The organism is Streptomyces sp. NPDC015139, from assembly GCF_043079785.1.
GTDB classification, from domain to species: domain Bacteria; phylum Actinomycetota; class Actinomycetes; order Streptomycetales; family Streptomycetaceae; genus Streptomyces; species Streptomyces albidocamelliae.
Genome location: NZ_JBIBUW010000003.1, coordinates 165,551 through 280,893 on the forward strand (window position 1 = coordinate 165,551; position 115,343 = coordinate 280,893).

Below are 115,343 nucleotides of genomic sequence, written 5' to 3' on the forward strand. Positions count from 1 at the left end.
AGGTGCAGTGGGCGGGGAGCCGGCGGCCGGCGGCCGAGACCATGCGGACGGCGTGCGTGGAGTCGACCTTGGCGATGTAGATGACGTCGGTGCCCTCCAGGATGGCCACGTGCACCGTCTCGTCGCAGGTCTCGGCGACCGAGCGGGCCACCTGCTGGCCCTCGGCGGCGAGGTCGAGCTGCTCCGCGTAGCGGCTGCCGAGCTGGTACGGGCGCACCCCGAGCCGGTACCGTCCGGGCTGTCCGGGGACCTGCACGATGTACGAGCGTGCCGCGAGGGTGGTGACCAGCTCGTGCACGGTGGTGCGCGGCAGTTGCAGCCGGCGCACGATGTCGGGGGCGGAGAGCGTCCCGTCCCCGTCGAGGAACAGCTCCAGAATGTCGAGAGCCCGGGTCACGGCAGGCACGAGACGTCCCACGGCCGGCCCCCTCCCTTGGGTCTAGGCGCCTGTACGGGATGTCGGAGTCGGCAACCCGATGTTCGAGATTTCAACAGGCGATCGGCATGACGAACACAGGCTAGTCATACCGGGTTCCGCGGGCAATGGTCTCCGAGCACGCCCGTGCGCCCGGGCACCATGGGGGCATGCCACTCGACTTCCAGCTGGTGCTGCTGCGCCGCATGGCCGACCACAACCCGGACCTGGTCGAGGACGCCCGGCGGCGGCTCGGGGTGTCGCTCGCCGAGATGCGGGAGACCAACAAGCGCTGGCAGGCCATGGTCCGTTCGCCGCGCTCCCGGTCCGCGGCCGCACGCTACCGGTCGGTCCTCGGCGAGCCGGAGTCGGTCGTCCCGCGCCGGCTCGGGGACGTCGACTGCGAGGCCCGCCGATGGGCCCTGTCCCTCTGGCCCGACCTGCTCTTCGAGGTGCTGGTCGGGCCGGACGGCGGTGTGTGGAACGAGTGGCTGGTGCGGGCGCCCGGCGCCCCGGCGGCGCGACCGGAGACCCTCGACGACCTCGTCCCCTGGTCCTGCACCGTGGACGAGGCCGCCCGCGCCTTCGCCCCGGCCCGCCCCCTGGAGGGCACGGCACCCACCCGGTGGGGGCTCGCGTTCACCGCCCCCGACCGGGAGGGCGTACGGCACGAGGTGGTCGCCGAGTTCACCTGGGGCCTGCTGCAGCGGTCGGCCGTCGTCGGCTGACCCGCCTCGGCCGGCCGCGCCGGCTCAGTCCTCGAACCCGGTCGCCCTGGTCCGCTTCTCCCAGGCCGTGACGTCCTCGCGGACCTGGTCGAGGTGGGCCAGCACCGCGCTCACCCCGTCGTCGCCGAGCGGCAGCCGCAGCGGGGTGCGCTCCCCCCCGAGCGCGGCCAGGATCAGCGCCGCGGCCTTGGCCGGGTCGCCGGGCTGCGTGCCGTCGCCACCGGAGACGAAGCCGCGGGTCTCGCCCACCTTCGCGTACACCCCGCTGTCCGCGCTGGCCCCGGCCCGGCCGGCCTCCATCAGCGAGGTCCGGAATCCGCCCGGCTCCACGATCAGCACCTTGATCCCGAACTCGGCCACCTCGTCGGCGAGCGCCTCGGAGATGCCCTCCAGCGCGAACTTGGTCCCGCTGTACGCCCCGAAGCCCGCGAAGGACATCTGCCCGCCCATGCTGCTCATCTGGACGATCGCCCCCGAGCGCCGCTCCCGCATGTACGGCAGCACCGCCCGCACGAGCGCGGTCGGACCGAAGACGTGCAGGTCGAACAGGTCCCGCAGTTCCCGCTCCGTGGTCTCCTCGACCGCGCCGACGTGGGTGCGGCCCGCGTTGTTGACCAGCACGTCGATCCGCCCGTGCCGGGCCACGACGTCCCGTACGGCGACCTCCAGCGCGGCCGTGTCGGTCACGTCCAGGCGCAGCGCCTCCACCTGGTCGGGGTGGGCGGCCACCAGGTCCTCCAGCGCCTCGGGGTGCCGGGCCGCGCCGATCACCACATCGCCCGCCGCCACGGCCGCCTCGCCGATCGCCCGTCCGAAGCCGCTGCTCGCCCCGGTCACCAGCCATACCCTGTTCATCACAACTCCCCGTGCGTCTCGTCCTTCTCGACGTCCCCCAGCCTCCCGCCGCGCCCCATTGCCCGTCCAAGACCCGTGGTGATAACCAACGGCTATGACCAGTGACGTCCACGGCCGCGAACTGCGCTACTTCGTCGCGGTCGCCGAGGAGCTGCACTTCACCCGGGCGGCCGAGCGGCTGTACGTCTCCCAGCCCGCGCTGAGCAAGCAGATCCGGGCGCTGGAGCGGCAGTTGGGGACGGAGCTGTTCCGGCGGGACCGGCACGGGGTGGCGCTGACGGGTGCCGGTGAGGCGCTGCTGCCGCACGCCCGGAAGGTGCTGGCCGCGTGGGAGGCGGGCGCGGCGGCGGTGGAGGCGGCCAGGGCGGCGGAGCGCAGCACGCTCATGGTCGGCATGAGCACCAGTCCGGGGCGGGGCGGACTGCTGCCGGCGATCCGCTCCCGCTTCACCGCCGCGCATCCCGGTGTCACGGTCCGGCTGCGCCAACTGAGCTGGGACGATCCGACGGCGGGTCTGGCGGGCGGCGGCACGGAGGTCGCGTTCGTGTGGCTGCCGCTGCCCGACGAGGAGCGCTACGCCTGGACGGTGGTCGCCGAGGAACCCCGGCTGCTCGCCCTCCCGGAGACGCATCCGCTGGCCGCCCGGGCCGAGATCGACTTCGCCGACGTGCTGGACGAGCCGTTCCTGGCCCTGCCGGAGAGCGCGGGCGTGCTGCGCGACCACTGGCTGGCCGTGGACGCGCGGGCGGGCCGGGCGGCCCGGATCGGCGCGGAGATCGCCGGTGCCGAGGAGACGTACGAGGCGCTGGTCGCGGGCCTCGGGGTCTGCCTGGTCGCCGCGGGCAACGCCCCGCTGGTCCGTCTGGGCGGGGTCACCACCCGCCCGCTGCGGGGCGTCGGCCCGAGCCGGTACGCGCTGGCGTGGCGCCGTGAGGACGGCGGACGGCCCCTGGTGCGGGCGTACGCGGGGGCGTGCCGGGCGACGATGGGGGCCGCCGGCCGGGACGGCGCCCGGACCCCGCCGCGCTAGTCGCGTTCCGCCGCCGCCAGGATCGCCTCCGTCACCCGGGGCAGGGAGGCCGGGTGGAGCCACAGGAACAGGTTCGGTTCGACCAGTTCCAGTTCCATCAGGCGGGGCTCGCCGTCCTCGCCGTCCACGAGGTCCACGCGGGCGTACAGCAGCCCGGATCCACCGGGGACGGTGGCCAACGCCTTCTCCGCGACGGCGAGTTCGGCGTCCGTTGGCTGCCAGGGCACCAGGTCGGGGTGGGGCATCTTGTCGGCGTCGTAGGGGGTGCCGGGTGTGAGGACGGCGCCCTTGCGGCTCGCGTGCAGCAGCCGGCCGCCGAAGAACTGCAGGGCCCGCTCCCCGCTGACGTCGATGCCCCGCACGTAGGGCTGCACCATCGCGGTGAAGCCCTCGGCGTGCATGCGCGCGAGCTGCCGTACCGCCGTGTCGTGCTCGCCGGGGGTGTAGCGGGCGGCGAACCGCGCCCCCGCGCCCGAGGTCGGCTTGATGACGAACTCGTGGCCGTCGGGCAGGTCGGCCGGTTCGCCCGGGGCGATGTAGCGCGTCGGGACGGTGGGCACCCCGGCCGCCGCCAGCTCCCCCAGGTACCGCTTGTCGGTGTTCCAGCGCACCACCGGGGCCGGATTGGCGAGCCGGGTCAGCGCGCCGACCCGCTCCACCCAGGCCGCGAACTCCGCGGCCCGCCAGCTGTAGTCCCAGGTGGAGCGGATGACGACGAGGTCGTAGCCGCCCCAGTCCGCCTCCGGGTCGTCCCAGAACCGGGCCTCGGCCTCGGCCCCCGCGTCCCCGAGCGCCCGCACCAGCACCGCCAGATCGGGGTCGCGGACGGGCTCGGTCCCGGGGTCGTAGGTGGCGAGGGCGATGCGGGGCACGGCGGACTCCTTGTCGTACGGCGTCTCGGTCGGGTGATCTACGCGGCGAGGCTAACAACCGGACGCGGAACCGGGACAGGGGGTTTGACCTTCACCTTCGGTGAAGCCCCACCATCGGTGGCGGACGAGGAGGAGCACGGAATGGACATCGAGTTCCTGACGATCGGCGCCTTCGCCCGCGCCAGCCGGCTGTCGCCGAAGGCCCTGCGGCTGTACGACGAGCTGGATCTGCTGCGGCCCGCCCGGGTCGACCCGGACACCGGCTACCGGTACTACGCGGCCGGTCAGCTCGGGCGGGCCCGGCTGGTGGCCTGGCTGCGGCGGCTGGGCATGCCGCTCGCGGAGATACGCGCGGTGTGCGCCCTCGACGCGGCGGGCGCCGCGCCGGCGATCCGGGCCTACTGGGAGCGGGTCGAGGCGGAGACGGCCGTACGGCGGGATCTCGCCGCGTTCCTCGTCCACCAGCTGACCGGAGCGACGGGAAGGGAACCCCTCACCATGCTGGAACTGCGTCATCACGCCCACTCCGACCGTGGGCAGGTCCGTCCGGCCAACCAGGACACGGTCCACGCCGGCCGCCGGCTGCTCGCCGTCGCGGACGGTTTCGGCCCCGCGGGGGCGCCGGCGAGCAGCGCGGCGGTGGCGGCGCTGCGGTATCTGGACGACGCCGAGGAACTCGCCGCGGGAGGTGTGCTGCACCTGCTGGAGGACGCGGTGCGCTCCGCCGGTGAGGCCGTCGGGGATCTGGCGGGCGGCGGCGAGGTCGGCACCACGTTGACGGCGCTGCTGTGGACGGGCGCGGAGCTGGCCCTCGCGCACATCGGGGACTCACGGGCGTATCTGCTGCGGGACGGGGAGCTGAGCCGGATCACCCGGGACCACCGGGTGCAGCCGGAGTCGCTGCTGCTGCTCAAGGCGCTGACCGGCGGGGACGCCCCGGTGCCCGATCTGCGGCTGCAGGAGGTCCGGGAGGGGGACCGGTTCCTGCTGTGCTCGGACGGGCTGACCGAGGTGCTGCCGGACGCGCGGATCGCGGCGCTGCTGGCCGCCGGGGCGCAGCCCGAGCGGACGGTGCGGCTGCTGGTCGAGGAGGCCAACGCCGCGGGCGGTCCCGACAACGTGAGCTGCGTCGTCGCCGACGTCGTCGTGTCCGGCCGCACGTCCGCCCCCGTGGGCTGAAGAACCGCCCCGGCTGCCCGGCGCGGGGCACGAGCCGCGATCGCAGCGGACCCGAGCACGGTCGTGGGGACGAGGCTCATGGGGTAGGAAGGGTGCTGTCGTCCCCGTCGGCCGACGAGCCGGCAGTAAGGAGTGCGCCGCGTGTCCTCCCTCTTCCCCGCCCTGGCGGACGGTCCCCGCGAGCGGGTCGCCCTGCGGTTCGGCGAACGGTCGTCGACGTACGGCGAGCTCGCGGGTGCCGCCGGTGCGCTGGCCGGCCGGCTGGGCGGCACCGGCCGGGTCGCCGTGTGGGCCACCCCGGAGCTGGAGACCGCCGTCGCCGTGACGGGCGCGCTGCTCGCCGGGGCGGCCGCGGTGCCGCTGAACCCGAAGTCGGGCGAGAAAGAGCTGGCGCACATCCTCTCCGACAGCGCTCCGGCGCTCGTGCTCGCCGCGCCGGGCGCCGCACTGCCCCCGGTGTTCGCCGGGCTGCCGCGGCTGGACGTCGACGCGTCCGCCGCCGGCGCCCTCCCCGGGGAGCAAGCGGCCGACGGCGACCCGGCACTGATCGTCTACACCTCCGGCACCACCGGCCCGCCCAAGGGCGCGGTGCTCCCGCGCCGGGCGCTCGCCACGACCCTGGACGCGCTCGCCGACGCCTGGCAGTGGACCGGGGAGGACGTGCTGGTGCACGGGCTGCCGCTGTTCCATGTGCACGGGCTCGTGCTCGGCGTCCTCGGGCCGCTGCGGCGCGGCGGCTCGGTACGGCATCTGGGCCGGTTCGGTCCCGAGGGGGTGACCCGGGAGCTGAACGACGGCGCGACCATGCTGTTCGGCGTGCCGACGATGTACCACCGCCTCGCCGAGGCCCTGCCGGACGACCCGGGGCTGGCCGCGGCGCTCGGCCGGGCCCGGCTGCTGGTCTCGGGTTCGGCGGCGCTGCCCGTGCACGACCACGAGCGGATCCTGGCCGCGACCGGACGGCGGGTGATCGAGCGGTACGGCATGACCGAGACGCTGATGAACACCAGCGTGCGGGCGGACGGTGAGGCCCGGGCGGGCACGGTCGGGGTGCCGCTGCCGGGTGTGGAGCTGCGGCTGGTGGAGGAGGACGGCACGGAGATCGCCGCGCCGGACGGGGAGAGCGTGGGCGAGATCCAGGTGCGCGGCGCGAACCTGTTCACCGAGTACCTGAACCGGCCCGACGCCACGGCCGCCGCGTTCACGGAGGACGGCTGGTTCCGCACCGGGGACATGGCGGTGCGCGAGCGCGACGGGTACGTGCGGATCGTGGGACGCAAGGCCACCGACCTGATCAAGAGCGGTGGTTACAAGATCGGGGCGGGTGAGATCGAGAACGCTCTGCTGGAGCACCCGGAGGTGCGGGAGGCGGCGGTCACCGGCGAGCCGGACGCCGACCTGGGCGAGCGGATCGTGGCCTGGATCGTCCCGGCGGACCCCGGGGCCCCGCCCACCACCGAGGAGCTGGCGGACCACGTGGCCCGGCGGCTGGCCCCGCACAAGCGGCCCCGGGTCGTCCGCCTGCTGGACGCGCTCCCCCGCAACGACATGGGGAAGATCATGAAGCGGGCGCTGGCCGATGTCTGAGCGGCGCTCGGCGCGGGAGCTGCTGGCCCTGGTGACGGACGCGGGCAGCTTCCGCGAACTCGCCGTACCCGGCCGGGAGTCCGCGCCGGACGGCCCGCTCGCCTGGCAGGGGTACGACGCCTCGCGCGCCCGCGCCGCCGAGCGCACCGGCGAGGACGAGTCGGTGGTGTGCGGCACCGCCGAGGTCGACGGCAGCCCGGCCGTGCTGCTCGCCTTCGAGTTCGGCTTCCTCGGCGGCTCGCTGGGCGAACGCACCGGCGACCGGCTGGAGGCGGCGTACGCCTACGCACGGGAACACCGGCTGCCGGTGGTGCCGTTGATCGCGACCGGCGGCAGCCGGATGCAGGAGGGCATGCTCGCGCTGACCCAGCTCCAGCGGGTGGCCCGGCAGTCGGCGCTCACCCGGGAGGCGGGGCTGCCGCAGATCGCCGTCCTGCGGGACCCGACGACGGGCGGCGGCTGGGCCACCCTCGGTGCGGGCGCGGACGTCGTCCTGGCCCTGTCGGGCGCCCAGGTCGGGTTCGCCGGCTCCCGGGTCCGGCCACCGGACGCCGACCCGGCCGCGTACACCGCGCAGGCCCAGCTCGCGGCGGGTTCGGCGGACGCGGTGGTGCGGCCCGAGGGGCTGAGGCCGGTGCTGGGGCTGTGGCTGCGGCTGCTGTCGCGCGGCGCCGCGGAGGCCGTCGCGGACCCGTCCGGGGGTGCGGGCGGGGCCGGCGCGCGGGCGTCCGGGATCGCCCCCGCCCCCGTCCCGGCCGCGCTCGGCGGCGGTGGGCTCCCCCGTACCGGCTGGGAGGCCGTGGTGCGGGCGCGCGCGGCCGGACGCACGCGCGCGGGGGCCTATCTGGACGCCTACTTCTCGGCGCGTGCCGCCCTCGTGGGCGACCGCTGCGGCGGCACCGACGAGGACGGCATGCTCTGCGGGTTCGGCGAGCGGGACGGCCGTACGGTGGCCTACGCGGCGCAGACCGGCACGGCGACCCGGCCCGCGGGGTACCGGACCGCGGCCCGGCTGATCCGGCTGGCGGACCGGCTCGGCGTCCCGGTGCTGACCCTGGTGGACACCCCGGGCGCGGCGAACGACGCGGAGGCGGAGCGGCAGGGGGCCGGGGCGGCCATCGCCGAGGTCTTCGGTGCGGTGGCCGCCGCCCGGGTCCCGGTCACCACGCTCGTCGTCGGCGAGGGCGGCTCCGGCGGCGCGCTCGCCCTCGCCGCACCCGGCAACACCTGGGCCGTGCCGGACAGTTACTTCTCGGTGATCGCGCCGGAACTCGCCGCGGCCATCCTCAAGCGGCCGCCCGAGGAGGTGGAGGCGACCGCCGGGCAACTGCGCATCCGGCCGCAGGACCTGGTGGAGCTGGGGGTGGTCCGGGGCATATCCGGCCGCTGAGCCACCCCCGCCCCCGGTCACCGCACGGCCACCGCCCGGATGATCTCCTGGGTCACCGAGCCGCCCCTGTCGTCGTGGGCCGAGGCCCGCAGCGACACGGTCCGGGCCTCGCGGGGCACGCTCAGTGTGCCGTGCCGGCCGGTGCCGGTGCCCTTCAGCGGGACCTGGTGCCAGGTGGCCCCCTCGTCGTACGACACCTCCAGCTTCTCGCCGCCGAGCGTGCCGGTGCCGGTGGCGCGGGCGACGTACTCGGCGCCGAGCGTCACCGGGACGCGGTGCCCGGCGCGCACGGTTCCGGCGAGGTCGGTGTCGAGATCGAAGGCGAGGTTGATCAGCGGCAGATAGGTCCAGCGGTCGTCCGGGGTGGCCGCCGAGCGGAAGGTCCACTCGGTGTGGCCCTTCGTGGCGAGCTTCCACCGGCCGGCGTCGAGCGCGGTGTCGGTGACGACCCGGTAGCCGTGCTCGTCGGCGGGCGCGTCCCACACATAGGCGGCGGAACCGGTGTTGCGGTCGACGAGCGTGCCGTCGAGGTAGACGGCGGTGGTCTGGCTCATGCCGCTGTCCTCGCTCCACGCGTCGCCGAAGCCGGTGTGGTCGGGCCCGGAGTCGCCCCAGCCGGGGGTGTTCAGCTGGATCTGGTTGCCCGCGCGCTGCTGACCCCAGCCGAGCCCGGTGCCCAGCCAGGGGTGCCACACCGGGCGGAACCAGTGCAGCGCCGGCCGGGTGCCGGCGTCGTAGCGCACCAGTCCGCTGCGCTCCTCCAGCGTGCCGTCGCCGACCGCGACGGACTCGTGCCACAGCTGGCCGGGGCCCGTGGAGACGTAGTCGGTGCGTTCGGCGGGGAAGTCGACGCGTTCCTGGAAGCCGAGCCCGATCGGGAAGGCGTCGGTGAGGGAGTAGCGGAACTCGCCGCCGCTCAGCGGCTGCGCGGCGTGGAACCTGACGGGGACGGCCGCCAGTCGACTCGGTGCGGGGGCGAAGGTGAGGGGCCGGTCGGGTATCGCGCCCCGGTGCCCCTCGGAGAGGTCGTACACGTAGGGCGAGTCGGCGGTGCCGGTCATGTCGACCCGGCCGGCCGCGCGGAGGCGTGCCGCGTCGGCCGCGTCGACGGTGGCGATCTGCAGGGGCCGGTCGGCGTTGTCGTCGGTACCCCACCAGGCCATCAGCCGGCCGGGGGTGTCGTCGGTCACGAACAGCGCCTCGGCGCCCGCGTCCTGGGCCTGCCGGGCGAGTGCCGCGGGGTCGGTGCCCTCGGTGAGACGGGCGAGCACCGCCTTGCCGGCCACGTCGGTGACGGGGCCGTCGCCGACGTCCACGAGCGGCAGCCGGGTCCGGCCCTCGATGAGGGTGCCGCCCGCCTGGACGGTCGCCTCTCCGACGCCCGCGACCTGGAGCGCCGGCTTGGCGAGCCGCCACACGGTCCGGTACTCGAAGTCGCCCCGGGTCACCTGCTTCGTGGGGGCGGCGAAGACGCTGTCGTAGGTGAGGGGCACCTGGACCGCGCCGAACAGGTCGGCGCCGCCCGCCTTCCGGTCGAACTCCATGAGGAGCTGGTGGGTCTCGGTGCGCCGGTCGACGTCCGCGCGGATCTCCCGCAGTCTCCGGCCGTCCAGGGTGACGTCCCGGTCCCGGTCGAGGGCGATCTCGGGGGCGGCGAGGAAGCCGAGGCCGAGCGAGTCGGCGCCGTGGCTGCCGTGCACGTCGAGGAAGGAGGTGAGGGAGTAGGTGCCCGGCTTCAGACGCAGCTTCAGGGTCCCGGAGTCGGCGACGTGGGCGGGCTGGGCGTCCTCGCCCTCGGCGAGCCGCTGCACCGCGAGGTCGGCGGCGGCGGCCTCGCCCGCCCGGTCCTTGACGTGGACGGTGAGCGTGTAGCGCTCCTCCTCCTTGACCAGCCCGAACACGGTGTGCGCGACGGTGGTGCCGGCCGGGTCGGCGGCGACGATCTGCCCGCTGGTCCGGCCGACCGGCGCCCGGGAGCCGTCACCGGTGACGGTCGTGGCGGCGGTGCCGTGCGCGGGCACGGTGAGGGAGGTGTCGGCGAGGGTGGCGACCCCGTCGGGGGCGCCGTGCACGGACAGCTTCAACCGCACCGGCTCGTCGCCGGTGTTGCTGTAGGTGAGGGTGCGGGTGACGGGCTTGTTCCCGTCGTAGGGCCAGCCGAAGAAGCCGAGGTCGGCGCTGCCGGTGGCGGTGACCTTCGCGTGCACCGCGTCCGGCACGCTCACCCGTCCCGCGCCCAGCGTGTAGGCGGAGGCGTCCAGTGGGGCGGAGGTGGACAGCAGGGCGTCCTTCAGCCGGGCGCCGGTCCAGTCGGGGTGCTCCTGCGCGAGCAGGGCGGCCACCCCGGCGACGTGCGGGGTCGCCATGGACGTACCGCTCATGGAGGCGTAGTAGCCGCTTCCGGCGACGAGTTGAGAGCGGGCGGCGAGGATGTCGACGCCGGGGGCCGACAGGTCCGGCTTGAGGGCGTTGTCGCCGTAACGGGGGCCGGCGCTGGTGAAGTAGGCCGCCTGGTCGTCGGCGTCCACCGCGCCCACGGTGAGGGCGGAGTCGGCGGCGCCGGGCGAGCCGATGGAGGACGGGGCGCCGGTGTTCCCGGCGGCTATGACGAAGAGGGCGCCGGTCTCCTCGGAGAGGGTGTCCACCGCCCGTGCCATCGGGTCGGTGCCGTCGCTCGGTTCGGTGGAGCCGAGGCTCATGGAGACGATCCTGGCGTGCACGTCCCGTGCCGCCCACTCCATCCCGGCGATGATCTGCGACTCGCTGCCCGAGCCCTGGTCGCTGAGGACCTTGCCGACGGCGAGCGTCGCGTCCGGCGCGACCCCCCTCTCCCTGCCGTCGGAGGCGGCGCCGCTGCCGCCGACGGTGGAGGTGACGTGGGTGCCGTGGCCGTTGCGGTCGGCGACCTCCTCCCCCTCGATGAAGCTCTTCGTCCGGCTCACCCGGTCCGCGAGGTCGGGGTGGCTCGTGTCGACGCCGGTGTCGAGGACGGCGACCGTGACGCCCTTGCCGGTCAGTCCCGCGTCCCAGGCCGTCTCCGTGCCGATCTGGGCGTTGCTCTCGGCCAGATCGGCCTTCACCCGCCCGTCCAGCCACACCTTCTCGATGCCGGCGGACCGGGTGAACGACCGCCAGAAGGTGCGGCCCTTGTCCGCCTCGACCGCCGCCCCGCGCAGGCTGGGCAGGCTCCGCACCCGCTCGGTGCCGACCGGTGCGACGGTGCGGGCGCTCCTGCCGTAGGTCACGATCAGCGGCGTCGCGTCCGACCCGGCGTCGGTGAGCCCCTGCCGGATCAGTCCGCTCACGTCGAACAGCCGCCGGTCCAGCGTCCCGGCCCGCAGATACGGCAGCGCCTCGTCCGGTACGACGGTGAGGCGGCCGTCGCTTGCCTGTGTGCGCACCGCTCCGGTGGCCCCGCGGGGCCGCTGGACGGTGACCGTCCTGCGGCCCCGCCCGAGGTCGGTGACCGTCACCTTGTCACCGGTGACGAGGGTGACGGTCCGGCCGGCGCCCACCGTGCGCGGGACGGCCCGCGTGTCGCCCGCGGCGGCCGCCGCGGCCGGCAACATCGCCAGCACGAGCCCGGCCGACAGGAGGGCCGCCCCACGCCTGACTGGTTCTCTGATCATCAACGCCCTCTTCTGCGTCCGTGTGCGAGTCGGGACCTGCGTCACGTGAACCGCGGCCCGTGCACGGTGTGTCGGGAATCGCGTGCGAGAACTGCGTGTCGAGTGCTGCGAAGAGTGTCGGGCGGTTCGCGCGGCGGCGGATCCGGCCGGAGGTGGCGGGTTGGCGCACTGGCGGGTTCTCGCCAACCTCGGCCGATGTCCCGCCACACGCCTCGGACGATGTGACACCCGAAGCACCGTCCGTAACATGGGTGTTGGTTCACGCATCGGGTACGACGGGGGAGCAGACGTCGCCATGGACGGCTTGGTGGAGTTCAGGACCGAGGACGGCGCGCTGGTCGTGGTGGAGGACGTCGTCACCAGATCCGGTGCCCGCCTGGTCTCGCGCGGCGACGGTCCGGCCCAGGCGGCACGCACCTTCGAGGGGGCGCTGGAGGGCGTGCGGGCGGCCGCCGCGTCCGCGCTGCGGGTCTTCCGGGACGGCAGCCTGCGCCCCGAGACGGTGGAGATCGAGTTCGGCGTACGGCTGTCCGCGGAGGCCGGCGCGGTCATCGCGAAGGGATCGACGGAGGGCCACCTGGTCGTGAAGCTCAGCTGGTCCCCGGGGCCGACGACCGCGGACCCGGCCGCGCAGGCCGCACCGGGGCGGACCGTGGCGCCAGACGCCCTGCCGGGACAGGGCGTGCCGGGAGAGGCCGTACCCGCGGCGGAGCCCGCCGCCCGGTGATGCGCAGTGCTGCCTGGCACGCCCGCATCGCCTGCGGCAACGAGGTCGGGGCCGGATTCCTGGTCGCCGGTCACCGGGTGCTCACCTGCGCCCACGTCGTCAGAGGGAGCGGCCGGGCGGCGGTGACCGTCTCCTTCCCGCACGCCCGGGAACTGGGCGAGCTGTCCGCCTCGGTCGTCGCCCACGGCGGCTGGGCGGGCGACCCCGCCGACCCCGGTGACGTGGCCGTGCTCGAACTGGACCGCCGGGTCCCGCTCGACCCGGCCGGCTTCGCGGCGCCCGACGTCGCGTACACGGACCCCTACCCCCGGCTGGTCGCGTACGGCTTCCCGGAGGGGTACGACGAGGGCACCCTCGCCGAGTACCAGGCGGTCTCGGGCCAGTTGATCGCGGGCGAATGGCTCGAACTCGTGGCGTGGCACGGGCACGGGCAGCCGCTCGTGGCCGGGTTCAGCGGTGCGGCGGCGACGCTGCCGGACGGCCGGGTCGTCGGCATGGTCACCGCGGCCTCGGGCACGCCGGACGTGCGCAAGGGCCGGATGCTGCCGCTGGACGTCATGGCCCGGTACTGGCCCGAGCTGGGTGAGCTGGTGCCCACCCCCGGCCACCGGGACGACGCCCGCCGGCGGCTGTACGCCCTGTTGCGGCGGGCCGCGGGCGCCGGGCGCGTCGGTGATCCGAACCGGCTCTACGTCGACGCGGTGGGCCCTTTCGGGCCGCCCCTGCCCGCGGACGGTTTCCCCACCCTGTGGGCGGCCGCCGCGTACGTGCAGTGGGAGGTCCCCGACCCGGAGGCGGTGGACCGCTTCGCCGGCCGGCTCGGCGAACTGCTGGACGGCGCCCGGGCGTCCCGGCCGTCCGCGGCTCCCGTGTCCCCGCCGCCGGGCCCGACATCGGCGTCGGCGTCGGCGTCGGCGGCCTGGTCTCCGGTGGTCGTCGAGATCGACCACAGCGGTGCCGGACCCGACCAGGTCACCGTGGAGGTGTCCGCGTACCGCGACGGACGGCGCCGGCCGGTGGGCACGCGCCGGCTGCCGCGGACCGGTGTGCGGGCCTACGTCCAGGGGCGCATCGACGAGGCCGTCGCCCAGCTCGCCCCGGACGCCGACGAACTGGTGACGTTCGTCCTGCCCCGCGAGTGGCTGAACGAGGCGGTGGCGCACTGGGAGTGCGGCGCGGAGGACAGCACGCCGCTCGGTTGCGCCTATCCCCTGGTGGTGACCGACCGCGCCCGGCACCGCAGCGGCCGGCTGCGCCATCAACTGCGCAAGAAGTGGCGGAAGCTGGACCTCTCCGGTCGTGGGGTCGAGGTGCACCGCGTCGAGTGCGGCACCCGGGAGCGGCCGCCGAGCCTGCGCAAGCGGCTCTGGGACGGGGATGCCGGGCTCGCGGGCTACGCGGTGCCGCCCACGACGGCACGGCAGCACTTCGAGGTGGGGCTCACCGTGCCCGTGCCGGTCCTGCTGTGGCCGCGGACCGGCTGCCCGTGCGACTGGCACGAGGACCCGCCCCGCGCCCGTGCCGAGGAACCGCCGTGCCCCGGCAGCGCGTTCCTCGACCGGCTCACCGCCTCCCTCGCCGAGGTCCCGGCCGCCGAACTCCCCCGCCACGTCCTGTCCCTGCGGCTCGCCGCGGACGCCGCCGACGAACCGGAGCGGCACTGGGCGAGAGACCTCCAGCTGCTCTGGGACGACCCGCGCTGCTTCCCCGAGACCACCGCGAGCCTGCACTCGCCCGTCGCCTGACCGACCGCACCACCGACCGCGCCCCCCACGGAGAAGAAGAGCCCATGCCCCTGTGGCCCGTCTACACCGGTACGAACGAGCCGCACGACGGCATCACCGAGCTCCCCCCGCCGCCGCCGTGGCGGGCCTTCGACGGCGGGCCGGTGCTGCGCGCCCCGGACGCGGCCGCGGACGCCTCCGCCGTCTCCCCCGACCGGATGCACCGCGCCGAGACGTACCAGGCCACGGAGCAGACGGTGCAGCTCGTCAACGCGGCCCTGTACCTGCGCCGTCCGCTGCTGGTCACCGGCCCGCCGGGCACCGGCAAGTCCTCGCTCGTGTACGCGGTCGCCCGTGAGCTGGGACTCGGCCCGGTGCTGCGCTGGAACGTCACCAGCCGCAGCACCCTGCACGACGGGCTCTACCAGTACGACCCGCTGTCCCGGCTGTACGCGGCCCGCCGGCAGGCCGCCCGCTCCGACCGGGACGACCGGGGCCCCGCCGACGGGACGGCCGACGGCTCGGGCATCGAGCACCATCTGCGCCTGGGCCCGCTCGGTACCGCGCTGCTGCCGTACGCCCGTCCCCGCGCGCTGCTCATCGACGAGATCGACAAGAGCGATCTCGACCTGCCCAACGACCTGCTGAACGTGCTGGAGGAGGGCCAGTACGAGATTCCCGAGCTGGTCCGCTCCGCCCGGCTGGCGCCGGACGGCGTCGCCGAGGTGCTGGCCGACGGCACCGACGAGCGGGTCCCGGTGGCGCACGGCCGGGTCCGCTGCCGCGCCTTCCCCTTCGTCGTGCTGACCAGCAACGGCGAACGCGAGTTCCCGCCCGCCTTCCTGCGCCGCTGCGTCACGCTGCACCTGCGGCAGCCGGACGACCGGCACCTCGCCGAGATCGTCCGCGCCCACCTGGGCGAACCCGACGCGTACGCACGCACCCTGATCGACCGCTTCCTGTCCCGGGCCGGCGCCGGCGACCTCGCCACCGACCAGCTCCTCAACGCCATCTACCTGGCCCGCTCGGCCGACCTGGACACCGGCTCCCTCGACCGGCTGGCCGAACAGCTGATGCCCTACCTGGGGCAGGCCGCGCAGCCCGATGTCTTCTGACCCCACCGCCTCCCCGGACCCGCTGGCCCGCCTCGCCGACGTCCTGGCCGAGGCGGCGGGCGGCACGCGCCCGACCCCGCTGGAGCTGGCCGAACTGCTCTGGCTGGCCGGGCGGATGCGGCCCGACGGCGGGCAGAGCGCGGACGCGGCGGGTGCCGGGCGGCCGGCTCCGGGGCGGGACGCGCCGGCCCCGGCCCCGGCCCCGCCCGTCCCACCGGCGCCGGACGGGCCGGCCCCGGCGGCTGAACACCGGCCGGAGACCACCCGGCCCCCCGAACCGGTCTCGCGCGTCCCGCTGCACCTGCCCGCCCGCCGGCCCGCCCCGGCGGCGGGCGGTACGCCGCACACCCAACTGCTGGCCCCGGCGCCCCCGATGCTGCGCCACCCCCTCGCGCTGCAACGCGCGCTGCGCCCGCTGGCCCGCCGGGTCGACGCGCCCGTGGGCCGCGAACTGGACGAACGGGCGACCGCCGAGCGCATCGCCCGGCTGGGCGCCGGCCCCGAGTGGTGGCTGCCCGTACTGCGCCCCGCCCAGGAGCGCTGGCTGCGCCTGAACCTGGTGTACGACGCCGGCCCCACCATGCCGGTCTGGCGCCCCCTGGTCCGCGAACTGCACACGGCCCTGGCCCAGTCGGGCGCCTTCCGCACGGTCGCCCTGTACCGGGCCGCCCCCGACGGCACGGTGCGCGGCCCGGGCGCCCACGCACCCGGCGACGGCCGTACGGTCACCCTCCTGGTCAGCGACTGCATGGGCCCGCAGTGGCGGGAGGGGCCCGCCGGCACCCTCTGGTACGCCACCCTGCACCGCTGGGCACGCCGGATGCCCCTGGCCGTCGTCCAGCCGCTGCCGGAACACCTGTGGCGGGACACGGCCCTGCCCGCCGTCCCCGGCCGGCTGTCGGCGCCCGGCCCCGCGGCCCCCACGGCGGCCCTCGCGTTCACCCCGTACGAGCCGCCCGAACCGCACGAGCCGCACGAGCCGCCGGTGCTCGACGGTGCCGTACCCCTGCCCGTGCTGGAGCCGGAGCCGAGGTGGCTGGCGCACTGGGCCGCGCTGCTCACGACGCCCGGCGGCGGGGCCGTCCCCGGTGCCGTCGCCGCGCTGCGCGGGCCCCTGGCGGCGGACGCCGAGGACCGCACGGACGTCGGCCTGCTGTCCGCCGAGGAACTGGTCCTGCGGTTCCGCGCGACCGCCTCCCCCGAGGCGTCCCGGCTGGCCGGCCATCTCGCGGTGGGGCGCCCCGACCTGCCGGTGATGCGCCTGGTCCAGGCCGCCGTGGAACCGGATCCGCGCCCCCAGCACCTGGCCGAGGTCGTCCTCAGCGGCATGCTCACCGCCGTCCCGGGCGGCCCGCCCGGCTCCTACGCCTTCCGCGACGGCGTGCGCGAGCTGCTCCTGCTCGGCCTGCCGCGCACCGCCCACCACAGCACCGCGCAACTCCTCGCGCGCATGGGCGGGTTCATCGACCGGCGGGCGGGCCGGGCGCCGGGCGAGTTCCGGGCGTCGGTCCCCGCCGCGCGGGGGGAGGGAGCGAGCGTGGAGGGCGACCCGTTCGCCACGGTCCGCGAGGACAGCGTGCGACGGCTCACGGCGGACCGCGACGGGCAGCCGGATCCGCAGCGCGGCGCCCTCGGGTTCACCCTCCTCGGCGCGTTCGGGGTGACGCGCGGCGGACACCCGCTGGCCGTCGAGGACCCGCACACCCGGGCCCTGCTGTGCATGCTGCTGCTCCGGCGGGGGCGGCCGGCCGCGTGGGCCGAGCTGGCCGCCGGCTGCTGGGACCCCCCTGTCCCGTCCGGGGTCCGCATGCCGGAGACGCACCTCGCCCGCCTGCGCCACGTCCTCGGCCCGGACGTCCTGACCACCGAGGGCGGCTACGCCCTGCACCCGGACCGGGTCCGCGAACTCGACGGCCGCGACGGCGTCGACGTCTACCGCTTCCGCCGGCTGGCCGGCGAGGCCGAGCGGGCCGGCGCCTCCGGGGACCCGGCACGTTCCCGCGAACTGGCGGCCGAGGCGCTGGAGTCGTGGCGAGGCGATCCGCTGGCCGGGGTCCCGGGTCCGGCCGCCGAGGACGCCCGCGAGGGCCTGCGCGCCCTGCACCGGGTGCTCGGCGCCACCGCGGCCCGGGACGGCGCCCCCGTCGAGCGGCCCGGGATCCTCTTCACGGCCGACGCGCTCACCGGCCGCCCGGAAGCCCGCATCACCCTGGAGGCCGCGGTGCACGAGGTCCTCTCGCGCGGCTCCCTCGGCACCCGCCGGTACGAGGTGGAGGTCCGCCCGGACGGCTACCTGGTGCGGACCGAACCCGGCGCCTACCTGCTTCCCGTCCTCGTCGCCGTCCTGCGGGAACTCCCCCAGGCGCTCACCCGGCTGACCGATCCGCCGCGGCTGCGGGTGACGTTCGCACAGCCGTCCGCCCGGCCGCCGGAGACGGCCGCGGACGTCACGGTCGTCGTCCCGCCCGCGCTGTACGACGACTTCGCCGCCAGCTCCGCCGCCCAGCGTTCCCCGCGCTTCCGTCCCCTCTTCGGCGACGGCGCCCCGGACAGCGCCCCGGAGGCCTGGTACTGCCTGCTCGGGCCGACGGCCCCCGAACCCGGCGAACGCGACCTGGTGCAGGGCCCGTTCATCACCCAGGACCTGCACGAGCTGGGCATCCCCACCCCGGGCCGCACCGCCGTCGTCCACACCCGGCCCGACGGTCCGCTCACCCTGCTCGACCCGATCCAGCCGTACGGCACCCGGCCGCCGCGCCCGGAGACGTACTACGCGGTCGACCTCGCCCCGCACCAGGCCCGGCACACCGTCTCCCTGCCGAGCTCCGGCAAGGGCGCGTTCACCGCCGCGGTCGAGCTGTCCTGGCGGGTCGACGATCCGGTGGCCCTCGTCCGCGGGGAGACCGCCGACGTCTCCAGGCTGCTGCTGGCCCACCTGTGCGCCGCGGCGGCCCGCATCACCCGCCGCCATCCGCTGCGCCGCGCGGGCGGGGCGCAGCGCGCGGTGAACGCGGGGGTGGGCGACTGGCCGGTGCCGGGACTGGCGGTGTCGTACACCGTGCACCTGGTCCCGGAGGGGGCGCCCGTGCCGGTGGTGGAGCAGTCGGCTCCGTCGCGCCGGCGGCTCTCGGCCCTGCTCGCCGGCGCCGAGACGGTGCTGATCGGCTTCGACGGGCCGCTGGCCCGGCTGTTCTCGGCGCGGCGCGCCCGGGAGGCCGCGCTCGACCTGCTGTCCGTCGTGGCCGAGCACCGCGACCCGGCGGACGCGCTGGCGGGCCGGCCGCTCGCCGTGGCGAGCCCGGCCGGCCGGGAGGCGTTCGTCCATCCGCTGGACGTCCTGCGCGCGTTCGCCCACGACCGGCTCGGCCCCGTGCTGCGGGCGCGTCTGGACGAGCTCGAACTCCGTGCCGTGCCCGACGCACCCACCACGCACCGCTCCCTCGCGCTGGTCCGTGCCCTGCACGGCGCGCGCCGGCGGGTCAGCGTGGTCACGGACGTGGCGCCGCGGGCGGTGCGCAGCTGTCTGGAGCCCTACCGGCTGCCGTTCGCGGGCGTGCACGGCCGCAGCGAGGACCTCGGTCTGCTGACGCCCCACCCCGACTGCCTGCTGCGCGCCCTGGACGCCCTGCGCGTACCCGCCCGGGCCGGCGTCCTGATCGGTTCCTCGGTCGCCGAGCTCACCGCCGCGCAGCAGCTCGGCCTCCGCTTCATCGGGTACGCCCCCACCGCGGCCGCACGCCGGCGTCTGCGCGAGGAGGGCAGCGAGGTCACCGTCGCGTCCCTCGAGCCGCTTCTGGAGGCCGCCCGCGCCCTGTAGTCCGGGCGACACTCCGCACGGGCCGCGAAAACCGCCCGTTCAGCGGCACCCCGGCCGGTCGCCCCCAGAAGGCGCCCGCTGCCGGGCCCGCGCAGGATTCCAGTGAGCCCGCCGGCCCGGCGGGGATCGCAGGCCCGCGCACGGAAGGATCTGTCGTGACCGTCAGCCTGGAGCAGTTGCGCCGCTGTCACTTCGCCGTCGACCTGGGCGCGGCCCGCACCAGGGTCTTCGTGAAGGGCGCCGGTCTCGTCGTCGACCAGCCCTCGGTCGCGGCCGTGAACACCCGTACCGGTGGACTGATCGCGGTGGGCGAGTTCGCGGAGCAGATGACGGGCCGGACGCCGAGCTACATCAGGGTCGTACGGCCCGTCTCGGGCGGGACCGTGGTCGACATCGAGATGGCCCAGCGGATGCTGCGGCAGCTGCTCGGCGACAAGACCCGCCGGGCCCTGCGCCGCAACCTCCGGCTGCGCGCTGCGGCCTGCACCCCGCACGACGCCGATCCGCTGGCCACCCGCGCGACGATCGAGACGCTGGTCGGCCTGGGCGCGCGCCGGGTCGAGCTGGTGGACACGCTGATCGCCGCCGCCGTCGGCTGCGGGCTGCCCGTCGAACGCCCCGAGGCCACCATGATCATGGTGTGCGGGGCGGCGGCCACCCAGGTGGCAGTGCTCTCGCTCGGGTCCATCGTCACCGCCGTCCGGGTCCCGGTGGGCGGTGAGGCCGTCGACCACGCGATCGTGCAGCACCTGCGGCACGAGCACGCGCTGGTGCTGCCGAGCCAGTCGGTACGGCCGCTCCAGGTGGCCCTGCGGGGCAACGGGCTGACCCCGCACGGCCCGGCGTCGGCGGAGATCCACGGCCGGGACGTGGTGACCGGGCTCCCGCGCAGCGTGCGGGTGAACACCGCCGCCGTGCGGGAGGCGATCCAGACCCCACTGACGGCCGTCCTGGACGGCATCGGCAGGGTGCTCCGGGACTGCCCGCCCGATCTGGTCGCCGACCTCGCCGACCGCGGGATCATGATGGTCGGCGGCTCCGCGCTGCTGCCCGGTTTCGACCAGATGCTGCGGCAGGCCACCGGGATGCCGGTGCACATCGCCGAGCGGCCGGAGCTGTGCGCGGCCGAGGGCCTCGGCGCCATGCTGGAGGGCCGGATCGAGCCGCTGCTGCTGAACCCGCTGGCCGCCTGATCCGCCGGGCCCCTTTCCGTCCCCGGCCTCCCGCCTCCACCTCCCGCCGCCACGGAGCGTGTGATCCACGACGCGCCGGGTGTAGCCGGAGGTGCCCCGGGCAGGCGACCGGCGTGACATCCGGAGGACGGAACAGGGCGGACACATGACCTCACCGGCACAGGCGCCGCACGCCGGGCGGCCGGACACACTGGCCATGGGCGGCCGGACGGAAGGGGAGCGGGTCCTGCTGTCCGCGCGGGGCGAGCTGGTCCTCGGCTGCACCGACACCCTGGCCGGGACCCTGGCGGCGCTGCCGGCGGGGGTGGCCCGGATCGAGCTGGACGTCTCCGGGGTGTCGTTCATGGACACGGCCGGTCTGACGTTCCTGACCCTGCTGGGCGACTACGCCCGCCGGCACCGCGTACCGGTGTCCGCCACCGGCTGGCACGGACAGCCGCGCCGGGTCCTGGAGTTGGTGGGACTGGACACCACGGACCCGCTGCGGGCCGCGCCGCCCGCCGCTTCCGGCAGCCGCACCGCCTCCGCGGTGGCCCGGGAGCGCGCCGAGCAGCTGGAGCTGCTGCGCCTGGAGATCGAACAGCTGCGGCACGCGCTCGACTCGCGCCCGGTGATCGACCAGGCACGCGGCATCCTCATGGCCGCCCACGCCTGCACCCCGGACCAGGCGTGGGAGATCCTGCGGGAGGCGTCCCAGCGGACCAACACCAAGCTGCGGCAGGTGGCGGCGGCGGTCACGGAGAGCGCGACCCGCGACGGGCCCGCGCCGCCCGGGCCGTTGCGCGCGGCCCTGGGCGAGGCGGCGGCCCGCCATGCCCGATGACGGTTCGTCAACCGCCGTACCTGAGAGGTCAGTACGGCAGGATGCGTCCGGAGGGTGTCCTGCGGTCGATCTCCTGCCCGCGCGGTGCGGCCGGGCGCCGGCTGACACGTACTCGGATCCGACGGTCCATGACGCCCTCCTTCTGCCGGTGACGGCCCGGCGGTGGACGCCGGTAGGAGGTCCGTGCCCAGGACATGGCCCGTTCAAGCGTGAACCTGCCCAAGTAGTGGATCGAGTTGGACGGCCGGCGGGCGGGTGCCGTCCGACCCGGTGAGCCGCGCGGACCGGCGCACCGGGGCGGCGCCCGGACCCGCCGTGAGCCGGGTCTACGCGGGGGTCAGCCGGACCGGGAGTTCCTGGTGGCCGTTGCTGATGAGGGAGGCCACCGGCCGCAGTTCGCCGGCCGGGACCGCGAGGGACAGGTCCGGGAAGCGGTCGAAGAGCTGCCGGAGGGCCTCCGCGACCTCCAGGCGGGCCAGGGGGGCGCCGAGGCAGAAGTGCACACCGTGGCCGAACGCCAGGTGCTCCTTGAGGCCGCGCGTGACGTCGAAGGTGTCGGCGCCCTCTCCGTGCCAGTTCGGGTGACGGTTGGCGGCGGCGTAGGAGGCGAGGATGGCCTCGCCCCGGGCGATGGTCCGTCCGTCGGGCAGCTCGATGTCGGTGACGGCGTAGCGCAGCGGCAGGTGTTTGACGGCGGGCTCGTGCCGCAGGGTCTCCTCCACGACGTCGTCCCAGCCGGCCTTCCGGGCGCGGACGAGGTCGAGCTGGTCGGGGGCGGTCAGCATGGCGACGATCGCCTGGTCGATGACGTTGACGGTGGTCTCGTACCCGGCGCTGATCATCAGCAGCAGCGTGTCGCGGAGTTCCTCGCCGGTGAACCCGGTGCCGTCCGACTCCTCGTCGCGGGCGGCGACGAGCAGGGAGGTCATGTCGTCGCCGGGAGCGGCGGACTTCGTGGCGATCAGCTCGTCCAGGATGCCGTAGAGGCGGACGGCGTTGGCCTGGGACTGCTCCGGGGTGAGCGTGGTGTCGAAGACGCCGTCCACGACGTGCCGGAAGTCGGCCCGCCGGTCCTCGGGTACGCCCATCAGGTGGCCGATCACGGCGATGGGCAGCGGGTAGGCCAGGCGCTCGCGCAGGTCGACGACCTGTCCGGCGGGCACGGCGGCGAGGTCGTCGACGAGGTCGGTGACCATCGCCTCGACGGCCGGGCGCAGTTCGGCGATGCGCCGGGCGCTGAAGGCGGGGGCGACCATGCGCCGCAGCCGGCGGTGGTCGGCGCCGTAGGCGGTGAACATGTTCCGCACCGCGATCCACAGCGCGAGCGGCCAGTCGGTGACCGTCTGCTGGAAGCCGGGCCAGTGCGCCCGTCCGTCCTTGGACACCGAGGGGCTGGTCAGCAGTTGCTTGAGCAGGACGGGGTCGGTGACGGCCCAGGCGTGGACACCGAGGATGTCCACGCGTGCGGCCGGACCCTCGGCGCGCAGGGTCCGGTGCTCCTGGTGCCGGTCGGCGCCGGCCGGGTCGAGGACGAGGGGGGTGGGCTGGGACATGGCCGGTCTCCTTCAGGCGACGGCGGGGAAGCGGACGGGCAGGGCTTCCAGGGCGCGGTGGAACGGACCGGGCCGCCAGGCCAGTTCGGACTCCGGGCGGGCGAGGTCGATCTCGGGGAGCGCGTCCAGGAGGCAGGTGACGGCGGTCTCGGCGATGAGGTAGGCGTGGGTGCGGGCCGGGCAGGTGTGCGGGCCGATGCTCCACGACAGGTGGGCGCGGTTGCCGCTGAGACCGGCGGCGGTGACGCCGGCCGTGACGGCCGGATCGTTGTTGCAGGCCGCCATGGAGATGACGACGGGCTGGTGGGCGGGGAGCAGCACGCCCTCGACGTCGATCGGGTACGGCGGGTAGGTGATGCAGTAGTTGGCCAGCGGCGGGTCGGTGTACAGGACGGTGTCGAGGGCGTCCCGGACGGGCTGGCCGGCGTGCAGTCCGGCGGAGAACTGCTCGTCGGTGAGGATCCTGAGCACGGTGTTGCTGATCAGGTTGGTGAGCGGCTCGATGCCGGCGCCGTACAGGGTGACGAGCTGGTGGGACATCTCGACGTCGTCCAGCCGGGCGGAGTGGGCGATCAGCCGGGAGGTGACGTCGTCACCGGGCTGCCGCCGCCGCAGGGCCACGAGGTCGGCCACCGCCCGGCCGAGGATCTCGTTGCCGCGCGCGGCCGTCTCGGCCTCCGACTCGAAGATCTTGGCCATGCCGTCGGCGATGCGCAGCCCGATCTCGTCCGGGCAGCCCAGCAGCGCGCTCAGGACGCGGAAGGCGATCGGGTACGAGTACTGGGTGAGCAGGTCGGCGTGGCCGAGGGGGAGGAAGTCGCCGATGGCGGTGGAGGCCACCTTCTCGACCAGGGCACGCAGTTCGTGCTGGTCCACCGCGTGCAGGCTCGCGGTGTTCGCCGCCCGGTAGCGGGTGTGTTCGGCGCCGGCCGAGCGCAGGGCGTTGGGGCGCCACTCCATCATCGGCCGGACCGGGCAGCTGTCGGGTACGGCCTCCTGCCAGATCCGCGGGTCGGCGGGGAAGTGCAGCGGGTCGTTGAGGATGCGCCGGGCCTGCTCGAAGCCGATGACGAGGGTCGCGGGGACGCCGGGGGCGAGGTCCACCGGGACCAGCGGTCCGTGGCTGCGGCGCATGCGCTCGTAGGCGGCGTGCGGGTCGTCGGCGAACTCGGCTTCGTGGAGCGCGATCCGCGTCGGGGGGACGGCGGTGCCGGGGTCGGGGGTCGTCATGAACGGGGCTCCACGAGTGAGGCAGAGGTGTGCCGGGTGGTCAGGAACTCGATCAGGGTGATGAGCGCGTACACACAGGACCGGCGGTCCCGTGCGTCGCACTCGGTCAGCGGCGTGTCGGGGTCCAGCGCGAGCGCCTGCCGGATCTCGTCCAGGGGGTAGCGGGGCGCGTCCGGGAAGACGTTGATGACGACGGCGTACGGTGTGCGCTGTTCCTCCAGCAGGCCCAGCACCTCGTGGCAGCCGTCGAGGTCGCGGGTGTCGGCCAGGACCAGGGCGCCCAGCGCGCCTTCCGTCAGCCCTTCCCACAGGGGCCGGAAGCGGGCCTGGCCGGGGGTGCCGAACAGGTAGAGCACGAGGCGGTCGCCGAGCAGGTGGATGCGGCCGAAGTCCATGGCGACCGTCGTGGTCGTCTTGTGCGGTGTGCCGCGCAGGTCGTCGACGCCGACGCTCGCCTCGGTGATCGGCTCCTCCATGCGCAGCGGTGCCACTTCGGAGACGCTGCCGACGAAAGTGGTCTTGCCGACTCCGAACGCCCCGGCGACGACGATCTTCGCGGAGCGGGCGACGGCGGGGGCCAGGTAGTGGGGTGCGGGCTGGTCAGACCAGTTCGCGGAGTCCACGGAGCACCTCCTGGAGCAGGTCGAGCCCGGGGCGGCCCTCCTGCACGGGGACCGGGCTGGACAGGTGGCCGCTGTCCATGAGGGCGGAGACGATGATGCGGACGGTGGAGGGCGGCAGTTCGAGCGCGGCGGCGATGTCCGCCACGGCCAGGCCGCCCCGGCCGCCGGCGAACAGGCGCATGACCCGGCGGGCGTCCGGCGCCAGTGTCCCGGTGGGGGCGGACGCGGCGATGACCACCGTCTCCAGGCGCACGTCCCGGCTGGGACGGTTGCGTCCGCCGGTGCGGACGTAGGGCCTGATCAGGTCCGGGTCGTGCCGCGGACCCGTCACGTCGCCGTGCCGCCGTCCGCGGCGGGACGGCGGTCCCCGACCTCCAGCTCGTGGCCGAGCCGGGTGGCCAGGCGCACCATGTGGTGGCTGATCAGGCCGACGTCGGCCTCGGGGCCGGTCGTGACCACCGAGAGCATGCTGTTCTTCGCGGCCGCGGTCGTCAGTCCGATGCGGCCCCGCGACTCGATGAGCAGCTGGCACATGCCCTTGCCGCCGACGTGCTCGTCCCACGCCTTGCCGGCGGCGCGCAGCGACGCGGTCACGGCGGCGAGCTTCTCGGCGTCCTCCTGGCCGATCGTCTGCGTGCGGGCCTGCAGCAGGCCGTCGCCGCTCATCAGCACCGCGTACTCGACGCCTTCGACGCAGCCGAGTTCCTGGTCGAGCAGCCACCCCAGGCTGTTGCTGTGCGTGTCACGCATCGTCAGTTTCCTTCGGTGGTTCCGGTGTTTTCCTGGGACCGCCGTCCTTGGCGGGTGCCCGCCGCCCAGGCGGCGGCGACGCTCGGCCGGCCCGGCACGACGGGCGCCTCGGCCGGTGCCGGGGACGCGCCGCGCGCCTTGGCGGGCCGCCGGCGGACGGTCAGCCCGCTGGCGGTGGTCGCGGCGGGCGACGGGGACACGGCGGTGCGCGGGGCCGGGACGGCCGCCGGTTCGGGCGCCGTCGCGGCGGGGAAGGCCAGGAGGTTGTTCGGCAGGACCAGCACGGCCCGCGTGCCCTGGTAGATGTTCGGCGCGGTCAGCTCGACCCGGAAGCCGTAGTTCTCGGCGAGCAGCGAGGCGACCCGCAGGCCGGTCTGCGGGTGCGCGCCGAGCTGCGTGATGTCGTCGCGGTCCTTGCCGGACATGATGTCGCTGGCCCACAGCAGCCGCTCGTCGTCCATGCGCAGGCCGGCGTCGTCCACGGTCAGGAAGCAGGCGTGGTGGCCCTGCTCGACCGCGACGTGCACCCGGGCGGCCGGCGGCGAGTACCGCAGGGCGTTGTCCAGCAGCAGCGCCAGGGTGTGGACGACGGCCTCGACGGCCCGGCTGTGCACCGCGACGGTGTCCAGCTCGTGGTGCTCCACCCGCTGGTAGCCCTCGATCCGGCCCATCGCCGCGCGGATCACGTCGGTCAGGGAGGTCCGGGGCCAGCGGCGGGAGAGTTTGTCGCCGGCCAGTACGGCGTAGCCCTGCGCGGTGAGCAGCATCTGCTGGGCGATGTGGTCGATGTGCACCAGGGTCGCGTAGGCCTCGTCGTCCTGGTGGGAGCGCACGCCCTGGCTGATCTCCCGGCTCAGCCGGGAGGCCCGCGCCACCACGCCGGACGCGAAGCTGCGTACGGCCGCGCGGGTGGCTTCCCGCGACTCCCGGCGGGCCCTGGCGATCTCCTGGTCCGCCGCGGTCCGGATCATGCCGATGTGCTGTTCGGCCGTCGCCTGCGCGGTCTCCCGGACCTGTGTGACGGTGGCGGCCACCTGGCCGGTGACGTCGCGGAGCCGGTGGGCGAGGACGGTGTGCGCGGGGGGCGGGGGCAGGGTGAGGTCACCGGCGTGGTGCTCGCCCGGCGGGTTGGCCGCTCCCAGGACCGGTATGTGTGCGGCGAGTTGCTCCAGGGCGAGCTCCACGGCACGCAACTGGTGGCCCAGTTGTTCCGCCCTGCCCCGGAATTCCTCGGCCCTGCGCTGCTCGCGCCGGTATGCGCGGTGGAAGCGCCAGGCGGTCCCCGCGGCCGCCAGGACGGCCACGGCACCGACGGCCAGTATGAGATCGGTCATCGAGTCCTCTCCAAAGTCCGAGTCGCGAACGGGTCGGAGGCGGGACGGCATCGCGGCGGCCGGGACCACACCCGCATGACGCGGGCATGACAGGACAGAAGGGATGAACGCGGGCCGGGGACGCGAGAGGACCCGGGGGGCCCGGAGGGCCTGACGGGCTGCGGGGTGACCACGACGGCCTGGAGAAGGCCGGGTTGGGGCGGCCTGCCGGCTAAGGCAGGGGGTACGGCGGGCACAGTGTCCTCCGGGTACGCGTCCTGTCGTCCTGCGTCACGTCCGCGACGCCCCCGTGGCCGCTTCCGGTCCCGCCGAGCTTATCGGCAAACCACAGGAGTGTTCGATGCTTCCCGGCCCGGAACCTGTGAAAGATCGATGACGGCCCGTGACGACAGACCCCGACATACCACCCGAAATCCGGCTGCGACGCCCTGCCCGCGGGGTGCCGACGCGCGGCCCGGCCGGAGTCCGGACGACGGGGAACCGGTCAGCCCGGGCGGGAGGCGAGCCAGCGGGTGACTCGGCGCGGGTCGGCCGGCGTCCCGGACACGCGGAGTTCACGGTGGACGGCGCGCGGCAGCTCGGGACGGCCGAGGAGCGTGCCGTCGGGGTCGGCCGCAAGGACGAGGCCGGTCCAGGCCTCGGCGGATTCGGGGTCGTCGGCCAGCAGGCGGGCGTAGGCGTCCGTGGCGGCGGGGTCGCCCGCGACGAGGGCGCGGTCGGCGGCGGACGCCGCGGGCCGCCCGGCGCCGGGCGGCGCACCGAGGCGCCGCCGGATCAGCCCGGTGCGGGCGTGCGACCAGGGTGCGGCGAGATCCGGCACGACGGAGGAGCGGGCGATGCGGAAGTCGGCCGGGATGCCCGCGGCGAAGGCCCGGGCGAGGGCACGCGCGTCCTCCGGGGCGGGGCTCAGATGCCGTATCCGCCAGCCGGTGCGGTGGTCCCTCGCCGCGAACTCGGCGAGGGCCGCGACGTCGGGCCGGATCCGCTCGTCCCCCCACCAGGAGGACAGCCGCGCGGTCATGCCCCGCAGGAACCGGCGCCCGTGCCCGGTCAGTCCCGGATCGGCGGCCAGCACCCGGACGGCCTCCTCCGTCTGCCGTCTGCGCAGCGCGAACTCGAATGCGGCGAGGGGGCGTTCGGCGCGCGGTGCCTCGTCCAGGTAGCGGGACCAGAAGTCGGTGACGCCCAGGAAGGCGTACGCGCCCTGAAGCAGTCCGCCGAGGGGCCGGGGATCGTCCCGCCAGGGGGCGTAGTGCCGCTCGGCACCGCTGTCCTGTTCCAGCGTCAGCAGATGCAACAGCGCGCCCAGTTTGGTGTGCTGGAACTCGTGGACCAGGGTGACCGCCAGGGTCACCGGATCGGGAGGCAGCGAGGTCAGCACTGCGCCGAAGGCGTCGCCGGAGGAGGCGCTGAGGACCACCCCGCCGGGCGCCGGTTCCACGTCGGTGACGGTGCGCAGTCCCTCGGCGACCGCCGCGGCCGTGCCCGGGTCGACGCGCGTCAGCAGGCCCAGCGCGCCGCCGAACAGCTCCTGCCAGCGCGTGATCCGGTCCTTGCCGAGGCGGCGCGGCGGCAACGGCTCGCCGAGGTGCCGGTAGGGGTCGATGTCGTCGAGCAGGACGGTCACCGGCCGCCCGGCCGCGTCCGCGCGCAGGGTGCGCAGTCCCTGCCAGCCGGGCACGTCGCCGCCGGGGGTCCCGGGCGGCTCGGGCGGCCCCACGCTCTCGCCGTACGCGTCGACCCGTAACCGGCCCCCGGACACGACGACTTCCGCGGTCCCCCAGTGCGGGCGGCCCGATAAGCGGGCCAGCCCGAGGGTGGGGAACATCGCGGTGCCGTCCCGCACCGGCACGGTGGTGCGCAACGGCAGCCCCGCGCGCAGCGCGGCGACGGAGCACACCGCGAACAGATGGCCGAGGTCCGTCCACAACGGCCCGTCCCCCCAGGCCGTGTGGGTCAGCCGCCGGAGGCTGTGTCCCAGCCAGATGCCGATCTGCGGGTGCAGCAGCAGCTCACGGAACTCCTCCGGAGCCTCCTCCTGAGCCGCGGTCAGGGTGTCCCAGGCGCTGTCGACGGCAGGGAGGGGACCCAGCGCGCCGGGGGTGGAGGCCATGGTGTCGAGCAGGGCGCGCAGCAGCAGAAGGCGCCTGCTGTACTCGGTCCGCCGCAGGAAACGGATCGTCCCCGGACCTCCCCGGCCCGCGGCCAGGTCCTCGAAGTACGCCGAGGGGATGAGATGGTGCGCGGCACGGGGGCGTCCGGAACGTCCGTCGGTCTGCACAGGTCTCCTCCCCGGGAACCGTCAGGCGGTCCGTCCGGGCGGTCCCTCACCACCGGAGAAGTTGACCCGCGGCCGCTCGACCTGACAGAGCAGCCTGTTCAGTGAGCGCGCGTAGACGTCCGCGCTCTGCGACCTGAGGGCGGAGAGTGGGACGTCGCTGAGATCGGCCAGTTCGGATCCCATGAACTCCGCGGACGTATCCATGCGACATCCCCCTGTGAACGCCCTGCATCCCGATGACTTCATGATGACGCATGGCGGAAGTGTTCGGGAAGACCGTGATCAGCCGGTCAGGCGCCCTGTTCCGGAGCGAGCCAGCGCGCCGCCCAGTCCTTCAGCTCCCGCTGCTCCAGCGAGCCCGGTTCGATCAGGGCGACCGCCTCCACCAGGGCGGCCAGGCCACCCGGGTGGCGCCGGCAGGTGCGGACGATGCTGATGATGTCGGGGCGCGGGGCCCCCAGCCGGGGGATGGAGGAGGACAGGTCGGCGGGCAGCATGCCGAGGACGAGCTGGCGCTGGTCCCGGTCCGCCATGCCGGGCCACCCGGCGAGCAGGTTGACCAGTTCGCTCAGCGCCGCGTCCGGCACCGGTTCCTCCCGGCGCCGCGCGTCGGGGAAGACCAGTTGGCGTACGTCGCTGGTCCAGGACCGGTACCAGAGCGAGGTGGGCCGCTGCGTCCCGCCGGTGAACTGCCCGATCACGCCGTCCGCGACCTTGCCCATGTCCGGCGGCCAGCTCTCGCCGCCCGCCGCGGTCAGGGCGGCCAGGGCGGCACGGGAGAACACCCCGGTCCGCCGCGCGGGGTCGTTGACCGCCCGCTGCCCGGGGGCGGAGGCCAGCAGGACGAACTGCTCCCGGCCGGGCAACCGGTCGCCGCCCGGCGGGAGTTCGGCCGGCAGTGAGCGGGCGAGGCCGAGGTTCTCGACGAAGGTCTGGCAGGAGTCCACCAGCCAGATCTGCCGTCCGAAGCCGGGCAGCAGATCGGTGGTGAAGGCGTTCAGCCACGCGTCCAGGTCCAGGTTCCGCTTGTCGTCGGTGCCGGCGTCGGCGTAGAAGAGCCGGCGGTGCCCCTGGGGGTCGGTGACGCCGTGCCCGCCCCAGAACACCCACAGCAGATCGCCCTCAAGGCGGGGCAGCCGTCGGGTCAGCACCTCCTGCACCGTCTCCCGTACGGCGGTCCCCGCGGGGACGTCGACGTCCGGCCCACCGGCCCCGGGCAGCTCCTCCAGCAGCAGGTGGATGTGGGCGGCGGGGACCCCGCGTCCGCGCAGCCACGCGGTGAAGCGGCGGGCGTCGGCGGCGGGCCCGGGCAGGTCCCAGGACGGCCCGGCGGCATACCGCTCCACCCCGGCCACGACGGCGTACGTACGGTCCGGGCGCGCGGCGGCGGTCACGGCAGCTCCCCGGCGAGGAGCCGGTACAGCTCGGGGTTGCTCCAGTAGGCGCTGTGCGAGAGCGGGAAGGGCTGCCGGCTGTCCACGGCGAGGTCGTCGACCCGGCCGGGGAACACGCCCGCCCCGAGGTAGCTGAGCAGGTCCCGCCGGTCGTACACGTTCAGCCAGCGCGGTACGTGCGCGGGCAGCGGGCTGCCGTGCTCCAGGCTGGGCAGCGCGCCCAGCTCGTAGAGGAACGGCGCCTGCGAGCCGACGGTGACCAGCAGCGCGACCTCGGGCAGGGGGCGCAGCACGAGCAGGTCGAGCGAGGCGATGCCGCCGAGGCTGTGCGCGAGGAGCACGACGGGCGGCTCCGCCGTACGCACCGCCTCCGCGATCGCCTCGCGGATCGCGGCGCCCCGGGAGAGGTAGAGCAGCACGTCGCCCGCGGCCGGGTGGGCGGCGTCGGTGAGCGCCGAACGCCGTTTCACCGCCTGGGCGGAGGCGAGCCCGAGCGCCAGCCGTCCGGCCATCCGCTTGACCTTCCGGGTCACCGGTCCGCGGTGCGTCCCCGGGCCGGCCGTCCCGGGGAGCAGCTCGGTGATCCGGGCGACCGCCTCGTCCCGCGCGGTGCCGTCGAGGGCGGGCGCCGGTCCTTCCTCCCCGGCCCGCCGCCGTACCGCCTCCGCGAGGAACGCCCGCGCCAGCACGGCCGCCGGGTCCTGCGCGGCGGGATCGCGCAGGAAGCGCCGGCAGTCCGGCGCGGTGAGCACGGCGGCCACGGCGGCGGCGAAGTCGTCGCCGGTCCCGGCCTCCTCGAGCAGTCCGCGCAGCCGGGCGTCCGAGGTGAGCGTCAGGGCCGCCGCGGAGATGTCCTCGCCCGGCGGCCGGGCTCCCGGCGCCAGCTCGGCCGGGGCCGCGGACTCCGAGGCGAGCAGTCGGAGTTCGAGCAGCGGGTCCAGATAGAGCAGTCCCCAGAACTCGACGTCCGCGTCGAGGTCGCCGTCCCGCTCGTCGACGGCGCGCGCGCCGGGAATGTCACGCCCGGTCGCGTACCCCGGCACGGAGATACCGTTCGAATGGAGTACCGATCCTGCGCTTCCCCCCCAATAGCAGGAATTTATCCGGATTTCCGGGCGTAGCGACCGGAAACCTTGCTGTACGCGTTCCAGGGTTTCGCTGAAACCCGGCTCGCGCACCCCGGTGCCGTGTACGAATAACACCGTCGTCACTGCCGACCCCCCGCTCGTGACGGCATATACCAAGTGCAGGCAACAATAGGCCGTTTGCCCGAAACCGGCTACACTCCGTACAGACTCCGCCACTGCGGCGGCACTTGCCGGAAGGGGGATGCCGGTGAGCACGGACGCCATCGTCACCCATGTGGTAGCCGCTCTCGCGGTGGTGATCACGGCTTCGTACACCATGGGCGCGGTGGCCCGCAGGCTCGGTCAGCCGCCGGTCATCGGCCAGTTGTTCGCGGGCATCGCCCTCGGCCCCAGCCTGCTGGGCCTCGTCCCGGGCGGCGTTTACGAAACCCTCTTCCCGAAGCAGATCCAGCCCATTCTGACCTCCCTGTCACAAGTGGCGCTGGTCCTCTTTCTCTTCGCCGTCGGATATGAGCTGGACCTGCGTATGCTGCGCGGCCAGAATGCGGTGTCCGCGGTCTCGCTGGGTGGATTCGCCATTCCCATGCTGATGGGCGCCGGAGCCGTCCTGCTCTTTCCCGGAGGATTCGGCTCCGCCAACGGCGGCCATCCGGTCGACGCCACCTTCACCCTCTACATGGCGGTCGCGCTGTCCATCACTGCGGTGCCCGTCCTCGCCAGCATCATCAGGGACCAGGGGGTGGCCGGCACCAGGCCGGCCGTCATCGCCATGGCCGCCGCGGGTGTCATCGACGCGCTGAGCTGGCCGGTGCTCGCCGTGGTGCTGGTGGGCAGCACGGACGGATCGACGCCGGCCTGGACCGTCCGGGTGGCCCTGCTCGCCGGGTACCTCCTGGTGATGCTCTTCGCCGTACGGCCCCTGCTGGTGTGGTGGATGCGCAGGCCGGGCGCCCTGATGACCAACCAGGTGCCCGTCGCGGTCGCCGTCGCCCTCGGTTCGGCCTGGGCCACCAGTGCGCTCGGGCTGCACGTCATCTTCGGCGCACTGCTGGCCGGGCTCATCATGCCCCGCCAGCCCGACGGTGTGCCGGACAGCCGGCTGCTGCGCCCGCTCCAGGAGACCGGCGGACTGCTGCTGCCGGTGTTCTTCGCGATCTCCGGGATGGCCGTCCGGCTCAGCGGGCTGCGAAGCTCCGACCTGCTGCTCCTGGGGTTGATATGTGTCACGGCGGTCGTGGGCAAGGTGGCCGCGGGCGCCCTCTCGGCCCGCGCGGCCCGGATGCCGTGGCGCGACTCGGTGGTGATCGGCGTCCTGCTCAACACCCGCGGGCTGACCGAACTCATCGTGCTCAACGTCGGGCTGGAGGCCGGAGTGATCGGCTCGCGCCTGTACGCCCTGCTGGTCGTGATGGCGCTGCTCACCACCTCGGCCACCGGTCCGCTGCTGACACTGCTGTACCGCCCGGACGGCCCGCCGCTGCCCGGGCACGCAGGTGACGCCCGCTACGACGAGAAGGTGCCGGACAGCCGGCCCGGACCGGAGCCGGGGCAGTCCCCCGCCGCGGACGCCGAGCCGGCCCCGCGGACGTAGCGCCGCGGACACGGCACCACCGACACGCGGAGCCGGTCGGGCCCGGAGCGGGCCCGACCGGCTCTCTCGTTCCAGGGGGGTGGCTAGAACGGCACGGGCGCGATGTCCACCTCGGCGCGCCGGCTGCTGGCGGCGGCCGTGGTCGCGGGGTGGCTCTCGCCGAGCGTACGGCGATAGCGCGTCAGGGTCTCGGTGTGCAGTGCCGTGGCCTCGTCGTCGCGGCGCAGTGCCCGCAGGTCGAGGACCACGTTGTTGGCGCAGGCCAGCGTGGTCGGGTGGTCCTCGCCCTGGTTGCGGGTCAGGATCTGAAGCGACTTGCTGTCCAGTTCCAGGGCTTCCGCGTGCCGCCCATGGGCACTGTGCTGGGTGGCCGTGCCGAGGGCGGCGGCCAGGGTGAGGATGTGCTCCTCGCCCAGGGACTCGCGCATGCCGGGCAGCGCCGCGTCGAGGTGCTCGTCGGCGGCGCCGAGCTCCCCGAGCTGCCGCAGGGTGATGGCCACGTTCGTGCGGGCGGACAGCGTGTACGGGTGGGCGTCGCCGAGCTTCGCCGCGTAGCGCACGACGGTGGCCTCGCCGAGCTCCTTGGACCGCGGCAACTGGCCGTCCTGCCTCAGGTCGTTGACCAGGTTCGCCGCGCAGGCGACGGCGTCCGGGTGGTCGGCGCCGTAGCGGCTCTCGAACTTCGTCAGGGCCTGTTCGCCGAGTCGCAGGGCCCCCTCGTGGTCGCCCGCGCGACGGCGGCACACCGCGAGGACCCGGGCGCAGCTGACGCTCGCGGGGTTGTCCTCGCCGTAGTTGTCGATGTAGCGGGTGTACACGTCCTCCTGGTGGACGACGGCTCCCAGGTAGTCGCCGGTCTCGCGCAGGTCGATGGAGAGACCGCTGAGGGTGCTCAGGGTGTCGAGGTGGTTCTCGCCGAGCGTGACGGCGCGCAGCCGGGCCGTCTCCGTGTCGCGTTCGCGCGCCTCCTGGTACAGGCCCATCAGCCGCAGGCCGACACCGAGACTGTGGGCCGCGCGGAGCGTGGCCGGGTCGTCCTCGCCGAAGGCCCGCAGCGAGCGGTCGTAGACCGACCGGTTGATCTCCAGCGCCCTGGGCATCTCGGCCCTGAGCCGCAGACCGCTGCAGAGCTGGATGAGGGCGTCCAGGGTGCCTTCGTCGTCCTCGCCCGCGATCCGGATGTAGGTGTCGGCGGTGCGCTGCATCATCTCGGCGGCCTCCCGGTACTCGCCGAGCATGCGCAGCAGGAAGGCCAGCCACTTCGCCATCTGCAGCGTCTGGAGGTCCTCGGCACCGAACTTCTCGGTCCAGATCTCCAGCGCCTCGCGGGCCATCGCCGCGGCGCCGTCGTGGTCGCCCCACACGTAGAGGAACTCCACGATGCCCCGGACCAGGCCGCGCACCCAGGGGGATTCGCACTCCACGGCGCGGGACACCACCACGTGCGGCAGCAGTGCCTGGTAGCGCGGCCACAGCTCGCGCGAGCCCGGGCTGTTGGGGTTGGCGTCGGCGAGGAGCAGGTGCGCGCCGTGCCGCATGTCCGCCTGCTGCTGCGGGGACATGCGGTTGACCAGCACCGCCTGGACCAGTCGGTGCAGCTGGATGGTGTCGTGCCGGTGCTCGATCCGGGCCAGTGCGTAGACGTTGATCTCCCGGATGGCCCGGCCCAGTTTGATGGGGTCGCGCAGGGCCTCGTCCAGCTCGGGGGCGATGGTGGTGCTCCGCGAGTTGTTGAACAGGCTGCGGGAGATCGGCTCGGGCGCGAAGAACGAGGAGACCTGGAGGAGCTGGAGGGCCGCCGGGTTGCGCTGCTCCAGCTGCCGCAGCGAGACGTCCCAGGCCGCGGCGACCGACATGGGGTAGTCGGGCGACGGGACGAGTTCGAGCATCAGCTCGGCGATCTTCTCGTTGATCAGCCGCAGGTACTCGGGCACGGACATACCGGTGACCGCCTGCCAGGCGGCCGCCTGCTCGATGGCGAGCGGCAGGTCGCCCAGGGCCTCGGCGAGCCGGTCGGCGTCGCCGTCGCTCAGGTTGCGGGCGCGGCGGCGCAGCAGCGCCTTGCTCTCCTCACGGGTGAAGACGTCGACGGACAGCGTCCTCGCGACCCGGTCCCACTCCTGGTTGCGGGAGGTGATGAGGATCTTGCCGGTGCCGCCGGTCGGGAAGTAGGGGCGTACGGCCTCCACGTTCTCGGCGTTGTCGAACACCAGCAGCCACCGGTCGTACGGGTGGCCCCGGCGCAGTGCCTCGCGCACCGCGGGGACGGCCCGGTTGGCCTCGCTGCTCACGTTCAGGCCCAGCCGGTGGGCGAGTTCGGTGAGGGCGGTGAGGATCATCGTCGGCTGTTCCGACGGGATCCACCACACCACGTCGTAGTCGGAGGCGTACCGGTACACGTATTCGATGGCGATCTGCGACTTTCCGACACCGCCCATGCCGTGCAGGGCGTGCGGCAGCACGGCCGAGGTGTCGCCGGTCACCAACTGCTCACGGACCTGCTCCAGCAGGTCCTCGCGGCCGACGAAGTTGGGGTTGTTCGGCGGGACGTTGCCCCACACGGCGGGCACGGAGGTGCGTGCCGTGGTGTGCGGGGACGGCGTTGACTGCGGTGCGGCCGGTACCGGTGTGCCGCGTGCCGGGGTGACGGCGTCCGACTGCCCGTCGGGGCTCGGTGCCGGAATGCCCTTGGCCGGGTTGCTGTTGACGGCGCCCCCGTCCTCACGCTGGTGCTGACTGGCAGTGGTGTCGGTCATGATCAGGCCGTCCGTGTCGGAATTTATGTCTACATTGTGGACATCGTGGACCATTCGCTCCGTGTTCTGCGTGATCGACGCTCCCGGCAGAGCCCCTTCCAGAGCTGCGCTGATGCGTCGGGCACGGAGCAGATAGGGCCCCGAGAGGGCACGGAGGACCGCCAGTTCCACGCGCACGAACGGCAGGCTCTCCGCCGTGACCGGAGGATCGGGCGCCTCTTCGGGAGCGAGCAGGGCGCCGTGCAGCCCGCGGGCCGCCTCGAAGCGGTCTCCGTAGAAGTCGGACACCGAACTGACCACCCGCGCCGTGTCCGCGCGCATCGCGGCGGACAGCAGTTCCTCGCGTGCGCCGTCGACGAAGTCCAGCGGGATACGGGCGGGGTCGCCGGCCGGTTCGCCGGGCGGGGTCTGCTCCAGCAGGCCGCTCAGGAACAGCTCGGCCAGATGCACCGGTTGGGCCTCCGGCACCAGCTTGCGCTGTACGTCCCGCACCAGGCGGGGTTCGAGGACCGCGGCGGCCAGATGGGTGGCCAGCCGGAAGGCGGTGGGGGTGGCGTGGCTGCGGAAACGCCGGATGCGCTCCCGTACCGACGGCACCGGGACGTCGTGGGGCGGCTCGCGGTCGTCGTCCGGGACGGGCCGCTCGGGCACGCCCAGCAGCAGCACGGGGGCGTCGACCCGGCCGGACTCGTCGCCGGCCACCAGCCGGGCCCAGCGGCCCAGCCAGTCGGCGTCCAGTTCCAGCACCGGGACGGCCACCGTCCACTTGTCGGGCGGCGGGTCGAACGGGTCGCGCTGCTCCGGCGGGAAGTGCACGGACAGTTCGGTGTTGCGGGCTCCCGCGCGCGGGCTGTGCAGTCGGGCCTGCCGGGGCACCACGGCGGTGCGGTGCCAGTCCCGCTGGGACAGCAGGTGCACCACAGCGACCGGCCCGGCGGCCCCCCACAGCTCCAGCGCCGCACGGCCGGCGTCGCCCCGCCACAGCGGCCCCAGGCCGTCGGTCAGCACCAGGACGATCCGGCGGCCGGTCCGGTCCACCAGCTCGCCGGGGGCACCGGCGCGTTCGTCGTCCGGATGCGGGCCGCGCAGCACCGCCTCCTCGCCGCCGGGCCCCTCGCGCAGGCCCAGCCGGCGCACCCGCACGTCCCGGAAGGCGCCCAGCTGCTCCGCCACGGCGGTGAACTCGGTGATCGTCTGCTGCCAGATCACCATCGTCGGATGATCGTCCACCACCAGGACGAGATCGAACCGGCGCTCGTCCGCCGACCGGGTGTACGGCAGCCAGAGGCCGTCCTCGGCGGCGTGCTCGGCGGTGGCCTCCTCGTCCAGCTCCACCTCGGACGCCGAGGGCACCACCTGCTTCAGCGGTCGCAGCCGCCGGCCGATCTCCGGCGCGTCGCGCAGATCCGGTCCCGGCGCGACCGCCGCACGGGCCTCGCCGTACGCGGCCCGCCGCCCCGTACCGGCCCCGGATCCGGACGTGTCGGTCCCGGTGCGCAGGTACCGCAGCGGTGTCCGTGGCGCGTCGGCCGCCGGCGAGGGCCACGGCCGCCCGCCCGCCGGTCCCTCCCGGCCGCCGGGTGCCGCCCGGTCCGCCGCGGGGGCCGTCCGCGGCTCCGGCCGAGAGCCCTCCGCCCCCTGCGGTCCGCCGTCCGCCGGCTCACCGGGCGGATCCCCGGGCCCGGGCCCGGCGGCCCGCCGTCCGGACGGTTCGGGCAGCCCGGAGAGCCCCGGCGGCGTGGACGGCCGGGGCTGCGGCGGGCGGTCGGACGGGGGCAGCCGCGCCGCCAGCGTCTGGTACGCGTGCAGCCACAGCGCCTCCGCCAGTTCGACGGGCTCCGGGTACGGACGCGGGTCCTCACCCATCAGGGCGCCCCCGACAGCTCACGCCAGAGGGCCTCCAGCAGGTCGCCCCAGGCCGCGTCGTCGTCGCGGACACCGGCCGTGCGCAGGAAGACGGCGTTGAGCAACTGGTCGGCCGCCAGCCCGCCGTGTTCCCGGCTGCGCTCCACGAACGCGCGGATCAGCGCGTCGTGGCGGCCGTCCTGGTCCCGGAAGTGGGCCGCGATCATGGCGGCGAGCTGGTCCTCGCGCGGCGGCGAGACGTCGAGCCGGACGCAGCGGCGCAGGAAGGCCGGCGGGAACTGCCGCTCCCCGTTGCTGGTGATGACGACGAACGGGAAGGCCCGGCACCGGATCCGCCCGTCGGTCACCGTGACCGTGCTGTCCGGGTCGTCGGTGAACACCTGCGCGTGCCGCTCCCGCTGGCGGGCGCGGACCAGCTCGGGGATGTCGTAGGCGCCGTTCTCCAGCACATGGAGGAGGTCGCTGGGCAGGTCGATGTCGCTCTTGTCCAGCTCGTCGATGAGCAGGACGCGCGGCAGCTCGTACGGCAGCAGCGCGGTGCCCAGCGGTCCGAGCCGGACGAAGTCCCCGATCCGCGCTCCCCCGCCGTCCGGACCCGGCCCCGCCTCGCCGTCCGCGCCGGTGCCCGGCGCCGCGGACGTCCCGGCGGCCGCCGGACCGCGGCCGAGGGAGGCCTGGGCGCGGCCGATGGCGTCGTACTCGTACAGGCCCGAGCGCAGGGTGCTCCGGGAGGTGATGCCCCAGTGCAGCACCCGGCCGAGGCCCAGCTCGCGCGCGACCAGGTAGGCGAGCGTCGACTTGCCGATGCCGGGGCGGCCCGTGACGAGCAGCGGGCGGCGCAGCAGCAGGGCCGTGTTGATCATGTCGATGTCGTGCGGGTTCTGACGGGGGGTGGCGCGGCCCGCGCCACCGAGCCGGCGGTCGGTCTCGGCGCTCTCGGCCGGTACGGGCGGCAGTACCGGTCCGCCGTCGAAGTCCCGCCACGCGGGTGGCGGTGGCAGTACGTCGCCGAGGCGGATGTCGGCCAGCGGCTGCCCGGTGCCTCGGTAGATCCACCAGCTGCGGCTGCTGACGGACCCTCCGTTCCCGGTGCTCTCGACCGGGTGATGGACACCGTTCATGAATCCCCCTCGTCGTCGTGTCCGCCCCGCGTGCTCCCGGAATCCGCTCCCGGGGACGACCCGTCGACGATGCGGTTCGGGTCGTCGAACAGAACCGCGAAATGACGGCCGGCGTGCGCGTCCCGCTGCGCCGCGGCGGCGGTCGCCGCCTCGTTGCGCAACTGCTGAACCCGCTGCGGCAGTTCGATCGGCTTTCCCTTGATGATCTTCTTCACCCGTTTTCGGAACTCGCCCGGTGGTTCCGGCCGGCGGTCCCAGACCGCCAGCGGGACCCCGGCGCGCAGGGCGGCCTCCAGCGAGGCCTGGCTGCCGGCGGGCCCCGGCAGCGGCGGTGCGTTGAGCGCGACCGAGACCAGCCGCTCGTCGGCGGTCAGCCTGCTCGTCCACTGCACGGGGTCGTGGCCGCGCCGCCCGGTGGTGTCCCAGTGGCAGACGATGCCGGCGTCCTCGGTCATCTGCTGCCAGCGGTTGTGCCAGCGCCGGTGGAACTCGCGGGCGCGCATGCGCTCCAGGCTCCGCAGGACCACCGGATAGCTGAGGCACAGCGCGGTCGACGAGGAGGACTGCGAGGCCATCGGCAGCCACTCCAGGGGATGGTTCAGCAGATGGAAGGGCAGGACGAACTCCAGCACCGGTCTGCCGGGCCGCCCGGCCCAGTCCCTCTCGGCCCGGACGACCAGCCGCTCCACGGTGGCCTCCACGTCCTTCAGGGCCACGATCTGGTCCTCTCCACGCTCCGGCCGCCAGGGTCCCGGACGTATCTGCCGCCAGTGGGACAGCAGATAGTGGTCCGGGGTCATCCCGTGTCTGCTGAGCTGGATAACGAGGCAGGCGGGCGCCGGTTGTGCCGTGGGGGCCTGCGCGATCTCCGCGCGCAGCGCCTTGAGCTGCGCCCCCGTGCCGAGCCTGCGCGCCTGGGCGTCGTTCCACGCCCGCAGCCCGTCGGCGACCTGGCGGTGGGCGTCTCCCTCCAGCGCGGCGACGACGTGCTCGACGAGGGCCATGACGGGGAGCAGTCCGTCGGCGCGGGCGTTGACCTGGGAGAGGAAGTCGAAGGCGTCGCGGAGGGTGGAGACCCGCCGGTCCGGGAGCGTCAGCTCACCGGCCGCCGCGTACAGCACACCGCGCACGTCGAGATGGCGGACGCGGGACAGCAGGGAGTGGACTTCGCGCGACTCCGCCTCGGAGAGCACCGCCAGCACCGGGGAGGTGACGGCCAGCTCGCTGATCCGGAGCACGGGCACGGTGTTGGGGGCGTAGTCGTTGAGGGTCGCGGCCAGCTCGGGAAGCCCGCCGGGCTCCCTCAGGCAGGCGCGGACGATCTCCAGCATCTCGGGCCGGGTCCGGCCGTGGCGCCGGATGTTGCCTAACTCGGGTAACCGGCTCGCCAGCATATTGATCAAGAGATCGCGCCCCTCCGGTGCATCGAGTCCCGTCACCGCGCACATCTGATCAACCAGCTCACGCTCGAGTCCTGGCGCACGACCGCCATTTCCGTCGCCGAACAAGCGTCCCCCCGTCTCGCCCGGTCCCCTCAACTCCTCGTCGCAGTCGGGCAGTCCGGGCTCCGCCGCTCTGCGTCCAGGGTATGGCCCGGGCCTGACACGTCGCCACCCTGCGCAGCCGGATCTCATGGGAGCCGTCGTGGCCGCGGGGCGGCGGTCCGGGCGGCCGGCCGCGCCCGCCCCACCCGCCCCACCAGGACCGCCGGACCCCCGCCGCGCACGGGTCCGCACGGGTGACACGACCCGGGAAGGTCCGCCGACGACGAAAGCGCGGGCCGGGAATACTCCCGGCCCGCGCTTGATCGTGTTCCTCACCACGCAGGTCGCATCGTTTCTGCACCTGCGGTGTCCTGTGGGGCGGGTGGGACTCGAACCCACGGCCGACGGATTATGAGTCCGCTGCTCTAACCGGCTGAGCTACCGCCCCATAGCGGCGTGTCGCGTACATGTGTGCGCGCCGTCTGCCGCAGCATAGCCGCTCATACGATCTCCTGCTTCGGATGGTCGGCTTCCGCGCTGCTCATGAACCTGAGGACATCTCCGCAGGCGCGGCGGTTCCCCGTGGACATGAAAAAGGACCCCGGAGGGTCCTCGTTCAGCGTGCTCCCCCGACTGGACTCGAACCAGTAACCTGCCGGTTAACAGCCGGCTGCTCTGCCAATTGAGCTACGGAGGACCGAAGCTCCCCCGACTGGACTCGAACCAGTAACCTGCCGGTTAACAGCCGGCTGCTCTGCCAATTGAGCTACGGAGGATCGCCTCGATTGCATCGAACGTACCTACCTGGGTATTCGCCAGGGGGCGGGCGCTCGCTGCGACACATACATTAGCGCAAGCAGGGGGGTGCTCCGCCAATCGGTATCCCCCGGCGCCGACGCCGCACCAGAGACCTAGGCACAAGGGAAGGGTGGCAGCCATGCGCTACCGGCTCACGTTCGTCGCCGGAATGGCACTCGGTTACGTACTCGGCACGAGGGCCGGACGCGAGCGCTACGAGCAGCTGAAGAAGTCCGCTCAGCAGATCATGCAGAACCCGGCCGTCCGCAACACCGCGGAGAGCGCCGCCCAGCAGGGCCGCGTCTACGCCGGGAAGGCCTTCCACACGGTCAGCGACAAGGTCGGCGACCGTGTCCCGGCCTCGGTCGCCCAGCGCGTCCGCTCCCTGCGCGAGCGCAACGTCAACGGCACGGCCGACGACGACTGGGGCACGAGCAACACCTGACGTCCCAGCTCGGCGCCGGTGCTCCGGGACCGCCCGCGGCGCCCTGGCGGAAGCAGCCCCGGCGGTACGGCAAAATCTTCGGTATGGGGATAGTCGCCGGCTTGGACAGCTCGCCCGATTTCACGCGCATCGTGGTCTGTGACACGGACACCGGTGCCGTACTCCGGCAGGGATACGCACCGCATCCGGTGGAGACGCCGGACGGTGCGGGCCGCCCCAGCGACGTCGACCCGCAGGCCTGGCTGCTCTCCCTGGGCGAGGCCGCGGGGGGCGGCCTGCTGGAGGGCGTGCAGGCCATCGGCGTCTCCGCCCAGCAGAACGCGCTGGTCCCGCTGGACGCCCAGGGCAACACGGTCCGCCCGGCGCTGGTCGGCGGCGACAAGCGGGCGCAGGTCGCGGCGGCCGATCTGGTCGACGCGCTCGGCGGGCGCGAGGCGTGGGCGCAGGCCGTGGGCTGCGCGCCCCAGGCCGCCCAGCCGGTCACCAAGCTGCGCTGGCTGGCCAAGAACGAGCCCGAGAACGCCCTGCGCACGGCCGTGCTGCTGCAGGCCCACGACTGGCTGGTGTGGCAGCTGCTCGGGCGGCCGGTGCGGCGGACCACCGACCGGGGCGGCGCCTCCGGCACCGGCTACTGGTCCGCGGCGAGCGGCGGCTACCGGCCCGACCTGGTCGAGCTGGCCCTCGGCCACCAGGCGATACTCCCCGAGGTGATCGGCCCTTCGGACGCGGCCGGCACGACCCCGGAGGGGCTGCTGATCTCCGCCGGGACCGGCGAGACCATGGCCGCCGCGTTCGGGCTCGGGATCGGGCTCGGGGACGCGGTGGTGTCCCTCGGGGCGTCCGGATCGGTGATGGCCGTGCACCCGGAGGCGCTCGTCGACCAGTCCGGGATGATCACCTCGCTGGCCGACGCCACCGGCATGCACCTGCCGGTCGTCACCACCCTGAACGCCGTACGGACCCTGCGCGGCGCCACCGAACTCCTCGGGCTGCCGGATCTGGAGAGCCTGTCCGACCTGGCCATGAAGTCCACGCCGGGCTCCCACGGACTGGTGCTGCTGCCCTACCTGGAGGGTGAGCGGACGCCGAACCTCCCGCACACCGCGGGGACGCTCGCGGGGCTGCGACGGGAGTCGATGAAGCCCGAGCACCTGGCGCGGGCCGCGTTCGAGGGCATGCTGTGCGGACTCGGCGACGCGCTGGACGTCCTGCGCGGGCGGGGCGTGGACGTGCGCCGGATCTTCCTGCTCGGCCAGGCCGCCGAGCTGCCCGCCGTGCAGGCCGCGGCGCCCTCGCTGTTCGGTGCCCAGGTCGTCGTGCCGCAGCCCGCGGACTACGCGGCGATCGGCGCGGCCCGGCAGGCGGCCTGGGCGCTCGGGGTGTCGCAGGGCACGCTCGACCCGCGCACCCCGCCGGCCTGGCAGGGCGCCGCGGCGCAGGTGCTGGAGCCGGGCGAGGAGCTGGCGGTGGGCCAGGCGGTACGGCAGCAGTTCACCGCGGTGCGGGAGCAGACCCATCCGGGCGCGTTCCGCCCGTAGCACCGCGAACCCGTATGGCTGCCGGTTCGCCGCTGTCGGCTTAATCGGTTGAGGTAACGCGGGTGGAGTGTCGGACGATAGGGGCCAGGGGCAACCACCCCGCCCCCACCGCCGACTCCGAGAGACGTAGCGTGCTCATACGACTTCTGCGGACCTATCTCAGGCCCTACAAGAAACCCATAGCGTTCCTGGTGCTGCTGCAGTTCCTGCAGACCTGCGCCACCCTCTACCTGCCCACCCTGAACGCGGACATCATCGACAACGGTGTCGTCAAGGGGGACACGGGCTACATCCTGTCCTTCGGTGCCCTGATGATCGGCATCTCGCTGGTCCAGGTCGTGTGCAACATCGGTGCCGTGTACTTCGGCGCCAGGACCGCCTCCGCCCTCGGCCGGGACGTGCGCGGTGCCGTCTTCGACCGGGTGCAGTCCTTCTCCTCCCGTGAGCTGGGCCACTTCGGGGCGCCCTCGCTCATCACCCGTACGACGAACGACGTGCAGCAGGTCCAGATGCTGGCCCTGCTGACGTTCACCCTGATGGTCTCCGCGCCCATCATGTGCGTCGGCGGCATCGTGCTCGCCCTCGGTCTCGACGTCCCGCTGTCCGCCGTGCTCGTCGCGGTCGTCCCGGTGCTCGGCATCTGTGTGACGCTGATCGTGCGCCGGCTGCGGCCGCTGTTCCGGACCATGCAGGTCCGGCTCGACACGGTGAACCGGGTGCTGCGCGAGCAGATCACCGGCAACCGGGTGATCCGCGCCTTCGTCCGCGACGAGTACGAGCAGGGCCGCTTCGGGAGGGCCAACGGCGAGCTCACCGAGATGCAGCTGGCCACCGGCCGGATGCTCGCGCTGATGTTCCCGATCGTGATGACGGTGGTGAACGTGTCGTCGATCGCCGTGGTGTGGTTCGGCGCGCACCGCATCGACAGCGGCGGCATGAAGATCGGCGACCTGACCGCGTTCCTCGCCTATCTGATGCAGATCGTCATGTCCGTGATGATGGCCACCTTCATGTTCATGATGGTGCCGCGCGCGGAGGTCTGCGCCGAGCGCATCCAGGAGGTCCTGGGGACCGACTCCAGCGTGGTGCCGCCGGCCGCGCCGGTCACCGAGCTGCGCCGCCACGGGCACCTGGAGATCCGCGGGGCGGGCTTCCGCTACCCGGGTGCCGAGGAGCCGGTGCTGACGGACATCGCGCTGGAGGCCCGGCCGGGTGAGACGACCGCCGTGATCGGCTCCACCGGCAGCGGCAAGTCGACCCTGCTCGGACTCGTCCCCCGGCTGTTCGACGCCACCGAGGGCCAGGTGCTGGTGGACGGCGTGGACGTCCAGGAGGTCGAGCCGAAGCTGCTCGCGAAGACCGTCGGGCTCGTGCCGCAGAAGCCGTACCTGTTCGCCGGCACGGTCGCCACCAACCTGCGCTACGGCAATCCGGACGCCACCGACGAGGAGCTGTGGCACGCGCTGGAGGTGGCGCAGGCCAAGGACTTCGTGCACAAGCTGGAGGGCGGCCTGAACGCGCCGATCGCCCAGGGCGGCACCAACGTGTCCGGCGGCCAGCGGCAGCGGCTCGCCATCGCCCGCACCCTCGTGCAGCGCCCGGAGATCTACCTCTTCGACGACTCCTTCTCCGCGCTCGACTACGCGACGGACGCGGCGCTGCGCTCGGCACTCTCCCGGGAGACCGCCGAGGCGACCGTCGTCATCGTCGCCCAGCGGGTGGCGACCATCCGGGACGCCGACCGGATCGTCGTGCTGGACGAGGGCCGGGTCGTCGGCACCGGCCGGCACCACGAGCTGATGGCATCCAACGAGACCTACCGGGAGATCGTGCTCTCCCAGCTGACGGAAGCGGAGGCCGCCTGATGGCCGGGCCCATGGGACGCATGATGGCCGGGGGCGGCCCCGACCAGCGCTCGATGGACTTCAAGGGCTCGGGCAAACGGCTCGTCGCCCAGTTCAAGCCCGAACGGGTCACCATCTACGCCCTGTTGTTCTGCGTGGTCGTCAGTGTCGGCCTGAGCGTGATCGGCCCGAAGATCCTCGGCCGCGCCACCGACCTGGTGTTCTCCGGCATCATCGGCCGGCAGATGCCGGCCGGGGCCAGCAAGGAGCAGGTCCTCGACTCGATGCGCGAGCGGGGCCAGGGCTCCGTCGCGGACATGCTCCAGGGCACCGACTTCACCCCCGGCGAGGGCATCGACTTCGACGCCGTGGGGCACGTCCTGCTGCTGGCCCTGGGCACGTTCCTGGTCGCCGGTCTGCTGATGGCCGTCGCGACCCGGCTGGTCAACCGGGCCGTGAACCGCACCATGTACCGGCTGCGCGAGTCCGTGCAGACGAAGCTGTCGCGGCTGCCGCTGTCGTACTTCGACAAGCGTCAGCGCGGCGAGGTGCTGTCCCGGGCGACCAACGACATCGACAACATCGGACAGACGCTCCAGCAGTCGATGGGCCAGCTGATCAACTCGCTGCTGACCATCATCGGCGTGCTCGTGATGATGTTCTACGTCTCCTGGATCCTGGCCCTGGTCGCGCTGGTGACCGTGCCGCTGTCGTTCGTGGTCGCCACCCGGGTCGGCAAGCGCTCGCAGCCGCACTTCGTCCAGCAGTGGCGCTCCACCGGCAAGCTGAACGCCCACATCGAGGAGATGTACACCGGGCACACCCTGGTGAAGGTGTTCGGCCGGCAGGAGGAGTCGGCGAAGCAGTTCGCCGAGCAGAACGACGCCCTGTACGAGGCCGGGTTCAAGGCGCAGTTCAACAGCGGTGTCATGCAGCCGCTGATGATGTTCGTGTCCAACCTGAACTACGTGCTCGTGGCAGTCGTCGGCGGTCTGCGGGTGGCGTCCGGCGCGCTGTCCATCGGTGACGTGCAGGCGTTCATCCAGTACTCGCGGCAGTTCTCCATGCCGCTGACGCAGGTCGCGTCGATGGCGAACCTGGTGCAGTCCGGCGTCGCGTCGTCCGAGCGGATCTTCGAACTCCTGGACGCGGAGGAGCAGGAGGCGGATCCGGTGCCGGGCGAGCGGCCCGCGGAACTGCGCGGACGGGTGGGCCTGGAACACGTGTCCTTCCGCTACGACCCGGAGAAGCCGCTGATCGAGGACCTCTCGCTCAAGGTGGAGCCGGGGCACACGGTCGCGATCGTCGGCCCGACCGGCGCGGGCAAGACCACGCTGGTCAACCTGCTGATGCGGTTCTACGACGTCTCCGGTGGCCGGATCACCCTCGACGGCGTGGACATCCGGAGCATGTCCCGCGACGAACTGCGCTCCGGCATCGGCATGGTGCTCCAGGACACCTGGCTGTTCGGCGGCACCATCGCGGAGAACATCGCGTACGGCGCCTCCCGCGAGGTCACCCGGGGCGAGATCGAGGAGGCCGCCCGGGCCGCGCACGCCGACCGGTTCGTGCGGACCCTGCCCGACGGCTACGACACCGTGATCGACGACGAGGGCACCGGGGTCAGCGCGGGTGAGAAGCAGCTCATCACCATCGCGCGGGCGTTCCTGTCCGACCCGGTGATCCTCGTCCTGGACGAGGCGACCAGCTCGGTCGACACCCGCACCGAGGTGCTGATCCAGAAGGCGATGGCCAAGCTGGCGGCCGGCCGCACGTCGTTCGTGATCGCGCACCGGCTGTCGACGATCCGGGACGCGGACACCATCCTCGTGATGGAGAACGGGTCCATCGTCGAACAGGGCGCGCACACGGACCTGCTGGCGGCCGACGGCGCGTACGCCCGGCTGTACAAGGCCCAGTTCGCCCAGGCCGTGGCCGAGGTGGACTAGCGCCGAGCGGCGCCGGGGTGCCGCCGCCGCTGCGGCGGCACCCCGGCGGCCGGACTCAGTCGAGGTAACCCCTCAGCTGGTCCGCGAAGGCGTGGTCCCGGAGCTTGTTCAGCGTCTTGGACTCGATCTGCCGTATCCGCTCCCGCGTCACCCCGAACAGCCGGCCGATCTCCTCCAGCGTGCGCGGCCGGCCGTCGATGAGTCCGTAGCGCAGCTGGACCACCTTGCGCTCGCGCTCACCGAGCGTGGACAGCACCGCTTCCAGGTGCTCGCGCAGCAGCAGGAACGCGGCCGACTCCACGGGGCTGGCGGCGTCGCCGTCCTCGATGAGGTCGCCGAGGGCGACGTCGTCCTCCTCGCCCACCGGGGCGTGCAGCGACACCGGCTCCTGGGCGAGCCGCAGCACCTCGCCGACCCGCTCCGGCGGCAGGTCCAGATGGGCGGCGACCTCTTCCGGCGTCGGCTCGTAGCCCCGCTCCTGGAGCATGCGCCGCTGGACGCGGACCACCCGGTTGATCAGCTCCACGACGTGGACCGGGACGCGGATGGTGCGGGCCTGGTCGGCGAGGGCCCGGGACATGGCCTGGCGGATCCACCAGGTCGCGTAGGTGGAGAACTTGTAGCCGCGCGCGTAGTCGAACTTCTCCACCGCCCGGATGAGGCCCAGGTTGCCCTCCTGGACGAGGTCGAGCATGGTCAGGCCGCGGCCGACGTACCGCTTGGCGACGGAGACCACGAGCCGCAGGTTGGCCTCGATGAGCCGGCGCTTGGCCATCCGGCCCAGGACCACGAGCCGGTCCAGGTCGTTCGCCAACTGACTGTCCAGGTCGGGGGTGTTGCTCAGCTTCTCCTCGGCGAACAGGCCGGCCTCCACCCGGCGGGCGAGGTCGACCTCCTCGGCGGCGGTGAGCAGCGGGATGCGGCCGATCTCGCGCAGGTACTGGCGGAACAGATCGGCCGAGGGGCCGCCGGACTCGGCCCGGGTGGCGACTCGCGGCCCGACGGGCTCGGTGATCTCCTCGGGCTCCGCGGCCTCCCCCGGCTGCCCGGAGTCCTCCGTGAGCTCCTCGGCGGGCGGCTCCCCCGGGTCGGCGGGCGCCGATTCCGCGTGCAGGCCGCCACGGCCCTGCGGGGGCACGGCCACGAGGACGTCCGTCTCCGCGTCCGGCTCGTCCGCGGAGGTGCCGGTGGTGCCGGTGGTGCCGGTGGCACCGGTGTTGCCATCGGACTGGCTGAGGGTCTGGGTCTGCACGGGGGCGACCTCCAGGATGATCGCTGCCGAAGGTGTGCGGCAGCGGCACTTCGGGGGCGGAGAGTCGACGGCCTGCGCTCCGCGGACTCGGGCACCGCCCCCAGTGTGGAGTACGACACATCCCCGCCACGAGGGGCGTGCGGTGACTTTTTGCGTCCGGACCGTGACCGGCTGGTGACCGGCACCGGAAAAGCGGGCGCCGTCCCCGGCCCTGATCTGGGAGGATCCCCGAGTGTCCGGACTTCTGTACGAAACCCATGTGACCGTCCGCTGCGACGACGCCGCCGAGGCCGAGCGGCTGCGCGGCTGGGCGGACGCGTCCGGACTCAAGCTGACGCACATCGTGCTGGCCCGCGGCCGGATGCGGCACCAGCCGATGCTCACCCTCGCCGGCTCGTCCTCGTACGCCGAGGAGTCGGCCCGGGCGGCCGGCACCGTGGCGGCCCTGCGGTCGGCCGGCTTCGCACCGGTGCGGGTGAAGACCGAGTCGGTGCCCTGGGCGCCGGAGGTGCCCGCCGGACCGTGCGGGGGCGGACAGTACTTCGAACACCACGCCAAGCTGCTGCTCGACGCCGGCACCGACCTCGGCGCGCTCGCCGCGCGGGTCGTGCCGCACGGCGCGCACCTGTCGTGGAACGCGCGGCGGGCGCGCGGCGGCGGACGGCACGAGCGGTTCGTGACGCAGCGCTGCCGGGGGGTGTCGGACGCGGAGGCCGAACGGGCCCTGCGGCGGCTGCTCGCGGAGCTGGAGGGGCTCGACGTCCTCGGCGTGGAGCGGGAGTTCGTGCTGTACGACAGCGACGAGTCGGTGGACGACGGATGGATCGAGGAGCGGGAGGTGTCCGTATGAGCGAGACCTGGCGAGCCCTGTGGCACGGCGGGGACCTTCCCCCCGAGCCGCCGGACGAGGCGGCCCGGCGGGCGAACGACCTGCCCCGCACCCTGACCTGGGTGCCGGGTGACGGCATCACCCGGCGGCCCGTGTTCGAACCGGCCCTCAAGCACTTCCGACACGCCTACCGGGCCACCGATCCCGTCTTCGCCGACCCGGCGCTCGGCGCGGCCTGGCACACGGCCCGGCGGACCGCGCTGGACGGGGTCCTGGCCGCGATCGCCGGTTCCGAGTGGGCCGGGGCGCTGGTGCTGCGCGGCAGTGCGCTGATGTCGGTGTGGTTCGGGCAGGCGGCGCGCGAGCCCGGTGACCTGGACTTCGTCGTCGTACCGGCCACGTGGCGGATCGAGGAGGAGCGGACGGCGCGGATGCTCGACGGGATCGCCCGGGCGGCCGGGGCTCGCGCCGGGGACGTGCGCTTCTCGGCACGGGACGCGGTCGTGGAGGACATCTGGACCTACGACCGGGTGCCCGGCCGCCGCATGGTCCTGCCCTGGTCGGCGCCCGGGCTGCCGGGCGGGCACGTCCAGCTCGACTTCGTCTTCAACGAGCCGCTGCCCGAGGAGCCCGAGCCGGTCCGGCTGCCGGGCGGCACGCTGCTCGGCGCGACGCCCGCGCTGTCGCTCGCCTGGAAGCTCATGTGGCTGGTCAACGACGCGCACGCCCAGGGCAAGGACCTCTACGACGCCGTCCTGCTCGCCGAGCGCCACCCGCTGCGGCACGAGCTGCTGTGCGAGGTGTTCCGGCTGTCGGGTGAGTGGCCGTACCCGTACCGGGAGGACGTGCTCCTCGAGGACGTCGTGGAGGCGGTCGGGTACGTCGAGTGGGAGCACTTCGTCACCGAGTACCCGCAGTTCACCGACCGGGAGCGGGAGTTCGCCGAGCGGCTGGTGCGGGCGGTCACGCCGGCCTTCCCGCCGCAGGCCGGCTAGAGCGCCTGCGCGCCCCGCTCGCGCAGCGTCTGGTCGTACTGCTGGAGGACCCACAGCTCGTTCTGCACGGCGGCCAGCTGGGCGGGGTCGCCGCCGGTGGTCAGGCGGGTCAGCTGGGACTGGATGTCCCGGATGCGGCGCTCGACGGCCCGGCGGCGGATCTGCACCAGGACGGTGCCGGCGTAGGTCTCGTCGACCGTGCGGCGCAGGATCGGCTCCACGGCCAGCTCGGTGACCATCGCGCGGACGGCGTCGTCGGGGGCGGCCTCACGGACGCGGACCAGGTACTCCTGCGGGTCGGCCACGCCGAACTCGGCGCCGCCCGCCTCCGCGACGGCCTGGCGGACGGCGGCGTAGGGCGGGGCGGTGAACTCGTCCACGCCGTAGGCGTCGAAGGCCGGGGAGACCAGCTCGGGCCGTTGCAGGGCGAGTTTGAGCAGCTCGCGCTCGGCGGCGAAGACGGGGTTGCGCAGGGTGAGGGCCGGCCCGGAGGCCGCGGGGCGGGGGGCGCCGGCCCACTGCTGGTCGGCCGGACGGCCCGTACCCTGCTGCGGAGCCGGGCCCTTGCCGCCGCGGTCGCGGGCCCAGCGGGCGAGCTGGGCCACGCGCCGGACCACGAACTGGGTGTCGAGGATGCCGAGCATGCCGGCGAGTTCGACGGCGACCTCGTGCTGGGCGCCGCTGTTCTTGATGCGGGCGACGATCGGCGCGGCCTCGTCCAGGGCGGCGGCCCGGCCGGCCGGGGTGTCGAGGTCGTAGCGGCGCACGATCTGGCGGAGCGCGAACTCGAACAGCGGCGTGCGGGGTTCCACCAGGTCGGTGACCGCCTCGTCGCCCTTGGCCAGACGCAGGTCGCAGGGGTCCATGCCGTCGGGCGCGATCGCGATGTACGTCTCGGCGGCGAACTTCTGGTCGTCCTCGAAGGCGCGCAGGGCGGCCTTCTGGCCGGCCGCGTCGCCGTCGAAGGTGAAGATCACGCGGGCCGAGCCGTTGTCCATCAGCAGCCGGCGAAGGATCTTGATGTGTTCGCCGCCGAAGGCCGTGCCGCAGGTCGCGATGGCCGTCGTGACACCGGCCAGGTGACAGGCCATGACGTCGGTGTAGCCCTCGACGACGACGGCCCGGCTGGCCTTGGCGATGTCCTTCTTCGCCAGGTCGATGCCGTACAGCACCTGGCTCTTGCGGTAGATCGCCGTCTCGGGCGTGTTCAGGTACTTCGGGCCGTTGTCCGTCTCGTACAGCTTGCGGGCGCCGAAGCCGACGACCTCGCCGCCGATGTCGCGGATGGGCCACATCAGGCGGCCCCGGAACCGGTCGATGGGGCCGCGGCGGCCCTCCTGGGACAGCCCGGAGAGGATCAGCTCCTTGTCGGTGAACCCCTTGCCGCGCAGGTAGCGGGTGAGGTGGTCCCAGCCCTGGGGGCTGTAGCCGACGTCGAAGTGGACGGCGGCGGCCTGGTCGAAGCCGCGCTCGGCCAGGAAGATCCGGCCGGTCTCGGCCTCGGGGCTGGTGGCGAGCTGCTCGGCGTACCACTGGGCGGCGGTCTTGTGCGCCTCGACCAGGCGGATGCGCTCGCCGCGCTGGTGGGCCGGGTTGTACCCGCCCTCCTCGTAGCGCAGGGTGATGCCGGCCTGGGCGGCCAGCCGCTCGACCGCCTCCGAGAAGGAGAGGTGGTCCACCTTCATCACGAAGGTGAGGGTGTCGCCGCCCTCCTGGCAGCCGAAGCAGTGGAAGAGTCCCTTGCTGGGGCTGACCTGGAAGGACGGCGACTTCTCGTCGTGGAACGGGCACAGGCCCTTGAGGTTGCCGCCGCCCGCGTTGCGCAGCTGGAGGTACTCGGAGACCACGGCGTCGATCGGGACCGCGTCCCGAACCGCCTTCACGTCCTCGTCGTTGATCCGTCCTGCCACGGATGAATTCTACGGGGGTGGTGTGACAGTCCCTGAGCGCGCGGAGGTCACGGGGCGAGGCTGTCGAGGGGTACGTGCGGGTCGGCCAGCGCGTCGAGGTCCACCGGCGCACCGGCTCGGATCAGTTTCTGGATGGGTTCTGTGACATCCCACACGTTCACGTTCATCCCGGCGAGCACCTGGCCCTGACGCACCCAGAACGCGATGAACTCCCGCTTCCCGGCGTCGCCGCGGATCACCACCTCGTCGTACGACCCCGGCGGCGCCCACCCGCTGTACTCCATGCCCAGGTCGTACTGGTCGGTGAAGAAGTAGGGCACCCGGTCGTAGGTGACGTCCTTGCCGAGCATCGCGCGGGCGGCGGCCGGTCCGCCGTTCAGCGCGTTCGCCCAGTGCTCGACGCGCAGCCGGGTGCCGAACAGGGCGAGCGGGAAGGACGCGACGTCACCGGCGGCGTAGATGTCGGGGTCGGAGGTGCGCAGCCGCTCGTCGACGACGATGCCGCCGCCGTGCGCCCGGTCGGCGATCTCCAGTCCCGCCGCCTCCGCGAGGCCGGTCCGGGGAGCCGCGCCGATCGCCGCGAGGACGTCGTGCGCCGGGTGCTCCTCGCCGTCGTCGGTGCGGGCCGCGAGGACCATGCCGTCCTGGCCGACGATCTCGGTGAGCTGGACGCCGAAGTGGAAGCGGACGCCGCGCTCGCGGTGCAGCTCCGCGAAGACGTTGCCCAGCTCGGGGCCGAGGGCGCCGTGCAGCGGGGTCGGGGCCGGTTCGATCACCGTGACCTCGGCGCCGTACTCGCGTGCCGCCGCCGCGACCTCCAGGCCGATCCAGCCGGCACCGGCGATCACGATGTGGCCGTTGTCCCGGCCGAGGGAGGCCAGCACGCCCTTGAGGCGTTCGGCGTGGGCGAGCCGGCGCAGGTGGTGGACGCCCGCGAGGTCGGTGCCGGGGATGTCGAGGCGGCGGGGTTCGGCGCCGGTGACGATGAGCAGTTTGTCGTAGCGGACCAGGGTGCCGTCGTCGCCGAAGCGGACGGTCTTCGCCGTACGGTCGATGCGGTCGACGGTCTGGCCGAGGTGCAGCTCGATGTCGTTCTGCGCGTACCAGGCGGGCTCGTGCACGAAGACGCTGTCGCGCTCCTCCTTGCCGAGCAGATAGCCCTTGGAGAGCGGGGGGCGCTCGTAGGGGTGGTCGCGCTCGTCGCAGATCAGTATCACCCGGCCGGTGAAGCCCTCCGCACGGAGCGTCTCCGCCGCCTTGGCGCCGGCCAGGCCGCCTCCGACGATGACGAATGTCTGATCCGCGTCGACCACTTGATGCCTCCTCGTAAGGGTGCCGCCACATGCGAGCGTCCCGCACCCGGCGTGCTGCGGGAAGAGGGAGTGACCCGATCAGGCCAGCCCGGGTCACATTCCGCTCAGATATGCCCTGTCAGTCTGGCGTGCAGGGAGCGGGCCGAGGCGTCCGTGAGGGAGGCGATCTGGTCGACGATCACCCGCTTGCGCGCCAGGTCGCCGGGTGCCGCGTCGAACAGGGCCCGGAACTGCGGGTCGAGACCCTCGGGCGCGCGGGCGGTGAGGGCCTCGGCCAGTTCCGCGACGATCACCCGCTGGTCGGCGCGCAGCAGTTCCTGCTCGGCGCGCTGCATGACGTAGCGGTCGGCGACCGCCTTGAGCACCGCGCACTCCATGCGGGCCTCGCGGGGTACGACGAGTTCGGCGCCGTACCGGGTGAGCCGGCCGGTGCCGTACGCGGCGCGCGTGGCGCCCTCGGCGGCCAGGCAGAACCGGCCGATGAGCTGGCTGGTGGCGTCCTTGAGGCGGGCCTGCGCGACCGCCGTGCCGTCGTAGCCGTGCGGCCACCAGTCCTGGTCCCGGAGGCGGTCGAGGGCCGCGGCGAGCTCGGCCGGGTCGGTGCCGGCGGGGACGTAGCGGCCGACGGCGACCTCGAACACGGCCTGCCGCTCGGGTTCGGCGTGCAGGCAGTCGGGGTCGATGTGACCGGCGTGCAGCCCGTCCTCGATGTCGTGCACCGAGTAGGCCACGTCGTCCGACCAGTCCATGACCTGGGCCTCGAAGCAGGTGCGGGTGCCGGGGGCGTGCGCCCTGACCCAGTCGAAGACCGGGCGGTCGTCCTCGTACACGCCGAACTTCACCGACGCCGGGTCGGTGGGGTGGGCGCCGCGCGGCCAGGGGTACTTGGTGGCCGCGTCGAGGGTGGCGCGGGTGAGGTTGAGGCCGACGGAGCCCTCCGGGGTGAAGCGCTTGGGCTCGATGCGGGTGAGGAGCCGCAGGGACTGGGCGTTGCCCTCGAAGCCTCCGCAGTCCGCGGCGAACAGGTTCAGCGCCTGTTCGCCGTTGTGACCGAAGGGCGGGTGGCCGAGATCGTGGGCGAGGCAGGCCGCTTCGACCAGGTCGGGGTCGCAGCCGAGGGCCGCGCCCAGCTCCCGTCCTACCTGCGCGCATTCCAGGGAGTGGGTGAGCCGGGTGCGGGGGCTGGCGTCCCAGGCCCGGGTGCGGGTGCCCGGGGTCACCACCTGGGTCTTGCCGGCGAGGCGGCGCAGGGCGGCCGAGTGCAGGATGCGGGCGCGGTCGCGCTGGAAGGCGGTGCGGCCGGGACGCTTGTCCGGCTCCGGCGCCCAGCGGTCGGCCGACGCCGGGTCGTAGGCCGGGGAGGATGCGGTGCCGGTGACTTCTGCGGTGCCTGCGGTGCCTTCCATGCCTCGACAGTAAGCGGCGCCGGTGACATTCGGGGTGCGGCCGGGTGCCCGCCGGGGTGCCGGGTGTCGGCGCCCCGGTGCCGGAAGCCGGGTGTCGGCCGCCCCGCCGCCGACGCTCCGGGCGGCTTCCGTGCGCGGTGCGGTCAGGCGCGGGCACAGCGGTGAGCGACCGGACCGGCCGACGCCGAACGGTCGCAGTGCGGGATCAGGCGGCTTCCGTGCGCGGTGCGGTGAGGGCGCGGTCGTAGCGGTGCAGGATCAGACGGGCCATCGCCGGGTGGTCGCCGAGGGGGGCGGAGGCGATCCAGGGGGCCGCGGCCGCGCACTGGGTGGCGAAGCGGCCGGGGGCGGTGAAGCAGGACGCGACCGCCACCCGGTGCCGGCCGCGGGCCGCCAGGGTGCGCAGGGCCGCCTCGACGGTCGGTGCGGCGGCGGAGGCGTACGCGGGGACGACGGGCACGCCGAGGCGGTCCGCCAGGAGGCGGGCGGTGCGGGCGGTGTCGGCCGCCGACTCGGGGTCGCGGGAGCCCGCCGCGGCCAGGACGACCGCGCTCGTGCGGCGCGTGGCCGGGTCGGGGTCCGGCTGCCAGCCGGCCTCGGTCAGGCGGTCGTACAGGGTCTCGACGAGGAGCGGGTGCGGGCCGAGCGGGGCGGCCACGCGGGTGTGGCCCGCCGCGGCGGCGGCCATGGCGGGGATGTCCTGCTTGACGTGGTAGCCGCGGCTCAGGAGGAGCGGGACGAGGACGGCGGGGCTGTCCCCGAGGGCGGCCAGGGTGTCCGGGAGCAGCGGCTCGTTCAGCTCGATGTGCCCCAGGTGGACGGAGAGGCCGGGGCGCAGCTCGCGGACCCGGTCCCGCAGGGCCCCCACCGTGACCGCCGCGCGGGAGTCCCGGCTGCCGTGCGCGACCAGGACGAGGGCGGGCGGGGTCGGGCGGCGGCGTCCGACCGGGGAGACGAGCCGGAGCCGGCCGGCCAGGTGGCTGCTGATGCTGTCCATGAGGTGCGCCGTGCTTTCGAGGTGGTGGAGGGACTCGGAGCGGGGAGGGTGCGACGCCGTCATGGAAGGATCCTGGCGGGCCGAGGTTGCGGCCCCGTTGCCGGGCCGTCACGGGTGTTTTCCGCGGCTTCACGGTGCGCGGATGCGGGGCGTGAGGTGAACCGGTCCGCCGGTGCGGGCGTCTCCCCCGTGGGAACCGATCACTCTCTCCGGGGGACGCCATGAAGATCCGTCGACCGCGGCTGCCGCGCACCCGCACGGGGCAGCGGCGGCTGGTGCAGTCGGTGATGGCCGCGTGCGTGCTGGCGCTGCTGCCGGCGACCTGGCTGTACGTGTCCACGGCGGACCGGCTGCGGACGACGGCGGACGTGCCGCGCACGCCGGTGGCGGTGGTGTTCGGCGCCGGGCTGTGGAACGGGGAGCCGTCGCCGTACCTCGCGCACCGGCTGGACGCGGCGGCGAAGCTGTACCGGGCGGGGCGCATCGAGGTCGTCCTGGTCACCGGGGACAACAGCCGCGAGGACTACGACGAGCCCGACGCGATGCGCGCCTACCTCACCCGGCACGGGGTGCCGGGCACGAGGATCGTCAGCGACTACGCCGGTTTCGACACCTGGGACTCCTGTGTGCGGGCCCGGAAGATCTTCGGGGTGGACCGGGCGGTGCTGATCAGCCAGGACTTCCACATCCGGCGGGCGGTGGCGTTGTGCGAGGCGGCGGGGATCGACTCCTACGGGGTCGGGGTCGCCGCCAAGCACGACGTGACCTGGTACTACGGCGGCACGCGCGAGGTCTTCGCAGCGGGCAAGGCGGCGCTGGACGCGGTGCTCCGGCCGGACCCGCGGTTCCTGGGCCCGAAGGAGCGGGGCGTGAGCCGGGCGCTGGCGTCCGGCCGGTGACCCGGGCGCCGGAGCCGGAGGGGTGCGCGGCGCGGGCCTCACGGTGGCCGGGCGGGCGCGGGGAGGTGACCGTCCCGGCGGTGTAACCGGGGGCGGGCACGGGCCGTAACACGGTCCGCGCAGGCTGGGCGGTATGGAGAACACCTCGACGCCCACCCACTGCCCGTACTGCGCCCTGCAGTGCGGGATGACGGTCACGCCCCTGCCGCAGGGGGGCGCCGAGGTGTCCGAGCGGCCGGATTTCCCGGTCAACCGGGGCGCGCTGTGCGGCAAGGGCCGTACGGCCGCCCAGGTGCTGTCGCCGGCGGTGCGGCTGACCACTCCGCTGGTGCGGTCCGGCGGGCGGCTGGTGGAGGCGGGCTGGGGCGAGGCGCTGGACCTGATCGCCGAGCGGCTCGGGCGGACGCGGCGGGAGCACGGCGCCGACGCGCTCGGGGTGTTCGGCGGGGGCGGGCTGACGAACGAGAAGGCGTACGCGCTCGGCAAGTTCGCGCGGGTGGTGCTCGGTACCTCGCAGATCGACTACAACGGCCGCTTCTGCATGTCCTCGGCCGCGGCCGCGGGGACGAAGGCGTTCGGGCTCGACCGCGGGCTGCCGTTCCCCCTGGAGGACGTCCCGAGGACCGGGTGCGTGATCCTCGTCGGATCGAACCTGGCCGAGACCATGCCGCCGTCGCTGCGCTTCTTCACCGAGCTGCGGGAGAACGGCGGCACGCTGATCGTCGTCGATCCGCGCCGTACCAGGACCGCCGAGCAGGCCGATCTGCATCTCGCGCCCCGGCCCGGCACCGATCTCGCCCTCGCCCTGGGGCTGCTGCACCTGGTGGTCGCCGAGGGACGGACGGACGAGGGGTTCGTCCGGGAGCGGACCACCGGCTGGGAGGAGGCCCGGGCGGCGGCGATGGCGCACTGGCCGGAGTACGTGGAGCGGATCACGGGGGTGTCCGTTCCCGAGCTGCGGCAGGCGGTGCGCATGTTCTGCGAGCCCGAGTCGGCGATGGTGCTCACCGCGCGCGGGCCCGAGCAGCAGGCCAAGGGCACGGACACGGTGGGCGCGTGGATCAACCTGTGCCTGGCGACCGGCCGGGCGGGCCGCCCGCTGTCCGGGTACGGCTGTCTGACCGGGCAGGGCAACGGGCAGGGCGGCCGGGAACACGGCCAGAAAGCCGACCAGTTGCCCGGCTACCGCAAGCTGGACGACCCGGCGGCCCGGCGGCACGTGGCCGGGGTGTGGGGCGTGGACCCGGACAGCCTGCCGGGGCCCGGACGCAGCGCCTACGAACTCCTCGACGCGCTCGGCACGGACGTCCGGGCCCTGCTGCTGATGGGCTCGAACCCGGTGGTGTCGGCGCCGCGCGCCACCCATGTCGAGGAGCGGCTGCGCTCGCTGGACTTCCTCGCGGTGGCGGACGTGGTGCTGTCGGAGACGGCGGAGCTGGCGGACGTGGTGCTGCCGGTGACGCAGTGGGCGGAGGAGACGGGCACCACGACCAGCCTGGAGGGCAGGGTGCTGCTGCGCCGGCGGGCGGTCGCTCCCCCGCCCGGTGTGCGCAGCGACCTGGTCGTCCTGCACGAGCTCGCCGGCCGGCTCGGGGTGGAGAAGGGCTTCCCCACCGACGCGGAGGAGGTCTTCGGCGAGCTGCGCCGGGCGAGCGCGGGTGGCCCGGCCGACTACTCGGGCATCACCTACCGCCGTCTCGCGGAGGAGAACGGGGTGTTCTGGCCGTGCCCGGAGACCCCTGAGGTCCCTGAGGCTCCTGGGGGTCGTGAGGGGCCGGAGGGCCTCGGGGAACCGGGGGCGCCCGGGGACCCGGCGCGGCCTGCCGGGGCCGCCGTGCATCCCGGCACCCCGCGTCTGTTCCTGGACCGTTTCGCCACGACCGACGGCCGGGCCCGGTTCGTCGCCGTGGCCCACCGGGCGGCGGCGGAGGAACCGGACGGCGTGTACCCGTTGCTGCTGACCACCGGCCGGGTGGTGGCGCAGTACCAGTCGGGGGCGCAGACCCGGCGGGTGGCGGAGCTGAACGCGGCGGCGCCCGGTCCGTTCGTGGAGCTGCATCCGCGCCTCGCGGCCCGGCTGGGGGCGGCGGAGGGCGATCGGCTCGCGGTGGTCTCCCGGCGGGGCCGGGCGGTGGCGCCCGCGCGGATCACCACCGCCATCCGTCCGGACACCGTCTTCATGCCCTTCCACTGGCCCGGCGAGGGACGCGCGAACAACCTCACCAACCCGGCGCTGGATCCGACGTCCCGGATGCCGGAGTTCAAGTCGTGCGCGGTGCGGGTGGAGGTCCTGGGACGCGAGGAGTAGGCCGGTTCGGTCTCCGGGCCGGTGCGGGGCGGAGGGGGCACGCGTAGATTCGCGGTATGTCCGAGCGGGAGAAGTTCGACCTCGACGCCTATCTGGAGCGCATCGGCTGGGCGGGCGGCGCCCGGGCCGACCTGGCGACGCTGCGGGGCGTGCATCTGGCGCACGCCCTGGCGCTGCCCTTCGAGAACCTGGACCCGGTGTCCGGCAGGGTCCCGTCGCTGGCACCCGCCGACGTGGTGGCCAAGATGGTCCACGGGCGGCGCGGCGGCTACTGCTACGAGCACAACACCCTGCTGCGGCTGGCGCTGGAGGCGCTCGGTTTCCGGGTGACCCCGCTGGCGGGGCGGGTGGTGCTGGGGGCGGACACCCCGGAGAGCCGGCCGCGTACGCACGCGATGCTCCGGGTCGAGGTGCCGGGCGAGCCGCTGCCGTATCTGGCCGATGTCGGTTTCGGGGCGATCGGGGCGCTGCTGGCGCCGGTACCGCTGACGGTCGGCGAGGAGTTCGAGGACGGAGGACGCCGGCACCGCTTCACGCGCCTGCCGCACGACGGGCCGCTGGAACTGTGGGCGTTGCAGGCGTACGACGGGGCGGCGCGGGACTGGGTGAGCCAGTACGCGTTCACGCTGGAGCCGTTCACGGCCGCGGACTTCGAGGTGTTCAACTGGCACGTCGGCAGCAACCCGCGCTCCCCTTTCACCCGCCGGGCGTACCTTCAGCGGACCACCGCCGAGCGTCATCTCGCCCTGGACGGAGCCCGGTTGACCGAGACCCGCGCCGACGGCACGGTGGCCGTGCGTGAGCTGGCCGGCGAGGCGGAGGCACGGCGCGTGGTGACGGAGGAGTTCGGGATCGAGGTGCCCGAGGGGCTGGAGCTGCTGGGCCGGCTCAGCGGCGGGTGAGCCAGTCGCCGCCCTCGATGCGGGTGCCGCGGGTGCGCAGCCGGGCGGCCACCCTCGGGGCGGCCAGGTAGACCCAGGCGCGGACGGTACCGCCGTCGGCGCGTACGACGTCCCGGGCGACGCGCAGGTACAGGTTGCGCGGGTCGCCCGGCACGTACTCCTCCAGCCGGTCCAGGGCGGCCAGCAGGTCCGCGTACGCCTCGGGGCGTGCGGTCACCAGTTCTCCCCGCACCTCGTCGCCGGGCCGCTCGACGGCGTAGGGGTAGCCGGGGCCGTCGTACAGCACGGCGCCCGGGAGGCGGCCCGGTTCCTCCGCCGAGGTCCGGCCGCGCAGGAAGAGATCGTGGTTCGCCTCGCCGGGGCGGAGGGTGCCGTACACGAAGAAGGGGAGCGGCTCGGGGTCCTCAGTGATCACGGAAACGATTCTGTACCCCCGCCGCCTCCCCACACATCTCCATGAACGCCCTATGGACATGACATGTCATGGCCCCTTAAATCTCAGGGGTTGCCAGCGCCACCCCCACCTCCAACCTGGCGCCTCCCCAAGGAGACTGATGAGCCGGATACGTCAGCACGTCCGCGGAACCCGTCGTCTCGCCACCACCGGCGTCGCCGTCAGCACGGCGGCCCTGATGGTCACCGCTCTCGCCCCCGCCGCCCACGCCGACGGCAGACCGACCCGGGCCACCGCGATCCAGAACGCGGCCTCGGCACTGCTCGCCCACGCCGCGGGCCTCGGCCTCACCTCCGCCGAGGACACCAGCGTGCGGGACGTGATCGTGGACAAGGACGGCACCCAGCACGTCCGTTACGACCGCACCTACCACCGACTGCCGGTGCTGGGCGGCGACTTCGTCGTCCACCTGGCGGCGGACGGCGGCTACCGCAGCGCCGACCGGGCGACCCGCGGCCGGATATCCCTGGCGTCCGTGGTCCCGAAGATCTCCGGTCAGAAGGCCGCCGACCTCGCGGTGAACGCCCTGCGCGCCGCCAACCTCGGCGAGAGGCTGAAGCAGGTGAAGGCCAGGCCGGAGCTGGTGGTCGACGCCCTGCACGGCGCGCCGAGGCTCGCCTGGCGCACCGACGCCGCCGGCCTCGACTCGCTCGGCAACCCGGTCGCCCGCACGGTGCTGACCGACGCGCGCACCGGCGCCCGGATCGACGCGTGGGACAACATCGAGACGGCCACCGGCGACGGCAAGTCCCTGTACGGCGGCACCGTCGCGCTGGAGACCACCCAGTCGGGGTCGTCGTTCCAGCTCAAGGACCCGACGCGCGGCAACACCTACACCGGTGACGCGGCCAACAAGACCGACCTGTGCATCTTCGGCATCTGTTTCAGCCGCGCGCCCGCGACCCTGTTCACGGACGCCGACAACCACTGGGGCACGGGTACCACCGCCGACCGCTCCTCGGCCGCCGTCGACGCCCAGTACGGCACCGACGAGACCTGGGACTACTACAAGAACGTCCATGGCCGCAACGGCATCGCGGGCGACGGCAAGGGCAGTTACAACCGCGTCCACTACGGCAACAACTACAACAACGCCTTCTGGGACGACAGCTGCTTCTGCATGACGTACGGCGACGGCGACGGGACCACCTTCGGCCCGCTGGTCGCCCTCGACGTCGCCGGGCACGAGATGACCCACGGCGTGACGTCCAAGTCGGCCGCGCTGACCTACTCGGGCGAGTCCGGCGGCCTGAACGAGGCCACCTCCGACATCCTCGGCACGATGGTCGAGTGGTACGCGAACAACTCCTCCGACACCGGTGACTACCTCATCGGCGAGAAGATCGTCCGCTCCGGCTTCGGCAAGACCGCGCTGCGCTACATGGACAAGCCGTCCAAGGACGGCAACTCCGCCGACTACTGGAGCAGTTCGGTCGGCAACCTCGACGTCCACTACTCCTCGGGCGTGGCCAACCACTTCGCGTACCTCCTCGCCGAGGGCAGCGGCGCGAAGACCATCAACGGCGTCGCCTACGACTCGCCGACCGCCAACGGCTCCACCGTCACCGGCATCGGCCGGGACAAGGTCGGCAAGATCTGGTACCGGGCGCTGACGGTCTACATGACCTCCTCGACGAACTACGCGGGGGCCAGGACCGCCACCCTCAACGCGGCGAAGGACCTCTACGGCGCGGGGAGCGCCGAGTACAACGCGGTGGCCGCCGCGTGGAGCGCGGTCAACGTCAACTGACCCGTCGCCGACGACACGAGGCCGGTGCCCCCCGCGGGCACCGGCCTTCGGCGTCCCCCTGCTCGCGGGCGGGCCCGACCGGTCCCCGGCACCCGCGGAGGCGCCCCTCCCGCCTTGACGCTCCGTCACCCGTTCACCGGTGCCCACCGCTCCATTCGTGTGCTTTTCATACCGCAACCTTCCGAAGCCCCCGCACACGCCCATGACCTGCCCGAACCCCAGAAGCGCTAGCCCGTCCGGGGGGCTCGGCCGACACCCGTTCTCCGCAATCCCCGGCGTTCTCCCGGGAAGCGGACGGGCCCCCGAGCCACTTACCTCGGAAGGGCACGAGTCGGACAAGCTTCGGGGAGCACCATGCGCCGCACCGCCCGTCTGCTGACCGGTACCGCGCTCGCCTTGGCAGCCGCGGCACCCGCCCACGCCGCCGGCACCGGCAGCCTGGACGTGTACCCCTCGACGGTGGCCCCGGGTGCCCAGGTCACGGTGAACACCGCCGCGTGCGGCGACAAGGGCTCCGCGACCGGGGACGCGGGCGCGGTCGGCGCCGGCACCTTCACGCTGGCGCCCAGCACGCACGAGGGCGAGGCCATCGGCCAGTTCAAGGTGCCGGAGAGCGCGCAGCCGGGGACGTACGAGATCGTCGCGAAGTGCGCGGAGGGCGACCGGCAGGTGAAGGGCGACCTGGTGGTGGCGCTGAGCGCGGCGCACGAGCAGGCGGCCGGCGGCGTGCAGCCGAAAGGAAGCGTGAAGACGGGGGCCGGTGGCGCACTGGGCACCGACCCCGCGCAGACCACGGCGGGTGTGGCGGCTCTGGCCGTCGCCGCCGCGGGCGGTACCTGGCTCCTGCATCGCCGGGCGAGAGGCGACGGGATCTGACGGACACCCTCCGCTGTCCGTCCGCAGGTACCGCAGTCCCACCCCCTCCGGGTCCGATGCCCCTCGCGGCCCGGAGGGGGAGGGCCTTCGGGGGTCCGCCCCCGGGAGAGGGGTTCGCATGCGCACGAGAGCCAGGTTCCACCGGCTCGGCGACACCGCCATAGCCGCGGTCACCGTCGTGGCCCTCGGTTCGGGGGTGTGGCTGCTCGGCGGCGGTGCCGGCGCGCACACCCCACCGCAGCCGTCGCCGGCCGAGGGCCGCCCCGATCCGGCGGACGGGCGGCTCGCGGCGCCGGCGCTCGCCCCGTCCCCGCCGACCCGGGTCCGCATCCCCGCGATCCGCGTGAACGCCCCGCTGATGGGCCTGGCCCTCACTCCGTCCGGCAGCCTGGACGCGCCGCCCGCGGCCCGGAAGAACCTCGCCGGCTGGTACGAGGCCGGCACCATGCCCGGTGAGACGGGCACCGCGATCCTCGCCGGGCACGTCGACAACACCGACGGCCCCGCCGTCTTCTACGACCTCGGCGCCCTCAAACGCGGCGCCCGTATCGAGGTGGACCGCCGGGACGGCTCCGTGGCCGTGTTCACGGTGGACGCGGTCGAGGTGTACTCCGCCCGCGACTTCCCCGACGAGAAGGTCTACGGCGCCGCCGCCCGCCCCGAACTCCGTGTCATCACCTGCGGCGGCGGCTACTCGAGAACCACCGGCTACCAGGGCAACGTGGTGGTCTTCGCCCATCTGACGGGCTCCCGCTGACCCCTCGGCGCGCGGCCGTCCCGGCGCCGGGCACGAGGACGAGGACACCATCGGGCTGGTGGACCTGCTGCGCGGTCAGGCGGCCCACTGCTCGTAGGCCAGGTTCGCCACCAGGCCGAGGACGACCGTCAGCAGGACCACCCGGACGAAACCGCTGCCGCGCTTGAGCGCGGTGCGGGCGCCGAACATGCCGCCCGCGAGGTTGAAGACGGCGAGCAGCAGCGCGAGGCGCCACAGCACCGTGCCCTGCCAGGCGAACATGGCCAGGGCGCCCGCGTTGGTGCAGCAGTTGACGATCTTGGCGGTGGCGGAGGCGCTGACCAGGTCCAGGCGCAGGACCGCGGTCAGCGCGAGGACCAGGAACGTGCCGGTGCCGGGGCCGATCAGACCGTCGTAGAAGCCGATGCCCAGGCCGGCCAGGCCGATCGCGGCGAGCTTGCGGCGCCGGCCGGCGGGGCCCGGGGCCGGGGCCGTGCCGAAGGCGGGACGCAGGATCACGAAGGCGGCCACCCCGAGCAGCACCACCATGATCACCGGCTTGAGGACCTCCGTGCTCATCCCGGCCGCGAAGAACGCGCCCGCCGAGGAACCCGCCAGCGCGGCGAAGCCGATGCGCACGGCCGTGCCGACGTCCACCGGCGCCCGGCGGGCGTAGGTCACGGCGGCGCCCGTGGTGCCGACGATCGCGATCGCCTTGTTGGTGCCCAGCGCCGTCGCGGCCGGGGTGGCCGAGGGCAGGCCCAGCAGCAGGGCCGGCAACAGCAGCAGTCCGCCCCCGCCGACCACCGCGTCGATCCAGCCGGCCGCGAGGGAGGCCACACAGAGCAGGGCGACGACGGTCACGGGTATGTCGGGCATGATCGCGACCCTAGGCAGAGGATGCGTGTGCCGTCCACGTATCTGAGCGGCTTCTGAGGCTCGGCGCCCGGTCCCGGCACCCCGCCGGCCGCCGCCGAGCGCCGACGGCACCCTCACACCCCCCGCCGCCTGCCGCTGAGGGCAGCGTTCCTCCCGGGAAACAGAGGTGATGCTGCCGGGAAACGTCGGGGCCGCACGCTCGGGACATGACCTCGAAAACGCGTGTGGTGGTGATCGGCGCCGGCCTCGCGGGCGTACGGCTCGCCCGGCGGCTCGGCGACCTGGGCACGCCCGCGCTGCTGGTCGGCGAGGAGGAACACGCCCCCTACAACCGGGTGCTGCTCGCCGAGGTGCTGGCCGGCCGGTACGCCCCGGAGGTGATCGGCCTGCCGGCACCTCAGGGCCTGCTGCGCGCCCGGGTCACCGGGATCGACCGGGCCGCCCGGACCGTCGCCTGCGCCGACGGCACCCGGATCGCCTACGACACGCTGGTCCTGGCCACCGGCTCCAACCCGGTGCTGCCGCCGCTGCGCGGCCTGTTCACCGCCGACCACCAGCTGCCCGAGGGCGTCCACGCGTTCCGCACCATGGACGACTGCCTGGGACTGGTCAAGGCGGTCCGGCCGGGGCTGCGCGCCGTCGTCATCGGCGGCGGCCTGCTGGGGGTCTCCGCCGCCCGGGCGCTCGCCGTGCGCGGCGCCCAGGTGGTCCTCGCCCAGCAGGCCGAACGCCTCATGGAACGCCAGCTGGACCCCGACGCCTCCCGGCTGGTGCGGCGGCACCTGACCGACCTCGGCGTCGAGGTGCACACCGAGTGCCGGGTGCGGGACGTGCGCTGCGTCGCCGGCGCGGTCCGCTCCGTGGAACTGGCCGACGGGTACGCCCTCGACGCCGACCTCGTCGTGGTCGCCTGCGGGGTGCGCCCGCGCACCGGCCTGGCGGAGCAGGCGGGGCTCACCGTCCGCAAGGGCGTCGTCGTGGACGACGAGCTGCGCACCTCCGACCCGCACATCCACGCCGTCGGCGACTGCGCCCAGCACGACGGCACGGTCTACGGCCTGGCCGCCCCCGCGCTGGAACAGGCGGACGTGCTCGCCGGGTTGCTCGCGGGCCCGGCCGGCGCCCGCTACCGCGGCACCCGTTCCCTGACCCGGCTGACCCTCACGGGCCCGGGCTCCCCCTTCGACCTCGCCGCGTTCGGCGAGACCGAGGCCCGTCCCGGCGACGACGTCGTGCGGCTCGCCGACGCCACCCGGGGCACCTACCGCAAGGTCGTCGTCCGCAACGACCGGCTGGTGGGCGGGGTCCTGGTCGGCGAACTCGGCACCGTCGGCGCGCTCGCCCGCGCCTGGGAGGGAGCAGAGCCGCTCCCGTCCGACGGCGGCCCCCTGCTCCACCTGCTCACCAACGACGGAGGCTCCTGATGTCCACGACCGCACCCGCCGGGGACCGTCCCACGATCGTGCTCGTCGGGCACGGCATGGTCGGCCAGCGCTTCCTCGAAGCACTCGCCGAGCGCGGCCTGACCGCCACGCACCGCGTGGTCGTCCTGTGCGAGGAGCCGCGCCCGGCCTACGACCGCGTGCAGCTGACCTCGTACTTCTCGGGGCGGACACCCGACGACCTCTCCCTGACCGACGGGGAGTTCCTCGGGACCCACGGCATCGAGCTGTACCTCGGGGACCCGGCGGAGACGATCGACCGCGAGTCCCGCAAGGTGACCGCGCGCTCCGGGCTCGTCGTCGGCTACGACGTCCTGGTGCTGGCCACCGGCTCCTACCCGTTCGTTCCGCCGGTGCCGGGCAAGGACGCGGCCGGCTGCTTCGTCTACCGGACCATCGAGGACCTGCTCGCCATCGAGGAGTACGCGCGGTCCCGCGCCGTCACCGGCGCCGTGGTCGGCGGCGGCCTGCTCGGCCTGGAGGCGGCCGGCGCCCTGAACGGCCTCGGACTGGCCACCCACATCGTGGAGTTCGCGCCCCGGCTGATGCCGGTGCAGGTCGACGACGGCGGTGGCGCGGCGCTGCTGCGGACCATCGAGGGCATGGGCCTGACCGTGCACACCGGCACGGGCACCCAGGAGATCGTCACCGGGACCGACGGCGCCGTCACCGGCATGAAACTGTCGGACGGTTCCGAACTCGCCGTGGACATGGTCGTGTTCAGCGCCGGTGTCCGTCCCCGCGATCAGCTCGCGCGGGACTGCGGTCTGACGGTCGGCGAGCGCGGCGGCATCACCGTCGACGAGCGCTGCCGCACGGTCGCCGACCCGCACGTGTTCGCGATCGGCGAGTGCGCGCAGGCCGCGGACGGCCGGGTGTACGGCCTGGTGGCGCCCGGCTACGAGCAGGCGGAGACGGCCGCCGCGGCCATCGCCCGGGACGAGGCGTCCTTCACGGGGGCCGATCTGTCCACCAAGCTGAAGCTGCTCGGCGTGGACGTGGCCTCCTTCGGCGACGCGCACGGCGCCACCGGCGACTGCCTGGACGTCGTCTACTCCGACTCCCGCGCGGGCCTGTACAAGAAGCTGGTCATCGGTGCGGACGGCACGCTGCTCGGCGGCATCCTGATCGGCGACGCGGAGGCGTACGGCACCCTGCGCGCGCTCACCGGCTCCGTCCCGCCCGTCTCCCCCGAGTCGCTGGTCCTGCCCGCCGGAGCCGGGTCGGGAGCGACGCTCGGCCCGTCCGCGCTGCCGGACGACGCGATCATCTGCTCCTGCCACAACGTCAGCAAGGGCACGATCCGCGGCGCGGTCACCGAGCACACGTGCACCACCGTGCCCGAGGTGAAGAAGTGCACCAAGGCCGGTACCGGCTGCGGCAGTTGCGTGAAGGTGCTCGGGCAGCTGGTCACCGCCGAGCTGGAGGCCGCGGGCGTCGAGGTCGACAAGGGGCTGTGCGGCTGCTTCGGCCAAACCCGCGAGGAGCTCTACGAGATCGTCCTCGCCCTGCGCGTCACCTCGTACCAGGATCTGCTGGACCGCTACGGCCGCGAGGGCGCCCGGGGCGGCGACGGCTGCGAGGTCTGCAAGCCGGCCGTCGGCTCGATCATCGCCTCCCTCGCGCCCACGATCGGCGCGAGCGGCTACGTCCTGGACGGCGAGCAGGCCGCGCTCCAGGACACCAACGACCACTTCCTCGCCAACCTGCAGAAGAACGGCTCGTACTCGGTGGTGCCCCGCATCCCCGGCGGGGAGATCGCGCCCGAGAAACTGATCGTGATCGGGGAGATCGCCCGGGACTTCGGCCTCTACACGAAGATCACCGGCGGTCAGCGGATCGACATGTTCGGCGCGCGGGTCGAGCAGCTGCCGCTGATCTGGGCCCGCCTGGTGGACGCCGGCTTCGAGTCCGGGCACGCCTACGGCAAGTCGCTGCGCACGGTGAAGTCCTGCGTCGGGCAGACCTGGTGCCGCTACGGCGTGCAGGACTCGGTCCGCATGGCGATCGACCTGGAGCTGCGCTACCGGGGACTGCGCTCCCCGCACAAGCTGAAGTCGGCGGTCTCCGGCTGCCAGCGCGAGTGCGCCGAGGCCCGGTCGAAGGACTTCGGGGTGATCGCCACCGCCGGCGGCTGGAACCTGTACGTCGGCGGCAACGGCGGCGCCACCCCGCGCCACGCCGACCTGCTCGCCCAGGACCTGTCCGACGCCGAACTGGTGCGCCTGATCGACCGGTTCCTGATGTTCTACATCCGCACCGCCGACCGCCTGGAGCGCACCTCGGCCTGGCTGGAGCGGATCCCCGGCGGCCTGGACCACGTACGGGACGTGGTGGTGCACGACTCGCTCGGCATCTGCGCGGAGCTGGAGTCCCTGATGGCCGCGCACGTCGCGCACTACCGCGACGAGTGGGCCGAGACCGTCAACGACCCCGAGAAGCTCGCCCGGTTCGTGTCCTTCGTCAATGCCCCGGACACCCCGGACCCGGTCGTCGCCTTCGTTCCCGAACGCGACCAGATCAAGCCCGACCTGCCGCTGCTGTCGATCGGCATGCGGTCCGCCGAAGACGTCCTGGAAGGAAGCGCCCAGCGATGACCCTGGCCCTCGAGACCACCGACCTGAAGGTCCAACTCCAGTTGTCCGACGGCTGGTTCACGGTCTGCGACCTCAGCGCGCTCGGCTCCGGCCGCGGAGTGGCCGCGCTGCTGCCGGACGGCCGCCAGGTGGCCCTGTTCCGCGACCGCTCCGGCGGCCTGTACGCGATCGACAACCGCGACCCGTTCACCGGCGCGGCCGTCCTCTCGCGCGGTCTGACCGGTACCCACCAGGGCCGCCCGTTCGTCGCCTCCCCCCTGCTGAAGCAGCGCTTCGACCTGGCCAGCGGGGCGTGCCTGGACGACGCGTCGGCCCGGGTGACGGCGTACGAGGTGCGTGCGTCCTGAGGCGGTACCGACGCGGGGCGGCTCACTCCTTCGGGGCGTCGTAGGACACACCGGTCAGGCGGGCCGACTCCGCCCAGAGCCGTCGCGCCGCCTCGTCGTCGAGGGTCCACGGCGCCCGCCAGGACGGTGCGGGCGCGCCGCGCCACATCACGAACGAGGGGCCGAAGAAGGAGTCGGGCCGTACGCCCGGCGCGGTGGCCGCGTACAGCGAGGGCAGCGCGCCGGCCTCGGCCGACTGGGCGAAGACCCGGTTGGCGGCCTCCATCATCCGCTCGGCGCCCCGGCGCCCCTCGGCGCGCGGCCCGGCCGTCTGCAGGTTGGTTGCCGCGTACCCGGGGTGCGCGGCGGCGGCGACGACCTCACCGCCGTGCCGGCCGACACGCCGGGCCAGCTCGTGCGTGAAGAGCAGATTCGCCGTCTTGGACCGGGCGTAGGCGATCCAGCGCCGGTATCCGCGCTCGCTGCCCAGGTCCCGGATGTCGATGTTGGCGAGGGCGTGCAGGAAGCTCGACACGGTCACGATCCGGGCGCCGGGGGTGGTGAGCAGCCTCGGCAGGAGCAGCCCGGTGAGCGCGAAGTGCCCGAGGTGGTTGACGCCGAACTGCGTCTCGAACCCGTCGGCGGTGGTCCCGTACGGTACGGCCATCAGACCGGCGTTGTTGAGGAGCAGATCGAGCCGGTCGTACGGCAGCCGGTCGGCGAACTCCCGCACGGACGCGAGGTCCGCGAGATCGAGCCGGGCCGGCTCCACCCGGGCTCCGGGCACCTCCGCCGCCAGCCGCTCGGCGGCCCGGCCCCCGCGCTCCTCGCTCCGGCACGCCAGCACCACCCGCGCCCCCTTGCGGGCCAGCTCCCGCGAGGTGACGTACCCGAGCCCGCTGTTGGCCCCGCTGACCACGGCCACGCGGCCGGCCTGGTCGGGAATGTCGGCGGTCGTCCAACCGGGCATGAGCGGGTCCTTCCGGGAGGGGCGGGTGAGCGGACGGGCGGGCCGGGCTGGACGGGCGGGCCGTGCCCCGCACGGCACCCCCGGACCTGCTCCTGCCCGGCTCGACGAGGGCAGAGCCGCTTCCTACCCGTCGTCGTCCTGGCCGTCTTCGAAGACGAAGAGTGGCTTGCTGCCGTGGGCGGGTGCCTCGGCCAGCGTGACGGCTTCGGCGAAGCGCCCGAGCGGGAACGTCCGGCCTCCCGAGATGGTCAGCACCCCGTCGGCGACGAGATCGCGCACCTGGGACAGCGCGTGCAGTGCCGTCTCGGGTGAGGCGGTGCCGAACCAGCGGTTCAGCCAGAAGCCCCGGACCGCCTTGGTCTCGTAGATGACCGAGCGCGCCTGCAGCGGGATGGTCAGCGCAGCCGGGTCGGTCTGCCGATGGGTGGAGAGCGCGCCGTAGACCACGACCTGCCCACCCGGTGCCAGTGCCTCGGACACCTGGGCACCCACAGGTCCCGCGACACAGTCGAGCGCCTTGCGCACGCCGGCCGGTCCCGCTGTCTCGGCCACCCGCTGCAGGAGATCCTCGTCCTCGGTGCAGATGACCTCGTCACCGCCGAGCGCCTTGATCTCCTCGACGGCAGCGCGTCGCCGCACGACGTTGATGGTGCGGATGCCGAGATGCCCGCACAGCTGGATGACCAGGCGGCCGACGGTGGAGCCCGCCGCCGTCTGCAGCAGCCACTCGCCGGGCTCACAGTCGAGTTCGCGCGTCACGAGAAGCAGTGCGGTCAGCGGGTTGACGGCGAGCTGGCAGGCGCTGGAGTCGCTCAGAGGGGCGGGGACCGGCAGGAGTCTGTGCGTGTCGGTCACGAGGTACTCCTGCCAGGTGCCGACCGGCGGGGGCCCGGGCACCGCCGGGATCGCGGCGACCACCACCCGCTCGCCGACCTCCGGTCCCTCGGTGTCCGGCCCCAGGGCCGTGACACGGCCGACGCATTCCATGTGACCGCCGACAGCGGGGAACTCGAGGGAGAAACCGTAGCGGCCACGAAGCACGTGCAGATCACTGGCGTGGATCGGAGTCGCCGCCACCCGGACGAGCGCCTGACCGGCCGCCGGCGTGGGAACGGGCCGGGATTCCAGCCGCAGGACATCAGCGGGCTCACCGGCCTTCACGGCCACGAGCGCGCGCATGGATCGAGACATGAGTGACCTCTCGTCTCGTGGCGCCCGGGAAAGTCGGCGGGCGCTCCGGACTGCATCCGCCCGGCGCCGACATCGCCGCCGCCCCGCACCCAGGCTGTCATCGGCGTCGGGTGTCATTTCACGCTACGCCCGGTCCCGGAGAGATTCCCGACGGCAGCGCGCCCCGGCCCCTCGCCTTGCAGGCCAACCCTGGACGGGGCGACCCTGAAGGGCCCGCTGCATCGAGATGACCCGAGGTCGCTCAGGGGCGCCCTCACTTCGTGCGCGACAAGCGGCAGGAGCGGACAGGGCACAACGAGGACACAACAGCGTCGAAGGGGCGGCACCCCCGCACAGGGTGCCGCCCCTCTTCTCGTGCGCCGGAGCCGCCGCCGATCGGTCTGAGGGTCGGGGACCGACGGCGGCTCCGGGGTTCGGTGGCCGGGAGGCCTAGCGGTGGTCGCTGCCCTCCGACTGCGTCGCCGCGCGGCCCGCCTCCAGGCGGGCGACCGGGATGCGGAACGGGGAGCAGGAGACGTAGTCGAGTCCGACCTCGTGGAAGAAGTGGACCGACTCCGGGTCACCGCCGTGCTCGCCGCAGACGCCGAGCTTGAGGTCGGGACGGGTGCGCCGGCCGGCCTCCGCCGCCAGCTTCACCAGGGAGCCGACGCCGTCGCGGTCGATCGTCTCGAAGGGGCTGACACCGAAGATGCCCTTCTCCAGGTAGGCCGTGAAGAAGCTGGCCTCCACGTCGTCCCGGCTGAAGCCCCACACCGTCTGCGTCAGGTCGTTCGTGCCGAAGCTGAAGAACTGGGCCGCCTCCGCGATCTGACCCGCCGTGAGGGCGGCGCGCGGCAGCTCGATCATCGTGCCGATCGCCAGCTTCAGTTCCGTGCCGGTCGCCGCCTGGACCTCGGCGATGACCTTGTCGGCCTCCTCGCGGACGATCTCCAGCTCCTGGACCGTGCCGACGAGCGGGATCATGATCTCGGCGCGCGGGTCGCCCTTGGCCGCCTTGCGTTCGGCCGCGGCCTCGGCGATCGCACGGACCTGCATCGTGAACAGGCCGGGGATCACGAGCCCGAGGCGCACACCGCGCAGACCCAGCATCGGGTTCTGCTCGTGCAGGCGGTGGACCGCCTGGAGCAGCCGCAGGTCGTTCTCGTGCGGCTCCTGGCGGGACTCGGCGAGGGCCACCCGGACCGACAGCTCGGTGATGTCGGGCAGGAACTCGTGCAGCGGCGGGTCGAGGAGGCGGATGGTGACCGGCAGGCCGTCCATCGCCTCGAAGAGCTCGACGAAGTCGGTCTTCTGCAGCGGCAGCAGGGACTTCAGGGAGTCCTCGCGCTCCTCCTGCGTGTCCGCCAGGATCAGGCGCTCGACCAGCTCGCGGCGGTCACCGAGGAACATGTGCTCGGTGCGGCACAGGCCGATGCCCTGGGCGCCGAAGCGACGGGCGCGCAGCGCGTCCTCGGCGTTGTCGGCGTTGGCGCGCACGCGCAGCCGGCGCTTGCGGTCGGCGAAGGCCATCATGCGGTGGACGGCCTCGACCAGCTCGTCGGCGTCGTCGGCGCCCGGGTGCATCCGGCCCTCGAAGTACTCCACGACCGGGGACGGCACGACCGGGACCTCGCCCAGGTAGACCTTGCCCGAGGAGCCGTCGATGGAGATGACGTCGCCCTCTTCGACCACGTGGCCGCCCGGGACCGTCATCCGGCGGCGCTTGGTGTCGACCTCCAGCTCCTCGGCGCCGCAGACACAGGTCTTGCCCATGCCGCGGGCCACGACGGCCGCGTGGGAGGTCTTGCCGCCGCGCGAGGTCAGGATGCCCTCGGCCGCGATCATGCCGTCCAGGTCGTCGGGGTTGGTCTCCCGGCGGACGAGGATGACCTTCTCGCCCGAGCGGGACCACTTGACGGCCGTGTACGAGTCGAAGACCGCCTTGCCGACCGCCGCGCCCGGCGAGGCCGCGATGCCCCGGCCGACCTGCTCGGTCGTGGCGCTGTCGTCGAAGCGCGGGAACATCAGCTGCGCGAGCTGGGCGCCCGTCACCCGCTGGAGGGCCTCGGTCTCGTCGATGAGGCCCTGGTCCACCAGCTGCGTGGCGATGCGGAAGGCGGCACCGGCGGTGCGCTTGCCGACTCGGGTCTGGAGCATCCAGAGCTGGCCGCGCTCGATGGTGAACTCGATGTCGCAGAGATCCTTGTAGTGGTTCTCCAGGGTCTCCATGATCTGCATGAGCTGGTCGTACGACTTCTTGTCGATCTGCTCCAGCTCCGCCAGCGGAACCGTGTTGCGGATGCCCGCCACGACGTCCTCGCCCTGCGCGTTCTGCAGGTAGTCGCCGTAGACGCCCTGGTGGCCGGAGGCGGGGTCGCGGGTGAAGGCGACACCGGTGCCGGAGTCGGGGCCGAGGTTGCCGAAGACCATCGAGCAGACGTTGACGGCCGTGCCCAGGTCGCCGGGGATGCGCTCCTGGCGGCGGTAGAGCTTGGCGCGGTCGGTGTTCCAGGAGTCGAAGACCGCCTTGATGGCGAGGTCCATCTGCTCGCGCGGGTCCTGCGGGAAGTCCCGGCCGGCCTCCCTCTTGACGATCTTCTTGAAGGCGGTGACCAGCTTCTTCAGGTCGGCGGCCTCGAGGTCGGTGTCGACCGTGACCTTCTTGGCCTCCTTGGCCTTGTCGAGGGCCTCCTCGAAGAGCTCGCCGTCGACGCCGAGGACGGTCTTGCCGAACATCTGGATGAGCCGGCGGTAGGAGTCCCACGCGAAGCGGTCGTCGCCCGCCTGCTTGGCCAGGCCCTGCACCGACTTGTCGGACAGGCCGATGTTCAGGACCGTGTCCATCATGCCGGGCATGGAGAACTTGGCGCCCGAGCGGACGGAGACCAGGAGGGGGTCGTCGGCCTGGCCGAGCTTCTTGCCCATCGCCTGCTCGAGGGCGTCGAGGTGCGCACTCACCTCGTCACGCAGTGCCGCGGGCTCCTCACCGCTCTCCAGGTAGACCTTGCAGGCCTCCGTGGTGATGGTGAAGCCGGGAGGGACCGGAAGACCGAGGTTGGTCATCTCGGCGAGGTTGGCACCCTTGCCACCGAGGAGGTCCTTGAGGTCCTTGTTGCCCTCGGTGAAGTCGTAAACGAACTTCGCTACGTGGGGTTCTTTGTTTTCCGACACGGGTCTCGACTCCTTGAGGCCACGGTGGCTGCCCTGACGGCGAGGAACATACCCAGATCGAAGGTCCATGGGTACGTCTACTTGTGCGTCATGCGCCTGTAACCACCCGTCCGCCAGTGGATCGAAAGTCAAAGCTTGGCAAGCCAAGACGGGCTGATGTTTTCACTTCTTGAACGCACACGCCCCGAAAGGGGCCCTATCCTGCTCATCTGAGCGACCCTCGGCACGACTGAGTTCGATCGATGAACGATCAAGGGGTGGCACCGAGTGCCACCCCTTGGAGAAGTGCAGCCGTGCTTGATCCGCTCATCTGAGCGCAACCCTTATCAAGGGTGGCGAGAATCACGCTGCCACAGCGGCCCGGATTTCACCATGCGGACGCGGATCCGGGACGGAAACGGAGGGCGAACACGCCTGTCACAGGCGGGCCCGGCGGGCCCCGGACGTGGCCGGACCCGGTCACACGCCGGCCCGGTCACACGCCCATGGCCGCCAGCCGCTCCTCCACCCGCGCCGGTGCGTAGAGGTGCTCCACGACCAGCGCCCCCGCTCCGATGAGCGCGGCCCGCTCCCCCAGCCGGGAGGTGACGACCTCCAGGTGGGCCGTGGAGCGCGGCAGGGCCCGCTGGTAGAGCAGCTCGCGCACCCCCGTGAGGAAGGGGGTGCCGGCCAGATCGCCGGCGATCATCAGCACGCCCGGGTTGAGCAGGGTGACGACCGTCGCCAGCACGTCCCCGACCCGGCGCCCGGCCTCCCGGGCCAGCGCGGCGGCCTCCGGGTGTCCCGCGGCCAGCAGGTCCCGTACGTCTGACCCGGACGCGGCCGGCACCCCGGACTCGGCCAGCCGCCGGGCCACGGCGCCCCCGCTCGCGACGGCCGCGAGGCAGCCGTACGAGCCGCACCGGCACAGCGCGTCCGCGCCGACCCGGACGTGCCCGATGTCGCCCGCGCCGCCGTCGACACCCCGGTAGATCGAACCGCCCACGACCACTCCGGCGCCGATGCCGGTCGACACCTTGACGAGGACGAGGGCCGAGCAGTCCGGGTGGCCGGTGCGCTGTTCGCCGTACGCCATGAGGTTGGCGTCGTTGTCGACCAGGACGGGGACCGCCGGGGTGCCGGTGTGCTCGGTGAAGGCACGGGAGAGCCGGCCCCGTATGTCGTAGCCGTCCCAGCCCGGCATGATCGGGGGCTGCACGACCCGGCCGGTCTCGCTGTCCACCGGGCCCGGCACCGCGAGCCCGATCCCGCAGACCGCCGCCGCCGGCCGGCCGGCCTTGGTCAGCAGGTCGGCGAACCGGCGCCCGAGTTCGCCGAGCACCGCCTCCGGACCGTGCTCCACCACCAGCGCGCCGGAGTCCTCGGCCAGGAGCTCGCCGGTCAGGGTGAGGACGGCCGCGCGGGCGTGCCGGGTGTCGAGGTCGGCGACGAGCACCACGGCGTGGGAGTCGTCGAACTCCAGGGTGACGGCGGGGCGTCCACCGAGCGGCGAGCCGACGGGACCGCCGGCGCCCTCCCGCAGCCAGCCGGCCCGGAACAGCCGGTCGAGGCGCTGGCCGACGGTGGCACGGGAGAGTCCGGTCGCCTCCTGCAGCGCACCACGGGTCACGGCCCGTCCGCTGCGCACCAGTTCGAGCAGATCGCCGGCGCCGGCCTGACCGCCTGCCCTGGAGGTTGTCCCGGTTCTTCCCGGACGTCCCGTCATACGCACCCCCTTGTGTTCCTCAAGCCTGCATTACATAGTGAGTTTTGCGTGTTAAATAGACGTAACCCTGCGGTAGCCACCACCAAACCCGGTCGGCCGGACGTCTTCGGGGAGCCCCGAGTGGATCGCACTGCCCAGCTCACCGCCCGCTCCACACGACTCGACATCGCATACGATCCCCCACTCTCCGACACGTCCCCGCAGGCCGGGGCCGCCCGGGTGCTCGCGGCGAACTGGACGGGCACCTCGACGGTCCCCTCCCGGAGCCTGTATCCGCACCAGTGGTCCTGGGACTCGGCGTTCATCGCGATCGGCCTGCGGCACGTGTCGCCGCTGCGGGCCCAGACCGAGCTGGAGACGCTGCTGGCGGCCCAGTGGGGCGACGGGCGCGTCCCGCACATCGTGTTCAACCCCTCCGTACCGCTCGACGCCTATTTCCCCAGCCCCGACTTCTGGCGCTCCGCGACCGCGGGCAGCGCCGCCGGCGCCCCGCGCACCGTACAGACGTCCGGCATCGTGCAGCCACCGGTGCACGCCCTGGCGGCCTGGCTGGTGCACATCGCCGACCCCGGACTGTCCCGGGCCCGGGGCTTCCTGGCCCGGGTGTACCCGCGGCTGGCCGCCTGGCACCGGTATCTGCTGCACCGGCGCGACCTGGGCGGCGGCGGGCTGGTGTCCGTGGTCCATCCGTGGGAGCAGGGCATGGACAACAGCCCCTGCTGGGACGCCCCGCTCGCCCGGATCACCCCGGCTCCGGCCCGTTCCTTCCGCCGTGCCGACCTCGACCACGGCGCACCCGAGGACCGGCCGACGGATCTGGACTACGGGCGGTACGTACGGCTGGCCGCCGACTACCGGGACGCCGGCTACGCGGACGGCGGCGGGCAGTTCGCCGTGGAGGACCCGGCGTTCAACGCCCTCCTCATCGCCTCCGAGCACGCGCTGGCCCGGATCGCCGAGGAGCTGGGCGCGGCCGGCACCGCCCGGCGGGCCCGCGCCGAGCGGCTGACGGCGGCCCTGGTGGAGCGGCTGTGGGAGCCGGCGGCCGGCCTGTTCCTGTGCCGGGACCTGCGGGCCGGCGGGGCGGCCGTCCGCGAGCGCGGCGTGACGGGGCTGATCCCGCTGCTGCTGCCGGACCTGCCCCGGGACATCGCCGCCGCTCTCGTCCGCACCCTGCGCGGACCGCACTTCTCGCTCGGCGACCGCACCCGGCTGGTGCCCAGCCACGACCTGCTCGCCGAGACCTTCGACCCGCACCGGTACTGGCGCGGCCCGGCCTGGTTCAACACGAGCTGGCTGGTGGAGCGCGGGCTGCGCACGCACGGCGAGACGGACCAGGCCGACGCCCTGCGCGCGGCGGTCGTCGAGCTGGCCGGCTCAACCGGCTTCACGGAGTACGCCGACCCGTTCACCGGCGAGGCCTGCGGCGCGACCGGCTTCTCCTGGACCGCCGCACTCGCACTGGACCTGCACCAAGAGCTTCTCAAGCACCCCGCACAGGGCGTGTCCCCGACGGGCACCGCCACGTTCGCCAGGAGTGACGAAGGAGGAGACCGGGGATGACGGACCGGCATCATCTGCTCGTGCACGGGGCGACGTTCGCCGCCGTGGACGACCGGGGCGACATCAGCGGTGTCCGGGGCGGCAGTTCCCCGGACGGGTGGTTCGTCCGGGACGCCCGGCACCTGAGCCGCTGGCAGCTCACCGTCGACGGCGCGGTGCCCGAGGTGCTGCGCCCCGTCCCGGACGGGGACGCCAGCCGCTGCGCGCTGGTGCCGCGCGGCGGCCGGCAGGAGCCCCCGGCGTACACCGTCTTCCGTGAACAGGGCGTCGGTGACAGCTCGTTCGTGGAGTCGCTGCGGGTGACCAGCAATCGCCCCGTGCCCACCACGATCCGGCTCGCCCTCACCGTCGACGCCGACTTCACCGACCAGTTCGAACTCCGCTCCGACCACCGCACCTACGCCAAGCCCGGCGCCCTGCGATCCCGTCAGGTGCTGGACGACGGGATCGAGTTCACCTACCGGCGCGCCGAGTGGCGGTCCTGTACGACCATCACTGCCGACCCGGCCCCGGAGGCCGTGGAGGAGACGGGCACCGGTGCCCGGCGCCTGGTGTGGACCCTCGAACTGGAACCGCACGGCACGGCACGGCTGGTGCTGCGGGTGATCGCCCGCCCGCACGGCGAGCGGCGCGCCCTGCGGGTGCCCCGCGACCCGGCGGCCCTGCGGGACCAGCTCCTCGCCGCCGAGGGCGAGTTCATGGAGGGTGTGGCCTTCCCGACCGGCTGGCCGGAACTGGCGGCGGCCTGTGCCCGGGGGCTCGCCGACCTGGCCGCGCTCCAGGTGCCGGCCACCGGGCCCGACGGCGAGGAGCTGCGTGTACCGGCCGGCGGCGCCCCCTGGTTCCTCACCCTTCTCGCCCGGGACGCCCTGCTCACCTCCCTGTTCGCCCTGCCGTACCGGCCGCGGCCGGCCGCCGCCACGCTGCACGCGCTCGCCGCCACCCAGGCGACCGGCACCGGCGGGGCCCGGGGCGCCCAGCCGGGCAAGATCGTGCACGAGGTGCGGCACGGTGAGCTGGCGCACTTCGGGCAGGTGCCGTACGGGCGTTACTACGGCTCGGTCGACGCCACCCCGCTCTTCCTCGTCCTGCTGGGCGCGTACACCGAGCGCACCTCCGACCCGGCGCCGGCCCGCCGCCTGGAGCCGCACGCCCGGGCCGCCGTCGGCTGGATGCTCGACCACGGCGGCCTGACCACGCGCGGCTACCTCGTCCACCGCGCCGACGAGGGCGGTCTCGCCAACCAGAACTGGAAGGACTCCCCCGACGCGATCTGCTGCGCCGACGGCACCCGGCCCACCGGGGCGGTCATGGCGGCGGGCGCCCAGGGCTACGCGTACGACGCGCTGCGCCGTACGGCCTGGCTGGCGCGCACGGTATGGGCCGACGAGACCTACGCGGCCCTGCTGGAGCAGGCGGCGGCCGACCTCCGGGACCGCTTCCAGCGGGACTTCTGGATGGGCGAGCACTCCTTCCCGGCGCTCGCGCTGGACGCCGAGGGCCGCCGGATCGACGCGCTGGCGTCCGACGCCGGGCATCTGCTGTGGTCGGGGCTGCTGGACAAGGAGTACGGCGAGGTGGTCGGCCGGCGGCTGCTCGAACCGGACTTCTTCTCCGGCTGGGGCGTCCGCACACTCGCCGCCGGGCAGCCGGCGTACCATCCGCTCTCCCGCCATCGCGGCTCGGTCTGGCCGCACGACAACGCGCTGATCACGCTCGGCCTGGCGCGCTACGGACTGCACGACGAGGCCCGTACGGTCGCGCACGCGCTGGTCGACGCGGCGACGGCGGGCGGGCACCGGCTGCCGGAGGTACTGGCGGGATACGGCCGCGACACCCATCCGGAACCGGTCCCCTGTCCGCACGCCTGTGTCCGGGAGTCCCGCTCGGCCGCGGCACCGCTCGCGCTGCTCACGGCGGTGGGCGGAACGTAGGCGCGCCGGGCCGCCGGCCGGCCCGGTGAGCGTTTGCCAGCTGTTTGCCCGGGGCTGTGAACAGGGGCCCTGAGGTGGCCGTACGGGAGGACATCAAGGGTCTCGCACGGAAGGACCTCCGGGTTGCCTCAGCACACGAGCACGCGCCAGCCATCCAGTACGGCCGCGGGGCCTCGCCGCGAGGAAACGGAACCCGGGGCGCCGGACCCGGCACCGGCCGAGGACGCGAAGGCGGCGGTCCCGGAGCAGCGGGAGCCGGAACGGGCCGCGCGCGAGACGGCCGAACCGGCCTCGGTGGAAGCGGAGTCGACGGAGGCGGAGTCGACGGAACCGGAACCGCGGGCACCGGAGCTGCGGGAACCGGAGGGGCCGGAACCGGAGGCGGCGGAAGCCGATGTGACGAAGGCCGAGGTGCCGGACCCCGAGGCGCACGGCTCGGACGCCGGCCCCGCGCCGGAACCCGACCGGGCGTCAGAACCCGGCCCCGCGCCCGCCGCCGCCCCCGCACCGGAGGCCGCCGACCCGGCCGCGGCCGACAGCGCGCGGCCCGCCCGGCGGTCCGTCCGGTGGCCCTGGAAGGTCTGGTCCGCGTGGGCGGGGCGGTGGCGGGAGCGGCACCCCGCGGGCGCCCGGGCCCTGTCGGTCACGGTCACCGTGCTGGCCGCCGTCCTCGTGGTCGCCGCGCTCGTGATGCCCAACAGCGTCGTGAACCTGGGGCCCGCCAAGTTCCTGCGGATACCGGGGGAAGCCGTCATCGGCGCGGCGGTGATGCTCGCGCTGCCGCGCCGGCCCCGGGTGGTGCTGGCGGCGGTGTCCGGGGTCGCGCTCGGCGCCATGACCCTGCTCAACGCGCTCGACATGGGCTTCAACCAGTACCTGGGCCGCAGCTTCAACCTCGTCCTGGACTGGAGCCTGCTGACCGACGCGGAGTCGTACCTGGAGGACTCCCTCGGCCGTACCGCCACCCTCGCGGCCGTGGCCGGCGTGATCGTCCTGGTGCTCCTCCTCTTCGTCCTGCTGGCGCTGTCCACGGTCCGGCTGAGCAACGTGCTCGCCCGGCACACCGGCACCGCGACCCGGGGCACGCTGATCGCCGGGGTCGTCTGGATCACCTGTACGTCCCTGGGCCTCCAGGTGTCCGGCGTGCCGCTCGCCTCCGAACGGACGGCCACCGCGCTGAAGGTCCAGGCCCGGCGCATTTCGGACACCCTCCGGGACGAGGCGGAGTTCCGGAAGGTGGCCCGGGTCGACGCCTTCGGGAACACCCCGGGCAGCCAGCTCGTCCCGGACCTGCGCGGCAAGGACATGATCTTCACGTTCATCGAGTCCTACGGCCGCAGCGCGATCGAGGACCCGATCATGGCGCCCGGCGTGGACAGAACTCTCGACGTCCGGACCAAGGCCCTGGCCGCAGCGGGCTTCCACGCCAAGAGCGGCTGGCTGACCTCCGCGACCTACGGCGGCAGCAGCTGGCTCGGCCACTCCACCACCATGTCGGGGCTGTGGATCAGCAACCAGCAGCGCTACCGGACCGTCATGGCGAGCGACCACATGAGCCTGACGGACGCGTTCGAGCGGACCGGCGCGTTCGACACGGTCGGCGTGATGCCCGGTGTGCAGAAGGGCTGGCCGGAGCAGAAGTGGTACGGCCTCGGCAAGGTGTACAACGCCTTCCAGCTGGGCTACAAGGGACCGAAGTTCAGCTGGTCGACCATGCCCGACCAGTACGCGCTCCAGCAGTACCAGGAGCGGGTGCACAGCAAGCGGCCGGCCGGCGGCAAGTCCCGGATGTCGCTGCTCATCCTGACCTCCAGCCACCAGCCGTGGGCGCCCGTCCCGAAGATGGTGGGCTGGGACCAGCTGGGCGACGGCTCGGTCTTCAAGGGCATCGAGGCGGCGGGCAACGACCCGGCCGACGTCATCGCCGACACCACCAAGTCCCGCGAGGAGTACGGCAAGTCGGTGCAGTACTCGGTGACCGCGCTGACCGAGTGGCTGGAGCGCTACGGCACCGAGGACACCGTGCTGGTGTTCCTCGGCGACCACCAGCCGATCGCCCGGGTCAGCGGCAACCACGCCAGCCGTGACGTGCCGGTCTCGATCGTCGCCAAGGATCCCCGGGTGCTCGACAAGGTCGCCGACTGGCACTGGACGGACGGTCTGCGTCCGGCCCACGACGCGCCGGTGTGGAAGATGAGTTCCTTCCGCGACCGCTTCCTGACGGCGTACGGCTCGACCCCGCACCCCAGGAAGGGCTGATCAGCCGCCCGAGGTGTCGAGCTCGGCGTCCTCGCCGACGCCCGCGCAGTCGTACGGGTCCTTCAGCCAGCCGTCCGGCAGCACCACGCGATTGTTGCCGGAGGTGCGCCCCCGGGGCCCGTCCGCGCCGGCCGGCCAGGCCTGGTCGAGGTCCAGCTCGTCCAGGCCGGCCCGCAGTGCCTCCAGCGAGGAGGTGATCGCGAGCCGCTTGCGCATCTCGGAGCCGACGGCGAAGCCCTTGAGGTACCAGGCGACGTGCTTGCGGAAGTCGACCACGCCCTTGGACTCGTCGCCGGCCCACTCGCCGAGCAGGGTGGCGTGCCGCACCATGACGTCGGCCACCTCGCGCAGGGCGGGCCGGGCGACGTCGTCGGGCCGGCCCTCGAACGCGGCCACCAGGTCGGCGAACAGCCACGGGCGGCCCAGGCAGCCACGGCCCACGACCACCCCGTCGCAGCCCGTCTCACGCACCATCCGCAGCGCGTCCTCCGCGCACCAGATGTCGCCGTTGCCGAGCACGGGGATCTCCGGGACGTGCTCCTTCAAGCGGGCGATGGCGTCCCAGTCGGCGGTGCCGCCGTAGTGCTGGGCGGCGGTGCGGCCGTGCAGGGCGATGGCCGTGACGCCCTCCTCGACGGCGATGCGGCCCGCGTCGAGGAAGGTGATGTGGTCGTCGTCGATGCCCTTGCGCATCTTCATGGTCACCGGCAGGTCGCCGGCGCCCGCGACCGCCTCGCGCAGGATCGCCCGGAGCAGGTTCCGCTTGTACGGCAGGGCGGAGCCGCCGCCCTTGCGGGTGACCTTGGGAACGGGGCAGCCGAAGTTCAGGTCGATGTGGTCGGCCAGGTCCTCCTCCGCGATCATGCGGACGGCCTTGCCGACGGTCGCCGGGTCGACGCCGTACAGCTGGATCGAACGCGGCCGCTCACTCGCGTCGAACCTGATCAGCTGCATGGTCTTCTCGTTGCGCTCGACCAGCGCCCGGGTCGTGATCATCTCGCTGACGAACAGGCCCTTGCCGCCGCTGAACTCCCGGCACAGGGTGCGGAAGGGCGCGTTCGTGATACCCGCCATGGGGGCGAGCACGACGGGCGGCCGCACGGTGTGCGGGCCGATCTGCAAGGGGGACTCGGGCGTGGGCATTGCCCCATTGTCACCCATCGACAAAGATCATGTATCACTCATTAGTTAGACGCACTATCGAAGCGGACGTAGGATGGAACGCATGCCCGAGTTGAGTCACCGCCGACGCATGCTGGTGCTCGCGATCTGCTGCATGAGCCTGCTGATCGTGAGCCTCGACAACACCGCGCTGAACGTGGCGCTGCCCTCGATGCAGCGCGACCTGCACGCCACCACCTCCGGGCTGCAGTGGACGATCGACGCCTACACGCTCGTCCTGGCCTCGCTGCTGATGCTCGCCGGTTCCACGGCCGACCGCATCGGCCGCAAGCGGGTCTTCATGACCGGCCTGGTGCTGTTCTCCGTCGGCTCCCTGCTCTGCTCCCTGGCACCCGACCTGGAACTGCTCGTCGTGTTCCGGATGGTCCAGGCGGTGGGCGGCTCGATGCTCAACCCGGTCGCCATGTCGATCATCACCAACACGTTCACCGACTCCCGCGAACGCGCCCGCGCGATCGGCGTGTGGGGCGCGGTGGTCGGCATCTCCATGGCCGCGGGTCCGCTGGTCGGGGGTCTGCTCGTGCAGTCGGTGAGCTGGCGCGCCATCTTCTGGGTCAACCTCCCGGTCGGTCTCGCCGCCCTGCTCCTCACCCTCCGCTTCGTGCCCGAGTCCCGCGCGCCCAGGGCCCGCCGCCCCGACCCGGTCGGCCAGCTGCTGGTGATCGCCCTGTTCGGCTCGCTGACGTACGCGATCATCGAGGCGCCGGACGCGGGCGCGGCCACGGTGGCGCCCTTCGCCGCGGTGGCCCTGGCGGCGCTGCTGGCCCTGCTGTGGTACGAACCCCGGCGCGCCGAACCCCTCATCGACCTGCGCTTCTTCCGCTCCGCACCGTTCAGCGGGGCGACCGTGATCGCGGTCAGCGCCTTCGCCGCGCTGGGCGGCTTCCTCTTCCTGTCCACCCTGTACCTGCAGAACGTGCGCGGTCTCGATGCCCTGCACGCGGGGCTGTGGATGCTGCCCATGGCCGCGCCGACGTTCCTGTGCGCACCGCTGTCCGGCCGGCTGGTCGGCAGCCGTGGTCCGCGGCTGCCTCTCCTCGTCGCGGGTACGGCGATGACGGCGAGCGGGGTGCTGTTCGCGGCCTTCGAGGCGGAGACCTCCAACACCACTCTCTTCATCGGGTACGTCCTGTTCGGCATCGGCTTCGGCTTCGTGAACGCGCCGATCACCAACACGGCGGTGTCGGGCATGCCACGCGCCCAGGCCGGGGTCGCCGCCGCGGTCGCCTCCACGAGCAGGCAGCTGGGCCAGACGCTGGGTGTGGCGGTCGTCGGCGCCGTCCTCGTGGCCGGTATCGGCTCGTCCTCCTACCGGCAGGAGTTCGTCTCGGCGGCCCGCCCCGGCTGGTGGATCCTGACCGTGTGCGGTCTGGCCGTCCTGGTCCTCGGCCTGCTGACCAGCGGCCGCTGGGCCCACCGCACCGCCGAGCGGACGGCCGAGCAGCTTCGGACGGCGGAGGTGCGGGAGGTCGTGGGGGCTTCCGGAGCCGCCCGGTGAGCGGGCGCGGCGCCGCCGGTCAGTCCGCCCGCGCGAGGTCGTAGAGCCGCTCCAGACGCTCCCGGGTCTCCTCGTCGCGCGGGGTGTACGTCACCATCCGGGCGCCCGCCTCCGGGCCGAGCCACAGGTCGGTGTGCTCCAGGCTGAGACGGCCGACGTGGGGGTTGAGGAACTCCTTGGTCCTGGAGCGGCCGGCGACCACCTCGTACCGCTCCCAGTTCTCGCGGAACTCCGGTGACTCCTCCAGCCGCCTGAGCAGCATCTTCCAGGCGGGTTCGCCGAGGTGGCCGGCCAGGGAGGCGCGCAGCCGGGCGGCCATCAGGCGCTGGGTCTGCTCCAGGTGCACGACCGCCGACTGCCACTCCTCGCTGGTGTACACGAGCAGGATGCAGTTGCGGTCCTCGGGCGGGATCGCGTCCAGGTCGCCCAGCAGGCGCCCGTAGGTGCGGTTGTAGGCGAGGATGTCGTACCGGCTGTTCTGGACGCAGGCCGGGATCGGGTCCAGCCGGCGCAGCATCTCGCGCAGGGCCGGGGTCACGCTCGGGCAGCTCGCCGCGGGCGACGGGTCGACGGCGCCGGCCAGCTGGAAGAGGTGGGCGCGCTCGCCGGCGTCCAGCCGCAGGGTCCGCGCGAGGGCGTCCAGGACCTGGACGGAGACCTGGATGTCGCGGGCCTGCTCCAGCCACGTGTACCAGGTGACGCCGACCGCGGAGAGCTGGGCGACCTCCTCCCGGCGCAGTCCCGGCGTACGGCGGCGGGTGCCGCGCGGCAGCCCCACCTGCTCGGGCTTGATGCGCTCGCGGCGGCTGCGCAGGAAGGCGGCCAGCTCGTGCCGGCGGATCTCCGCGCCCCGGGCGGTCGGCCGCGCGGCGGGCTCCTGGGACAGGGTCGTCATGATTCCAGGGTCCCGCGATCGCCATCCTGTTGCCAGGTGGTCCTGGTACCAGGATGAGGAGACTCTGGTACCCGTCTCGGCGGGGGCGCAGGCTCGGGGGCATGAGCGAAACCGTCATTACCGCGAAGGCCGTCCGGACGGCGGCCGCCCCGCCCGCGCTCGGCGGGCCCGGACTGTTCACCGTCCTGCTGGCCGCGGCCCTGCCGCTGGTCGACTTCTTCATCGTCAATGTCGCTCTGCCGGCCATCGGCACGGACCTCGCCGCGGGCGAGGCCGTGCTGGAGCTGGTCGTGGCCGGTTACGGGGTCGCGTACGCCGTGCTGCTGGTGCTCGGCGGGCGGCTCGGGGACCTGTTCGGCCGGCGTCGCCTGTTCCTGGGCGGCATGGCGGCGTTCGGGCTCACCTCGCTGGCCTGCGGGCTCGCCCCCGGCGCCTGGAGCCTCGTCGCGGCGCGGGTCGCGCAGGGCGCGTCGGCCGCGGCGATGCTGCCGCAGGTGCTCGCCACCATCCAGTCCGCCACGACGGGTGCGCGCCGGGCCAGGGCGATGAGCCTCTACGGCGCCACGGCCGGGCTGTCCATGGTGGCCGGGCAGATCCTGGGCGGGGTGCTCGTGGCCGCGGATGTCGCCGGTACGGGGTGGCGCTCGGTCTTCCTCGTCAACGTGCCCGTGGTGGCGGCCGGGCTGGTGCTCGCCGTCCGGTACGTGCCGGAGACCAGGTCGCGGCGTCCGGAGCCGGTGGACGTCCCGGGCACGGTCCTGCTCGCGCTGTCCCTGCTGACGCTGCTCGCTCCGCTCACCGAGGGCCGGGCGGCGGGCTGGCCGCTGTGGACGTGGGTGTCGCTGGCGGCGTTCCCGATCGTCGCCGGGGCGTTCTGGGCCGTGGAACGGCGGGCGGACCGGGCGGGCCGGACCCCGCTGGTGCCGCCCAGTCTGCTGGCGCTGGCCTCGCTGCGGCGCGGACTGCTGCTGATCCTGCCGTTCTCCGTCGGTTTCAGCGGGTTCATGTTCGTCATCGCGCTCGCGTTGCAGCAGGGCGCGGGGCTGGGGCCGGTGCAGGCGGGGCTGGCGCTCGCGCCGATGGCGGTGGTGTTCCTGTTCGTCTCGCTGGCCGGACCGCGGCTGATCGCCCGCCACGGCACCCGCGTGGTCACCGCCGGGTCCGTCGTGCAGGGCGTCGGTGTGCTGCTGATCGTGCTGGCCGCCTGGCGGGACTGGCCGCACCTGGACTTCGGCTCGCTGCTGCCGGGCGCGGCCGTGGCCGGTGCCGGGCAGGCGCTGCAACTGCCCAATGTGATGCGGATCGTGATGTCCGAGGTGCCGGCCGCCCGGGCGGGCGTCGGCAGCGGTGTGATGGTCACCACCCAGCAGTCCGCGCTCGCCCTTGGCGTGGCCACGCTCGGCACGCTGTTCCTGACCCTGGTTCCGCATCTGGGCATGCGGGACGCGCTGGTCGTCACGCTGCTGGCGCAGTTGGCCGGGACCGTGCTGACGGGCCTGCTCAGTCTGCGGCTGCCCCGCGACATCGGCTGAGCCGGGGTGGGCCGAGGGCACGGCTTGGACAACTCACCGGGAATCTCACCCTGTTGATGTTGGTCCTGCTGCACACTCCTTGCCGTCGGGTTGCCGGACGCGGGGACGGGAGGCGTCATGCCACGGGTCAGCACTACGAGCAAGGTCAGCCGCTGGGACCAGCACGGGCGGGAGCACGTCGTCAGAGTGCAGCGCGCGGGGGTGCAGCGCACGATCAGATGCGACACGTGCGGCTGGCGGCGGGGCGCCCAGTTCCTGCCGTGGCTGAAGGCCGAGGAGCACCTGGCCGAGGCCCACCAGGCGACGGTCGACCCGACGGCGGCCCGTCAGCCGTCCCGCTGAGAACCGGTGCGGCCGGCCCGCCGTCCCGCTGGAAACCGGCCCGGCCGGTCCGACGACCACGTCGGACACCCCGGACACACGGCGCCCGCCCGGACCACCGCCCGCCGCGACGGCCCGCCGGATCGCCGGCGGGCGCGAAGTCCCCTGCCCTCGGCGGCGGGACACCCGGCTACCCGCAAGCGCCCGGGCTCACCGGGTCGTCGGGCCCAGTCCGCGGAGCAGCAGGTCCACGACGGCTGTGAACTCCTCGTCGATTCCGGGGGCGGTCCACTCCCGCGCGTAGCAGGGGTCGTGGAAGCGGCCGGTCGCCTGGAAGACGGCGCGGGCCGCGGCGGCCGGATCGGCGACGGAGAAGGCGCCCGACCCGGCCCCCGCCGCGATGATCCCGGTCAGCTGGGCGGTCAGCTCGGTTATGTGCTCACCGACGACCGTGCCGTTCTCGTCGGTCAGCACCGTGTAGGTGGCGAAGAGTTCGGGGTCGTCGCCCGCCTTGTGCCGCTTGGCCTCGAACAGCGCCGCCAGCCACGACCGCAGCCGCTCCTCCGGGCTCCCGCCGTCGGCGACGATCCCGGCGAGCTTCAGCGAGGTGCGGTCCAGCCAGCGCTTGGTGACGGCCTCGCGCAGCGCGGCCTTGGTGCGGAAGTGCCGGTAGACACTGCCGTGGCTGACGCCGAGCGCGCGGGCCACGTCGACCACGGTGGCCTTGGCCGGGCCGTGGCGGCGCAGCACTTCCTCGGTCGCTTCGAGGATGCGCTCGGCGGTCAGGGTCTCGCTGGTCGGTGCCATGCTCTAGACCGTACCCGGCGGCCGGTTCAGCGCTCGCTGTCGAGGTGTGCCATCTGCGCGGTCGGGTAGCGGTCGCCGGCCGCCGCGTCCGCCGGGACGGCCTCCTCGATCGCCGCGAGGTCGGCCGCCTCCAGGGTGACGTCCAGCGCGCCCAGCGACTCGGTGAGCCGCTCGCGGGTGCGGGCGCCGACCAGCGGCACGATGTCCTCGCCCCGGGAGAGCACCCAGGCGATGGCGATCTGCGCGACACTCACGCCCTTCTGCTCGGCGATCTTGCGCAGGGCGTCGACCAGGTTCAGGTTGTGCCGGAGGTTGTCGCCCTGGAAGCGGGGCGAGTGGGCGCGGAAGTCGCCCGCGGCCAGCTGCCGGTCGCGGGAGAAGTGGCCGGAGATGAGTCCGCGCGAGAGGACGCCGTACGCGGTGACGCCGATGCCCAGTTCCCGCGTGGTGGGCAGGATGTCCCGCTCGATGCCGCGGGAGATGAGTGAGTACTCGATCTGGAGGTCGGCGATCGGGGCGGTGGCGGCGGCCCGCCGGACGGTCTCGGCGCCGACCTCGCTGAGGCCCACGTGGCGGACGTACCCCTTCTCGATCAGCTCGGCGATCGCGCCGACGGTCTCCTCGATCGGTACGTCCGGGTCGAGGCGGGCGATCCGGTAGACGTCGATGTGGTCGACGCCGAGGCGCTGGAGGGAGTAGGCGGCGAAGTTCTTCACGGCGGCGGGGCGGCCGTCGTAGCCGCTCCAGTTGCCGTCGGGGTCGCGCAGGGCGCCGAACTTCACGCTGACCAGCGCCTGTTCGCGGCGCGCGGGCGGGGCGGTGCGCAGGGCCTCGCCGAGCAGCATCTCGTTGTGCCCCATGGCGTAGAAGTCGCCGGTGTCCAGCAGGGTGACGCCCGCCTCCAGGGCGGCGTGGACGGTCGCGACGGACTCCGCGCGGTCGGTGTCGCCGTACAGCGCGGACATGCCCATGCAGCCGAGGCCGAGGGCGGAGACCTGGGGGCCGGTGGTTCCGAGGGTTCGGGTTCGCATCGTCATGTCTCCACCTTGCCATGACAGCTGACAGATTTCAATATCTGTCATTCCATCTCTGTCACCGATTCCTCTGTCACCGATCTCTCTGTCACCGATCGCCGATCCCTGTCTCCCGGATTTGGTCCAGACCTATTGACGAGAGGTCTGGACCACGAGCACTGTCGACATCGGAATTGTCATGCCTACGACACCTCACCGCACCCCCACCGGGAGGCCCGTATGCTCCGCCGCACCCTGTCCCTGCTCGCCGCCGCGCTCGCCACGGCCTGTCTGACCCAGGTCCCGGCCGCCGCCCCCGCCTCCGCCGCCGACACCTGCGCGGTGAAGTCCCGGCCGGCCGGCAAGGTGCTCCAGGGCTACTGGGAGAACTGGGACGGCTCGGCCAACGGCGTCCACCCGCCCTTCGGCTGGACCCCGATCACCGACGCGCGCATCCCCGCCCACGGCTACAACGTGCTCAACGCGGCCTTCCCGGTGATCCGTTCGGACGGCACGGCGCTGTGGGAGGACGGCATGGACGCCGGCGTCAAGGTGGCCACGCCCGGCGAGATGTGCCGGGCCAAGGCGGCCGGTCAGACGATCCTGCTCTCCATCGGCGGTGCCGCGGCCGGCATCGACCTGTCGTCCTCCGCCGTGGCCGACCGGTTCGTGGCGACGATCGTGCCGATCCTGAAGGAGTACAACTTCGACGGCATCGACATCGACATCGAGACGGGGCTGGTGGGCAGCGGGAGCATCGGCCGGCTCTCCCCCTCGCAGGCGAACTTGATCCGGATCGTCGACGGGATCCTCGCGCGGATGCCGTCCGGCTTCGGCCTGACGATGGCCCCGGAGACGGCGTACGTCACCGGCGGCAGCGTCACCTACGGCTCGATCTGGGGCGCATACCTGCCGATCGTGAAGAAGTACGCGGACAACGGCCGGCTGTGGTGGCTGAACATGCAGTACTACAACGGCAGCATGTACGGCTGCTCGGGCGACTCGTACGCGGCGGGCACGGTGCAGGGCTTCACCGCGCAGACGGACTGCCTGGACAGGGGCCTGGTGGTGCAGGGCACGACGGTCAGGGTGCCGTACGACAAGCAGGTGCCGGGCCTGCCCGCCCAGCCGGGCGCGGGCGGCGGCCACATGTCACCGTCCCTGGTCTCCCAGGCGTGGAAGCACTACGGCGGCTCGCTCAAGGGCCTGATGACCTGGTCCGTCAACTGGGACGGCTCGAAGAACTGGACCTTCGGTGACAACGTCAAGGCCCTTCAGGGGCGTTGAGCGACCGAGCGGACGAGCGGGGCGGACATGCGAATGCCGGGCGCGCCGATCGAATCGGCCCGCCCGGCATCCGCCGTGCGAACTAGGCGCCGATGAGGCGCTGGGCCAGGTAGCCCTCGATCTGGTCGAGGGACACCCGCTCCTGCTTCATCGAGTCACGCTCGCGGACGGTCACCGCGTTGTCCTCGAGGGTGTCGAAGTCGACGGTCACGCAGAACGGCGTGCCGATCTCGTCCTGGCGGCGGTAACGGCGGCCGATGGCACCGGCGTCGTCGAACTCGATGTTCCAGTTCTGACGCAGCGCCTGGGCGAGGCCCTTGGCCTTCGGCGACAGCTCGGGGTTGCGGGACAGCGGCAGCACCGCGACCTTCACCGGCGCGAGACGGTGGTCGAGGCGCAGCACCGTGCGCTTCTCCATCTTGCCCTTGGCGTTGGGCGCCTCGTCCTCGACGTACGCGTCGAGGAGGAAGGCCAGCATCGCGCGGCCGACACCGGCCGCGGGCTCGATGACGTACGGGGTCCAGCGCTCGCCGGCCTCCTGGTCGAAGTAGGAGAGGTCCTGGCCGGACGCCTTGGAGTGGGCACCGAGGTCGTAGTCGGTGCGGTTGGCGACACCCTCGAGCTCGCCCCACTCGCTGCCGCCGAACTGGAAGCGGTACTCGATGTCGGCGGTGCGCTTGGAGTAGTGGGAGAGCTTCTCCTTCGGGTGCTCGTACCAGCGCATGTTCTCGGTACGCAGGCCGAGGCCCGTGTACCAGTTCCAGCGCTGCTCCATCCAGTACTCCTGCCACTTCTCGTCCTCGCCCGGCTTGACGAAGAACTCCATCTCCATCTGCTCGAACTCGCGGGTCCGGAAGATGAAGTTGCCGGGCGTGATCTCGTTGCGGAAGGACTTGCCCATCTGCGCGATGCCGAAGGGCGGCTTGCGGCGCGAGGTGGTCTGCACCTGGGCGAAGTTGGTGAAGATGCCCTGGGCGGTCTCGGGGCGCAGGTAGGCGACGGAGCCGGAGTCCTGCGTCGGGCCGAGGTGGGTGGAGAGGAGACCCGAGAACTGCTTGGGCTCGGTGAACTGGCCCTTGTTGCCGCAGTTCGGGCAGTTGATGTCGGCCAGGCCGTTCGCCGGGGCGTGGCCCTTCTTCTCCTCGTAGGCCTCTTCCAGGTGGTCCGCGCGGAACCGCTTGTGACACGAGGTGCACTCGGTCAGCGGGTCCGTGAAAGTGGCGACATGGCCGGAGGCGACCCAGACCTCGGAGGCCAGGATGACGGACGAGTCGATACCGACGACGTCCTCGCGCGACGTCACCATGTAGCGCCACCACTGGCGCTTGATGTTCTCCTTGAGCTCGACGCCCAGCGGTCCGTAGTCCCAGGCGGCACGCTGTCCGCCGTAGATCTCACTGCACGGGAAAACGAAGCCACGGCGCTTGCTCAGGCTGACGATGGTGTCGATCTTGTCGGCGGCCACGGTGCTCTCTTCATTACGACGACGGGCGTTGAAGCGAGATGCTTCCAGCGAATGATTCAGGTTACCGGCGCAGGCTCCCCCACGGCCAAATCGGCCCCTGGTCCAGGGCCCTCGGAGGGCTTGTTGACAACGGTTTCCATCTTTGTTGAAAATGACTGTCATGAACGTACGACGACGCCTCATACCCGCCGCCGCGGTCGGCGCGGTCACCGCACTCGGGATCGGCACCCTCACCGCATGCTCCGGCGACAGCGCGGCGGCGGCCGGCACCGGCAAGTTCGACGTCGTCACGTCCTTCTACCCGATGACGTTCCTCGCCGAGCGGATCGGCGGCAGCCACGTCCACGTAACCAGTCTCACCACTCCCGGCCAGGAACCGCACGACCTGGAGCTCAGCCCCCGGCAGATCGGCGGCCTGGAGAAGTCCGACGCGGTCCTGTACCTGAAGAACCTCCAGCCCGCCGTCGACCGGGCGGTGGCCCAGTCGCCGGTCGGGACCAAGATCGACGCGGCCTCGCTGACCACGCTGGAGAACCACGGCACCGAGGTCGGCGGCCACGCGGCCGCGCACGACTCCCACGACGACGAGGAGTCCGGCGGCAGGGACCCGCACATCTGGCTCGACCCGGTGCGCTACGCCCAGGTCGCCCGCGGCGTCGGCCACGCCTTCGCCAAGGCCGACCCGAAGCACGCGGCCGACTACGAGAAGAACACCGCCGAGCTGGTCGAGCAGCTGAACGGCCTGGACCGGCAGTTCCGGGACGGCCTCGCGCACACGGCGGACAAGGTCTTCATCACCACCCACGCCGCCTTCGGCTACCTCGCCGAGCGCTACGGCCTCACCGAGGAGGCCGTCAACGGCCTGGACCCCGAGTCGGAGCCCAGCGCCGCGCGCGTGAAGGACCTGGAGCGGATGGCCCGGGCCGACGGCGTCACCACCGTCTTCTACGAGACGCTCGTCAGCGACGAGACCGCGAAGACCGTCGCGCACGACACGGGTCTGAGGACCGACGTCCTCGACCCGATCGAGGGCATCACCGGCAAGTCCCGCGGCACCGACTACTTCGCGGTCCAGCGGGCCAACCTCAAGGCGCTCCAGCGGGCACTGGGCGCCGAATGACCGGCACGGAGGGCAGGACCATGGGCGAGCCCGTCATCACCATGCGCGCGGTGACCGCCGAACTCGGCGCGCGTCCCGTGCTGCGCGGCATGGATCTCACCGTCGGCCGCGGCGAGGTCGTCGCGCTGCTCGGCGCCAACGGCTCGGGGAAGTCCACGGCGATCCGCACGATCATCGGCCAGGTGCCGGTCAGCGGCGGCGGCATCGAACTCTTCGGCACCGAGCGCCGGTCCTTCCGCGACTGGTCGCGGGTGGGCTACGTACCGCAGCGCACCACCGCCGCCGGCGGGGTCCCGGCGACCGTGACCGAGATCGTCTCCGCCGGCCGGCTGTCGCGCACCCGCTTCGGCGTCTTCCGCAGGAGCGACCGGGAGGCGGTGCGCCGGGCCCTGGAGCTGGTCGGCATGGCGGACCGCGCCAAGGACTCGGCGGACGCCCTCTCCGGCGGCCAGCACCAGCGGGTGCTGATCGCCCGCGCGCTGGTCGCCGAACCCGAACTGCTGATCATGGACGAGCCGATGGCGGGCGTCGACCTGGCCAGCCAGGAGGTGCTCGCACGGACGCTGGAGCAGCAGGTGGCGGCCGGTACGACCGTCCTCCTCGTGCTGCACGAACTGGGCCCGCTGGAGCCCCTGATCGACCGGGCGGTCGTCCTGCGCGACGGGTGTGTCCTGCACGACGGCCCACCGCCCCGCGCGGTCGGCCAGCACGCCCTGCCCGGCCACGACCATGTGCACCCGCACGCACCGGCGGGCGCCGAACCGATCCGCACGGGACTGCTGAGCTGATGGAATTCCTCGACTTCGCCTTCATGCAGCGGGCGCTGCTCGCCGCCGTGCTGGTCGGCCTCACCGCGCCCGCGATCGGCATCTACCTGGTCCAGCGCCGCCAGGCCCTGATGGGCGACGGCATCGGGCACGTGGCCATGACGGGCGTCGGCCTCGGCTTCCTGCTCTCCACCTCGCCGGTGTGGATGGCGACGGCCGTCTCGGTGCTCGGCGCCGTCCTGATGGAGCTGATCCGCTGGTACGGCAGGACGCGCGGCGACATCGCCCTCGCCATGCTCTTCTACGGCGGCATGGCCGGCGGTGTCATGCTGATCAACCTCGCGCCGGGCGGCTCCAACGCCAACCTGACGTCGTACCTGTTCGGCTCGCTGTCGACGGTGTCACCGTCCGACGTGAACGCGATCTGCGTGCTCGCCGCCATCGTCCTGCTCGTCACCCTGGGGCTGCGCCGCCAGCTGTTCGCGGTCAGCCAGGACGAGGAGTTCGCGCGGGTCACCGGGCTTCCGGTGCGCGCGCTGAACCTGCTGACGGCGGTCACCGCCGCGGTGACCGTGACGGTCGCGATGCGCGTGGTCGGGCTGCTGCTCGTCTCCGCGCTGATGGTGGTGCCGGTGGCCGCGGCCCAGCAGCTCAGCCGGAGTTTCGCCGCCACGTTCGCGATCGCCGTCGCGATCGGCGTGGGCGTCACCGTCGGCGGCACGATCACCTCGTACTACCAGGACGTCCCGCCCGGCGCGACCATCGTGCTGCTCACCATCGCCGCGTTCGTCGCGCTGACGGCGCTGGCCGCTCCGCTGGCCCGCCGACGCGCTCGGGCGGCCGCCGCCGCACAGCCCGCCGGGGACCCTGCGGAGTGCGCGATTCCGGCCGGCAGACGGGCCGGGGACGAGGTCGGCGTCTGACCGCGTGCCGCCCGGGCTGGCACAATGGCCCGGGCAGACGCCAGACGTGAGGAGGCAACCGGTGACGACCGCTGGACCGCCCGTGAAGGGTCGCGCGACCCGCCAGCGCGCAGCCGTGGCGGCGGCCCTGGACGAGGTCGACGAGTTCCGCAGCGCGCAGGAACTGCACGACATGCTCAAGCACAAGGGCGACTCGGTCGGCCTGACCACGGTCTACCGCACCCTGCAGTCCCTCGCCGACGCGGGCGAGGTCGACGTCCTGCGCACGTCCGAGGGCGAGTCCGTCTACCGCCGCTGCTCCAGCGGGGAACACCACCACCACCTGGTCTGCCGCGCCTGCGGCAGGGCCGTCGAGGTCGAGGGCCCCGCCGTCGAGAAGTGGGCGGAGGCGATCGCCGCGGAACACGGCTACGTCAACGTGGCCCACACGGTCGAGATCTTCGGCACCTGCGCGGAGTGCGCCGCGGGCTGAGCCGGCGCACGGCCGCTCAGGAACGGCCGAAGCAGCGCTCCAGTTCGTCGAGCTCGTAGAAGGTGCTGCCCTTCCTGACCGGGTGGCAGCCCGCCCTGAACGCCGTCTCCCGCTCGTTGTAGAGCATGCGGACCAGGTAGCGGTCGCCCTTGCGGAAGACGTCCCACTGGATGTTGCCGCCCAGCGGGGCGACCGAGGCACCGCGCCACGGGTTGTCCGCGTAGGAGTACGGCTCCCCGGGCGCCGCCGGCTCCGTGCTGCCGGGCAGACCCATCAGCGCCGCCAGCGGGATGAGCTCCTCGGCGTGCGTGAAGCGCAGTTCGGCACCGAGGTCGCTGGTGCCGGCGCGCTTGGCCTCGGCCTGCGCGAAGAGGTCGTCGAGGAGTACGCCCGCCATCTTGTAGGTGATGTCGCTGTCGGCGAATCCGGGGCCCTTCTCGTAGAAGTCCTCGGCGTCGCCGAGGTAGCCGAACCACGCCGCGTCCGCACGGGACAGGAAGCGCTCCATGCCCCAGCCCGCGCCGCCCGGGCTCTCCTCGGTCATCGCGGGGGCGATGGCGTACAGGTTGTAGACGGCCTGCGCGGCGCCGGTCCGGTCGCCGATCCCCTCGACGAAGGGCTCGGTGAAGATCCTGCGCAGGACGCGGTCTGCGGCCCGCCCGGTCCTCGGCTGCCCGGTGATGCCGCTCAGGGTCTCCTTGAGGCGCTGGTCGTTCTCGATGTAGTCGCGGTAGGCCGCGCCGCCCGCCGCCTTGTGGAAGTACAGCAGGTCCTTGTCGGTCCGGGTCGGGCCGATCAGCGGCTTCAGCGCCGGGTCGGCCGCGGCGAGGGAGTCGGTGAACTCCTTCGCGCTGTCCACCGCCCGCCCCTGCCCGGAGCTGACGACGTCGATCCGCTCGCCCTTGTCGGCGATCGTCGCGAACAGGGACGGCAGCCGCTGCTCCGTGCGTGCGGCCGTGTCCCGCATCTCCTGCCGCCCGCGCCCGCTGAGGTTGCCGTAGCCGACCTTCGCCATGGCGGCCTGGAGGGCGCGTACCGTCGGCCCGAACTCCTCGCCGCGGCGGGTCAGTTGCCCGGCGGCCTCGGCCTTGTCCCACAGCGCGAGGACGAGGTCGGCGTCCTCGCCGTCGGTCGCGGCACGGGAACCGTGCCGGGAGACGTTCTCCGTGAGCACGGGCTCGAAACCGGCCGGGGGCCGCTGGTAGGTGCGCGGGTTCTGCCGGGGCGCGTACGGCGCCTTCGTGCCGTAGCTCTCGCGGTGCGCGGGGCCGTCGGCCGCGTGCGCGGGCAGCGCGGTGAGCAGCAGGGCGCCGAGGGCGAGGACAGGAGTGAGACGTCTCATGAGTCCCGCATCCTCGGCGGCCCGCGTGAACCCACGGTGGCTACGAGGTGGACTCGCCCTTCATGGCGGCTTCCATGGCGAGCAGTTCCTCGTTCGGGACGGCCCCGCCGAAGCGCCGGTCCCGGGAGGCGAACTCCATGCAGGCCCGCCACAGGTCGCGCCGGTCGAAGTCCGGCCACAGCACGTCCTGGAACACCATCTCGGCGTACGCGCTCTGCCAGAGCAGGTAGTTGGAGGTGCGCTGCTCACCGCTCGGGCGCAGGAACAGGTCGACGTCCGGCATGTCCGGGTAGTACAGGTACTTCTGGAGCGTCTTCTCGTTGACCTTGGACGGGTCGAGGCGGCCCGCCTTCACGTCCTCCGCGAGGGCCTGCGCCGCGTCGGCGATCTCGGCCCGCCCGCCGTAGTTCATGCAGAAGTACAGCGTGAGCAGGTCGTTGCCCTTGGTCTGCTCCTGGGCGATCTGGAGCTCCTTGGCGACCGACTTCCACAGCTTGGGCATCCGGCCCACCCAGCGCACCCGGATGCCGAGGGCGTCGAGCTGGTCACGGGTCTTGCGGATGAAGTCCCGGTTGAAGTTCATCAGGAAGCGGACCTCGTCGGGCGAACGCTTCCAGTTCTCGGTGGAGAAGGCGTACAGGGAGATGTTGCGCACACCGATCTCGATGGAGCCCTGGAGGACGTCGAGCACCCGCTCGGCGCCCACCTTGTGCCCCTCGGTGCGCGGGAGTCCCCGCTCCTTCGCCCAGCGGCCGTTGCCGTCCATGACGATCGCCACGTGGTTCGGGACCAGCTCGCCGGGGAGCTTCGGCGCGCGGGCCCCCGACGGGTGCGGCTCCGGCGCCTTGAGGTCGCGCCGCTGGCGTCCGAGGATCCCGCGTACCACCATGTGCTTCTCGTCTCCCTCTGCGATCCAGGAATTCCGCTACGACTTCTCGACGTAGCGCAGCGAGCGCAGTCCGCGCTCCAGATGCCAGTGCAGGTAGGCGGACACCAGCCCGCTTCCCTCGCGGACGTACCGCGCCTCGCACGCGTCCGCCGTCTCCCAGTCTCCCGTAAGCAGCGCCCCGAGCAGCACCAGGGTCTGCGGGGACGGTACGACGCTGCCGGGCACCCGGCAGTCGACGCAGACGGAGCCGCCGGAGGCCACCGAGAAGAAGCGGTTCGGGCCGGGCATGCCGCACTTCGCGCAGTCGCCGAAGCTGGGGGCATAGCCGTTGACGGCGAGGGAGCGCAGCAGGAAGGCGTCCAGGACGAGGTGCGGGGCGTGCTCGCCGCGGGCGAGTGTGCGCAGGGCGCCCACCAGCAGCAGGTACTGCTGGACGGCCGGCTCGCCCTCGTGGTCGGTGAACCGCTCGGCGGTCTCCAGCATGGCCGTGCCGGCGGTGTAGCGGCCGTAGTCGGCGACGATCCCGCCGCCGTACGGGGCGATGGTCTCGCTCTGGGTGCACAGCGGCAGTCCGCGCCCCACCAGTTCGCTGCCGCGGGCGAAGAACTGCACGTCCACGTGGGAGAAGGGCTCCAGCCGGGCCCCGAACTTCGACTTGGTGCGCCGCACCCCGCGGGCCACCGCGCGTACCCGTCCGTGACCGCGTGTGAGCAGCGTGATGATCCGGTCCGCCTCACCCAGCTTCTGGGTGCGCAGCACGATGCCGTCGTCGCGGAACAGACTCATGCCCCCATTCTCGCCCATGGCCCGGGCGGCCATGACGGGGTCGGCCCGGGCGGGGGCGCCCGGTCAGGGCGGCTCGTCGCCGGCCTCGGGGTGTGCCGCCTCGGCGCCGGTCCGTTCGCCGGGGACCGTCCGGCGGACGGCGCCGGGTTCGGCGTCCCATTCCCGGCCGCCGCCGGGGGGTCTCAGCTGGACGTAGGGGCCCTCGTGGCCCATGACGATCCCGGCCCGCCCGGTGTCCGTGTCCACGACATGGGTGCCGACGGGCGGCTGCGATTCCCCCAACGTCTCCTCCGCCTCCCCCGGCACACGGCGCGGGATGTGTGGTGGTGTCGCGCCCTCACGGTGGCTGCCCGCCCCCGACGGGTTTCACGCTTCGTTCATCCCCGGTGACGCTCCGCCCCTACACTCCGCGGCCGCCCGCGCCCGCGTGCGCGCCGGCGGTCCCCGCCTCCGGTGGCTGCGCCATTCGTGTGTGCTCTCTTGACCGCCCCCGGGGGCTTACCTATGGTCGCGCTACTGAAATCGGACGTAGGACGTTGGACGTCGTATCTCCCGCCCCTCCCCTCTCCCACTCGCTGGAGGACCCGTGCGCGACGACGTGACCCCCGACCTACCGGCACCGCGGCGCCGGCAGTTCCTCAAGCTCACCGGTGCGCTGGGCGGGGCCGCCCTGCTGCCGCCCGCGCTGGCCGCCTGTTCCGCCGGGCCGGACTCCACGAACGACACCGGCAGCGGCGGCAGCGGCCGCGACCGCACGCTGACCGCGGTGATCGGGTACGGCAACGACGGCAGCTGGGACCCGACGCAGACGGCGTCGGCGTTCGCGATGGCCGCCAACAACCACGTCTACGAAGGGCTGCTGGACACCGACCCGATCTCCCGGAAGCCGTACCCGGCGCTCGGCACCCGGGTACCGGCCGACCCGGGCGCCACCACCTGGCGGTTCACCCTGCGCTCCGGGGCCACCTTCCACGACGGCAAGCCCGTCACCGCCGACGACGTCGTGTTCGTCTTCGACCGGATACTGGACCCGCACACCCAGACGCTGGCCAAGGGCTTCTTCGCCGGCTGGCTGGAGAAGGTCCGCGCCGTCGACTCCCGCACGGTCGAGCTGGTGCTCAAGTTCCCCTTCCCGGACGGGCTCTCGCGGCTCACGCTGGCCAAGATCATGCCCCGGCACGTGTTCTCCCGGCCCGGCGCCTGGGACGAGGCGATCAAGGGGCTGGCGGTCGGCTCGGGCCCGTACCGGCAGACCGCGCACCACCCGAAGTCCAACACCACCTTCGAGGCGTATCCCGGCTACAACGGCCCGCGCAGGCCCGCCTTCAAGCGGATGAACTGGCTGACCATCGTGGACGCGGCGCCACGCGTCGCGAAGATCTCCGGGACCGGCGCGGGCGCCCAGATCGCCGACAACATCCCCTACGCCAACATCCCCCGGCTGGAACAGGGCGGTCTGACGGTCGCGGGCGGCGCCGGGATGAACAACCTCTTCCTGATGTTCAACACCGCGCACAAACCCTTCGACGACGTGCGGGTCCGCCAGGCCCTGCACTACGCCATCGACACCGAGAAGATGGTGCGGGTCGCCCTGAAGGGGCACGGCCGGCCGGCGACGTCGTTCCTCGACGAGAACAACCCCGGCCACCGGCGCGCCAGGACGGTCTACGACCACGACCCCGCCAGGGCGAAGGCGCTGCTGAAGGCCGCCGGGGTCACGGACCTCAAGGTGGAGATCCTGGCCGTGAACGTCAGCTGGATCGTCGACTGCCTGCCGACCGTGAAGGCCTCCTGGGACGCCATCGGCGTGGAGACGACCCTCGCGCCGCAGGAGACCACGGCCGTGTTCACCAAGATGGACCAGAAGCGGGACTACCAGGTGGTGGCGGCGGCCTCCAACCCGAACCAGTTCGGGCTCGACGCCGACCTGATCATGCACTACAACTACGGCCCCCAGAACCTGTGGATGCAGTACACCCGCTGGGCCGGCGACCCCGTCGCGAGGAAGCTGTTCAAGGACATGGACCGGGCGACCCGGGAGCCGGACCCCGCGCGGAAGACGGCGATGATCCAGGACTACATCGACGTCGTCGCCGAGCAGGCCGTGCTGTACCCGGTGGTGCACAACGAGCTGATGACGGCCTGGGACCCGCGCCGGCTCACCGGCATAAGGGCGCAGCCCTATCCGGGCGTCAACCTCCTTCAGGCCGCGTGGGTCTGACGGCATGGCGGCCGTCGTACGGATCCTGCTGCGCCGGGTCGCCCTGCTGGTGCCGCTGCTGCTCGGCATCGTGCTGTTCGTGTTCCTGGTGATGCGGTTCTCCGACGTGGACCCGGCGTCCGCGTTCTTCCAGGGCGCCAATCCCACCCCGCGGCAGCTGCACGACTTCCGGGAGCGCAACGGGCTGCTGGATCCGCTGCCCGTGCGGTACGCCCACTTCGTCGGCGACCTGCTGCACGGCGACCTCGGCACCAGCGCCCTGACCCGGGCCCCGGTCGTCGACCAGGTGACCACCGCGCTGCCGCTCACCCTCCAGCTGACCTTCCTGGGCCTGGGCATCGCGGTGGTGCTGGCGCTGGCCGGCGGGGTCACGGCGGCCGTCCACCGGGACCGGGTGCCGGACCAGGTCGTCCGGGTCGTCTCGCTGGTCGGGGTCGCCGCCCCCGGGTTCTGGCTGGCGCTGCTGATGATCCAGTACCTGGCGGTGGACCGGGGCTGGTTCCCGACCGGGGGGTACATCAACCCGGCCGACTCGGTCACCGGCTGGCTGAGGACCATGGTGCTGCCCGCCTTCGCCCTCTCCCTGCCGGTGGCCGCCCAGCTCACCCGGATCGTCCGGACGTCGGTGGTGGAGGAGCTGGACAAGGACTACGTCCGCACGGCGATCGGGAGCGGGCTGCCGCCGCGGGTCGTGGTCGGCCGGAACGTCCTCAGGAACGCGCTGGTCAACCCGCTGACCGTGCTGGGTCTGCGCGTCGGCTACCTCCTTGGCGGTGCCGTCGTCATCGAGACGATCTTCTCGCTGCCCGGCATGGGCAAGCTGATGATCGACGCCGTGCAGAACGGCGATCCCGCGGTGGTGCAGGGGGTGGTGCTCACCACCGCCACCGGGTTCGTCGTCGTCAACCTCGTCATCGACATCCTGTATCTGCTGGTCAACCCACGTCTGAGGGCGGCCTGATGGTCACGCGCGCGCGTCTTGCCGAACGGCTCTCGCGGCCCGGCGTCCGGCTGCGCGGCCGGCGCCGGCTGCCGCTGCCGTCGCGGATCGCGGTCTGCTTCCTGGGCTGCGTCGCCCTGGTCGCCGTCCTCGCTCCCCTGCTGGCCCCGGACGATCCGCTCGACCAGCAGGACCCGGTGGACGGCACCGGCCACCCGTCGGCCGCGCACTGGATGGGCCAGGACAGCCTCGGCCGGGACATCCTCAGCCGGCTGATGTACGGCGCCCGCTGGTCGCTGGCGATCGGGCTGGGCGCCACCGCGCTCGCCCTGGTCGCCGGCGCGCTGCTCGGCGCCCTCGCGGCGACCTCCCGCAAGGCGGCCGACGAGACGCTGATGCGCTGCCTGGACGTGGTGATGGCGTTCCCGGGCATCGCGCTCGCGGCCGTGCTGGTGGCCGTGTTCGGCGGCGGCATCGGCGTGCTGATCTGCGCCATCGCCTTCCTGTTCACCCCGCCCGTGGCCCGGGTCGTACGGGCCAACGTCCTCGACCAGTACGGCGAGGACTACATCACCGCCGAGCGGGTCATCGGCGCCCGGACCCCGCACATCGTGCTGCGCCACGTGGCCGTCAACTGCGCGGCCCCGGTACTGGTGTTCTGCACGGTCCAGGTGGCCGAGGCGATCGTCTTCGAGGCGTCGCTGTCCTTCATCGGCGCCGGCGTACGGCCCCCCGACCCGTCCTGGGGCAGTGTCATCGCCGACGGCAAGAACATGGTGCTGACCGGCGGCTGGTGGGCCACCGTCTTCCCGGGCCTGCTGATCCTGCTCACCGTGCTGTCGCTGAACATCCTCTCCGAGGGGGTGTCCGACGCGTGGGCGGCACCGGCCCCCCGGGAGGTCGCGGTGCCCGAGGACCGGCTCCGGACGGCGGAGCCGGGCGGTGGCGAGGTGCTCCGGCTGCCCGGCCTGACGGAGGCCGCCCGGCGGCTGCGCGCCCGCGCCCGGCCGCTGCCCGACCGCGACGGGCCGCCGGTGCTGGCGGTGGAGAACCTCACCATCGGCTTCCCGGCCCGGCACCGGGGCGTGGACGTCGTCGCCGGAGTCGGCTTCGAGGTGTACCCGGGCGAAGTGCTGGGCCTGGTGGGCGAGTCGGGGTGCGGGAAGTCGCTGACCGCGCTCACGGTGATGGGGCTCCAGCCGGGGAGCGCGCGCGTCGGCGGCCAGATCCGCTTCCGCGGGCGCGATCTGCTCGCCGAGCCGATGCGGGTCCGGCGGCGGCTGCTCGGCCACGAGATGGCGATGGTGCACCAGGACGCCCTGTCCGCCCTGAACCCGGCCATGACCGTGCGGGCGCAGCTGAAGCAGCTCGTCCGCCGCGGCGGCCGGCGCAGCCCGCGGGAGCTGCTGACCCTGGTCGGCCTGGATCCGGAGCGCACCCTGCGCAGCTATCCGCACGAACTCTCCGGCGGCCAGCGCCAGCGGGTGCTGATCGCCATGGCCCTCTCCCGCGAGCCGGGTCTGATCGTCGCCGACGAGCCGACGACCGCGCTGGACGTCACCGTGCAGGCGCAGGTCATGGAGCTGCTGCTGCGGCTGCGCGCGGAGCTGGGCTTCGCCCTGATCCTGGTCTCGCACGATCTGGCGCTGGTCGCCGACGTCACCGACCGGGTGGTGGTGATGTACGGCGGCCAGATCGTGGAGAGCGGGACGACCGCCGAGCTCGTGGCGGCGCCGGCCCACCACTACACGCGCGGTCTGCTCGGCAGCGTGCTCTCGCTGGAGTCGGCCGAGGAGCGGATGACGCAGATCAGGGGCGTCGTCCCCGCCCCGGCGGACTTCCCGGCGGGCTGCAGGTTCGCCGACCGCTGTCCGCTGGCGACCCAGGTGTGCCACGCGACCGCGCCGGTCCTCACGGGTCCGCCCGGGCACACGGCGGCCTGCCACCACCCGGCGGTCGCGCTGACGTCGGCGGAGAGCGAGGAGGCCCTGCAGTGACCGCTGTCGTGGAAGTCCGGGACGCGCACGTCGTCCACAGGGCGCGGAGCGGGGGCCTGTTCACCCGTGACCGGGTGTACGCCCTGACCGGTGCCGATCTCACGGTGGGCGCCGGTGAGACGGTCGGGGTGGTCGGGGAGTCGGGGTGCGGCAAGTCGACGCTGGCGAAGGTGCTCGTGGGCATCCAGCGGCCGACGTCGGGGACGGTGTCGTACCGGGGCCGCGAGCTGTGGTCGATGCCGCCCGCCGAACGCCGGACCACGGTCGGCGCGGGCACCGGCATGATCTTCCAGGACCCGTCGACCGCCCTGAACCGCCGGCTGCCGGTCGGCCGTGTCCTGCGCGACCCGCTGGACGTCCACGGGCGCGGCACCCGCGCCGAACGGGAGGACCGGGTCCGCGAGTTGATGGCTCTGGTGGGGCTGCCCCGCGCCCTCGCGGACGCCCTGCCGGGGCAGCTGTCGGGCGGGCAGCGGCAGCGCGTCGCGATCGCCCGGGCGCTCGCCCTGGACCCGGCCCTGGTGATCGCCGACGAGCCGACCAGTGCCCTGGACGTCTCGGTCCGCGCGCAGATCCTGAACCTGCTGCTGGACCTGAAGGACCGCCTGGGGCTCGCCCTGGTGTTCGTCAGCCACGACATCCAGACGGTCCGGCGGATGAGCGACCGGGTGATCACCATGTACCTGGGCCGGATCGTGGAGGAGACCCCGGCCGACCGGGTCACCGACAGCGCCCGGCACCCGTACACCCGCGCCCTGTTCTCCGCCACGCCGGGCCTGCTGGACCCGGTCGCCCCGATCCCGCTGACCGGGCCGGTGCCGTCCGCGACCCGCCCGCCGAGCGGCTGCCCGTTCCGCACCCGCTGCTGGAAGGCCGACGACGTGTGCGCCGGGGCGATGCCGGACTTCTCGGCCGCGTCACGCCCCGGACACCGGTTCCGCTGTCACCATCCTGTCCAGGAGGACCTGCCGACCCGAGACCTAGCACGCCAGGAGCCCTGAATGACCTTCCCCGCCCCGCTGACCGGTGTCGTCCCGCCCGTCTGCACCCCCCTGACGCCGGAGCGCGAGGTGGACCTGCGCTCGCTGCTCCGGCTGGTCGACCACCTGGTGGAGGCGGGGGTGCACGGGCTGTTCCTGCTCGGCTCCACGTCGGAGGCGGCCTTCCTGACGGACCGGCAGCGTGCCCAGGTCGTGGCGGCCGTGACGGCGCACGTGGCCGGTCAGCTGCCGGTCCTGGCCGGGGCCATCGACATGACCACCCCGCGCGTCCTGGACCACGTCACGGCGGTCACCGCGGCCGGCGCGCAGGCCGTCGTCGTCACCGCCCCGTTCTACGCCCGCACCCACCGCGCGGAGATCGTCCACCACTACCGCCGGATCGCCGCCGTCAGCCCGGTCCCGGTGATCGCCTACGACATCCCCGTGGCCGTGCACACCAAGCTCCCCGCCGACCTGGTGCTGGGGCTCGCCGGGGACGGCGTGCTGACCGGGATCAAGGACTCCAGCGGGGACCTGGCGGCCTTCCGGGAGCTCATCACCGGCGCCCGCGGCCACGCCGGGTTCAGCGTGCTGACCGGCTCGGAGCTGATCGCCGACTCGGCGCTCGCGCTGGGCGCCGACGGTGCCGTGCCGGGCCTCGCCAACGTCGACCCGCACGGCTACGTCCGCCTCTACCGCCAGTGCCGGGCCGGCGACTGGGAGGGCGCGCGGACCGAGCAGGAGCGGCTGTGCGCGCTGTTCGCCGTCACCGCCGTCGGCGATCCCGCCCGGATGGGCGGCAGTTCGGCGGCGCTGGGCGCGTTCAAGGCGGCGCTGCACCTGCGCGGGATCATCGACTGCCCGGTGACGGCGGAGCCGCAGGTCCCGCTGTCGGGCGAGGAGGTCGAGCGCATCGGCAAGCACCTGGCGGCGGCCGGCCTGCTCTAGGCCAGGCGGAGCCTTCGGAACTCGATGCCGTCGTAGGGGCCGGTGGTGCCGGTCTCGTAGAGGATGCCGAGCGTGCCGCCGCCGAGCGGCACCAGGTCCGAGTAGGCGGCCGGCCGGTCCGAGACGGTGAGCAGCCTGGTGAAGGTGCGGCCGGCGTCGGCGCTGGACCAGAGCGCCATGGCGCGGCGGGCCGTCGGCACGGAGGGCGCCGAGAACAGCAGCCTCCGGTCGGGGCCGTCGAGTTGCAGGACGCTGCCCTCGACCATGGGCACGTCGTCCAGGGTGGGCTGGGCGGCGTAGGGGCGGTCGAGGGTGGCGCCGCTGTCGCCGGAGTAGGTGTCCAGGCGGTTCCCGGGGGCGCTGCCGTTCTGGTCGCGGGAGCTGAAGTACAGCCGGCCGTCGGTGAGCTGGGTGGCGGTGGTCTCGTTGGGGTCGGTGACGCCGTCGTGGCCGCCGGTCACGAAGCCGAGCCGCCAGGTGCGGCCGCCGTCGTCGCTGTAGAGCGCGTGGCCGCCGTAGTAGCGGGGTTCCCGGCCCGTGTCGCGGGAGCCGGCGGGCGGGGCGGTGGAGTGGTTCGCGGGGACGACCAGACGCCCGGCGTGCGGGCCCCGGGTGAGGGCGACGGCGTGGCCGGGTCCGGTGGCGTACCAGCGCCAGTCCGGCCGCCCGGCCTCGGCCGTGATGTCGCGCGGGGGTGTGAAGTGGCGGCCGTCGTCCCGGCTGCGCTGCACGAACACCCGGCGGCCCTGTGCGGGCGCGGCCTCGCCGCGCATGATCTGCGCCTCGGTCACCGCCCCGCTGTTGGCGCAGGTCACGAGGACGACGGCGCCGGTGCGCGGGTCCACCACCGGTGCGGGGTTGCCCCGGGTGTCGCCGTCGCCCGCGGCCACCACCCGCAGCCGGCCCCAGGTGCAGCCGCCGTCGGTGGAGCGGCGCAGCACGACGTCGATGTCACCGGTGTCGCCCGCTCCGTCGTGCCGGCCCTCGGCGAAGGCGAGGACGGTGCCGTGCCGGGTCCGGACCGCGGCGGGGATGCGGTAGGTGGCGTAACCGCCCTGTCCGGACACGTACGGCGCGGAGGAGACGCAGCCGGCCGCGGCGTGCGCGGGCGGGTGGACGGTGAGCGAGGTGAGGAACGCGAGGGTGGTGAGGAGGGTGCGGTTCAGCGGTGTCACGCACCCATGCTCCCCGGAATCACCAGCCCCGACTCGTAGCCCACGATGACGAGCTGGGCCCGGTCGCGGGCGCCGAGTTTGCCCATGATCCGGCTGACGTGGGTCTTGGCGGTGAGCGGGCTCAGCCCCAACGCCTCGGCGATCTCGGTGTTGTTGAGGCCCCGGGCGACCAGGGTCAGCACCTGACGCTCCCGGTCCGACAGGCACTCCGGGCCGCCCGTGTGCGGGGTCGTGGGGCTGCGCAGGAACCGCTCGATCAGCCGTGCCGTGGGCCCGGGCGAGAGCAGCGCCTCGCCGGCGGCGACCGTGCGGATCGCGTCGAGCAGGTCGGCCGGACGGGTGTCCTTCACCAGGAAGCCGGAGGCGCCGGCCCGCAGGGCGTCGACGATGTTCTCGTCGGTGTCGTAGGTGGTGAGGACCAGCACCCGCACCCCGGCCAGGTCCTCGTCGGCGGCGATGCGCCGGGTGGCCTCGATGCCGTCGAGTCCGGGCATGCGGATGTCCATCAGCACCAGGTCGGCGCGTTCGGTGCGGGCGAGTGCGACGGCCTCCGCGCCGGTGGCCGCCTGGCCCACGACCAGCATGTCCGGCGCGGACTCGACGAGCATCGCGAACGCGGCCCGCACGAGGGTCTGGTCGTCGGCGAGCAGGACTCTGATCATCGGATCTCCCCCAGGGGCAGTACGGCGCTCACCGCGAAGCCCGGTCCGTCGGCGCGCGGTCCGGCCTCGACGGTGCCGCCGACGCTGCGGGCGCGTTCCCGCATGCCGACGAGTCCGAAACCGGGCGGGCGCCCTTCGCCTACGGCACCGCCGGTGCCGTCGTCGGTGACCCGGACGCGCAGGACGCGCACCGAGCCCTCGGCCTGCTCCTCTTCGTGCACCCGCACCCGCACGGTCAGGTCGTCCCGGCCGCCGTGGCGCACCGCGTTGGTGAGGGCCTCCTGGACGATCCGGTAGGCGGCGGCCCCCACGGCGGGCGGCACCTCGCCGGCCCGGACCGTGAGCTCGGCGGTCACGCCCGCCGCCTTCGCCAGGTCGGTGAGACCGTGCAGGCCGGGCAGCGGCCCGCGGGCGTCCGGGGTGCCGGGGTCACGCAGCACCTCCAGGGTGGTGCGCAGTTCACCGCGGGCCGTGCGGCAGGTCTCGGCGATGTCGTCCAGGGAGCGGGCGACGGCCGTCCGGTCGAGGCGGTCGGGGTCGGCGGCCAGGACGTGCGCGGCGACCGAGGTCTGCACGCCGATGAGGGTGATGCTGTGGGCGAGGAGGTCGTGCAGGTCGCGGGCGATGCGCAGGCGCTCCTCGGCGACCCGGCGGCGGGCCTCCTCCTCGCGGGTGCGTTCGGCGCGCTCGGCCCGTTCCAGCGCGGCGGCGGTGTTCTCCCGGTGGACGCGGAGGTAGCCGCCGAGGACGAGCATGGAGACGATCCAGCCGGTGATCTGGAAGGTCACCGCCAGCCCGGCCACGCCGTGGTCGATCTTCAGGGCGACCATGAGGGCGACGACGGAGACGCCGACGGCGGCCGTGCGCCGCGGGCTGCCGCCGGCCGCGACGGTGTAGAGGATGACCATGGAGGCGGCGGTCGGCGCGGAGTGGTTGTAGTCGAGCTGGTGGTAGCCGGCGATCAGCGCGATCATCACCGTCAGCGCGGTCAGGGGGGCCCGCCGGCGCCAGGCCAGCGGCACGTGGAGCGCGAGCAGCAGGACCCAGCCGAGGGCGTCCGGGTGCCGTCCGGTGCCGAGGGTGACGGCGATGAGGGAGGCGAGCGCGGCGAGTCCGGCGGCGAGGCACGCGTCCTGCCGCAGGGGGTCCAGGGACGCGAGGGCCCGTCGGGGCCGGGGGGCGGTGATGGTTGCCTGCACGGGGTTCATCCTCCGGTAGGCGGGCACCCCCGCCGAGGGCAGGGGTGCCCGGGGTCAGGCCACGGGTTCCGGGACGCGCCCGGGGGCGGTGGACGGCGCCCTGGACAGCCGCCCCGGCCACCACACCCGGCGTCCGAGTGCCACACTCGCGCTGGTCACCAGGTAGGTGCGGACGAGGAAGGTGTCGAGCAGCACGCCGACGGCGATGACGAAGCCCAGCTCGACCAGGGGCACGAGGCCCATGTTCGTCAGCACGGCGAAGGTGGCGGCGAGGACCAGCCCGGCGGAGGCGATGACCCCGCCGGTGGTGCGCAGCGCGGTGAGCGCGGCCTCGGCCGGCTCGCTCCCCCGCAGGGACTCCTCCCGCATCCGGTGCATGAGGAAGATGCCGTAGTCGACGCCCAGGGCGACCAAGAACACGAAGGACAGCAGGCCGAGTCCGGGGTCGGTGCCGTGGAAGCCGAACAGCGGCCCGAAGACGAGCCCGCCGAGGCCGAGGGCCGCACCCCACACGGCGACCACGGCGGCCACCAGGACCAGCGGGGCGACGAGGGAGCGCAGCAGGGCGGCCAGGATCAGCAGCACGGACAGCAGCACGAGGGGGACGACCACCATGCGGTCGCGGGTGTCGGTGTCGCGCAGGTCGAGCTGCTGGGCGCTGGGCCCGCCGACGTGGGAGCCGGGCAGCCGGTGGCGCAGTGCCTCGATGGTGGCGGTCTCGGCGGCGGACTGGGGCGGGGCGGAGGCGGTCACCGTGATCTCGGTCCAGCCGCCGCCGGTACGGCCCCGCCGTGCGTCCGCCACTCCCCGGGTGTCCCGGACGGCGGTCAGGGCCGCGTCGGCGTGCGCGGCCGGGGTCAGCACCTCGATGGGCTGCGCGGAGCGCTCCGGGTAGGCCTCGGCGACGGTCTCCATCGCGGTGACGGAGTCGGGCCGGTCCACGAAGGTGTCCAGCTGCTTGAGGGTGCCGGGCAGGGAGAGGGCGCCGAGCGCGAGGGCGCCGAGCAGGGCGGCGCCGGTGGCGAGGACGGTCAGCGGGCGGCGCCCGGCGGAGGAGCCCATCGCCGAGAACAGGGAGCGGCGGGCCACGGGCGTGCCGCCGTGGGCGGGCACGAGCGGCCAGAACACGCGGCGGCCGAGCAGCACCAGGAGCGCCGGCAGCAGGGTGAGCATCGCGGCCAGGGCGCACAGCACGCCGACGGTGCCGAGCGGGCCCATGCCGCGGCTGGAGTTGAGGTCGGCGGCGAGCAGGCACAGCAGGCCCGCGGCGACCGTGCCGGAGGAGGCGAGGACGGCGGGCCCGCAGCCGCGCAGCGCCGCCCGCATGGCGTCGTGGGGCAGTTCGTGGCGGCGTAGTTCCTCGCGGTAGCGGGAGACGAGGAGCAGGGCGTAGTCGGTGCCGGCGCCGAAGACGAGGATGGTCATGATGCCGGCGCTCTGGCCGGAGACGGTGGTGCCGAAGGCCTGGTTGAGGCCGTAGGCGGCGGCGCGGGCCAGGAAGTCGGAGAGGCCGGCGACGGTGAGCGGGACCAGCCACAGCAGCGGGCTGCGGTAGATGAGGACGAGCAGGACGGCGACGACACCGACGGTGGTGTAGAGCAGCGGGCCGCCGAGGGAGGCGTAGACGCCGGAGGCGTCGGTGGCGAGGGCGGCCGGGCCACCGGCCCGTACCGTCAACCCGCCCTTGTCGTGGGCGAGTCGGCGGACGTCGTCCACGAACGCGTCGCGCTTCTTCTCGTCCGTGCCGGGCTCGTTGCTGGCGACCGGGTACACGAGGGTGCTGCCGTCGGCGGACGGGATGCCGCGCGGGGTGCCGGTCAGGGTGTGCCGGTGGGCGACGGCGGCGACCTGTCCGGCCGCGGTGGCCCGGTCGGCGGCGGTGAGTCCGCCGGCGCGGTGGTAGACGAGGACCAGCTCGGTGGTCGCACCGCCCGGCAGACGGTCCTGGAGCTCGGCGACCTGGGTGGAGTCGGCGGACGCCGGGAGGTAGTCGGTGGCGCGGTCGTGCTGGACGTCGCCCAGCCTGGCGGCGAACGGTGCCGCGACGGCCAGCAGGACCACCCACAGTCCCACCACCAGCCACGGCAGCCTCCGCCGCCCGCGTGTCGCACGTGTTGTCGCGGCCCCCATGAGGATCGGGCCTCCCCTCCGGTACGGATGTCTGGACACGGCTCCAGACTTCCGCCGGGAACGGCGGCGATCGTCGGGCGAGGGGGCGACTTCGCGGGTACTGCCGGGGATGGCCGGGGCGCCCCACTACTCCCGGGGGAGTAGCGGGCGGCGGCGGTCAGGAGGGGGTGCGGGCGGCCGCCAGAAGGCGGGTCACGTCGTCGGCGCAGATGGTCAGCGCCGCGCCGACGGTGGTGAGGGCGTCGCGTTCGGCGGGGGTGTAAGGGCCGTCGGCGAGGGCGATACGGGCGGCCTGAAGGAGCAGGGCCTCCCGGCCGGCCGGGGCGAGGTGCGGGGCGAGCGGGTCCAGGGCCTCGTGCAGCTCTATGGTCAGGCTCGCGCCGCAGGGCTGCTCGAAGACCCGGCCGGTGTCGGCGGCGAGCGCCTCGACCAGGGCGGCGAGCTGGTCCTCGGTGCAGTCGTCGAAGCCGGCCGCGCGTACCGTGCCGGCGGCCGTCTCCAGGGCCGTACGGGAGCAGGTGCCGCCCGCCGCGAGGACGGCGAGGGCGACGGTGTGCACGGCGTCGCGGAGCATCGTGGAGAAGCGGCGGGTGGTGGGGTGGTCGAGGGCGTCCGTGCCGTGGTGGCGGTGGCAGGACGCGCACTCCACGACCGGTCCGGTCACCCCGCGCGGCAGCAGCGGCACGCCCAGCAGGGTGAGGCGGCGGCGCCCGGTGAGCCGCTGGTAGTTGCGGTCGCCTCCGCAGCCGGGGCAGAAGAACTCGCCGTCGCCCACGGGTGTCCATGCGGTGCGGGTGCCCAGGATGCGCGCAGCCCTGGCGGCACGGCCGTCTCGTCCCCGTACTGGCAGCACGTCGCACCTCCGTAACCGCACGGCAACATCGCCGCGCTGGCGTGATGTTAGCCACATCATGGAGGTGGAGTCAGTACCCCGTACGAGACCTTTCCGTGACCTGGTGGGCGCGGTGGCCGACAATCGACGTCGCCCCGACCGCCGTTCACAGCGGTCAGGGCGACGAAACAGCCGGTCAGAGGGGTCAGCGGGTCGCGCGGTTCACCGCGGAGACGACCGCCTTCAGTGAAGCACGCGTCGTGTTCGCGTCGATGCCGATGCCCCACAGAACCTTGTCGCCGATCGCGCATTCGATGTAGGAGGCGGCCTGCGCGGAGGCGCCCTCGCTCATCGTGTGCTCCTGGTAGTCCAGCAGGCGTACGTCGACGCCGACGGACTCCAGCGCGTCGAAGAAGGCCGAGATCGGGCCGTTGCCGGAACCGGTCAGGACGGTGTCCTCGCCGTCGACGGTGGCCTCGACGGTCAGGGTGTCCACGCCGTCGGTGTCGGTGGTCGACTGGCCGGTCCTGACCTGGATGCGGCCCCAGGGGTTCCCGGGGTTCGGCAGGTACTCGTCCTGGAAGGCCGCCCAGATGTCCTTCGGCGTGATCTCGCCGCCCTCGGCGTCCGTCTTCGCCTGGATGAGCTTGGAGAACTCGATCTGCATCCGGCGCGGCAGGTCCAGCTTGTGGTCGTTCTTCAGGACGTAGGAGACACCGCCCTTGCCGGACTGCGAGTTGACGCGGATGACGGCCTCGTAGGAGCGGCCGACGTCCTTCGGGTCGATGGGCAGGTACGGCACCGCCCACTCGATGTCGTCCACGGTGACGCCCTTGGCCGCCGCGTCGGCCTCCATGGCGTCGAAGCCCTTCTTGATGGCGTCCTGGTGGGAGCCGGAGAAGGACGTGTAGACCAGGTCGCCCACGTACGGGTGGCGCGGGTGGACCTCCATCTGGTTGCAGTACTCCCACGTACGACGGATCTCGTCGATGTCGGAGAAGTCGATCTGCGGGTCGACGCCCTGGGAGAACAGGTTCATGCCCAGGGTGACCAGGTCGACGTTGCCGGTGCGCTCGCCCTGGCCGAACAGGCAGCCCTCGACGCGGTCGGCGCCGGCCATCAGCGCCAGCTCGGCGGCGGCGACGGCCGTGCCGCGGTCGTTGTGCGGGTGGACCGACAGGCAGACGTACTCGCGGCGGGACAGGTTGCGGCCCATCCACTCGAAGCGGTCCGCGTGCGTCGACGGGGTCGAACGCTCCACCGTGGCGGGCAGGTTGAGGATGATCTCGCGGCCCGGGCCCGGCTGGTAGACGTCCATCACCGCCTCGCAGACCTCCAGGGCGAAGTCCAGCTCGGTGTCGGTGAAGATCTCGGGGCTGTACTGGTAGCCGAACTCGGTCTCGGGGCCCAGCAGTTTCTCGGCGTACTCCATCACCAGGCGGGTGCCGTCGACGGCGATCTGCTTGATGTCGTCCTTGGAGCCGCGGAAGACCACCCGGCGGAAGACCGGGGCGGTGGCGTTGTACAGGTGGACGGTGGCCCGCTTGGCGCCCTTCAGTGACTCCACGGTCCGCTCGATCAGGTCCTCGCGGGCCTGGGTCAGTACGGAGATCGTGACGTCGTCCGGGATCGCGCCCTCCTCCTCGATGATCGAGCGCACGAAGTCGAAGTCGGTCTGGCCGGAGGCGGGGAAGCCGACCTCGATCTCCTTGTAGCCCATGGCGACCAGCTGGTCGAACATCCGGCGCTTGCGCTCGGGGGACATCGGGTCGATCAGGGCCTGGTTGCCGTCGCGCAGGTCGGTGGAGAGCCAGCGGGGGGCGGCGGTGATCCGCTTCTCCGGCCAGGTGCGGTCCTGGACGTCGACCTGCTCGTAGCGGCCGTACTTGTGGATCGGCATGGAACTGGGCTGCTGGCGGTTGGCCATGATGCGTAAGGCTCCTCTGGGTGACCGGAAGGACGGCCGACGACGCAACGCCAAGCTCCGCGGGGAGGGAGTCGGCCTCGACTACAGGCCCTCGCCGCGGCAGCTAAGAAGAAGCAGCCCGTAACGCATGATGCTCCGCAGCCTAGCCGAGCCGTCGCGGACGAGGTGGGTCTGTTCCAGTATGCGGGACCGCCATCACAAAATGGACAAAAAGTGCGCCGTACCACATCGTCACACTGCGTGGCGCTCGATGTCCCGGTATTTCACCAATCATGGTTGCGAGTAGTGACATCACTGTCACGCAGTGCAAGGGTGCCGGGCATGACGACCAACGGGGGCTCTGTGCCCGTCTTCTGCACGATCGTGCCGCCCCACGTCCTCGACCGGCTCGCCCGGGCCGAGGACCCCGGACTGTCCGGACCGGCCCGCCGGTCCCTGGAGCACGACGCCTACCAGCGCACCAAGCGCCGCCTGACCACGGTGATCGGCGCGCCCGCCGCCGCCCCGCCGGTCGGCGGCGCCGCCGACCAACCGCACCGCACGATCTACGACGCCGGCCACACCCAGGACCTGCCCGGCACCGAGGTCCGCGAGGAGGGCTCGGAGGCCGGCTCCGACGCCACCGTCAACCGGGCCTACGCGGGCCTCGGCGCCACCTTCGACCTGTACCTGAAGGCGTACGGCCGCCACTCCATCGACGACGAGGGGCTGCCGCTGGACGCCACGGTCCACTTCGGCGAGGGCTACGACAACGCCTTCTGGAACGGCGAGCAGATGGTGTTCGGGGACGGTGACAACGAGATCTTCCTCGACTTCACCATCCCGGTGGACGTCATCGGCCACGAGCTGACCCACGGCGTGACCCAGCACACCGCGAACCTGGAGTACTTCGGGCAGTCCGGGGCGCTCAACGAGTCGCTCTCCGATGTGTTCGGCTCGCTGATCAAGCAGTACACGCTCGGCCAGACCGCCGCCGAGGCCGACTGGCTGATCGGCGCCGGGCTCCTCGCCCCGCGCGTCACGGGCACCGCCCTGCGCTCGATGAAGGCCCCGGGCACGGCGTACGACGACGACGTCCTCGGCAAGGACCCGCAGCCGGCCACCATGGAGCACTACGTCCGCACCGGCCGCGACAACGGCGGCGTGCACATCAACTCCGGTATCCCGAACCACGCCTTCTACCTGGCCGCGGCCGCCCTCGGCGGCTACGCCTGGGAGAAGACCGGGCAGATCTGGTACGACGTGCTGACCGGCGGTGAGCTGAAGGCGGACGCCCTGTTCGCCGACTTCGCCACGCTGACGGTGAAGGCGGCCCGCGAGCGGTACGGCGCCGGGGACGAACTCCAGGCCGTGCAGAAGTCCTGGGAACAGGTCGGGGTGCGGACGCTGTAGTTCCGTACTACACAGGGACCCATGCGTATTCGAGTACGGCGCACGGGCGGCTTCGCGGGCATCGAGCGCCTGGCCGAGATGGACACCTCGGGCCGCCCGGACGCCCACGAGTGGGAGGGCCTGGCCGAACGCGTCCTCGCGTCCGGCCGGGCCGCTCCGCCCGCCGGCGTCCCCGACGGCTTCCGCTACGAGATCACGGTGGACGGCCGCACGGTCCACGCGGCCGACCCCCGACTCAGCGAGCCGGAGCGGGAGTTGGTGTCCCGGGTGCTGAAGGAGGGCGCCTGACGAAGGGCGCCCGGCCACTTCTCAGCGGGCCGCTTCCCACTCCTCGCGCAGGAGCCCGAAGAGCACCTCGTCGTGCCACTCGCCGCCCACGAGCACCGCTGCCCGGCGGCGCCCCTCCTCGGTGAAGCCCAGACGGCGGAACGCCCGCTGGGCCCGCTCGTTCCCGCTCCAGGTCTCCAGCTCGACCCGGTGCAGCCGGCAGGCGCCGAACAGGTGGTCCAGCAGCAGCGACAGCGCCTCACCGCCGTGGCCGGTGCCCCACAGGTCCCGCTCGCCGATGGTGATCCCGACCGTGGCCCGCCCGGCGAACGGGTCCAGGCCCCGGTAGTCGGCCATGCCGACCGGCCGGCCGCTCCCCAGCTCCTCGACGGTGAAGGTGGCGCCGTCGCGCGGGTCCTCGCGCAGGCGGCCCTCGTGGAACCGCTCCATGGCCGCACGGGTCACCGGGCCGAAGCCGGGATGACCGCCGGTCGCCCAGTGGGCCACCTCCGGGTCGTTGCGCCAGCGCAGCTGGGCGTCCAGGTCCTCGGCGCGCAGGGCGCGCAGTCGCACGAGCTTGCCTTCGATCATCCGGTGATCATAGAACCCTCCGCGGGACCGCGGCTCGCCCGGCGCAACCGGCGCTTCGCGCACGGGCGTTGACGTGAGTTACCTGGGGTAAGGATGATCCGGCCATGGCGACTGACGCAGGCGATCCGATGCCCCGCTTCCCGGACGGCTTCCTGTGGGGTGTCTCGACCTCCGCCCACCAGATCGAGGGCGCGGCCGAGGACCGCGAGCGGTCCGTGTGGGACGACTTCACGGACGTCCCCGGGCGGGTGAAGGACGGTTCGACGGCGGCGGTCGCCTGCGACCACGTCCACCGCTACCGGGAGGACGTGGCACTCCTCGCCGGGCTCGGCGTGAACGCCTACCGCTTCTCCGTCTCCTGGCCCCGGGTGAACTCCCCCGGCGGACTCGACTTCTACGACCGCCTCGTCG

The 115,343-nt window shown here is 73.4% G+C and carries 90 protein-coding genes and 3 tRNA genes (2 of these 93 running past the window's edge); 46 read left to right on the top strand and 47 right to left on the bottom strand.

The window, feature by feature from the left end; translation table 11 throughout:
• Positions 1–418, bottom strand: the 5' portion of a protein-coding gene (locus tag ACF08B_RS09575; protein WP_392316839.1) for an IclR family transcriptional regulator. It extends 356 nt beyond the left edge of the window; the window shows 418 of its 774 coding nt (coding positions 1–418); its start codon is at positions 416–418; the stop codon falls past the left edge of the window.
• 167 nt (positions 419–585) lie between these two features.
• Here ACF08B_RS09575 and ACF08B_RS09580 point away from each other — a divergent pair, with 167 nt between their 5' ends.
• On the top strand, positions 586–1,143 hold the full coding sequence (locus ACF08B_RS09580; protein WP_392316840.1) for a hypothetical protein: 558 nt from the start codon (positions 586–588) through the stop codon (positions 1,141–1,143).
• Positions 1,144–1,167: 24 nt separating this feature from the next.
• Here the strand turns inward: ACF08B_RS09580 and ACF08B_RS09585 are convergent, their stop codons facing one another.
• A complete protein-coding gene (locus ACF08B_RS09585; RefSeq protein ID WP_392316841.1) occupies positions 1,168–1,998 on the bottom strand; it encodes an oxidoreductase in 831 nt (276 codons plus the stop codon).
• A 94-nt stretch (positions 1,999–2,092) separates the two neighbouring features.
• Here ACF08B_RS09585 and ACF08B_RS09590 point away from each other — a divergent pair, with 94 nt between their 5' ends.
• Entirely contained in the window at positions 2,093–3,028 is a 936-nt protein-coding gene (locus ACF08B_RS09590; RefSeq protein ID WP_392316842.1) for a LysR family transcriptional regulator, read from the top strand.
• Here the strand turns inward: ACF08B_RS09590 and ACF08B_RS09595 are convergent.
• Complete coding sequence (locus ACF08B_RS09595) at positions 3,025–3,900, bottom strand: RimK family alpha-L-glutamate ligase (RefSeq protein ID WP_392316843.1); 876 nt, start codon at positions 3,898–3,900, stop codon at positions 3,025–3,027. The genes ACF08B_RS09590 and ACF08B_RS09595 overlap by 4 nt on opposite strands.
• 141 nt (positions 3,901–4,041) lie before the next feature.
• Between ACF08B_RS09595 and ACF08B_RS09600 the strand changes: the two genes are divergently transcribed.
• The 3 genes from ACF08B_RS09600 to ACF08B_RS09610 all read left to right on the top strand — a co-directional run bounded on the left by ACF08B_RS09600 (position 4,042) and on the right by ACF08B_RS09610 (position 8,056).
• Positions 4,042–5,079, top strand: coding sequence for a protein phosphatase 2C domain-containing protein (locus ACF08B_RS09600; RefSeq protein WP_392316844.1), 1,038 nt, complete (start codon positions 4,042–4,044; stop codon positions 5,077–5,079).
• Positions 5,080–5,220: 141 nt separating this feature from the next.
• Positions 5,221–6,666 (top strand): acyl-CoA synthetase, encoded by a 1,446-nt coding sequence (locus tag ACF08B_RS09605; RefSeq protein ID WP_392316845.1) that lies wholly within the window; start codon positions 5,221–5,223, stop codon positions 6,664–6,666.
• Positions 6,659–8,056 carry a carboxyl transferase domain-containing protein gene (locus ACF08B_RS09610; RefSeq protein WP_392316846.1) on the top strand — a complete coding sequence of 466 codons (1,398 nt, stop codon included), beginning with the start codon at positions 6,659–6,661 and terminating at the stop codon, positions 8,054–8,056. Before ACF08B_RS09605 ends, ACF08B_RS09610 begins: the two co-directional genes overlap by 8 nt.
• Before the next feature lie 17 nt (positions 8,057–8,073).
• Here ACF08B_RS09610 and ACF08B_RS09615 read toward each other — a convergent pair whose 3' ends face one another.
• On the bottom strand, positions 8,074–11,685 hold the full coding sequence (locus tag ACF08B_RS09615) for a S8 family serine peptidase (protein ID WP_392316847.1): 3,612 nt from the start codon (positions 11,683–11,685) through the stop codon (positions 8,074–8,076).
• A gap of 247 nt (positions 11,686–11,932) precedes the next feature.
• Between ACF08B_RS09615 and ACF08B_RS09620 the strand changes: the two genes are divergently transcribed.
• The 6 genes from ACF08B_RS09620 to ACF08B_RS09645 all read left to right on the top strand — a co-directional run bounded on the left by ACF08B_RS09620 (position 11,933) and on the right by ACF08B_RS09645 (position 21,084).
• Positions 11,933–12,412: a CU044_2847 family protein gene (locus ACF08B_RS09620; RefSeq protein WP_392316848.1), complete on the top strand. Its 480-nt coding sequence runs from the start codon at positions 11,933–11,935 to the stop codon at positions 12,410–12,412.
• Positions 12,412–14,157: a trypsin-like peptidase domain-containing protein gene (locus ACF08B_RS09625; protein ID WP_392317277.1), complete on the top strand. Its 1,746-nt coding sequence runs from the start codon at positions 12,412–12,414 to the stop codon at positions 14,155–14,157. Before ACF08B_RS09620 ends, ACF08B_RS09625 begins: the two co-directional genes overlap by 1 nt.
• 44 nt (positions 14,158–14,201) lie before the next feature.
• Positions 14,202–15,251 carry a MoxR family ATPase gene (locus ACF08B_RS09630; RefSeq protein ID WP_093696230.1) on the top strand — a complete coding sequence of 350 codons (1,050 nt, stop codon included), beginning with the start codon at positions 14,202–14,204 and terminating at the stop codon, positions 15,249–15,251.
• A complete protein-coding gene (locus tag ACF08B_RS09635; RefSeq protein WP_392316849.1) occupies positions 15,241–19,068 on the top strand; it encodes an SAV_2336 N-terminal domain-related protein in 3,828 nt (1,275 codons plus the stop codon). The genes ACF08B_RS09630 and ACF08B_RS09635 overlap by 11 nt, the downstream gene beginning before the upstream one ends.
• Positions 19,069–19,223: 155 nt before the next feature.
• Complete coding sequence (locus ACF08B_RS09640; protein WP_392316850.1) at positions 19,224–20,261, top strand: rod shape-determining protein; 1,038 nt, start codon at positions 19,224–19,226, stop codon at positions 20,259–20,261.
• 145 nt (positions 20,262–20,406) lie between these two features.
• The gene (locus ACF08B_RS09645) at positions 20,407–21,084 is read left to right on the top strand and encodes an ANTAR domain-containing protein (RefSeq protein WP_392316851.1); all 678 of its coding nucleotides are present in this window, start codon (positions 20,407–20,409) and stop codon (positions 21,082–21,084) included.
• A 326-nt stretch (positions 21,085–21,410) separates the two neighbouring features.
• Here ACF08B_RS09645 and ACF08B_RS09650 read toward each other — a convergent pair whose 3' ends face one another.
• From ACF08B_RS09650 to ACF08B_RS09695, 10 genes are all read right to left on the bottom strand, one after another.
• Positions 21,411–22,637, bottom strand: coding sequence for a cytochrome P450 (locus ACF08B_RS09650; RefSeq protein WP_392316852.1), 1,227 nt, complete (start codon positions 22,635–22,637; stop codon positions 21,411–21,413).
• A 12-nt stretch (positions 22,638–22,649) separates the two neighbouring features.
• Positions 22,650–23,867 (bottom strand): cytochrome P450, encoded by a 1,218-nt coding sequence (locus tag ACF08B_RS09655; protein WP_392316853.1) that lies wholly within the window; start codon positions 23,865–23,867, stop codon positions 22,650–22,652.
• Positions 23,864–24,490 (bottom strand): ATP/GTP-binding protein, encoded by a 627-nt coding sequence (locus tag ACF08B_RS09660; RefSeq protein WP_392316854.1) that lies wholly within the window; start codon positions 24,488–24,490, stop codon positions 23,864–23,866. Before ACF08B_RS09660 ends, ACF08B_RS09655 begins: the two co-directional genes overlap by 4 nt.
• Entirely contained in the window at positions 24,468–24,821 is a 354-nt protein-coding gene (locus ACF08B_RS09665; RefSeq protein WP_093696233.1) for a DUF742 domain-containing protein, read from the bottom strand. The genes ACF08B_RS09660 and ACF08B_RS09665 overlap by 23 nt, the downstream gene beginning before the upstream one ends.
• Complete coding sequence (locus ACF08B_RS09670; RefSeq protein WP_392316855.1) at positions 24,818–25,240, bottom strand: roadblock/LC7 domain-containing protein; 423 nt, start codon at positions 25,238–25,240, stop codon at positions 24,818–24,820. The genes ACF08B_RS09665 and ACF08B_RS09670 overlap by 4 nt, the downstream gene beginning before the upstream one ends.
• Positions 25,241–25,242: 2 nt before the next feature.
• Positions 25,243–26,574: an ATP-binding protein gene (locus tag ACF08B_RS09675; protein WP_392316856.1), complete on the bottom strand. Its 1,332-nt coding sequence runs from the start codon at positions 26,572–26,574 to the stop codon at positions 25,243–25,245.
• Between the two features lie 484 nt (positions 26,575–27,058).
• Entirely contained in the window at positions 27,059–28,855 is a 1,797-nt protein-coding gene (locus tag ACF08B_RS09680; protein WP_392316857.1) for an HEXXH motif domain-containing protein, read from the bottom strand.
• 21 nt (positions 28,856–28,876) lie between these two features.
• On the bottom strand, positions 28,877–29,059 hold the full coding sequence (locus ACF08B_RS09685; protein ID WP_093477886.1) for a hypothetical protein: 183 nt from the start codon (positions 29,057–29,059) through the stop codon (positions 28,877–28,879).
• 86 nt (positions 29,060–29,145) lie between these two features.
• Positions 29,146–30,249, bottom strand: coding sequence for a caspase family protein (locus ACF08B_RS09690; RefSeq protein WP_392316858.1), 1,104 nt, complete (start codon positions 30,247–30,249; stop codon positions 29,146–29,148).
• Positions 30,246–31,292 (bottom strand): hypothetical protein, encoded by a 1,047-nt coding sequence (locus tag ACF08B_RS09695; protein WP_392316859.1) that lies wholly within the window; start codon positions 31,290–31,292, stop codon positions 30,246–30,248. Before ACF08B_RS09695 ends, ACF08B_RS09690 begins: the two co-directional genes overlap by 4 nt.
• A gap of 292 nt (positions 31,293–31,584) precedes the next feature.
• On the opposite strand from ACF08B_RS09695, the gene ACF08B_RS09700 reads away from it, so the two are divergent.
• On the top strand, positions 31,585–32,928 hold the full coding sequence (locus ACF08B_RS09700) for a cation:proton antiporter (RefSeq protein WP_392316860.1): 1,344 nt from the start codon (positions 31,585–31,587) through the stop codon (positions 32,926–32,928).
• An 83-nt stretch (positions 32,929–33,011) separates the two neighbouring features.
• On the opposite strand, the gene fxsT is transcribed toward ACF08B_RS09700, so the two are convergent.
• The 6 genes from fxsT to ACF08B_RS09730 all read right to left on the bottom strand — a co-directional run bounded on the left by fxsT (position 33,012) and on the right by ACF08B_RS09730 (position 40,931).
• Positions 33,012–37,550, bottom strand: a complete 4,539-nt coding sequence (fxsT, locus tag ACF08B_RS09705; protein ID WP_392316861.1) for an FxSxx-COOH system tetratricopeptide repeat protein — start codon at positions 37,548–37,550, stop codon at positions 33,012–33,014.
• Positions 37,550–38,671 carry an AAA family ATPase gene (locus tag ACF08B_RS09710; RefSeq protein ID WP_392316862.1) on the bottom strand — a complete coding sequence of 374 codons (1,122 nt, stop codon included), beginning with the start codon at positions 38,669–38,671 and terminating at the stop codon, positions 37,550–37,552. The genes fxsT and ACF08B_RS09710 overlap by 1 nt, the downstream gene beginning before the upstream one ends.
• Positions 38,668–40,305: a hypothetical protein gene (locus ACF08B_RS09715; protein WP_392316863.1), complete on the bottom strand. Its 1,638-nt coding sequence runs from the start codon at positions 40,303–40,305 to the stop codon at positions 38,668–38,670. Before ACF08B_RS09715 ends, ACF08B_RS09710 begins: the two co-directional genes overlap by 4 nt.
• 224 nt (positions 40,306–40,529) lie before the next feature.
• A tRNA-Ile gene (locus tag ACF08B_RS09720) sits at positions 40,530–40,603 on the bottom strand.
• Between the two features lie 176 nt (positions 40,604–40,779).
• Positions 40,780–40,852: transfer RNA gene (locus tag ACF08B_RS09725), tRNA-Asn, on the bottom strand.
• A 6-nt stretch (positions 40,853–40,858) separates the two neighbouring features.
• Positions 40,859–40,931: transfer RNA gene (locus ACF08B_RS09730), tRNA-Asn, on the bottom strand.
• Between the two features lie 161 nt (positions 40,932–41,092).
• Between ACF08B_RS09730 and ACF08B_RS09735 the strand changes: the two genes are divergently transcribed.
• From ACF08B_RS09735 to ACF08B_RS09750, 4 genes are all read left to right on the top strand, one after another.
• Positions 41,093–41,398 carry a hypothetical protein gene (locus tag ACF08B_RS09735; protein ID WP_073893709.1) on the top strand — a complete coding sequence of 102 codons (306 nt, stop codon included), beginning with the start codon at positions 41,093–41,095 and terminating at the stop codon, positions 41,396–41,398.
• Between the two features lie 83 nt (positions 41,399–41,481).
• Positions 41,482–42,936, top strand: coding sequence for an FGGY family carbohydrate kinase (locus tag ACF08B_RS09740; protein ID WP_392316864.1), 1,455 nt, complete (start codon positions 41,482–41,484; stop codon positions 42,934–42,936).
• A 131-nt stretch (positions 42,937–43,067) separates the two neighbouring features.
• The gene (locus tag ACF08B_RS09745; protein ID WP_392316865.1) at positions 43,068–44,801 is read left to right on the top strand and encodes an ABC transporter ATP-binding protein; all 1,734 of its coding nucleotides are present in this window, start codon (positions 43,068–43,070) and stop codon (positions 44,799–44,801) included.
• Positions 44,801–46,729, top strand: a complete 1,929-nt coding sequence (locus ACF08B_RS09750) for an ABC transporter ATP-binding protein (RefSeq protein ID WP_093477871.1) — start codon at positions 44,801–44,803, stop codon at positions 46,727–46,729. The genes ACF08B_RS09745 and ACF08B_RS09750 overlap by 1 nt, the downstream gene beginning before the upstream one ends.
• A gap of 55 nt (positions 46,730–46,784) precedes the next feature.
• Here the strand turns inward: ACF08B_RS09750 and ACF08B_RS09755 are convergent, their stop codons facing one another.
• On the bottom strand, positions 46,785–47,981 hold the full coding sequence (locus ACF08B_RS09755; RefSeq protein WP_392316866.1) for an RNA polymerase sigma factor: 1,197 nt from the start codon (positions 47,979–47,981) through the stop codon (positions 46,785–46,787).
• Positions 47,982–48,213: 232 nt separating this feature from the next.
• Between ACF08B_RS09755 and ACF08B_RS09760 the strand changes: the two genes are divergently transcribed.
• Together ACF08B_RS09760 and ACF08B_RS09765 are read left to right on the top strand one after the other, a co-directional pair.
• On the top strand, positions 48,214–48,831 hold the full coding sequence (locus tag ACF08B_RS09760) for a hypothetical protein (RefSeq protein ID WP_093477868.1): 618 nt from the start codon (positions 48,214–48,216) through the stop codon (positions 48,829–48,831).
• Positions 48,828–49,805, top strand: coding sequence for a nucleotidyl transferase AbiEii/AbiGii toxin family protein (locus ACF08B_RS09765; RefSeq protein WP_392316867.1), 978 nt, complete (start codon positions 48,828–48,830; stop codon positions 49,803–49,805). Before ACF08B_RS09760 ends, ACF08B_RS09765 begins: the two co-directional genes overlap by 4 nt.
• Here the strand turns inward: ACF08B_RS09765 and dnaG are convergent.
• The 4 genes from dnaG to ACF08B_RS09785 all read right to left on the bottom strand — a co-directional run bounded on the left by dnaG (position 49,802) and on the right by ACF08B_RS09785 (position 55,494).
• Positions 49,802–51,715 carry a DNA primase gene (dnaG, locus tag ACF08B_RS09770; protein ID WP_392316868.1) on the bottom strand — a complete coding sequence of 638 codons (1,914 nt, stop codon included), beginning with the start codon at positions 51,713–51,715 and terminating at the stop codon, positions 49,802–49,804. The genes ACF08B_RS09765 and dnaG overlap by 4 nt on opposite strands.
• A 47-nt stretch (positions 51,716–51,762) precedes the next feature.
• A complete protein-coding gene (locus tag ACF08B_RS09775) occupies positions 51,763–53,028 on the bottom strand; it encodes an NAD(P)/FAD-dependent oxidoreductase (RefSeq protein ID WP_392316869.1) in 1,266 nt (421 codons plus the stop codon).
• A gap of 104 nt (positions 53,029–53,132) precedes the next feature.
• On the bottom strand, positions 53,133–54,434 hold the full coding sequence (locus ACF08B_RS09780; RefSeq protein ID WP_392316870.1) for a deoxyguanosinetriphosphate triphosphohydrolase: 1,302 nt from the start codon (positions 54,432–54,434) through the stop codon (positions 53,133–53,135).
• A gap of 205 nt (positions 54,435–54,639) precedes the next feature.
• Positions 54,640–55,494 (bottom strand): sirohydrochlorin chelatase, encoded by an 855-nt coding sequence (locus tag ACF08B_RS09785; protein ID WP_392316871.1) that lies wholly within the window; start codon positions 55,492–55,494, stop codon positions 54,640–54,642.
• A 158-nt stretch (positions 55,495–55,652) separates the two neighbouring features.
• Between ACF08B_RS09785 and ACF08B_RS09790 the strand changes: the two genes are divergently transcribed.
• The 3 genes from ACF08B_RS09790 (at position 55,653) to ACF08B_RS09800 (ending at position 59,540) form a co-directional block, all read left to right on the top strand.
• Positions 55,653–56,330, top strand: a complete 678-nt coding sequence (locus tag ACF08B_RS09790; RefSeq protein WP_392316872.1) for a vancomycin high temperature exclusion protein — start codon at positions 55,653–55,655, stop codon at positions 56,328–56,330.
• A gap of 133 nt (positions 56,331–56,463) precedes the next feature.
• Positions 56,464–58,638, top strand: a complete 2,175-nt coding sequence (locus ACF08B_RS09795; RefSeq protein WP_392316873.1) for a molybdopterin oxidoreductase family protein — start codon at positions 56,464–56,466, stop codon at positions 58,636–58,638.
• Between the two features lie 56 nt (positions 58,639–58,694).
• Complete coding sequence (locus ACF08B_RS09800; RefSeq protein ID WP_392316874.1) at positions 58,695–59,540, top strand: arylamine N-acetyltransferase; 846 nt, start codon at positions 58,695–58,697, stop codon at positions 59,538–59,540.
• On the opposite strand, the gene ACF08B_RS09805 is transcribed toward ACF08B_RS09800, so the two are convergent.
• Positions 59,527–59,955: a gamma-glutamylcyclotransferase family protein gene (locus tag ACF08B_RS09805; RefSeq protein WP_392316875.1), complete on the bottom strand. Its 429-nt coding sequence runs from the start codon at positions 59,953–59,955 to the stop codon at positions 59,527–59,529. The two genes, ACF08B_RS09800 and ACF08B_RS09805, sit on opposite strands and share 14 nt — an antisense overlap.
• Before the next feature lie 139 nt (positions 59,956–60,094).
• On the opposite strand from ACF08B_RS09805, the gene ACF08B_RS09810 reads away from it, so the two are divergent.
• The 3 genes from ACF08B_RS09810 to ACF08B_RS09820 all read left to right on the top strand — a co-directional run bounded on the left by ACF08B_RS09810 (position 60,095) and on the right by ACF08B_RS09820 (position 63,377).
• The gene (locus ACF08B_RS09810) at positions 60,095–61,744 is read left to right on the top strand and encodes a M4 family metallopeptidase (protein WP_392316876.1); all 1,650 of its coding nucleotides are present in this window, start codon (positions 60,095–60,097) and stop codon (positions 61,742–61,744) included.
• Between the two features lie 354 nt (positions 61,745–62,098).
• Positions 62,099–62,620: a hypothetical protein gene (locus tag ACF08B_RS09815; protein ID WP_392316877.1), complete on the top strand. Its 522-nt coding sequence runs from the start codon at positions 62,099–62,101 to the stop codon at positions 62,618–62,620.
• Positions 62,621–62,738: 118 nt separating this feature from the next.
• Positions 62,739–63,377 carry a class F sortase gene (locus tag ACF08B_RS09820; RefSeq protein ID WP_392316878.1) on the top strand — a complete coding sequence of 213 codons (639 nt, stop codon included), beginning with the start codon at positions 62,739–62,741 and terminating at the stop codon, positions 63,375–63,377.
• Positions 63,378–63,452: 75 nt separating this feature from the next.
• On the opposite strand, the gene ACF08B_RS09825 is transcribed toward ACF08B_RS09820, so the two are convergent.
• Positions 63,453–64,235: a sulfite exporter TauE/SafE family protein gene (locus ACF08B_RS09825; protein WP_392316879.1), complete on the bottom strand. Its 783-nt coding sequence runs from the start codon at positions 64,233–64,235 to the stop codon at positions 63,453–63,455.
• Positions 64,236–64,441: 206 nt separating this feature from the next.
• On the opposite strand from ACF08B_RS09825, the gene ACF08B_RS09830 reads away from it, so the two are divergent.
• Genes ACF08B_RS09830 through nirD form a run of 3 tightly spaced genes read left to right on the top strand, consistent with a single transcriptional unit; the run spans position 64,442 to position 68,621 of the window.
• Positions 64,442–65,659 (top strand): NAD(P)/FAD-dependent oxidoreductase, encoded by a 1,218-nt coding sequence (locus ACF08B_RS09830; protein ID WP_392316880.1) that lies wholly within the window; start codon positions 64,442–64,444, stop codon positions 65,657–65,659.
• Positions 65,659–68,274, top strand: coding sequence for a nitrite reductase large subunit NirB (gene nirB, locus ACF08B_RS09835; protein ID WP_392316881.1), 2,616 nt, complete (start codon positions 65,659–65,661; stop codon positions 68,272–68,274). The genes ACF08B_RS09830 and nirB overlap by 1 nt, the downstream gene beginning before the upstream one ends.
• Entirely contained in the window at positions 68,271–68,621 is a 351-nt protein-coding gene (gene nirD / locus ACF08B_RS09840) for a nitrite reductase small subunit NirD (RefSeq protein ID WP_392316882.1), read from the top strand. The genes nirB and nirD overlap by 4 nt, the downstream gene beginning before the upstream one ends.
• A 22-nt stretch (positions 68,622–68,643) precedes the next feature.
• On the opposite strand, the gene ACF08B_RS09845 is transcribed toward nirD, so the two are convergent.
• The 4 genes from ACF08B_RS09845 to ACF08B_RS09860 all read right to left on the bottom strand — a co-directional run bounded on the left by ACF08B_RS09845 (position 68,644) and on the right by ACF08B_RS09860 (position 75,616).
• Complete coding sequence (locus tag ACF08B_RS09845; RefSeq protein WP_392316883.1) at positions 68,644–69,570, bottom strand: oxidoreductase; 927 nt, start codon at positions 69,568–69,570, stop codon at positions 68,644–68,646.
• 123 nt (positions 69,571–69,693) lie between these two features.
• Entirely contained in the window at positions 69,694–70,761 is a 1,068-nt protein-coding gene (locus tag ACF08B_RS09850; protein ID WP_392316884.1) for a zinc-dependent alcohol dehydrogenase family protein, read from the bottom strand.
• Between the two features lie 429 nt (positions 70,762–71,190).
• Positions 71,191–73,911: a pyruvate, phosphate dikinase gene (gene ppdK, locus ACF08B_RS09855; RefSeq protein WP_392316885.1), complete on the bottom strand. Its 2,721-nt coding sequence runs from the start codon at positions 73,909–73,911 to the stop codon at positions 71,191–71,193.
• 475 nt (positions 73,912–74,386) lie between these two features.
• Positions 74,387–75,616, bottom strand: coding sequence for an ROK family protein (locus ACF08B_RS09860; protein ID WP_392316886.1), 1,230 nt, complete (start codon positions 75,614–75,616; stop codon positions 74,387–74,389).
• Between the two features lie 120 nt (positions 75,617–75,736).
• On the opposite strand from ACF08B_RS09860, the gene ACF08B_RS09865 reads away from it, so the two are divergent.
• The 3 genes from ACF08B_RS09865 to ACF08B_RS09875 all read left to right on the top strand — a co-directional run bounded on the left by ACF08B_RS09865 (position 75,737) and on the right by ACF08B_RS09875 (position 81,372).
• Positions 75,737–77,179, top strand: a complete 1,443-nt coding sequence (locus ACF08B_RS09865) for a hypothetical protein (RefSeq protein WP_392316887.1) — start codon at positions 75,737–75,739, stop codon at positions 77,177–77,179.
• A complete protein-coding gene (locus ACF08B_RS09870) occupies positions 77,176–79,113 on the top strand; it encodes a glycogen debranching N-terminal domain-containing protein (RefSeq protein WP_392316888.1) in 1,938 nt (645 codons plus the stop codon). The genes ACF08B_RS09865 and ACF08B_RS09870 overlap by 4 nt, the downstream gene beginning before the upstream one ends.
• Positions 79,114–79,803: 690 nt before the next feature.
• Complete coding sequence (locus ACF08B_RS09875; RefSeq protein WP_392317278.1) at positions 79,804–81,372, top strand: CDP-alcohol phosphatidyltransferase; 1,569 nt, start codon at positions 79,804–79,806, stop codon at positions 81,370–81,372.
• On the opposite strand, the gene dusB is transcribed toward ACF08B_RS09875, so the two are convergent.
• A complete protein-coding gene (gene dusB, locus ACF08B_RS09880) occupies positions 81,373–82,515 on the bottom strand; it encodes a tRNA dihydrouridine synthase DusB (RefSeq protein ID WP_392316889.1) in 1,143 nt (380 codons plus the stop codon).
• 82 nt (positions 82,516–82,597) lie between these two features.
• Here dusB and ACF08B_RS09885 point away from each other — a divergent pair, with 82 nt between their 5' ends.
• A complete protein-coding gene (locus ACF08B_RS09885; RefSeq protein ID WP_392316890.1) occupies positions 82,598–84,052 on the top strand; it encodes an MFS transporter in 1,455 nt (484 codons plus the stop codon).
• A gap of 19 nt (positions 84,053–84,071) precedes the next feature.
• Here the strand turns inward: ACF08B_RS09885 and ACF08B_RS09890 are convergent, their stop codons facing one another.
• Positions 84,072–84,947 carry a helix-turn-helix transcriptional regulator gene (locus ACF08B_RS09890; protein WP_392316891.1) on the bottom strand — a complete coding sequence of 292 codons (876 nt, stop codon included), beginning with the start codon at positions 84,945–84,947 and terminating at the stop codon, positions 84,072–84,074.
• A 101-nt stretch (positions 84,948–85,048) separates the two neighbouring features.
• Between ACF08B_RS09890 and ACF08B_RS09895 the strand changes: the two genes are divergently transcribed.
• Positions 85,049–86,479 (top strand): MFS transporter, encoded by a 1,431-nt coding sequence (locus ACF08B_RS09895; protein WP_392316892.1) that lies wholly within the window; start codon positions 85,049–85,051, stop codon positions 86,477–86,479.
• 117 nt (positions 86,480–86,596) lie between these two features.
• Positions 86,597–86,821, top strand: a complete 225-nt coding sequence (locus tag ACF08B_RS09900) for a hypothetical protein (RefSeq protein ID WP_392316893.1) — start codon at positions 86,597–86,599, stop codon at positions 86,819–86,821.
• Positions 86,822–87,010: 189 nt separating this feature from the next.
• On the opposite strand, the gene ACF08B_RS09905 is transcribed toward ACF08B_RS09900, so the two are convergent.
• Both ACF08B_RS09905 and ACF08B_RS09910 read right to left on the bottom strand, forming a co-directional pair.
• Positions 87,011–87,607 carry a TetR/AcrR family transcriptional regulator gene (locus tag ACF08B_RS09905; RefSeq protein ID WP_392316894.1) on the bottom strand — a complete coding sequence of 199 codons (597 nt, stop codon included), beginning with the start codon at positions 87,605–87,607 and terminating at the stop codon, positions 87,011–87,013.
• A gap of 26 nt (positions 87,608–87,633) precedes the next feature.
• Positions 87,634–88,644 carry an aldo/keto reductase gene (locus ACF08B_RS09910; protein WP_392316895.1) on the bottom strand — a complete coding sequence of 337 codons (1,011 nt, stop codon included), beginning with the start codon at positions 88,642–88,644 and terminating at the stop codon, positions 87,634–87,636.
• 216 nt (positions 88,645–88,860) lie between these two features.
• Here ACF08B_RS09910 and ACF08B_RS09915 point away from each other — a divergent pair, with 216 nt between their 5' ends.
• Positions 88,861–89,907 carry a chitinase gene (locus ACF08B_RS09915; protein ID WP_392316896.1) on the top strand — a complete coding sequence of 349 codons (1,047 nt, stop codon included), beginning with the start codon at positions 88,861–88,863 and terminating at the stop codon, positions 89,905–89,907.
• Positions 89,908–89,989: 82 nt separating this feature from the next.
• On the opposite strand, the gene ACF08B_RS09920 is transcribed toward ACF08B_RS09915, so the two are convergent.
• Positions 89,990–91,372 (bottom strand): glycine--tRNA ligase, encoded by a 1,383-nt coding sequence (locus tag ACF08B_RS09920; protein WP_093696267.1) that lies wholly within the window; start codon positions 91,370–91,372, stop codon positions 89,990–89,992.
• 160 nt (positions 91,373–91,532) lie between these two features.
• On the opposite strand from ACF08B_RS09920, the gene ACF08B_RS09925 reads away from it, so the two are divergent.
• The 4 genes from ACF08B_RS09925 to ACF08B_RS09940 all read left to right on the top strand — a co-directional run bounded on the left by ACF08B_RS09925 (position 91,533) and on the right by ACF08B_RS09940 (position 94,654).
• Positions 91,533–92,492: a metal ABC transporter substrate-binding protein gene (locus ACF08B_RS09925; RefSeq protein WP_392316897.1), complete on the top strand. Its 960-nt coding sequence runs from the start codon at positions 91,533–91,535 to the stop codon at positions 92,490–92,492.
• A gap of 20 nt (positions 92,493–92,512) precedes the next feature.
• Entirely contained in the window at positions 92,513–93,280 is a 768-nt protein-coding gene (locus tag ACF08B_RS09930; protein WP_093696269.1) for a metal ABC transporter ATP-binding protein, read from the top strand.
• Positions 93,280–94,182 carry a metal ABC transporter permease gene (locus ACF08B_RS09935; RefSeq protein WP_093477814.1) on the top strand — a complete coding sequence of 301 codons (903 nt, stop codon included), beginning with the start codon at positions 93,280–93,282 and terminating at the stop codon, positions 94,180–94,182. The genes ACF08B_RS09930 and ACF08B_RS09935 overlap by 1 nt, the downstream gene beginning before the upstream one ends.
• Before the next feature lie 61 nt (positions 94,183–94,243).
• A complete protein-coding gene (locus ACF08B_RS09940) occupies positions 94,244–94,654 on the top strand; it encodes a Fur family transcriptional regulator (protein WP_392316898.1) in 411 nt (136 codons plus the stop codon).
• Positions 94,655–94,670: 16 nt separating this feature from the next.
• On the opposite strand, the gene ACF08B_RS09945 is transcribed toward ACF08B_RS09940, so the two are convergent.
• The 4 genes from ACF08B_RS09945 to ACF08B_RS09960 all read right to left on the bottom strand — a co-directional run bounded on the left by ACF08B_RS09945 (position 94,671) and on the right by ACF08B_RS09960 (position 97,953).
• Complete coding sequence (locus tag ACF08B_RS09945; RefSeq protein ID WP_392316899.1) at positions 94,671–95,996, bottom strand: histidine-type phosphatase; 1,326 nt, start codon at positions 95,994–95,996, stop codon at positions 94,671–94,673.
• Between the two features lie 40 nt (positions 95,997–96,036).
• On the bottom strand, positions 96,037–96,885 hold the full coding sequence (locus tag ACF08B_RS09950) for an isoprenyl transferase (RefSeq protein WP_392316900.1): 849 nt from the start codon (positions 96,883–96,885) through the stop codon (positions 96,037–96,039).
• A 36-nt stretch (positions 96,886–96,921) separates the two neighbouring features.
• Positions 96,922–97,671: a DNA repair protein RecO gene (recO, locus tag ACF08B_RS09955; RefSeq protein ID WP_073893790.1), complete on the bottom strand. Its 750-nt coding sequence runs from the start codon at positions 97,669–97,671 to the stop codon at positions 96,922–96,924.
• Positions 97,672–97,734: 63 nt separating this feature from the next.
• A complete protein-coding gene (locus tag ACF08B_RS09960; protein ID WP_392317304.1) occupies positions 97,735–97,953 on the bottom strand; it encodes a hypothetical protein in 219 nt (72 codons plus the stop codon).
• A gap of 304 nt (positions 97,954–98,257) precedes the next feature.
• Here ACF08B_RS09960 and ACF08B_RS09965 point away from each other — a divergent pair, with 304 nt between their 5' ends.
• Genes ACF08B_RS09965 through ACF08B_RS09985 form a run of 5 tightly spaced genes read left to right on the top strand, consistent with a single transcriptional unit; the run spans position 98,258 to position 104,757 of the window.
• Entirely contained in the window at positions 98,258–99,892 is a 1,635-nt protein-coding gene (locus ACF08B_RS09965) for an ABC transporter substrate-binding protein (RefSeq protein WP_392316901.1), read from the top strand.
• 4 nt (positions 99,893–99,896) lie between these two features.
• The gene (locus ACF08B_RS09970) at positions 99,897–100,853 is read left to right on the top strand and encodes an ABC transporter permease (protein ID WP_392316902.1); all 957 of its coding nucleotides are present in this window, start codon (positions 99,897–99,899) and stop codon (positions 100,851–100,853) included.
• A complete protein-coding gene (locus ACF08B_RS09975; protein ID WP_392316903.1) occupies positions 100,853–102,829 on the top strand; it encodes a dipeptide/oligopeptide/nickel ABC transporter permease/ATP-binding protein in 1,977 nt (658 codons plus the stop codon). The genes ACF08B_RS09970 and ACF08B_RS09975 overlap by 1 nt, the downstream gene beginning before the upstream one ends.
• The gene (locus ACF08B_RS09980; RefSeq protein ID WP_392316904.1) at positions 102,826–103,830 is read left to right on the top strand and encodes an oligopeptide/dipeptide ABC transporter ATP-binding protein; all 1,005 of its coding nucleotides are present in this window, start codon (positions 102,826–102,828) and stop codon (positions 103,828–103,830) included. The genes ACF08B_RS09975 and ACF08B_RS09980 overlap by 4 nt, the downstream gene beginning before the upstream one ends.
• A complete protein-coding gene (locus ACF08B_RS09985) occupies positions 103,831–104,757 on the top strand; it encodes a dihydrodipicolinate synthase family protein (RefSeq protein ID WP_392316905.1) in 927 nt (308 codons plus the stop codon).
• Here ACF08B_RS09985 and ACF08B_RS09990 read toward each other — a convergent pair.
• The 6 genes from ACF08B_RS09990 to leuA form a co-directional block, all read right to left on the bottom strand.
• Positions 104,754–105,932, bottom strand: a complete 1,179-nt coding sequence (locus tag ACF08B_RS09990) for an exo-alpha-sialidase (RefSeq protein WP_392316906.1) — start codon at positions 105,930–105,932, stop codon at positions 104,754–104,756. The two genes, ACF08B_RS09985 and ACF08B_RS09990, sit on opposite strands and share 4 nt — an antisense overlap.
• The gene (locus ACF08B_RS09995) at positions 105,929–106,594 is read right to left on the bottom strand and encodes a response regulator transcription factor (RefSeq protein WP_093477798.1); all 666 of its coding nucleotides are present in this window, start codon (positions 106,592–106,594) and stop codon (positions 105,929–105,931) included. Before ACF08B_RS09995 ends, ACF08B_RS09990 begins: the two co-directional genes overlap by 4 nt.
• Positions 106,591–107,802, bottom strand: coding sequence for a sensor histidine kinase (locus ACF08B_RS10000; protein WP_392316907.1), 1,212 nt, complete (start codon positions 107,800–107,802; stop codon positions 106,591–106,593). The genes ACF08B_RS09995 and ACF08B_RS10000 overlap by 4 nt, the downstream gene beginning before the upstream one ends.
• Before the next feature lie 45 nt (positions 107,803–107,847).
• Positions 107,848–109,923: an MMPL family transporter gene (locus ACF08B_RS10005; protein ID WP_392316908.1), complete on the bottom strand. Its 2,076-nt coding sequence runs from the start codon at positions 109,921–109,923 to the stop codon at positions 107,848–107,850.
• A gap of 157 nt (positions 109,924–110,080) precedes the next feature.
• A complete protein-coding gene (locus ACF08B_RS10010; protein ID WP_392316909.1) occupies positions 110,081–110,776 on the bottom strand; it encodes a TerB family tellurite resistance protein in 696 nt (231 codons plus the stop codon).
• Positions 110,777–110,960: 184 nt separating this feature from the next.
• Positions 110,961–112,682 (bottom strand): 2-isopropylmalate synthase, encoded by a 1,722-nt coding sequence (gene leuA / locus ACF08B_RS10015; protein ID WP_392316910.1) that lies wholly within the window; start codon positions 112,680–112,682, stop codon positions 110,961–110,963.
• A 321-nt stretch (positions 112,683–113,003) separates the two neighbouring features.
• Between leuA and ACF08B_RS10020 the strand changes: the two genes are divergently transcribed.
• Positions 113,004–114,074 carry a M4 family metallopeptidase gene (locus ACF08B_RS10020; protein ID WP_392316911.1) on the top strand — a complete coding sequence of 357 codons (1,071 nt, stop codon included), beginning with the start codon at positions 113,004–113,006 and terminating at the stop codon, positions 114,072–114,074.
• Positions 114,075–114,095: 21 nt separating this feature from the next.
• Positions 114,096–114,362 (top strand): protealysin inhibitor emfourin, encoded by a 267-nt coding sequence (locus tag ACF08B_RS10025; protein WP_392316912.1) that lies wholly within the window; start codon positions 114,096–114,098, stop codon positions 114,360–114,362.
• A 21-nt stretch (positions 114,363–114,383) separates the two neighbouring features.
• Here the strand turns inward: ACF08B_RS10025 and ACF08B_RS10030 are convergent, their stop codons facing one another.
• Positions 114,384–114,932, bottom strand: coding sequence for a GNAT family N-acetyltransferase (locus tag ACF08B_RS10030; RefSeq protein ID WP_093477787.1), 549 nt, complete (start codon positions 114,930–114,932; stop codon positions 114,384–114,386).
• A gap of 104 nt (positions 114,933–115,036) precedes the next feature.
• On the opposite strand from ACF08B_RS10030, the gene ACF08B_RS10035 reads away from it, so the two are divergent.
• Positions 115,037–115,343, top strand: the 5' portion of a protein-coding gene (locus ACF08B_RS10035) for a GH1 family beta-glucosidase (RefSeq protein ID WP_392316913.1). The gene runs 1,007 nt beyond the window's last position; only the first 307 of its 1,314 coding nucleotides appear in the window; the start codon lies at positions 115,037–115,039; its stop codon lies beyond the right edge, outside the window.

Coding starts and splice junctions, on each gene's coding strand:
- ACF08B_RS09580 (WP_392316840.1), top strand. CDS start 586: ATGCCACTCGACTTCCAGCTGGTGCTGCTGCGCCGCATGGCCGACCAC.
- ACF08B_RS09585 (WP_392316841.1), bottom strand. CDS start 1,998: ATGAACAGGGTATGGCTGGTGACCGGGGCGAGCAGCGGCTTCGGACGG.
- ACF08B_RS09590 (WP_392316842.1), top strand. CDS start 2,093: ATGACCAGTGACGTCCACGGCCGCGAACTGCGCTACTTCGTCGCGGTC.
- ACF08B_RS09600 (WP_392316844.1), top strand. CDS start 4,042: ATGGACATCGAGTTCCTGACGATCGGCGCCTTCGCCCGCGCCAGCCGG.
- ACF08B_RS09610 (WP_392316846.1), top strand. CDS start 6,659: ATGTCTGAGCGGCGCTCGGCGCGGGAGCTGCTGGCCCTGGTGACGGAC.
- ACF08B_RS09615 (WP_392316847.1), bottom strand. CDS start 11,685: ATGATCAGAGAACCAGTCAGGCGTGGGGCGGCCCTCCTGTCGGCCGGG.
- ACF08B_RS09620 (WP_392316848.1), top strand. CDS start 11,933: ATGGGTGTTGGTTCACGCATCGGGTACGACGGGGGAGCAGACGTCGCC.
- ACF08B_RS09625 (WP_392317277.1), top strand. CDS start 12,412: ATGCGCAGTGCTGCCTGGCACGCCCGCATCGCCTGCGGCAACGAGGTC.
- ACF08B_RS09630 (WP_093696230.1), top strand. CDS start 14,202: ATGCCCCTGTGGCCCGTCTACACCGGTACGAACGAGCCGCACGACGGC.
- ACF08B_RS09635 (WP_392316849.1), top strand. CDS start 15,241: ATGTCTTCTGACCCCACCGCCTCCCCGGACCCGCTGGCCCGCCTCGCC.
- ACF08B_RS09645 (WP_392316851.1), top strand. CDS start 20,407: ATGACCTCACCGGCACAGGCGCCGCACGCCGGGCGGCCGGACACACTG.
- ACF08B_RS09650 (WP_392316852.1), bottom strand. CDS start 22,637: ATGTCCCAGCCCACCCCCCTCGTCCTCGACCCGGCCGGCGCCGACCGG.
- ACF08B_RS09655 (WP_392316853.1), bottom strand. CDS start 23,867: ATGACGACCCCCGACCCCGGCACCGCCGTCCCCCCGACGCGGATCGCG.
- ACF08B_RS09670 (WP_392316855.1), bottom strand. CDS start 25,240: ATGCGTGACACGCACAGCAACAGCCTGGGGTGGCTGCTCGACCAGGAA.
- ACF08B_RS09675 (WP_392316856.1), bottom strand. CDS start 26,574: ATGACCGATCTCATACTGGCCGTCGGTGCCGTGGCCGTCCTGGCGGCC.
- ACF08B_RS09685 (WP_093477886.1), bottom strand. CDS start 29,059: ATGGATACGTCCGCGGAGTTCATGGGATCCGAACTGGCCGATCTCAGC.
- fxsT (WP_392316861.1), bottom strand. CDS start 37,550: ATGGGTGAGGACCCGCGTCCGTACCCGGAGCCCGTCGAACTGGCGGAG.
- ACF08B_RS09710 (WP_392316862.1), bottom strand. CDS start 38,671: ATGAACGGTGTCCATCACCCGGTCGAGAGCACCGGGAACGGAGGGTCC.
- ACF08B_RS09715 (WP_392316863.1), bottom strand. CDS start 40,305: ATGAGATCCGGCTGCGCAGGGTGGCGACGTGTCAGGCCCGGGCCATAC.
- ACF08B_RS09735 (WP_073893709.1), top strand. CDS start 41,093: ATGCGCTACCGGCTCACGTTCGTCGCCGGAATGGCACTCGGTTACGTA.
- ACF08B_RS09740 (WP_392316864.1), top strand. CDS start 41,482: ATGGGGATAGTCGCCGGCTTGGACAGCTCGCCCGATTTCACGCGCATC.
- ACF08B_RS09750 (WP_093477871.1), top strand. CDS start 44,801: ATGGCCGGGCCCATGGGACGCATGATGGCCGGGGGCGGCCCCGACCAG.
- ACF08B_RS09765 (WP_392316867.1), top strand. CDS start 48,828: ATGAGCGAGACCTGGCGAGCCCTGTGGCACGGCGGGGACCTTCCCCCC.
- ACF08B_RS09780 (WP_392316870.1), bottom strand. CDS start 54,434: ATGGAAGGCACCGCAGGCACCGCAGAAGTCACCGGCACCGCATCCTCC.
- ACF08B_RS09785 (WP_392316871.1), bottom strand. CDS start 55,494: ATGACGGCGTCGCACCCTCCCCGCTCCGAGTCCCTCCACCACCTCGAA.
- ACF08B_RS09790 (WP_392316872.1), top strand. CDS start 55,653: ATGAAGATCCGTCGACCGCGGCTGCCGCGCACCCGCACGGGGCAGCGG.
- ACF08B_RS09795 (WP_392316873.1), top strand. CDS start 56,464: ATGGAGAACACCTCGACGCCCACCCACTGCCCGTACTGCGCCCTGCAG.
- ACF08B_RS09800 (WP_392316874.1), top strand. CDS start 58,695: ATGTCCGAGCGGGAGAAGTTCGACCTCGACGCCTATCTGGAGCGCATC.
- ACF08B_RS09810 (WP_392316876.1), top strand. CDS start 60,095: ATGAGCCGGATACGTCAGCACGTCCGCGGAACCCGTCGTCTCGCCACC.
- ACF08B_RS09815 (WP_392316877.1), top strand. CDS start 62,099: ATGCGCCGCACCGCCCGTCTGCTGACCGGTACCGCGCTCGCCTTGGCA.
- ACF08B_RS09820 (WP_392316878.1), top strand. CDS start 62,739: ATGCGCACGAGAGCCAGGTTCCACCGGCTCGGCGACACCGCCATAGCC.
- ACF08B_RS09825 (WP_392316879.1), bottom strand. CDS start 64,235: ATGCCCGACATACCCGTGACCGTCGTCGCCCTGCTCTGTGTGGCCTCC.
- ACF08B_RS09830 (WP_392316880.1), top strand. CDS start 64,442: ATGACCTCGAAAACGCGTGTGGTGGTGATCGGCGCCGGCCTCGCGGGC.
- nirB (WP_392316881.1), top strand. CDS start 65,659: ATGTCCACGACCGCACCCGCCGGGGACCGTCCCACGATCGTGCTCGTC.
- nirD (WP_392316882.1), top strand. CDS start 68,271: ATGACCCTGGCCCTCGAGACCACCGACCTGAAGGTCCAACTCCAGTTG.
- ACF08B_RS09845 (WP_392316883.1), bottom strand. CDS start 69,570: ATGCCCGGTTGGACGACCGCCGACATTCCCGACCAGGCCGGCCGCGTG.
- ACF08B_RS09850 (WP_392316884.1), bottom strand. CDS start 70,761: ATGTCTCGATCCATGCGCGCGCTCGTGGCCGTGAAGGCCGGTGAGCCC.
- ACF08B_RS09860 (WP_392316886.1), bottom strand. CDS start 75,616: ATGACGGGACGTCCGGGAAGAACCGGGACAACCTCCAGGGCAGGCGGT.
- ACF08B_RS09870 (WP_392316888.1), top strand. CDS start 77,176: ATGACGGACCGGCATCATCTGCTCGTGCACGGGGCGACGTTCGCCGCC.
- ACF08B_RS09875 (WP_392317278.1), top strand. CDS start 79,804: ATGCCCAACAGCGTCGTGAACCTGGGGCCCGCCAAGTTCCTGCGGATA.
- dusB (WP_392316889.1), bottom strand. CDS start 82,515: ATGCCCACGCCCGAGTCCCCCTTGCAGATCGGCCCGCACACCGTGCGG.
- ACF08B_RS09885 (WP_392316890.1), top strand. CDS start 82,598: ATGCCCGAGTTGAGTCACCGCCGACGCATGCTGGTGCTCGCGATCTGC.
- ACF08B_RS09890 (WP_392316891.1), bottom strand. CDS start 84,947: ATGACGACCCTGTCCCAGGAGCCCGCCGCGCGGCCGACCGCCCGGGGC.
- ACF08B_RS09895 (WP_392316892.1), top strand. CDS start 85,049: ATGAGCGAAACCGTCATTACCGCGAAGGCCGTCCGGACGGCGGCCGCC.
- ACF08B_RS09900 (WP_392316893.1), top strand. CDS start 86,597: ATGCCACGGGTCAGCACTACGAGCAAGGTCAGCCGCTGGGACCAGCAC.
- ACF08B_RS09905 (WP_392316894.1), bottom strand. CDS start 87,607: ATGGCACCGACCAGCGAGACCCTGACCGCCGAGCGCATCCTCGAAGCG.
- ACF08B_RS09910 (WP_392316895.1), bottom strand. CDS start 88,644: ATGACGATGCGAACCCGAACCCTCGGAACCACCGGCCCCCAGGTCTCC.
- ACF08B_RS09915 (WP_392316896.1), top strand. CDS start 88,861: ATGCTCCGCCGCACCCTGTCCCTGCTCGCCGCCGCGCTCGCCACGGCC.
- ACF08B_RS09925 (WP_392316897.1), top strand. CDS start 91,533: ATGAACGTACGACGACGCCTCATACCCGCCGCCGCGGTCGGCGCGGTC.
- ACF08B_RS09930 (WP_093696269.1), top strand. CDS start 92,513: ATGGGCGAGCCCGTCATCACCATGCGCGCGGTGACCGCCGAACTCGGC.
- ACF08B_RS09935 (WP_093477814.1), top strand. CDS start 93,280: ATGGAATTCCTCGACTTCGCCTTCATGCAGCGGGCGCTGCTCGCCGCC.
- ACF08B_RS09945 (WP_392316899.1), bottom strand. CDS start 95,996: ATGAGACGTCTCACTCCTGTCCTCGCCCTCGGCGCCCTGCTGCTCACC.
- ACF08B_RS09950 (WP_392316900.1), bottom strand. CDS start 96,885: ATGGTGGTACGCGGGATCCTCGGACGCCAGCGGCGCGACCTCAAGGCG.
- recO (WP_073893790.1), bottom strand. CDS start 97,671: ATGAGTCTGTTCCGCGACGACGGCATCGTGCTGCGCACCCAGAAGCTG.
- ACF08B_RS09970 (WP_392316902.1), top strand. CDS start 99,897: ATGGCGGCCGTCGTACGGATCCTGCTGCGCCGGGTCGCCCTGCTGGTG.
- ACF08B_RS09975 (WP_392316903.1), top strand. CDS start 100,853: ATGGTCACGCGCGCGCGTCTTGCCGAACGGCTCTCGCGGCCCGGCGTC.
- ACF08B_RS09985 (WP_392316905.1), top strand. CDS start 103,831: ATGACCTTCCCCGCCCCGCTGACCGGTGTCGTCCCGCCCGTCTGCACC.
- ACF08B_RS09995 (WP_093477798.1), bottom strand. CDS start 106,594: ATGATCAGAGTCCTGCTCGCCGACGACCAGACCCTCGTGCGGGCCGCG.
- ACF08B_RS10000 (WP_392316907.1), bottom strand. CDS start 107,802: ATGAACCCCGTGCAGGCAACCATCACCGCCCCCCGGCCCCGACGGGCC.
- ACF08B_RS10005 (WP_392316908.1), bottom strand. CDS start 109,923: ATGGGGGCCGCGACAACACGTGCGACACGCGGGCGGCGGAGGCTGCCG.
- leuA (WP_392316910.1), bottom strand. CDS start 112,682: ATGGCCAACCGCCAGCAGCCCAGTTCCATGCCGATCCACAAGTACGGC.
- ACF08B_RS10020 (WP_392316911.1), top strand. CDS start 113,004: ATGACGACCAACGGGGGCTCTGTGCCCGTCTTCTGCACGATCGTGCCG.
- ACF08B_RS10025 (WP_392316912.1), top strand. CDS start 114,096: ATGCGTATTCGAGTACGGCGCACGGGCGGCTTCGCGGGCATCGAGCGC.
- ACF08B_RS10030 (WP_093477787.1), bottom strand. CDS start 114,932: ATGATCGAAGGCAAGCTCGTGCGACTGCGCGCCCTGCGCGCCGAGGAC.